The organism is Dyella sp. C11, from assembly GCF_003121485.1.
Classification (GTDB): Bacteria; Pseudomonadota; Gammaproteobacteria; order Xanthomonadales; family Rhodanobacteraceae; genus Dyella.
Window position 1 is genome coordinate 1 of record NZ_QAVX01000016.1, and the last position, 108,692, is coordinate 108,692.

General features: G+C 62.7%; 107 protein-coding genes, 1 pseudogene and 1 riboswitch. Of the genes and pseudogenes, 50 read left to right on the forward strand and 58 right to left on the reverse strand.

Translation table 11 applies throughout. The features are described 5' to 3' along the window. Positions 1 to 126: 126 nt before the first annotated feature. From DK366_RS14730 to DK366_RS14775, 11 genes and pseudogenes are all read right to left on the reverse strand, one after another. Positions 127 to 2,247 carry a TonB-dependent copper receptor gene (locus DK366_RS14730; RefSeq protein WP_198651565.1) on the reverse strand — a complete coding sequence of 707 codons (2,121 nt, stop codon included), beginning with the start codon at positions 2,245 to 2,247 and terminating at the stop codon, positions 127 to 129. Between the two features lie 150 nt (positions 2,248 to 2,397). Further along, positions 2,398 to 2,769 (reverse strand): DUF2946 family protein, encoded by a 372-nt coding sequence (locus DK366_RS14735; RefSeq protein WP_157956557.1) that lies wholly within the window; start codon positions 2,767 to 2,769, stop codon positions 2,398 to 2,400. An 88-nt stretch (positions 2,770 to 2,857) separates the two neighbouring features. Then, on the reverse strand, positions 2,858 to 3,850 hold the full coding sequence (locus tag DK366_RS14740) for a sterol desaturase family protein (RefSeq protein ID WP_109126321.1): 993 nt from the start codon (positions 3,848 to 3,850) through the stop codon (positions 2,858 to 2,860). Positions 3,851 to 3,862: 12 nt separating this feature from the next. Then, positions 3,863 to 4,867: a cytochrome D1 domain-containing protein gene (locus tag DK366_RS14745; RefSeq protein ID WP_198651566.1), complete on the reverse strand. Its 1,005-nt coding sequence runs from the start codon at positions 4,865 to 4,867 to the stop codon at positions 3,863 to 3,865. Positions 4,868 to 4,905: 38 nt separating this feature from the next. Further along, the gene (locus tag DK366_RS14750; RefSeq protein ID WP_109126322.1) at positions 4,906 to 6,063 is read right to left on the reverse strand and encodes an SGNH/GDSL hydrolase family protein; all 1,158 of its coding nucleotides are present in this window, start codon (positions 6,061 to 6,063) and stop codon (positions 4,906 to 4,908) included. 120 nt (positions 6,064 to 6,183) lie between these two features. Continuing rightward, positions 6,184 to 6,318, reverse strand: a complete 135-nt coding sequence (locus DK366_RS21695) for a hypothetical protein (protein ID WP_255412602.1) — start codon at positions 6,316 to 6,318, stop codon at positions 6,184 to 6,186. A gap of 19 nt (positions 6,319 to 6,337) precedes the next feature. Continuing rightward, on the reverse strand, positions 6,338 to 6,841 hold the full coding sequence (locus tag DK366_RS14755; RefSeq protein ID WP_109126323.1) for a copper chaperone PCu(A)C: 504 nt from the start codon (positions 6,839 to 6,841) through the stop codon (positions 6,338 to 6,340). A 360-nt stretch (positions 6,842 to 7,201) separates the two neighbouring features. After that, positions 7,202 to 7,564: a DUF2946 family protein gene (locus DK366_RS14760; RefSeq protein ID WP_157956558.1), complete on the reverse strand. Its 363-nt coding sequence runs from the start codon at positions 7,562 to 7,564 to the stop codon at positions 7,202 to 7,204. Between the two features lie 907 nt (positions 7,565 to 8,471). Next, positions 8,472 to 9,893, reverse strand: coding sequence for a SulP family inorganic anion transporter (locus DK366_RS14765; RefSeq protein WP_109126325.1), 1,422 nt, complete (start codon positions 9,891 to 9,893; stop codon positions 8,472 to 8,474). A gap of 46 nt (positions 9,894 to 9,939) precedes the next feature. Further along, positions 9,940 to 10,470, reverse strand: a pseudogene (locus DK366_RS21760) (epoxide hydrolase N-terminal domain-containing protein); the annotation flags it as partial. Then, positions 10,415 to 11,758 (reverse strand): MFS transporter, encoded by a 1,344-nt coding sequence (locus DK366_RS14775; protein WP_157956559.1) that lies wholly within the window; start codon positions 11,756 to 11,758, stop codon positions 10,415 to 10,417. The gene DK366_RS14775 and the pseudogene DK366_RS21760, both read right to left, overlap by 56 nt. 225 nt (positions 11,759 to 11,983) lie before the next feature. Between DK366_RS14775 and DK366_RS14780 the strand changes: the two genes are divergently transcribed. Next, positions 11,984 to 12,949 carry an ATP-binding protein gene (locus DK366_RS14780; RefSeq protein ID WP_198651568.1) on the forward strand — a complete coding sequence of 322 codons (966 nt, stop codon included), beginning with the start codon at positions 11,984 to 11,986 and terminating at the stop codon, positions 12,947 to 12,949. A 56-nt stretch (positions 12,950 to 13,005) separates the two neighbouring features. Here DK366_RS14780 and DK366_RS14785 read toward each other — a convergent pair whose 3' ends face one another. Then, positions 13,006 to 13,932, reverse strand: a complete 927-nt coding sequence (locus tag DK366_RS14785; RefSeq protein WP_109126328.1) for a LysR family transcriptional regulator — start codon at positions 13,930 to 13,932, stop codon at positions 13,006 to 13,008. Between the two features lie 133 nt (positions 13,933 to 14,065). Here DK366_RS14785 and DK366_RS14790 point away from each other — a divergent pair, with 133 nt between their 5' ends. Further along, the gene (locus DK366_RS14790) at positions 14,066 to 14,821 is read left to right on the forward strand and encodes an SDR family oxidoreductase (RefSeq protein ID WP_109126329.1); all 756 of its coding nucleotides are present in this window, start codon (positions 14,066 to 14,068) and stop codon (positions 14,819 to 14,821) included. Positions 14,822 to 15,057: 236 nt separating this feature from the next. Next, positions 15,058 to 16,044 carry a VOC family protein gene (locus DK366_RS14795; RefSeq protein ID WP_109126330.1) on the forward strand — a complete coding sequence of 329 codons (987 nt, stop codon included), beginning with the start codon at positions 15,058 to 15,060 and terminating at the stop codon, positions 16,042 to 16,044. Positions 16,045 to 16,167: 123 nt separating this feature from the next. Here the strand turns inward: DK366_RS14795 and DK366_RS14800 are convergent, their stop codons facing one another. Beyond that, the gene (locus DK366_RS14800) at positions 16,168 to 16,881 is read right to left on the reverse strand and encodes a MarC family protein (protein ID WP_232821065.1); all 714 of its coding nucleotides are present in this window, start codon (positions 16,879 to 16,881) and stop codon (positions 16,168 to 16,170) included. 254 nt (positions 16,882 to 17,135) lie between these two features. Between DK366_RS14800 and DK366_RS14805 the strand changes: the two genes are divergently transcribed. Further along, positions 17,136 to 18,212, forward strand: coding sequence for a hypothetical protein (locus tag DK366_RS14805; RefSeq protein ID WP_232821068.1), 1,077 nt, complete (start codon positions 17,136 to 17,138; stop codon positions 18,210 to 18,212). Positions 18,213 to 18,515: 303 nt separating this feature from the next. Here DK366_RS14805 and DK366_RS14810 read toward each other — a convergent pair whose 3' ends face one another. Then, a complete protein-coding gene (locus DK366_RS14810; protein WP_109126331.1) occupies positions 18,516 to 18,806 on the reverse strand; it encodes a hypothetical protein in 291 nt (96 codons plus the stop codon). A gap of 160 nt (positions 18,807 to 18,966) precedes the next feature. Between DK366_RS14810 and DK366_RS21735 the strand changes: the two genes are divergently transcribed. The 11 genes from DK366_RS21735 to DK366_RS21275 all read left to right on the forward strand — a co-directional run bounded on the left by DK366_RS21735 (position 18,967) and on the right by DK366_RS21275 (position 26,769). Beyond that, on the forward strand, positions 18,967 to 19,380 hold the full coding sequence (locus DK366_RS21735) for a response regulator transcription factor (protein ID WP_109126332.1): 414 nt from the start codon (positions 18,967 to 18,969) through the stop codon (positions 19,378 to 19,380). Between the two features lie 107 nt (positions 19,381 to 19,487). After that, positions 19,488 to 20,024, forward strand: coding sequence for a DUF4199 domain-containing protein (locus DK366_RS14820; protein ID WP_109126333.1), 537 nt, complete (start codon positions 19,488 to 19,490; stop codon positions 20,022 to 20,024). A gap of 218 nt (positions 20,025 to 20,242) precedes the next feature. Then, a complete protein-coding gene (locus tag DK366_RS14825; RefSeq protein ID WP_157956560.1) occupies positions 20,243 to 20,497 on the forward strand; it encodes an aromatic amino acid transport family protein in 255 nt (84 codons plus the stop codon). A gap of 112 nt (positions 20,498 to 20,609) precedes the next feature. Next, a complete protein-coding gene (locus DK366_RS14830) occupies positions 20,610 to 20,897 on the forward strand; it encodes a hypothetical protein (protein WP_109126335.1) in 288 nt (95 codons plus the stop codon). Between the two features lie 397 nt (positions 20,898 to 21,294). Continuing rightward, complete coding sequence (locus DK366_RS14835; RefSeq protein ID WP_109126336.1) at positions 21,295 to 22,059, forward strand: hypothetical protein; 765 nt, start codon at positions 21,295 to 21,297, stop codon at positions 22,057 to 22,059. Between the two features lie 164 nt (positions 22,060 to 22,223). Beyond that, positions 22,224 to 22,592, forward strand: a complete 369-nt coding sequence (locus DK366_RS14840; protein WP_109126337.1) for a hypothetical protein — start codon at positions 22,224 to 22,226, stop codon at positions 22,590 to 22,592. Then, positions 22,589 to 23,026, forward strand: coding sequence for a hypothetical protein (locus tag DK366_RS14845; RefSeq protein ID WP_109126338.1), 438 nt, complete (start codon positions 22,589 to 22,591; stop codon positions 23,024 to 23,026). Before DK366_RS14840 ends, DK366_RS14845 begins: the two co-directional genes overlap by 4 nt. 295 nt (positions 23,027 to 23,321) lie before the next feature. After that, the gene (locus DK366_RS14850; protein WP_109126339.1) at positions 23,322 to 23,717 is read left to right on the forward strand and encodes a nuclear transport factor 2 family protein; all 396 of its coding nucleotides are present in this window, start codon (positions 23,322 to 23,324) and stop codon (positions 23,715 to 23,717) included. Between the two features lie 21 nt (positions 23,718 to 23,738). Beyond that, the gene (locus DK366_RS14855; RefSeq protein WP_198651570.1) at positions 23,739 to 24,425 is read left to right on the forward strand and encodes a Type 1 glutamine amidotransferase-like domain-containing protein; all 687 of its coding nucleotides are present in this window, start codon (positions 23,739 to 23,741) and stop codon (positions 24,423 to 24,425) included. Positions 24,426 to 24,640: 215 nt separating this feature from the next. After that, positions 24,641 to 25,141, forward strand: coding sequence for a hypothetical protein (locus DK366_RS14860; RefSeq protein WP_109126341.1), 501 nt, complete (start codon positions 24,641 to 24,643; stop codon positions 25,139 to 25,141). 608 nt (positions 25,142 to 25,749) lie between these two features. Next, entirely contained in the window at positions 25,750 to 26,769 is a 1,020-nt protein-coding gene (locus tag DK366_RS21275; protein ID WP_157956561.1) for a hypothetical protein, read from the forward strand. Positions 26,770 to 26,955: 186 nt separating this feature from the next. On the opposite strand, the gene DK366_RS14870 is transcribed toward DK366_RS21275, so the two are convergent. Together DK366_RS14870 and DK366_RS14875 are read right to left on the reverse strand one after the other, a co-directional pair. Further along, positions 26,956 to 27,681 (reverse strand): response regulator transcription factor, encoded by a 726-nt coding sequence (locus DK366_RS14870; protein WP_109126343.1) that lies wholly within the window; start codon positions 27,679 to 27,681, stop codon positions 26,956 to 26,958. A gap of 105 nt (positions 27,682 to 27,786) precedes the next feature. Beyond that, positions 27,787 to 28,236: a PA2169 family four-helix-bundle protein gene (locus DK366_RS14875; RefSeq protein WP_109126344.1), complete on the reverse strand. Its 450-nt coding sequence runs from the start codon at positions 28,234 to 28,236 to the stop codon at positions 27,787 to 27,789. 387 nt (positions 28,237 to 28,623) lie between these two features. Between DK366_RS14875 and DK366_RS14880 the strand changes: the two genes are divergently transcribed. The 4 genes from DK366_RS14880 to DK366_RS14895 all read left to right on the forward strand — a co-directional run bounded on the left by DK366_RS14880 (position 28,624) and on the right by DK366_RS14895 (position 31,298). Further along, complete coding sequence (locus DK366_RS14880) at positions 28,624 to 28,968, forward strand: hypothetical protein (protein ID WP_109126345.1); 345 nt, start codon at positions 28,624 to 28,626, stop codon at positions 28,966 to 28,968. Positions 28,969 to 29,105: 137 nt separating this feature from the next. Further along, positions 29,106 to 29,408, forward strand: a complete 303-nt coding sequence (locus tag DK366_RS14885; protein ID WP_109126346.1) for a HigA family addiction module antitoxin — start codon at positions 29,106 to 29,108, stop codon at positions 29,406 to 29,408. 62 nt (positions 29,409 to 29,470) lie between these two features. Further along, positions 29,471 to 29,537: riboswitch (Fluoride riboswitch) on the forward strand. A 78-nt stretch (positions 29,538 to 29,615) separates the two neighbouring features. Further along, positions 29,616 to 30,920 (forward strand): voltage-gated chloride channel family protein, encoded by a 1,305-nt coding sequence (locus tag DK366_RS14890; protein ID WP_109126347.1) that lies wholly within the window; start codon positions 29,616 to 29,618, stop codon positions 30,918 to 30,920. Between the two features lie 15 nt (positions 30,921 to 30,935). Then, a complete protein-coding gene (locus DK366_RS14895; protein WP_109126348.1) occupies positions 30,936 to 31,298 on the forward strand; it encodes a DUF190 domain-containing protein in 363 nt (120 codons plus the stop codon). A gap of 45 nt (positions 31,299 to 31,343) precedes the next feature. Here the strand turns inward: DK366_RS14895 and DK366_RS14900 are convergent, their stop codons facing one another. Continuing rightward, positions 31,344 to 31,820, reverse strand: a complete 477-nt coding sequence (locus DK366_RS14900; RefSeq protein WP_109126349.1) for a hypothetical protein — start codon at positions 31,818 to 31,820, stop codon at positions 31,344 to 31,346. Beyond that, positions 31,798 to 32,541: a GNAT family protein gene (locus tag DK366_RS14905; protein WP_109126350.1), complete on the reverse strand. Its 744-nt coding sequence runs from the start codon at positions 32,539 to 32,541 to the stop codon at positions 31,798 to 31,800. The genes DK366_RS14900 and DK366_RS14905 overlap by 23 nt, the downstream gene beginning before the upstream one ends. 266 nt (positions 32,542 to 32,807) lie before the next feature. Between DK366_RS14905 and DK366_RS14910 the strand changes: the two genes are divergently transcribed. After that, complete coding sequence (locus tag DK366_RS14910) at positions 32,808 to 38,669, forward strand: autotransporter-associated beta strand repeat-containing protein (protein ID WP_109126351.1); 5,862 nt, start codon at positions 32,808 to 32,810, stop codon at positions 38,667 to 38,669. A 56-nt stretch (positions 38,670 to 38,725) separates the two neighbouring features. Here the strand turns inward: DK366_RS14910 and DK366_RS14915 are convergent, their stop codons facing one another. From DK366_RS14915 to DK366_RS14925, 3 genes are all read right to left on the reverse strand, one after another. Continuing rightward, a complete protein-coding gene (locus tag DK366_RS14915) occupies positions 38,726 to 39,322 on the reverse strand; it encodes an NADPH-dependent F420 reductase (protein WP_109126352.1) in 597 nt (198 codons plus the stop codon). Between the two features lie 70 nt (positions 39,323 to 39,392). Next, on the reverse strand, positions 39,393 to 39,830 hold the full coding sequence (locus DK366_RS14920) for a DoxX family protein (protein WP_109126353.1): 438 nt from the start codon (positions 39,828 to 39,830) through the stop codon (positions 39,393 to 39,395). Between the two features lie 98 nt (positions 39,831 to 39,928). Next, positions 39,929 to 40,684, reverse strand: a complete 756-nt coding sequence (locus DK366_RS14925; RefSeq protein ID WP_109126354.1) for an SDR family oxidoreductase — start codon at positions 40,682 to 40,684, stop codon at positions 39,929 to 39,931. Between the two features lie 104 nt (positions 40,685 to 40,788). Here DK366_RS14925 and DK366_RS14930 point away from each other — a divergent pair, with 104 nt between their 5' ends. Next, positions 40,789 to 41,745, forward strand: a complete 957-nt coding sequence (locus DK366_RS14930; protein WP_109126355.1) for a LysR family transcriptional regulator — start codon at positions 40,789 to 40,791, stop codon at positions 41,743 to 41,745. Positions 41,746 to 41,840: 95 nt separating this feature from the next. Here the strand turns inward: DK366_RS14930 and DK366_RS14935 are convergent, their stop codons facing one another. The 3 genes from DK366_RS14935 to DK366_RS14945 form a co-directional block, all read right to left on the reverse strand. Beyond that, the gene (locus tag DK366_RS14935; RefSeq protein WP_109126356.1) at positions 41,841 to 42,392 is read right to left on the reverse strand and encodes a hypothetical protein; all 552 of its coding nucleotides are present in this window, start codon (positions 42,390 to 42,392) and stop codon (positions 41,841 to 41,843) included. A 246-nt stretch (positions 42,393 to 42,638) separates the two neighbouring features. After that, positions 42,639 to 43,634, reverse strand: a complete 996-nt coding sequence (locus tag DK366_RS14940; RefSeq protein ID WP_109126357.1) for an aldo/keto reductase — start codon at positions 43,632 to 43,634, stop codon at positions 42,639 to 42,641. 51 nt (positions 43,635 to 43,685) lie between these two features. Continuing rightward, on the reverse strand, positions 43,686 to 44,006 hold the full coding sequence (locus tag DK366_RS14945; RefSeq protein ID WP_109126358.1) for a carboxymuconolactone decarboxylase family protein: 321 nt from the start codon (positions 44,004 to 44,006) through the stop codon (positions 43,686 to 43,688). A gap of 161 nt (positions 44,007 to 44,167) precedes the next feature. Between DK366_RS14945 and DK366_RS14950 the strand changes: the two genes are divergently transcribed. From DK366_RS14950 to DK366_RS14965, 4 genes are all read left to right on the forward strand, one after another. After that, positions 44,168 to 45,067, forward strand: a complete 900-nt coding sequence (locus DK366_RS14950; protein ID WP_109126359.1) for a LysR family transcriptional regulator — start codon at positions 44,168 to 44,170, stop codon at positions 45,065 to 45,067. Positions 45,068 to 45,322: 255 nt separating this feature from the next. Next, positions 45,323 to 45,904: a PAAR domain-containing protein gene (locus DK366_RS14955; protein WP_109126360.1), complete on the forward strand. Its 582-nt coding sequence runs from the start codon at positions 45,323 to 45,325 to the stop codon at positions 45,902 to 45,904. Between the two features lie 4 nt (positions 45,905 to 45,908). Beyond that, entirely contained in the window at positions 45,909 to 46,667 is a 759-nt protein-coding gene (locus DK366_RS14960) for a peptidoglycan recognition family protein (RefSeq protein WP_109126361.1), read from the forward strand. 689 nt (positions 46,668 to 47,356) lie between these two features. Then, entirely contained in the window at positions 47,357 to 48,007 is a 651-nt protein-coding gene (locus tag DK366_RS14965) for an SGNH/GDSL hydrolase family protein (protein WP_157956562.1), read from the forward strand. Positions 48,008 to 48,068: 61 nt separating this feature from the next. Here the strand turns inward: DK366_RS14965 and DK366_RS14970 are convergent, their stop codons facing one another. Further along, the gene (locus DK366_RS14970; RefSeq protein ID WP_109126363.1) at positions 48,069 to 48,815 is read right to left on the reverse strand and encodes a TlpA disulfide reductase family protein; all 747 of its coding nucleotides are present in this window, start codon (positions 48,813 to 48,815) and stop codon (positions 48,069 to 48,071) included. Positions 48,816 to 50,098: 1,283 nt separating this feature from the next. Between DK366_RS14970 and DK366_RS14975 the strand changes: the two genes are divergently transcribed. After that, entirely contained in the window at positions 50,099 to 50,572 is a 474-nt protein-coding gene (locus DK366_RS14975; protein WP_109126364.1) for a DUF1456 family protein, read from the forward strand. Between the two features lie 203 nt (positions 50,573 to 50,775). Here DK366_RS14975 and DK366_RS14980 read toward each other — a convergent pair whose 3' ends face one another. The 11 genes from DK366_RS14980 to DK366_RS15030 all read right to left on the reverse strand — a co-directional run bounded on the left by DK366_RS14980 (position 50,776) and on the right by DK366_RS15030 (position 65,578). After that, positions 50,776 to 51,297 carry a hypothetical protein gene (locus tag DK366_RS14980; protein WP_109126365.1) on the reverse strand — a complete coding sequence of 174 codons (522 nt, stop codon included), beginning with the start codon at positions 51,295 to 51,297 and terminating at the stop codon, positions 50,776 to 50,778. A 115-nt stretch (positions 51,298 to 51,412) separates the two neighbouring features. Then, positions 51,413 to 52,618 (reverse strand): WD40 repeat domain-containing protein, encoded by a 1,206-nt coding sequence (locus DK366_RS14985; RefSeq protein WP_109126366.1) that lies wholly within the window; start codon positions 52,616 to 52,618, stop codon positions 51,413 to 51,415. Between the two features lie 714 nt (positions 52,619 to 53,332). Further along, positions 53,333 to 54,457, reverse strand: coding sequence for a hypothetical protein (locus tag DK366_RS14990; protein WP_157956563.1), 1,125 nt, complete (start codon positions 54,455 to 54,457; stop codon positions 53,333 to 53,335). A gap of 57 nt (positions 54,458 to 54,514) precedes the next feature. After that, on the reverse strand, positions 54,515 to 54,757 hold the full coding sequence (locus DK366_RS14995; protein WP_109126368.1) for a hypothetical protein: 243 nt from the start codon (positions 54,755 to 54,757) through the stop codon (positions 54,515 to 54,517). A gap of 150 nt (positions 54,758 to 54,907) precedes the next feature. Then, positions 54,908 to 55,213: a DUF1161 domain-containing protein gene (locus DK366_RS15000; protein WP_109126369.1), complete on the reverse strand. Its 306-nt coding sequence runs from the start codon at positions 55,211 to 55,213 to the stop codon at positions 54,908 to 54,910. Positions 55,214 to 55,276: 63 nt separating this feature from the next. Next, complete coding sequence (locus tag DK366_RS15005) at positions 55,277 to 56,050, reverse strand: TIGR00266 family protein (RefSeq protein ID WP_109126370.1); 774 nt, start codon at positions 56,048 to 56,050, stop codon at positions 55,277 to 55,279. 79 nt (positions 56,051 to 56,129) lie between these two features. After that, positions 56,130 to 58,484 carry a hypothetical protein gene (locus tag DK366_RS15010; protein ID WP_157956564.1) on the reverse strand — a complete coding sequence of 785 codons (2,355 nt, stop codon included), beginning with the start codon at positions 58,482 to 58,484 and terminating at the stop codon, positions 56,130 to 56,132. Between the two features lie 10 nt (positions 58,485 to 58,494). Then, the gene (locus DK366_RS15015) at positions 58,495 to 59,601 is read right to left on the reverse strand and encodes a lysozyme inhibitor LprI family protein (RefSeq protein WP_109126372.1); all 1,107 of its coding nucleotides are present in this window, start codon (positions 59,599 to 59,601) and stop codon (positions 58,495 to 58,497) included. Positions 59,602 to 59,764: 163 nt separating this feature from the next. Then, entirely contained in the window at positions 59,765 to 62,839 is a 3,075-nt protein-coding gene (locus DK366_RS15020; protein WP_157956565.1) for a CusA/CzcA family heavy metal efflux RND transporter, read from the reverse strand. Positions 62,840 to 62,886: 47 nt separating this feature from the next. After that, positions 62,887 to 64,023 (reverse strand): efflux RND transporter periplasmic adaptor subunit, encoded by a 1,137-nt coding sequence (locus DK366_RS15025; RefSeq protein WP_109126374.1) that lies wholly within the window; start codon positions 64,021 to 64,023, stop codon positions 62,887 to 62,889. 43 nt (positions 64,024 to 64,066) lie between these two features. After that, on the reverse strand, positions 64,067 to 65,578 hold the full coding sequence (locus DK366_RS15030) for an efflux transporter outer membrane subunit (protein WP_109126375.1): 1,512 nt from the start codon (positions 65,576 to 65,578) through the stop codon (positions 64,067 to 64,069). Between the two features lie 486 nt (positions 65,579 to 66,064). On the opposite strand from DK366_RS15030, the gene DK366_RS15035 reads away from it, so the two are divergent. Beyond that, positions 66,065 to 66,277, forward strand: coding sequence for a cold-shock protein (locus tag DK366_RS15035; protein WP_109126376.1), 213 nt, complete (start codon positions 66,065 to 66,067; stop codon positions 66,275 to 66,277). A gap of 70 nt (positions 66,278 to 66,347) precedes the next feature. Here DK366_RS15035 and DK366_RS15040 read toward each other — a convergent pair whose 3' ends face one another. Together DK366_RS15040 and DK366_RS15045 are read right to left on the reverse strand one after the other, a co-directional pair. Further along, positions 66,348 to 66,962, reverse strand: a complete 615-nt coding sequence (locus DK366_RS15040; protein ID WP_109126377.1) for a trimeric intracellular cation channel family protein — start codon at positions 66,960 to 66,962, stop codon at positions 66,348 to 66,350. 66 nt (positions 66,963 to 67,028) lie between these two features. Further along, positions 67,029 to 67,724, reverse strand: a complete 696-nt coding sequence (locus DK366_RS15045) for a CerR family C-terminal domain-containing protein (protein WP_109126378.1) — start codon at positions 67,722 to 67,724, stop codon at positions 67,029 to 67,031. 86 nt (positions 67,725 to 67,810) lie between these two features. Between DK366_RS15045 and DK366_RS15050 the strand changes: the two genes are divergently transcribed. The 4 genes from DK366_RS15050 (at position 67,811) to DK366_RS15065 (ending at position 72,247) form a co-directional block, all read left to right on the forward strand. Continuing rightward, positions 67,811 to 68,917 (forward strand): HlyD family secretion protein, encoded by a 1,107-nt coding sequence (locus DK366_RS15050; protein WP_109126379.1) that lies wholly within the window; start codon positions 67,811 to 67,813, stop codon positions 68,915 to 68,917. After that, the gene (locus DK366_RS15055; RefSeq protein ID WP_109126380.1) at positions 68,914 to 70,476 is read left to right on the forward strand and encodes a DHA2 family efflux MFS transporter permease subunit; all 1,563 of its coding nucleotides are present in this window, start codon (positions 68,914 to 68,916) and stop codon (positions 70,474 to 70,476) included. Before DK366_RS15050 ends, DK366_RS15055 begins: the two co-directional genes overlap by 4 nt. A 10-nt stretch (positions 70,477 to 70,486) precedes the next feature. After that, on the forward strand, positions 70,487 to 71,944 hold the full coding sequence (locus DK366_RS15060; RefSeq protein WP_109126381.1) for an efflux transporter outer membrane subunit: 1,458 nt from the start codon (positions 70,487 to 70,489) through the stop codon (positions 71,942 to 71,944). An 87-nt stretch (positions 71,945 to 72,031) separates the two neighbouring features. Then, positions 72,032 to 72,247 (forward strand): DUF3820 family protein, encoded by a 216-nt coding sequence (locus DK366_RS15065; protein ID WP_109126382.1) that lies wholly within the window; start codon positions 72,032 to 72,034, stop codon positions 72,245 to 72,247. On the opposite strand, the gene DK366_RS15070 is transcribed toward DK366_RS15065, so the two are convergent. Both DK366_RS15070 and DK366_RS15075 read right to left on the reverse strand, forming a co-directional pair. Continuing rightward, positions 72,244 to 73,026 carry an alpha/beta hydrolase gene (locus DK366_RS15070; protein WP_157956566.1) on the reverse strand — a complete coding sequence of 261 codons (783 nt, stop codon included), beginning with the start codon at positions 73,024 to 73,026 and terminating at the stop codon, positions 72,244 to 72,246. The two genes, DK366_RS15065 and DK366_RS15070, sit on opposite strands and share 4 nt — an antisense overlap. A 122-nt stretch (positions 73,027 to 73,148) precedes the next feature. Next, positions 73,149 to 73,766: a TetR-like C-terminal domain-containing protein gene (locus DK366_RS15075; protein ID WP_109126384.1), complete on the reverse strand. Its 618-nt coding sequence runs from the start codon at positions 73,764 to 73,766 to the stop codon at positions 73,149 to 73,151. A gap of 165 nt (positions 73,767 to 73,931) precedes the next feature. Here DK366_RS15075 and DK366_RS15080 point away from each other — a divergent pair, with 165 nt between their 5' ends. Both DK366_RS15080 and DK366_RS15085 read left to right on the forward strand, forming a co-directional pair. Then, positions 73,932 to 74,819 (forward strand): AraC family transcriptional regulator, encoded by an 888-nt coding sequence (locus DK366_RS15080; protein WP_157956567.1) that lies wholly within the window; start codon positions 73,932 to 73,934, stop codon positions 74,817 to 74,819. A gap of 40 nt (positions 74,820 to 74,859) precedes the next feature. Further along, on the forward strand, positions 74,860 to 75,990 hold the full coding sequence (locus DK366_RS15085; protein ID WP_198651571.1) for an FAD-dependent monooxygenase: 1,131 nt from the start codon (positions 74,860 to 74,862) through the stop codon (positions 75,988 to 75,990). 77 nt (positions 75,991 to 76,067) lie between these two features. Here the strand turns inward: DK366_RS15085 and DK366_RS15090 are convergent, their stop codons facing one another. Then, complete coding sequence (locus DK366_RS15090; protein WP_109126386.1) at positions 76,068 to 76,352, reverse strand: hypothetical protein; 285 nt, start codon at positions 76,350 to 76,352, stop codon at positions 76,068 to 76,070. Positions 76,353 to 76,610: 258 nt separating this feature from the next. Here DK366_RS15090 and DK366_RS15095 point away from each other — a divergent pair, with 258 nt between their 5' ends. Further along, complete coding sequence (locus DK366_RS15095; protein ID WP_157956568.1) at positions 76,611 to 77,609, forward strand: alpha/beta hydrolase; 999 nt, start codon at positions 76,611 to 76,613, stop codon at positions 77,607 to 77,609. Between the two features lie 52 nt (positions 77,610 to 77,661). On the opposite strand, the gene DK366_RS15100 is transcribed toward DK366_RS15095, so the two are convergent. The 3 genes from DK366_RS15100 to DK366_RS21425 all read right to left on the reverse strand — a co-directional run bounded on the left by DK366_RS15100 (position 77,662) and on the right by DK366_RS21425 (position 81,066). After that, positions 77,662 to 78,441: an SGNH/GDSL hydrolase family protein gene (locus DK366_RS15100; RefSeq protein WP_109126388.1), complete on the reverse strand. Its 780-nt coding sequence runs from the start codon at positions 78,439 to 78,441 to the stop codon at positions 77,662 to 77,664. 89 nt (positions 78,442 to 78,530) lie between these two features. Further along, positions 78,531 to 80,726, reverse strand: coding sequence for a TonB-dependent siderophore receptor (locus DK366_RS15105; protein WP_109126389.1), 2,196 nt, complete (start codon positions 80,724 to 80,726; stop codon positions 78,531 to 78,533). Between the two features lie 196 nt (positions 80,727 to 80,922). Next, the gene (locus DK366_RS21425; protein ID WP_198651572.1) at positions 80,923 to 81,066 is read right to left on the reverse strand and encodes a hypothetical protein; all 144 of its coding nucleotides are present in this window, start codon (positions 81,064 to 81,066) and stop codon (positions 80,923 to 80,925) included. A 183-nt stretch (positions 81,067 to 81,249) separates the two neighbouring features. Between DK366_RS21425 and DK366_RS15110 the strand changes: the two genes are divergently transcribed. Beyond that, entirely contained in the window at positions 81,250 to 81,498 is a 249-nt protein-coding gene (locus DK366_RS15110; protein WP_109126390.1) for a hypothetical protein, read from the forward strand. On the opposite strand, the gene DK366_RS15115 is transcribed toward DK366_RS15110, so the two are convergent. Then, positions 81,464 to 82,333 carry an AraC family transcriptional regulator gene (locus DK366_RS15115; RefSeq protein ID WP_109126391.1) on the reverse strand — a complete coding sequence of 290 codons (870 nt, stop codon included), beginning with the start codon at positions 82,331 to 82,333 and terminating at the stop codon, positions 81,464 to 81,466. The genes DK366_RS15110 and DK366_RS15115 overlap by 35 nt on opposite strands. Before the next feature lie 163 nt (positions 82,334 to 82,496). Here DK366_RS15115 and DK366_RS15120 point away from each other — a divergent pair, with 163 nt between their 5' ends. Then, positions 82,497 to 83,363, forward strand: a complete 867-nt coding sequence (locus tag DK366_RS15120; RefSeq protein WP_109126421.1) for an isocitrate lyase/phosphoenolpyruvate mutase family protein — start codon at positions 82,497 to 82,499, stop codon at positions 83,361 to 83,363. A 2-nt stretch (positions 83,364 to 83,365) separates the two neighbouring features. Here DK366_RS15120 and DK366_RS15125 read toward each other — a convergent pair whose 3' ends face one another. Then, positions 83,366 to 84,280, reverse strand: a complete 915-nt coding sequence (locus DK366_RS15125) for a LysR family transcriptional regulator (protein WP_198651573.1) — start codon at positions 84,278 to 84,280, stop codon at positions 83,366 to 83,368. A gap of 95 nt (positions 84,281 to 84,375) precedes the next feature. On the opposite strand from DK366_RS15125, the gene DK366_RS15130 reads away from it, so the two are divergent. Next, positions 84,376 to 85,230, forward strand: coding sequence for an aldo/keto reductase family oxidoreductase (locus DK366_RS15130; RefSeq protein ID WP_109126392.1), 855 nt, complete (start codon positions 84,376 to 84,378; stop codon positions 85,228 to 85,230). Between the two features lie 81 nt (positions 85,231 to 85,311). Here the strand turns inward: DK366_RS15130 and DK366_RS15135 are convergent, their stop codons facing one another. Continuing rightward, positions 85,312 to 85,599, reverse strand: a complete 288-nt coding sequence (locus DK366_RS15135; RefSeq protein ID WP_109126393.1) for a hypothetical protein — start codon at positions 85,597 to 85,599, stop codon at positions 85,312 to 85,314. A gap of 270 nt (positions 85,600 to 85,869) precedes the next feature. Here DK366_RS15135 and DK366_RS15140 point away from each other — a divergent pair, with 270 nt between their 5' ends. Both DK366_RS15140 and DK366_RS15145 read left to right on the forward strand, forming a co-directional pair. Then, positions 85,870 to 87,150, forward strand: a complete 1,281-nt coding sequence (locus DK366_RS15140) for an MFS transporter (RefSeq protein ID WP_109126394.1) — start codon at positions 85,870 to 85,872, stop codon at positions 87,148 to 87,150. Between the two features lie 70 nt (positions 87,151 to 87,220). Continuing rightward, positions 87,221 to 87,412: a hypothetical protein gene (locus DK366_RS15145; protein ID WP_109126395.1), complete on the forward strand. Its 192-nt coding sequence runs from the start codon at positions 87,221 to 87,223 to the stop codon at positions 87,410 to 87,412. A 46-nt stretch (positions 87,413 to 87,458) separates the two neighbouring features. Here DK366_RS15145 and DK366_RS15150 read toward each other — a convergent pair whose 3' ends face one another. The 6 genes from DK366_RS15150 to DK366_RS15175 form a co-directional block, all read right to left on the reverse strand. After that, entirely contained in the window at positions 87,459 to 88,121 is a 663-nt protein-coding gene (locus DK366_RS15150) for a DUF2894 domain-containing protein (protein ID WP_109126396.1), read from the reverse strand. Next, the gene (locus tag DK366_RS15155) at positions 88,114 to 88,761 is read right to left on the reverse strand and encodes an OmpA family protein (protein ID WP_109126397.1); all 648 of its coding nucleotides are present in this window, start codon (positions 88,759 to 88,761) and stop codon (positions 88,114 to 88,116) included. Before DK366_RS15155 ends, DK366_RS15150 begins: the two co-directional genes overlap by 8 nt. Next, positions 88,758 to 91,112, reverse strand: coding sequence for a DUF802 domain-containing protein (locus DK366_RS15160; protein ID WP_109126398.1), 2,355 nt, complete (start codon positions 91,110 to 91,112; stop codon positions 88,758 to 88,760). The genes DK366_RS15155 and DK366_RS15160 overlap by 4 nt, the downstream gene beginning before the upstream one ends. Before the next feature lie 10 nt (positions 91,113 to 91,122). Continuing rightward, positions 91,123 to 91,767: a DUF3348 domain-containing protein gene (locus DK366_RS15165; protein ID WP_109126399.1), complete on the reverse strand. Its 645-nt coding sequence runs from the start codon at positions 91,765 to 91,767 to the stop codon at positions 91,123 to 91,125. 90 nt (positions 91,768 to 91,857) lie between these two features. Beyond that, positions 91,858 to 92,634 carry a helix-turn-helix transcriptional regulator gene (locus DK366_RS15170; protein WP_109126400.1) on the reverse strand — a complete coding sequence of 259 codons (777 nt, stop codon included), beginning with the start codon at positions 92,632 to 92,634 and terminating at the stop codon, positions 91,858 to 91,860. After that, positions 92,631 to 93,008: a VOC family protein gene (locus tag DK366_RS15175; RefSeq protein WP_109126401.1), complete on the reverse strand. Its 378-nt coding sequence runs from the start codon at positions 93,006 to 93,008 to the stop codon at positions 92,631 to 92,633. Before DK366_RS15175 ends, DK366_RS15170 begins: the two co-directional genes overlap by 4 nt. Positions 93,009 to 93,445: 437 nt before the next feature. On the opposite strand from DK366_RS15175, the gene DK366_RS15180 reads away from it, so the two are divergent. The 4 genes from DK366_RS15180 to DK366_RS15195 all read left to right on the forward strand — a co-directional run bounded on the left by DK366_RS15180 (position 93,446) and on the right by DK366_RS15195 (position 97,925). Next, entirely contained in the window at positions 93,446 to 95,407 is a 1,962-nt protein-coding gene (locus DK366_RS15180) for a M61 family metallopeptidase (protein ID WP_109126402.1), read from the forward strand. Between the two features lie 152 nt (positions 95,408 to 95,559). Further along, complete coding sequence (locus tag DK366_RS15185) at positions 95,560 to 96,576, forward strand: PD40 domain-containing protein (RefSeq protein ID WP_198651574.1); 1,017 nt, start codon at positions 95,560 to 95,562, stop codon at positions 96,574 to 96,576. Between the two features lie 45 nt (positions 96,577 to 96,621). Then, entirely contained in the window at positions 96,622 to 97,008 is a 387-nt protein-coding gene (locus DK366_RS15190; protein WP_109126404.1) for a hypothetical protein, read from the forward strand. Between the two features lie 74 nt (positions 97,009 to 97,082). Then, positions 97,083 to 97,925 carry an SAM-dependent methyltransferase gene (locus tag DK366_RS15195; protein ID WP_109126405.1) on the forward strand — a complete coding sequence of 281 codons (843 nt, stop codon included), beginning with the start codon at positions 97,083 to 97,085 and terminating at the stop codon, positions 97,923 to 97,925. Positions 97,926 to 97,964: 39 nt separating this feature from the next. Here the strand turns inward: DK366_RS15195 and DK366_RS15200 are convergent, their stop codons facing one another. After that, a complete protein-coding gene (locus DK366_RS15200) occupies positions 97,965 to 98,852 on the reverse strand; it encodes an SDR family oxidoreductase (RefSeq protein WP_109126406.1) in 888 nt (295 codons plus the stop codon). A gap of 81 nt (positions 98,853 to 98,933) precedes the next feature. Between DK366_RS15200 and DK366_RS15205 the strand changes: the two genes are divergently transcribed. Then, positions 98,934 to 99,773 carry a helix-turn-helix transcriptional regulator gene (locus tag DK366_RS15205; protein ID WP_232821066.1) on the forward strand — a complete coding sequence of 280 codons (840 nt, stop codon included), beginning with the start codon at positions 98,934 to 98,936 and terminating at the stop codon, positions 99,771 to 99,773. A gap of 11 nt (positions 99,774 to 99,784) precedes the next feature. Further along, on the forward strand, positions 99,785 to 100,189 hold the full coding sequence (locus DK366_RS15210; protein ID WP_109126408.1) for a GFA family protein: 405 nt from the start codon (positions 99,785 to 99,787) through the stop codon (positions 100,187 to 100,189). 9 nt (positions 100,190 to 100,198) lie between these two features. On the opposite strand, the gene DK366_RS15215 is transcribed toward DK366_RS15210, so the two are convergent. Together DK366_RS15215 and DK366_RS15220 are read right to left on the reverse strand one after the other, a co-directional pair. Then, positions 100,199 to 100,912, reverse strand: coding sequence for an SDR family oxidoreductase (locus DK366_RS15215; RefSeq protein WP_109126409.1), 714 nt, complete (start codon positions 100,910 to 100,912; stop codon positions 100,199 to 100,201). A gap of 16 nt (positions 100,913 to 100,928) precedes the next feature. Continuing rightward, positions 100,929 to 101,477 (reverse strand): ester cyclase, encoded by a 549-nt coding sequence (locus DK366_RS15220; RefSeq protein ID WP_109126410.1) that lies wholly within the window; start codon positions 101,475 to 101,477, stop codon positions 100,929 to 100,931. A gap of 323 nt (positions 101,478 to 101,800) precedes the next feature. On the opposite strand from DK366_RS15220, the gene DK366_RS15225 reads away from it, so the two are divergent. Then, positions 101,801 to 102,262 carry an Hsp20 family protein gene (locus tag DK366_RS15225; RefSeq protein WP_109126411.1) on the forward strand — a complete coding sequence of 154 codons (462 nt, stop codon included), beginning with the start codon at positions 101,801 to 101,803 and terminating at the stop codon, positions 102,260 to 102,262. Positions 102,263 to 102,388: 126 nt separating this feature from the next. Then, positions 102,389 to 102,934, forward strand: coding sequence for a lipocalin family protein (locus DK366_RS15230; protein WP_109126412.1), 546 nt, complete (start codon positions 102,389 to 102,391; stop codon positions 102,932 to 102,934). Positions 102,935 to 102,943: 9 nt separating this feature from the next. On the opposite strand, the gene DK366_RS15235 is transcribed toward DK366_RS15230, so the two are convergent. Next, positions 102,944 to 103,381 (reverse strand): MarR family transcriptional regulator, encoded by a 438-nt coding sequence (locus tag DK366_RS15235; RefSeq protein ID WP_157956569.1) that lies wholly within the window; start codon positions 103,379 to 103,381, stop codon positions 102,944 to 102,946. A gap of 127 nt (positions 103,382 to 103,508) precedes the next feature. On the opposite strand from DK366_RS15235, the gene DK366_RS15240 reads away from it, so the two are divergent. Continuing rightward, positions 103,509 to 104,261 (forward strand): siderophore-interacting protein, encoded by a 753-nt coding sequence (locus tag DK366_RS15240; RefSeq protein WP_198651575.1) that lies wholly within the window; start codon positions 103,509 to 103,511, stop codon positions 104,259 to 104,261. 119 nt (positions 104,262 to 104,380) lie between these two features. Beyond that, complete coding sequence (locus DK366_RS15245; protein ID WP_232821067.1) at positions 104,381 to 105,853, forward strand: DUF2252 domain-containing protein; 1,473 nt, start codon at positions 104,381 to 104,383, stop codon at positions 105,851 to 105,853. Here the strand turns inward: DK366_RS15245 and DK366_RS15250 are convergent. Continuing rightward, positions 105,850 to 106,875, reverse strand: coding sequence for a hypothetical protein (locus DK366_RS15250; RefSeq protein WP_109126415.1), 1,026 nt, complete (start codon positions 106,873 to 106,875; stop codon positions 105,850 to 105,852). The genes DK366_RS15245 and DK366_RS15250 overlap by 4 nt on opposite strands. Before the next feature lie 253 nt (positions 106,876 to 107,128). On the opposite strand from DK366_RS15250, the gene DK366_RS15255 reads away from it, so the two are divergent. Further along, positions 107,129 to 108,178 carry a glycerophosphodiester phosphodiesterase gene (locus tag DK366_RS15255; protein WP_198651580.1) on the forward strand — a complete coding sequence of 350 codons (1,050 nt, stop codon included), beginning with the start codon at positions 107,129 to 107,131 and terminating at the stop codon, positions 108,176 to 108,178. Positions 108,179 to 108,692: the final 514 nt, after the last annotated feature.

A 108,692-nucleotide genomic window follows, 5' to 3' on the forward strand; every position in this document is an offset into this window, starting at 1 on the left:
GGAAGACCTTAAACTACGAAACGCCGGCCGAGCGATTTCATCAAACTGTTGCAACGACCGGCTGAATCCGCAACCCATAGCGGACATTGTCCTTTGGCCACGGGCCAAAACCCGATACGTTAACGTCTAAAGCTTGGCGTTCAGCTTGATCCAGAGCGTTCGACCGGGTTCGTTCACGCGTGTGGTGTTTACGTAACCGGCCAATCCGGCGGCTGCGGCATTGACGTGCTCGGCGTAGGTCTTGTTGAACAAATTGTCGATGCCGGCCGTGAGGGTAAAGCGCCGATCGATGCGATACGCGCCATTGAGCGAAAACACACCAAAGCCACCGCTGGGCCCCAGGTCCTGGCCGACGATGTTGCCTTCGCCATCGGCGACACGATGCTGTGCCGTAGCCAGTCGCCATAGCGCACCGGCGGACCATTGCGCCGCTTCGTAGGTCAAGCCGATGCGCGTATCCAAGGGAGGCATCTGTGGCAGCGGGCGGCCCTCAGTGCGGTTTTCGCCCCAGGCATAGGCGAGCGTGATGTCGGTCTTCCAGTGATCGGTAATGGCATAACTGGCGCCCGCCTCGCCACCGGCGATGCGTGCCTGCACGTTGGTGGCGTAGCCGATGCCCATCGAGGTGGCGGGGTAATGCATCAGGATGAAATCGTTGACCACACCTGCATATACCGAGGCCCAGGCTTTGATGCGCTCGTCGTGGTACTGCATGCCTACGTCCAGCTGTGTGGTGCGTTCCGGCTGCAATGCGCGGAAGCTGTCGAGCGTACCTTCCACGTGCTGGCCGAACAGTTCCCAGTAATCCGGGAAACGTTCCACGTGCCCCACGCCCGCATAGAACGTGGTCGGCGAGCTGGTGAGGTCGTGCTCGTAGCGCACGAAGCCCGAGGGCAGGGTGTCGCTGCGGTTTGCGGCGATCGTGGTGGGCGTCATGGCCATGCGGCTCATGCCGCCCATGTCACTCATGCCCATGTCCATGTCGTCGCTTGCGGTAGACAAGGTGTAGCCGCGCGTCTGCGCGCGATCCATGCGTACGCCGGCGACCAGCCGCTCTTTCGGCGCGAAGTTCCAGCGTCCTTCGGCGAAGGCGCCGATGTCCTGCATACGGGCATCACGCACGCGCGGTTGGTCCTTGTAATAGCCCATCATGCTGCCCGGCGGCCCACCCGAGCGGCTGGTGTGCACGCTGACGGAACCATCCATGCCCGCCTGGAGTTCCAGTGCATCGTCCCAGCGCCACGTGCCGGCGACTCGCCCACCGGAGGTGCGCCGATCCACATCCGCCGCCATGGGCATCGGCATCATGCTGTCGGGGTCAGGTTGCCGTAGCGTGTAGTTGTCCATCACATGGTCGGCGTAGTTCATGTACGCCTGCACTTCGAGTTTTTCCCAGTGGGTGGTGAGGTGCTCCTGGGTCCATTTGAGCGCCGCGCTTTCACGCAGGAATTGCGCGCCGTCCATGCTGCTGAACGCATAGGCTGCGTCTCCATTGCCTTTGCCGGCGGTCAGCTCCACCCGCGTGTCGTCGCTGGGCGTCCAGCCAACGGTGGCATCGGCATTCCAGCGGTCGTACTGCGAATGCACGCGGTTACCGTCACCATCCTTGTAGTCGCCCGAATGCGTGTGGTTGGCGCTGATGCCGATGTAGCCGGTAGAGTCGCCGGCGCGCAGATCGAGATTCTGGTCGTTGCGGCCGGCCGAACCGAACAGGATGCTGGCGTCGCCCCCCAGCGTCGGTTGCGTATAACGCTCGAAATCGCGATCGAACAGCACAACGCCCGCGGAGTTGCCCGGGCCATACAGCACCGTCTCCGGCCCCTTGATGATGGTGACGCGGTCGTAAAGCTGCGGCGCGATATACGCCGTGGGCGGGTCCATGCGCGACGGACAGCCACCGGCGATCATGCCGCCATCGACAAGAATGTTCAGTCGCGAGCCGCTCATGCCGCGCAGCAAGGGATCGCCGTTGCTGCCGCCTTTGCGGATGGTCGAAAAGCCGGGAATGCTCTTGAGGAAGTCGGCGCCGTCACTGGCTGGCACGGGTTGCCGCGGCTGCCTGGGGTCAGTCACTACCGTGAGCGGACTGTCCTGCATGGTGGCGGTGACCACCACGGGCGTCAGCGTCTGCGGGGTTGGCGCGTTGTTGGAGCTGTCGCCGGCATGCGCGGTATCGAGCAGCGCCAGACACACGGCCACGGTGAGCACGCGGCGAGTGGCGCGCAGGGGATAAGAAAGCAACATCATGAGTTCAGGGTCCTTGATGCAGTCAGCGGGCCACGGCCGGATATCCATCGGGCCGTGCGCGACGTGCGTGGGCCCGAAGGCATCGCGCGCACGCGCTCACGCCGACTGCCGTTGAGTCGGCAAAATCAGTATCGAGAGAGGTGTATTCCCCTAGACGGGTAACGTGCCTGGCGCAGGTGGGCCGCGCGCGTGGCGCTTCCACAGCGCGATGGCAGCAAGGGACGAGCCCCGTGCCTCGGCCTGCATGGGTGCGGCGGGAATGGATGGCACGGTGAAGGCGACGCTGCCCACCGATACCCACCCATGGGCCATCAAGGCGCAATAGCCGCACGCATCTGCCGTGGTGCTGGCATGGTCGTCGCTGGCGTTGCCATCCATATGCATGGCCATGGCGCAGGCAGCGTCCATGGCCGACGCCGCCGCTTGTTCCACGCGCGAAACGCTGGGCGCAACGAGCAGCAGGAACATCGCCCATACGGCGAGCCAGGCGGCAAGGTGTCGCGAGGCGCGTTGACGAATCATGCTCAGACCCACAAAAACTTGCGGCATCCTGCCACGGCGGCGCATCGTCGATGCACTTTCCTTGTGCGGCAAATCGACACGCGCTGCTCTATGCCGATGTGCGCGTCACGCGCAAACGATGTGCGATGCGCACGAACGCGTGGCCTTGCTGAGCCCACCAGCCTTCGCCATAAGTTCGATGTGAACCGTCGGGCCGTGGCAATTGATCGCGAATGCCGGTGGGTTCGACGGTGGCATCCCACGATGCCGTGCGGAACAGCATGTCCCACCATGGCAGCAGCACGCCGAAATTGCAGCCGTAACGCGTGCCTTCGTGGCCATAGCCGATGGCGTGGTGGCGGCGATGAAACGACGGGCTGACCACGATGCGCTCCAGCACGCGGCCAAACGGAATGCGCGCATTCACGTGCTGCAGGCTTTGCATCAGGTTGCCAATGGCGATCAATGCCACGTATTGGCCCGGCTCCACGCCGATAAGCAGCGAGAGTCCCGCAAAGAAGGCCGATTGGATCAGCGTGTCCACCACATGGTTGCGGTCGTCTGTCCACAGCGACATCTGGCGCTGGCTGTGATGCACGGCGTGCAGCTCCCACCAGATGCCAAAGCGATGCTGCCAGCGGTGATACCAGTAGCCGGCAGCGTCGAGCGCCACGAGGTAGATCAGGAAGGAAACCAGCGGCTTGTCGGTCACTCCCGGCCACAGGGTCTCAAGCTCGATGGCGGGAATACCGTAAATCGCCATCAGACTCTGTAGATGATCGAACCACGGCTGCAGCAGAAAGAAGAACGCGATGTTGAACACGCCAAGCTTGGCGATCCACGTGTAAACCACATCCACGCGCGTCGCGCGGCGATCGCTCCACTTTTCGGCAGGCATCAGCGCCTCCCATGGCCGCAATACCGCATACATCACCGCGATCTGCACTACGCCCACGATCACCCAATACAACGCGTCGTAGGCGTCCTCGTCATAGCCCATTAAGCCAAGGTGGTAGAGCAAGGGCTGCACGGCATCGACGTACAGCCAGGTCTGCAGGGCGGCGATGCCGTCTTCAAAGGCGTTAATGAGCGTGCTGATCATGGCGATGCGCGATCAATCCGCGTTGGGGCCGAGTACCGGCGCGCGGTTGGAGAAGTAAATGCCGTGCGGCGAGCGGCCCACCCGGATCGTGTCCACCAGCGCATAGGTGCTCATGTCGATCACGCCGACATGGCGCGCAAAGCGGAATGTGACCCAGAGGAAGCGCTTGTCGGCAGTGAGCTCCATGTCGTCCGGACCGGGCAGCAGGCCGGTGATGTCGCGTGTCCTGGTCAGATCGACGTAGTCGATGATGCTGATGGTGTTGGAGACACGGTTGCTGGCGGCCACGTGACGGCCGTCATCCAGCGATCGGAAATTGTGCGCACCGCGCCCGGTAGGAATGCGTTTGACCACGCGCTGTGCGCGCCAATCCACCACCGCGACATCGTCCTCGCCGGTCATGCCGACCAGAAGGTAGCGATCGCCCGGCGTCATCCACAAGCCAGCCGGCGCATTGCCCACGGGCATGCGCCAGGCAATCGTCTGTGTCGCCAGGTCGATGGCCGCCAGTTCGCCCGAATCCTGCAGCGTCACAAACACCCATTTGCCATCGGACGAGAAGTTGAGGTGACTGGGCGTCTTGGCGATGGGAATGCGCTTGGCCAGCGTGATGGTGTTGCCATCGAAGCGATAGATGTCCACGCGGTTCAGGCGCAAGGCCGCCGTGACGAACCAGCGGCGATCGGGTGAAAAGCCAAGCTGGTAGGGATCTTCCACGCCTTCCATGCGCCGCTGCAGCTGCCCCGTATGGGGGTCGATGAACATCAGGCTGTTGGACACGGAGTTGGCGATGATCAGCGAGTCGTGATCGGGCGGGATCATCAGGTGGTGAGGCGCCTTGCCGGTCGGCAGCGTGCCCACCACCTGGTGCGTGGCCTGATCGATCAGGGAGAGCTGCGCTTCGGCGGAATCGAGCACGATCACACGGTCAGCGGCGCTCGCCGCGGCAGAGGACATCGCGAGCACGCAGGCGAGCCACGTCGCAACAAAGAAGGGAGGAAGGCGAAAGGAAGGCATGGCAAACATCATGGGTCGGTTTCTTGCTGTCATCAGCATCAGCGTGGGGTGGAGGGCGCGCCGCCCGGCATCGGTAGCGGTACGGCTTTCGCCATGGCGGCATAACCGGCATCGCTGGGATGCACGTGATCACCGCTGTCGTAGTTCGCGCGAAGCTGCTGCGGTCTGGCCGGATCGCGCAGTGCGGCGTCAAAGTCCACCACGCCGTCACTTTCGTGTTGGCTGCGAATCCATTGATTGACGGCAAGCCGCAACGATTCGCGATCGGGCGGAAGTCCGGCGGGCGTCAGCGTGCCAAGCAGCAGGCGCGCATGGTGCCGATGCGCGACATCAATGAGGTGCCTGTAGCCGGACGTCAGGTCTTTGGCGTTGACGGAGGTGTGCGGGGCATCGCAATCGAGGCCCTGGCGCGTCGGCATGGCAGGGAAATTGATGTCATTGATTCCCACCAGGACCACGACCGTGCGTACGCCGGGTTGATGGTCCAGTTCCTGCTCGAAACGCGACACAAGCCGCTCGCCATAGCAGGGGGAATCAGACAACAGCCGGTTGCCGCTGATACCTGCGCTGAGCACCGCAACAGGCTGATGCGCGTCGTTCAACCGTCGTGCCAAGGCATCGGGCCAGCGGCGGCCGGCATTGGGCGTGGAGCGCATGCCATCGGTGATGGAGTCGCCGATGGCCATGACCGCGGGTGCCAGGTGATTCACCGCGACGGACGTCACCCAGGCGAACTGCGTGAAATGTCCTCGGAAAGCGCTGGCGTCGACATCAGCGGTGTGGTCACCGGGAGTAGAGACATAGCTTGTCTGGCTCGCCACGCGATGCCATGCCTGCAACGCCTGATCTGCGCCGAGGTGTATGCTCACCGCATACGGACGAAGCGCGACTACCGATAGCGGAACGGGATCACTGTCGGCTTCGGCGCCTGGCGGTAGGCGTAGTCCGGCACGTCCCGCAAACGACACGGCGACGCCGGCCGACGCCGTGGCCGCGGACACCCCATGCGATGGCGCCACGCGCACGTTCTCGATCACCAGGGGCGTCGTCGCGTAGCGATTGCTGACGTGCAGGCGGATCGATTCACCCGCCAGCGTGGGATAAACGATCTGCCGCACGGTTTTCCCTGCCACATCCGGTGCCGTGTAAAGCGCGGGCAGGCTCGTGCGTTGTGGAATGGCTTGCAGGGACGTCATCCATGCGGACGTCCATGAGTCCTCTTCACCTTGAGCCACAAAGGGCAGCGATGCCAGCAGGGCAGCACAAGCGATAAGGCGCGCAGTTGGATAGCGAAAGCGTGAAAACAAGCGTGTGTCCTAGTCTAGTAAGGTGAAAGCGTGACGACTCTGCACCGATCGAACGCGATAGTGCACCGTCACGGCGAACACGATGACCATGTAAGTGGCGGCCCAGCCTTTGGTGAGCAGATAGATCAGCGGTAGTGAATGCATGCGGGAATGCTCCGTTGATTCAGTCTTGCGGTCCTACCGCATTGGCGGGTCGCACCGTGAAGTGGGCGGTGGCCACGCTGCCGTCGGTGAATTCGAATCGCAGGGGAATGTCATCACCGACCTTCACCGGCGCGGTCGGCGATTCGAGCATGATGTGATAGCCGCCTGGCGAAAGCGTCACACGCGCATGCGCCGGCAGTGGAAGCTGATCGATCATCTTCATGCGGCTCATGCCGCCATCGCTATTGCTCTGGTGCAGCATCGCACTGGCATATAGCGCGGACTGAATATCGCGCAGCACCAGTGGTTCGGCGGCATCATTGGCGAGCTCTGCATAACCGCCCGCCGGCAGGTTACCCGGCAGCAGACGAATCCACGCCTGGGTGATACGGACGTGATCGGCCATGGTAGCGACGGCCGTCACCGGTATGGCCAGCGATATGGCAAATGTCATTGCAGCGATACGAATCATGCAAAGCTCCCCTCTCTGATGATCAATGGACAGCCGCAGGCTCAGCACCATGCGTCGGTCCCGGGAAACGACGCACGCGCGGCGAGCGTCGAAGTACAAGGTCCTCTGCGGTCAGCAACAGCCACGAGGCTGCCACTAGTTTTGACAGCCACCGCAGCAAAAATGGCAGACAAAGCCATCCAACATAGAAAGCACCGCCGCCATCGCAGGCCATAGGAATGGCGCTCGCGATCCGTCCCCGGATCCGTTGAATTCATGGCCGGCTCCACAGCACACAACGCGCCATCCGCCATCCGCATCGCGGTTGGAGAGGTAAATAGTTGACGTCGCGCTTGCTGCTACCGGCCGCATTCAGGTCAGCAGCCGTACGGCACGCACGAACTGCCCAACGCGGATGACGAGGTCGTTATGTCAAGCGAACGGAGGGCCGCGCAGGTGAACGGGAAGAGTGCGCAGATAGGGCGCAACAAATTGAGGTGCGTTGGCCTGCACCGGGACCGGCGCAAAGGCCGCAAGGTACATGACAAAGCTACTGGCTATCAGCGGGCTGTGACTTAGTAATGCGCAATAGCCGCACGCGCCATCGGCTGTGCCATGGTCAGGCATGGAGGGCACGCCATGCGGATGGCTCGCGTGGCCCGTGCACCAGGCGCCGAGATCCGGCTCGGCATTCGCCGCAAGAGCACGCGATAACACCGGGGCAACCAGCAGCAGGCCAAGCGCCGCAAAGGCCAGCCACGCGGTCAAGCGACGATGAATGCGACTGCGGGACAAGGCGGATTCCGGACCATGCAACCTTGGACCAAGGTTCAAGGATGATGCCACACAGGATGGTCAGGAGGTAACCGGCAAGCGCGGGCAATGCCTTTCCAGTGCCCGCAGCGAAGTTCAAGCCGTTCGCCGCGCTGAACTGATCCAGCGCCGGCCATAGATCAAAGCGCCGCGAAATCGGAACTTTTTGTGCCTAGCGTGCTTGGCTGACGTCGGCGGGGTGATTGCTAACCGCCAAGCACGCTAGGCACACGCATTGTGCCGCACGCACGGGCCGACGCAAGCTCCGGTGGCGCCCAGCGCCGCGGGCTGTGGAGGATCGTGGGCGAGGCGTGCGGGCTAGCGAAAAAATGATCAGTCCGGGCGAACACACCTCGGCGCGCGGTCGCCCCTCGCCTGCGTGCCCCTCCTCTTTTCATGCAGGTTACGAAGGTAAGGGAATGGCAGCAGAAGCCACGTGGTCCGCGCCGATCTGGTGGCTTCTCGTGATGCGGATTGCTGCAGCGGACTAGCGGTACGTCTCGTCTGACGTGGACCCTTCCGTTCCTGGCCTTTCTAGAAACACGTATAGAGATCTAACCTAACTGGAGTGTCCGCTTCCGACCTATAGCGGGGATTACTAACAGTCAGGACGTCTCAGGCCCAGACTGTTTGTCGCTGCGCCCGTCTTCTTCCCATTGGAGTTGCCGGAGCTTCGCCACCCCCTTTCAGTCAGGGCCGGCGGCGGGAATGTCGCGTATCCCAATTGGATCAGCGCAAGGATGCTCACAGGGCTCTTACCCTCAGCCACGTCTTTGAGGTCACGCAGGTAAATCAAGAGCGACTCCTCGGCGAATCGGCATAGCGAAATATGTCAATTCGGCGCAGCCCCGGTCAATGCGCAGAAGTGACATGACAGATCGCCAAGCGCTCAATGCGCTTCAGCACCGCCCACCCGTTTCAGCAGAGCCTCGCAGTCATCGTTGAGGTGAATGACATGCAGCTGCTTGCCCTGCTGAGTGTAGCGTCGCCGCAGGCTTTCGATCGCCTCGATGGCGGAGTGATCGTCCAGGTGCGCGTCGGAGCAGTCGAGCTCTACATGGGTTGGATCGTTTTCAATATCGAACATGGCCTGCAACCGCGTGGTGGCAGCAAAGTACACGGTTCCTTGAAGGCGATAGCGCCGGCCGCCGTTGCCAGCGTCTTCGCGGGTTACGCTCAGGCGGTCGGCATGCTTCCAGGCAAAGGCGAGCGCTGCGATCAGTACGCCACAGAGCACAGCGGTTGCCAGATTGGTGAACACGGTAATGAGCGTGACGGCGACGATGGTTATCGCATCGGCGACCGGCAGTCGGCGCAGCAGGGGTAGACTGCCCCAGGCAAACGTTTTTTGCGCAACAACCAGCATCACGCCAAACAGCGCAGCCAGCGGGATGCGTTCGATCAGTGGCGAGAGAAACAGCACGAAACACATCACCAGCACACCCGCCGTGATGCCCGACAAGCGCGTACGCCCTCCGGACGTCAGGTTGATCATGGTCTGGCCGATCATGGCGCAGCCTCCCATGCCGCCTAGCAGTCCGGAAGCGACGTTGGCTATGCCAAGGGCCACGCACTCGCGATTGGGCTGACCTTCGCTGCTTGTGATTTCATCGACCAGGTTGAGGGTGAGAAGGGTTTCAAGCAGACCAACAAGCGCCATGACTAGTGCGTACGGAAACACGATTTTCAACGTATCGAGCGTCCATGGCACGTGTGGCCAGTGCAGCAACGGCAAGCCACCTTTGATCAACGCAATGTCTCCGACCGTGCGCGTGTGCAAGCCAAATAGTTGTGCGATGAGGCTCACGATCACGATGGAAGCCAGCGCCGATGGCACGGCCCGCGTCAAGCGCGGCAGCAGATACACCACCAGCATCGCGATAAGCGCCAAGCCCAGCATGAGGTAAAGCGTTTGCCCCTCAAGCCAACCGCCGCCGGGCGCGCGCAGATGCTCCAGCTGCGAGCCTGCGATAACAATCGCCAAGCCGTTGACGAAACCCAGCATCACCGGATGCGGAATCATGCGCACCAGCTTGCCCAGTCGAAGTAGCCCGAACAACAGCTGTATCACGCCGCCAAGCAACACGGTCACCAGGAAATACTCGCTGCCGTGCTGCACCACCAGCGCAACAATCACCACCGCCATCGAGCCGGCAGCGCCGGAAATCATGCCTGGCCGACCACCCCATGCCGCCGTCAACGCCGCGATGATCGCGGCGCCGTAAAGACCCATCAGGGGGTTGAGATGAGCCACCAGCGCGAACGCCATGGCTTCGGGCACCAAGGCAAACGAGGTGGTCAGCCCAACCATGCGTGAGGAGGATGGGCAGCGCGTTGGGGTTCGGCGATCGAAGATGGAAGAAATGGATGCCCAGACCGTCAATGCTTGTCCGAAACTGCGGCAATGCATTCATGCGCTTTTCGAAACGCCGCCAGGCGTATTTCTCCGCCCAGTACGCGATAAATGATCTGGCTTGATCGAGAGGTACGCCCTGGGACCAGTCAGAGACAGTCTGAGGATTGGGCCAGCGCGTGCCACGAAGGCGAACACGAAGGTCGTCCAGTGCTGCTTGAGGCATGTGGACTGAAAACGGCGTGACATCCTGTGTCGCTACCGGCGGAACGAATGCCTTGTTCCCGTTGCTCTGGCTCGCATTCGCCTCCGGCAGCGCGCCGAAAGCGGCCGCTGTGGCGCCGAGGGCAGCATATTGAAAGAGTCGCCGGCGTCGAATGTCGATCGTGGCTTCCATGGCATTCGTACTATCGTCAAACGTACTCATTGATTCACCCGATGCATCAAGAAGTGGAGGAAGCGCCAAGCGAGCGCCGAGATCAGTCGTTGGCCCCATGCGCTTGCGGGTGCGGAACACCCTTGGCGACAGCGACATAAGTCGCTCCAGCCAATGCCGTCATGGCAGCGAGGACGAAGGCACCCGATATACCCGCATGGTTCAGTGCCAGGCCGCCCATGAGAGAACCCGCGGCCAATGCGATCTGGAAGCATGTAACGACCAGTGACGAGGCACTTTCGAACTGTGCTGGTGATGCGTGATAAATCCACAGTTGAACGCACACCGGCACGGCGCCAAACGCAGCACCCCAAAGAAGCAGTGCCGCCACCACCGCCAAGGGCATCGCGGCCAGGGAAAGTGCCAGCAGGGTGGAAATAGCTATTCCAGCGCACGCAGCCACGAACGCCCATCGAATGGACAGGGACGCTGCCCGCTCGGCAGCAAAGGTGCCCACGACGCCACTCATGCCGTACGCCATCAAGACAACGCTGAGACCGCGGGAAGAGAACCCTGCCGAACGGACGAGAAACGGCTCAACGTAGGTGTAAGCAGAGAAGTGGGCCGCCGCTATCAAGGCTGCTGCCATGAGACCCGTGCTGACCGAGGGTTGCCTGAGGATCGCCAGCAGGCCACCGAAATCCACCGGATCATCACCGGCGACCTTTGGAAGTGCGCGGAACTGCCAGCACCACGCAACGGCAGAGATCCCCGCCACGATGGCGAACGCACCCCGCCAGCCAATAACCAGGCCAAGCGCAGTGCCAAGGGGCATGCCGAAAACGGAGCCAAGGGAGAGGCCCGCGAGAATGAAGGCCGTGCCGCGCGCGCCATCACGGGGTGGAACGAGCTTTCTGCTGATCGCGGCCGAAAATGTCCAGAAGCCACCGACGCTCACGCCGAGCACCATCCGGCCGAGCAGTGCCATCCCGAACGTTGTGGCCAAGGCGACGATGATGTTGGAAATAACCACCATGCCGGCAAATCGCTTGAGCAGAACGTCCCTGTCCAGGTTCCGCCCTGCCAGCGCCAGCATCGGCGCGGAAATCGCCGCAACGATGCCCGGTGTCGTCACCATGAGGCCAGCAGTGCCACTTGCTATGGAGAATGAAGCGGCCAAGGGGCCAAGCAACCCGATGGCCAGAAATTCACTCGTCACCATGATGAACGCGGCGAACGCAACCGAACCCACCGCGCGCCAGTCCGAATTCCTGGCCAGCGTCTCGAATGATCCCGTCGTCACAGTGCCTGACCGTCCCCAGCTGAGAGAGCTATTCCTCAAAGGTCGATGACCCAGGTCATCGTCGACGAGGATCACGGCGCGGAAGACCAAGGTCTTGTCGAAAATCGCTCCATTCCCTGGGCGTGCCAGAGCGGGATTGTGCAATACCCGACCTTCCCGACATGCCGATCGTTTCTTCGGAATAAAGCTTTACGGGGCAGTCAATGGCCGCACCATGCCCGCGCTTGAGCAGAACCAGACAAGACATCCCTCATGGGTTCAACCAGCATGCAGCGAAAAGCCCCTGCCAACGAAGCAGCGCGGCGAACCACGATGGTGCAACGGGAAGGACTTATGTGGCACAAATCTCCGCTTACGAGCGCCATAGTCATGGCCAGCATTCTTGCAATGCTCGCGATCGCGCTTTGTTCGATCTTCGGAGCCACGCTTGATCGCTCGCATCACGACGAGCGCTTAGCGTCGCCATGGGCTGAGGGCGCGGGTTCCATCCCGGTTCGGTTGTCGCCTTCCAATGACACCCATGAAGACTTCGGGTGGCTCGGATCTCTTCTGCTGTTCAACTTTGCCTTCCTGGCGACCGCAGCGCGAAAAGCGCAAAAGTACCGTCGTAGCGTTGTGCGCCAATTGGAAAAGGCACGAAGCGACGAACGCATCGCCATGGCGCGTGATCTCCACGACACGCTTCTTCAAAGCGTCCAGGCGGTCCTGTTGCAGGTCAATGCCATGGCGATGGATGTCACCGATCCCTTGATGAAGCGAAGGCTGCAAGTGCTTGAGGAACTTTCACGAGAGGCGGTGCTGGAGGGAAAGGCCCGCATTTTGCGCCTGAGGGATAGCTTGGCTGAAGCACCCTTGGTCGAGCGGCTCGGTCGTCGTGGTCGCACCCTGCAGGGTATTCATGGTGGTTCGTTCTCGATCACGCAAAGCGGTCCCGAGCGGCTGCTGAAACCTTCCCTGGCGGACGAGCTTGTCCTTATTGCCAGCGAACTGATGACCAATGCGTTCCGGCACGCAAGCGCCAGCAGAATACGGGTGCGCATAACGTTTGCGTTGCGCCAGGTCATCATCCTGGTCGAGGACGACGGCAGTGGCATCGACTTGCCGCGACATCAGGGCGCGCTCTCCGGTCATTGGGGCCTGGTGGGCGTGCAGGAGCGATCCCGACTGATCGGCGCGTCGATATGGATGCGATCAAAGATTGGATCGGGCACCACGTTTCGCGTCGCCGTGAAGTACGGGGAGCCTTGCCTGGATGATGATCAACGCCCCAACACGCCGATGGCGCCAGGCGGCCACGTGGTCAATGTTCATGCGCTGGATGAGATGCGCACCTGACCAGGGCCCGACATCCCCGTCCTGGCGGTGTTTGAACGACGCACCAGGCCTGCCGCTCAATGGAAGGCTGTGCCCTGGCGATCGTAGGGTGCAAATATCTTCGCAGCCCATTCAATGAAAGTTCGCAGTCGAACGCTCTCATGCTTTGATCGCTGAAAGACGATATGGATGTGGTGCAGCGGTCGGGTCCATTCGGTGAGGACGGGCACCAACGTCCCGTCGTCCACGTATTTCCTGGCCATGAAGCCAAAGGTCTGGCCCACGCCAAGACCCTGGACAAGCGCGCTCAAGTGACCGGTGCTCTCATTCAGCAGCAAACCTCTCGAGCTTCGCGGGTCCACCTCGATCTGTTCATCGTTGCGTTGAAACATCAGGGGGAAGGGACGTCCGCTCAAGGACGAGAAGTAGCCGACGGTTTCATGCACATCCCTCAAGTCGTCAGGATGCGATGGCATGCCATGCTTTTTGACATACGCAGCACTTGCACACGTGACGTAATCAAAGCTGGCAATTCGCCGGGCCACCAGCGACGTATCCGTGAGTTCTCCCCCGCGGATAACGCAATCGACGGCGTCACCAACGAGATCAACGTGACGGTCACTGACGCCGAGCTCAAGACGAACATCCGGAAAAGCCTCGCGGAAATCGATCAGCTTCGGGATAAGGATGATGTTCGCAAGCGACGAGCCTACGTCGACGCGAAGACGGCCGCGGGGCCCGTGTTTCGAGTCGGAGAACAGGACATCCATTTCGTCCAGTTCCGTGAGCAATTGCATGGCGCGCTGGTAATACGCGCGGCCTTCCTCGGTCACCGAGACCTTCCTGGTGGTTCTTTGGAAGAGCTTGACGCCCAGGTGCTGCTCCAGGTCCTGCACAAGCTTGGTAACCGTGGCTCTTGGGATATCCAGAGCATCAGAAGCCTTTCCGAAGCCGCCGGTCTCAGCAATTCTCACGAAGACTTTGAGTGCAGCAAGCTGATCCATAAGGGCTCCACATGTATTGGGCGGTCCTGATTATCCATGTCCATGAATAGTCATTTCCATGGGCCCATCTTAATCCGGAGCCAGCACAGGCCTATCGTTTCTCCATCGAAATCACCAAAGATTGGAGTACGACATGACTGATCGACTGAAAGGCAAAGTTGCACTGGTTACCGGCGGCACGAGTGGTATCGGATTTGCGTCGGCGCTCGACCTGGCGAACGAAGGTGCCAAGGTCTACATCACCGGCCGCCGCCAGGCGGAACTCGACGCGGCCGTTACCGCCATCGGGCAGGGTGTCGTGGGTATTCGCGGCGATGTCACCAACCATGACGACCTCGAAGCACTCAGGAAGCTGATTCAAGACAAGGAAGGCCGGCTGGACATCCTGTTTGCCAATGCCGGTGGCGGGAGCATGTCGCCCCTGGGCGAAATCACCGAACAGCACTTCGACGAGACATTCGATCGAAACGTGAAAGCGTTGGTGTTCTCGGTGCAGACCATGCTCCCGCTGATGCCGGCCGGGTCGTCCATCATTCTGATGGGCTCTATCGCAGGCACCACCGGAACGGCGGCCTTCAGTATCTACAGTGCTTCCAAGGCAGCCGTGCGTAGCCTGGCCCGCAGCTGGGTGCTCGACCTCAAGGAACGTGGCATCCGGGTCAACGTGATCAGCCCAGGCTCAACCAAGACCGTGGGTCTTGCCGAACTGGCCGGCGACAACAAGGAAGCCCAGGACGGTCTGCTGTCTTACCTCGCGTCGCTCGTGCCGATGGGCCGCCTTGCCGATCCGGCAGAGATCGCCAAGGCCGTGACGTTCCTGGCTTCCAACGATTCGAGCTTCATCAACGGCGCGGAACTCTTTGCCGATGGCGGCCAGGCGCAGGTGTAAGCGGCGCTCTTGAATCCAGGCTCGATGGACGTCCGTGTGGGGCGGAGCACTCCGCCCCGTGCCTGCTCCGAAGCCCGAACACAAAACGACAAGACGGGTTGATGCGAAGCCACCAAAGATCACGGCATCGCGAGCGTCCGGCTCAACCCGGCTGAACTTACTCAATCGATACCTGACGTTGGTGGGCTCTCGCTCACCGGCGCAGGTGAACTCATGACTTATGGGAGCAATGGTTTATGCGTCTCAACACTCTACTCGGCGGCCTGGTCGCGTTAGCCGCCATGACTACACATGCCACGGATGCCGTGCCGTCCAACAAGCAGCCCATCGTGCAGGTTCGAGGCATTGACCATGTCGGATTGAACGTGCCCGACATGACGGCAGCGGTGAACTTCTTCTCCGATACCTTTGGCTTCAGCGTGGTCACCGAGATGAAGGACCCGCCAGTTGATGCCGCATGGAAGGAGCGATACCACATGCATCCCGACACGAAAGTGCGGAGCATCGTGATGATGCGTGCCGGCAATGGCGCAAATATCGAACTGTTCCAGTACGAGTCAAGGCAGGCGCCGACCACACAGCCTTACTACGACGATCCCGGCACAGGGCATGTGGCGTTCTACACGGACAACATGGCAGCCAGTGTTGCCGCACTCCGCGCAGCAGGCGTGAAATTGTTGAACGATCCGATCGACATGAAGGCGGGCCCCACGGCGGGCGAAACATGGGTTTACTTTCTGGCCCCGTGGGGACAGAAGCTTGAGCTGGTGAGCTATGAGCACCAGGCGTACGAGAGCAACCACCCGAGCGTCCACCTGTGGAAGCCGGCATCCGCCACGAACGAAGGATCTGAAACCATGCTTACCGTGTCATTTGTTGAAAACTTCGCAGACCACTACTTGCAGGCATTCAACGAGGACGATGCCACGAAGCGTGCCTCGCGAATCGCCGAGTTCTTTACCCAGGACACCAAGTTCACCGATCCCGAAGCTGTGGTCACCGGCATTGACGGGCTCAACGAACTGATGGGTCACCTGCACCAGCGCTTCCCGGGTTGGAAGTTGTCGCGCGAGGGTGACGTCAAGGTCGTCGGCCACTACGCGCGCGTTCCCTGGAAGATGGGCCCTGCAGATGGCACGGCCATGGTTCGCGGCGAGGACGTCATCGAGATTCGCGACGGAAAAGTCGTTTCGACCGTGGTCTTTGTTCTCTGGATGAAGTGAGCCAAAGAGCCCCGCCGCAAGGGCGGGGCTTTTCCCAGGCCAGGGATGCACCCCACGTGCGGGTGGACTTGGCGCCTTCAGAGCCAACGCCGATCCAGGCGGGGAACATGGGGCGACATGCCTTCATTGGCTGAGTTCAAGAATGCCTCGCCATCCTATCTGCATGCCGATGCACAACAGGATGAAAGCGAACAGGCGGTCCACGATGCGCGAGCCGGCGACGCCAATGAAGCGGTGCAGTTTGCAGACATACCGCATGCACGCGTAGACGATCAGCGAAAGCAGCAGGAACGCAACGCCCACGCCGGCAAAATGCGCGATGGATTCGTCATCGATGGCCTCGGTTCCCAACGCAATGGCCACCGAGATCGAGCCGGGGCCGACCGTCATGGGAAGCGTGATCGGGTAGAACGCGTTGGCTTCCACGTCATCCCCGGCAGCCACTGGCGCGTTTGGCATGTCAGTGGAGGGCGCCTGTAGCAGCCTCCAGCCGGAGTAGGCGACAACAAGGCCTCCCGCCACGCGAAGGATGGCCTCTGATATGCCGAAGAACGACAGAATGTACGTGCCCACCAGCACCGACACCGTCAGGATGACGAAGCTGTTGATGGCAACGCTGCGCGCCAGGCGCGCACGACCGGTGTCGTCCAGATGAGGGGTAAGGCTGCGCGCAATCAACGATGCGCCAATCGGGTTGAGCACGGGGAACAGGCCGGTCATGACCAGCGCCAGGGCGTCGAGGGCAACGGAAAGCATGGGGTAATCGCTCCAGCGGAACGGGCCGCTGCCGTGTTGGATCGCAAACGGTTCGCCGGTATCGGAAACCGGCTCGTGCATTTTTCTGCGTCCGTGCCCGCACGACTTTCCAAATCCCCTGCTTCTTGTCATTTCGCCGGGCCGGAAAGGCGCCAGTTGAAGGGCACGACGCAAGGCTCCCCCGCTTCCATGTTTGTCTTGCCTCACCCGCTTTTTCTTGCGCTTCGCGCCAGGGGAACCCTGATTGGAAGAACCTGTCTGATTAGGCTTATCGCAACGCGCGCTGACGGCATGCGTCTGTTTCGTGTGAGCCATTGGCGTGGATTAGGGGTGTGATGGAGCGTTCCGGACAGGTCCAACATCGACTGGAGGGGGAAAGTGCACGCGGCCTGGCATTACTCGACAGCGAAACCCGTGCGACCTTGGGACGGAGGCGTTGGCGACAGCCACCGCTGACGCGCCCGGCGCTGACGCTGGCGTGGATGCTGGTGTTGCTGCTGCATGTGTTCTTCGCGGTGGCGCTCTGGTACGAGATGAAGCCCAGGCCGCAGCAGGCGGCCGTCGTGACCATGGAAAACGACAAGGCGCTGATCGTGCGTCTTATCGAGCGTCCCGCCAAACCGCGCGCCGTGCAGGCTTCTGCGCCGCAGGCTGCGCCGGAAAAACCGGCACCGTCAACGCCACCGCCGCCGGCCCCTCGCATCAACCCGGTGGCACACGAAAAGCCCCGTCATGACGCCATGGTCGTGCAGGATCATGAGGCGGCACCCGCGTCGACGGCGTCCGTGGCTGCACCGCCCGCCGCGCACTTGTCCGCGAAGGATCTGCGATTGCCGTCTTCGGCGGCGGCGTCGTCAAGCGCAAGCGCCACGGCCACTGCCGACACGTCAAAGCCTGCCGACGATCGCCAGATCATGCAGCACGACAGCAACCACATGCAGTACAAGGCCACGCGCTTCGAGAAGTATTTCCCGCCGCCGAACGAAACGGCCGGTGGTGCCGTGGGGCGCCATATCGGCGATGTGATCAAGGACATCACCAAGAGCGTATGCGATCCCACCAAGAGCAGCACGGCCACCAACCTGCTGTGCGGTGCGCCTCCGCCGCCGGCATCGTCCAAGGATCGCGACGCACGCCTGAACATGCCTCCGCCGCCGTTGGCGAAAGACCCCAATCCTCCCCAGGGGCCGTCGCTCGAAAGCTGCATCGCCGAATACAAGGACGAGAAGCCGCTGTCATCCGGTTGCCCGGCAAACACGCCCGATCTTGCCTTCAAGGCGGAGATGCGTGAATGCATCGATCTGTATCGCGCAGGCAAGCGACTCAAGACCTGGTGTCCGCTCGATACGCCCAAGCGCGCGGCGGCAGAGGCCTCGAAGCCAGCGGAATCTTCAAGCACCGCGACGCATTGATTCTGCTCGACCACGCAGGCACGCGGGTCCCGTGAAAACCGGACTCGCGTGCTGCAAGGCAAAGTTCGATCGAGCATTGAGCGCGATCGCCTGTCGTCACGCGGGTTTCGCTTCGAATGCGTTGCTCGATGCATCGCGTGATGCGCGTGGCCATCCAACGTCGACTGGCGGCGATGGATGCGGAGGGATCGTCTTGCGTCGGAATCATGGGAAAGAAGGCCGGCGCTTCGCCCATTCAAGCTTTCACCAGCGCGTCAAAGGCACGCCTTGAGTTCGAGGCGTGGCCAGGCCCGGCGTGAGCGCTCAATCCGCGCCGTCATGAATCAACGCCGACGCAAACGCGGACCACGCCAGGGGCTCGTCGCGCGCGATCTGGCCCGATCCACCGCGAATGCTGGCTTCCACGGCTTCGTGAATACGGATTTCGATCACCCGCAGATCCTGCTCCACGCCCTGGATGGGCACCTGTCCGTGCAGGCAAAAGGCGTGGTCGCCGCCCTGGGCCACGTCCACCGACCAGATGGCTATCTCTTGCCGCGGGTTGAAGGCGCCGCGGTAGTGGAAGTCGTCGCAATGCCCAGCGATACGCGCCATGCGTCAGTCCTCCCGGTCTTTACGGCAGACTGCCACGGCATTCGCGCTGCGGACGGGCATTTTCGGCAAAGACGGCAAAGACTTACGGCATAGGCCGAGGCGGACGCTGTCTGGGGCGCCGGCGCTAAGATGGCGGCGCGCAGGGGAGCGGAGGCGGGTGATGTGGAAGCAGATAGTCGGCTATGGCGCGCTGCTGGCCGTGGGCACCGTGGCCTTGCAGTGGCTCGACTACCAGCGCCTGGTGCGTACGCATTCGGGTGATATCTACCTGTTCCTGGTCGCGGCATCGTTCCTGGTGCTGGGCATCGTGCTGGGCGTGCGCATCTTCGCCACGCCAGCGGCGGCCGATTTCGATGGCAACCCGAAGGCGCAGGCAGCGCTTGGCCTGAGCGGGCGCGAACTGGAAGTGCTGCACGAACTGGCGGCCGGCCATTCCAACAAGGAGATCGCGGCCCGGCTTCACGTGTCGCCCAACACGGTGAAGACGCACGTGGCGCGGCTGTTTGAAAAACTGGGCGCCCGGCGACGCACCGAGGCCATCCGCCGGGCGCGCGAACTCGGCATCGTGCCCTGATGGCCACTTTTTCGGGTGAAAACACCCCAATCATCCTTTCGGGTGATTGCCGCCCCGTGCCGATTCGCGGCCAATAGCGGCTCCAGCCACCATCGAGGAGTAGCGCCTTGTTACGGACCATCCTGAAATACGGCGTGATCGCCGGTGTCATCGTCGGCGGGTTCGAGCTGCTCACCTTCGTGGTGTTCTCGGGCATGCCGCCGCTGAAGTACGGCATGGTGATCGGCTACACCACCATGCTCATCGCCCTGAGCGCGGTGTTCGTGGGCATCAAGCGGCATCGGGACGTGGACCGCGGTGGCGTCATCGGCTTCTGGGCGGCGCTGGGGGTTGGCGTGGGCATCAGCTTCATCGCCGGCATCTTCTACGTGGCCGCGTGGGAGGCGGTGCAGGCCATGACGCACATGGATTTCGCCAGCTCCTACGCGCAGGCCATCATCGCCAGCCAGAAGGCCAAGGGCGCCAGCGCCGAAGCACTGGCCAAGCTCAGTGCCGACATGGAGGCGTTCAAGGTGCAATACGCCGATCCCATGTACCGCCTGCCCATGACCTTCGCGGAAATCTTCCCGGTCGGCGTACTGGTGTCGCTCGTCTCGGCGGGTCTGTTGCGCAACAGCCGCTTCCTGCCTGCCCGTCGAGGCTGAGTTCACGTCATCGCCCATGGTTATCCGTCGCCGGTCAAACGCGTTGCGTTTTGACCGGCAGTCCACTCGGCGCCACCTAGGCTGAGTGGACCCTTCGACGGGACACCCGCGGCGACATCAACGAGTCGCTTCGGCTATGGTGTGACCGGTTTGCGCCCGGCCCGAATCGGTTGCTCGTGGTAGCCGATGGGATGTCTTCGCGCATCAAGGGGAAAACGGTGAACGACCATCGCCCGCCGCGTGGCCAATTCAATCCGAGCGCACTTCTGGGTTTTCTCGCCTTCTGCGTCATCCTCGGCGTGCTGATTTCGTTCCACTCAAGGAACGTCGACCGGATCAGCGCGTACCTTTTCCTGGGGCTAAGGGCGGCGATAGCGATGGCCTTTGTTTGGGTGGTCTGGTCATCGCGCATCCGGGGCAAAGCCAAGCCGCGCTGGTATCGCAAATGGTTCCTCGGCGAGGACGATCGATAGCAACGCGAACCAAAGCCGTCCGCTTTCGACCCTAGGCGTGCCTTCCCCATTGCACCGACATCGGTATCTGATAAAACCACCGCCTTTCTTTGAAGCACCGAGTGATGCCGCGATGACCTACAAGAAGCCACCGCTTAATCGCGGCGTCCATCCCGAGAAAATGAATTGGCTATGGCGGCTGGTCTGCGAGGCGGGCTACATCACGGTCGATGAAGTGGTGGACGCTTTGCGCGCGGGCAACATCGACGTAGAACGAGCCCGCGTCGCGAGCTGGCTCCGCTCCGAGCACGACGATGACTATTTCCCGCTGAGCATCGCCGAGCTTGAGCAGAACCTTCGAATGATTCTCTCCGCTCGTGCGGAAGCCGCGCCGCCTGGCGTTGAAGCGGCGTCGGAGTGACTTCGGTCCCAAGCCTGCATCCGCTCGGTACGTGTGATTCTTGAAACCCTTGGAGCAGAACCCGTGATCAAGCCTGGTCGATAGTGGAACGTCTGTTTTCGGGCCACGCAGACGTCATCGACCAAACGTAGCTTCACGTTTTCAAAGGCGATCACACGACAAGCAGGCATGTCATGCCAGGACGTGCCACGCACCTGCCTGGCATGCGTCATGTGCGTGCGAAATGCCGCCAGCTCGGGTGTCGCAATAAGTTGCGATACCGTTTTGTCGAACGCCTTGCGGGGGCGCCACTCAACTTGCGGCCCCTTTGCCCAAAATGCATTATCCGCCCCGGGGCAATGCGACTCCGGGGGGAGTCGGTTGCGACGTCAGGGAATACGTCGATACAGGGGGAGTCATGAATCACTTGCCACGCGCTTCGAGCGCGTTGATTGTCGCTGCGTGCCTTTTGACGGGGTGCGCCACGGAGCCGCAACAGAAGCCGTCCAATCCACCCAAGGTGGCTGCGGCCACTACTGCCGCACCCATCGCAGCGCCCGTGAACAAACCAACGCCACAAGGTGGCCCGGTGGTCGTGGATCAACGCCCGCAAAGCGACAAGGTGCACGAGATCCACTCGCTGTGGATCACCAGCTGCGACTACGGTGTATTCACCCTCGCCGAGAAGAAAGACAGCAAGTCGCATGTCGAGGCGTTGCACGATGATCTTGCCAGCATGCCCGGTGATCCATGGCATGGCCACACGATCACCGTCACGCACTACGCCGCCTATCTCAACATGAAGCGCAAGCTCAAGGGTGGGGTCAATGCCATGTACGGCGGCCTTATTCCCAGCGTGATGTCGCAGATGGGCGAAAGCTGCGCTGAAAACCAGATGCATGGCGGCTGGTACGCGGGAACGGATCTGAAGAACACACTGTCGCCGATTGTCATTGAAATCACGGCAACGGTAGACGGTACGCCGCACAGCGTGCGTTCCGTCTTCTCACCGCAGACCGCCATGAACCCCAAGTTGAAGCAACCCAGCGACGATGCGCAACTCGCCGAGGCCATCAGCAAGGCAGATGCGGATTTTGCCGCGTCGTTGAAAGATGATGACGCCACGTCGACGGCAGCCGGTGCGTCCCTCGACGCCATGAAGACCGCACAGCCGAAACCATAACGGTTCGCACCGTCCGCAGCCGATCAACGGCTGCGGCGTTGCATGCTCGGTTTGATTCCTGGGCAATGGCGAGTCATTGGACTCAAGAGGGACGCATGCGCACAGCTGCATGGTTGATAACGATGGTGCTCATCATTAGCGGCTGCGCAACGGGATATCACACAGTGGATGCCCCCGTTGTCGGCTTTACGGGTGGCTATTGGGACAAGCCCGGTCCGGGTGAGTTGCTCAAGGTGGGCTTCGACGGAAATGGCTACATCGATCGCGACACCATCACGGCTTACCTGATGTATCACTGTGCGGAATTGGCGCAGCAGCGGCATAAGCCCTACTTCCGCATGTACGAGTCCTTGCCGGATGCCATACACGACAATGCCGTCAGCGAGCTGGCGGTGGGTCGCGTGTTCGGCAAACTCGATGATTGGGTGTATTTGCTTTTCGACGACCAGCATCAGCCGGGCGACCAGGATACAGCCACGGTGTTGGCCACCTATCGCACCAAGGTCACGAAGAAACCGGAGGCCCACCAATGATGCGCATGCGTCGATTCGTGGTGCCCATGCTTTGCGTCCTGCTCAATGGCTGTGCCGGGTTGCCTGCCTATCAACCCTCCGCAGGGGAGAGCGTTGCAAACATTGCGGTCTCGGCCAATATGCAAAGCCATGACATGCAGATGTGCGACAACGGCGCATGTTACGTACTCAAGCCCGCCGATGGCCAGGTAAAAGTGCCCGCTGGCCGGCGTGTTTCGATCTACATGCCCCTGGTGGCGACGGGCTATCGCTCGACGTACTCCTGTTCGCCCGGCGTCAGTTTCGTGGCCAAGGCGGACGTCAAGTACTACGCGAACCTCGAGGTGCGCGCCGAGAAGTGCCAATTCGACATCTACAGAGTCGATTCGGCGAGTCGGGTCGGTATCACTTTCGAGCCCACCGAACGTCCGCTGCAATCGGAACATTCAAGCTGACGTATGTGCGTGGCTTGGCGAGTCGCCAGGTTCTTCTGCCTATCAGAAAGAGGCGCCGGCCAAGCTCAATCTCGCCTCGCACGCCTTCGCCAAATACATGGCCATCGAGTGCGACTACGAGGCAACCCTGGCTATCAAGGGGAGCGGCTCCGAAGATATTCGATCGGCATGCATGGCAGTGCTCAGCGAGGAGCGTGCCAAGCTCGTAAGATCGGCCCATCCCGTTCCATAGCGTGCGTTGTTATGTAAGCCTTCGAACCAGCGCAGACTTCTCACTGAAATCCGGGGGCATGAAATGCACGAACACCCGCTGGAAACTTGGCACCGCCTGGTTCGTACCCAGGACGCCTCCGGCCTCGACACGCTGCTCGCGGACGACGCGGTTTTCTATTCGCCCGTGGTCAACACGCCGCAGCGAGGCAAGGCATTGGCCGCTGCCTACCTGGGCGCCGCGTTCACGGTCTTCTTCAATCCAACATTCCACTACGTGCGCGAGATCGTGGGCGCTTCAGACGCCATGTTGGAATTCGAGGTAGACATTGACGGCATACTCGTCAACGGCGTCGACATCATCAAGTGGAACGACGCAGGGAAAATTGTCGAATTCAAGGTGATGCTGAGGCCGCTGAAGGCGATCAACCTGATTCATCAGCGCATGGCGGAGATGCTGCAATCCAGGCAGGGAGCTTAGCGGTAAGGTTTTCCAACCTCGATGGACAAGGAAAGCGCGATGAAGCTTCTCCTCACTTCCGGTGGTGTCAGCAACCCGAGCATCCGCGACGCCCTCGTCGAGATGCTGGGCAAACCTATCGCCGAATCCACGGCGCTGTGCATTCCCACAGCGATGTACGGGATGCTGCCCGACACGGCGGTGATGACGTGGCGGCAGATAGCCGGACAGACGCCAACGCCCCTGACCGAACTGGGATGGAAGTCCGTAGGCATGCTTGAGCTCACCGCCTTGCCCAGCATCGATAAGCAGAACTGGATTCCCCTGGTTCGGGAGACCGATGCCTTGCTGGTGTGCGGTGGCGACGTTCTGTATCTCCACCACTGGATGCGTGAGTGCGGGCTGGCGGATCTGTTCGCGTCGCTCAGCAAGACGGTTTATGTGGGACTCAGCGCCGGCAGCATGGTGATGGCTCCGCACGTGGGCGAGAGATTCGTGGGATGGAAGCCGCGCGCCGGTGGTGACTGTGCGTTGGGCAGGGTCGGCTTCTCGATTTTCCCCCATCTGGACAACGTGATGTGCCCGGAAAACACCATGGCAGATGCCGTGACATGGGCTGAACACTTGCCCGTGCCCGGATATGCAATCGACGACGAGACGGCCATCAAGGTGGTGGATGGCGTCGTTGACGTTGTTTCCGAGGGGCACTGGAAACTCTTTGAGCGTTAGAACGTGGAGCCGCTCGCGGTTATCGCTCGGTTCGAGGTGTTCGTAGTGTTGCGGCGGACGTATGGTTTGCTGAAGCGTATGGCGGTACCGTCACTATCTTCGGTCGATGGTCGCCCTCACGCAAAACCCCAGGATCCCATTCTGGCCAGGGCAGACAAACTCCAAGGCTGCGCCTGATATTTAAGTAAACGTAATGCGGGCCAGGGGAGACGGAAGTGGTTTCAAATGTTTTACTGCGGACAGAGAAAAGCGCTGTCGATATTTCGCTGCGGTCCTACCAGCGCTGGCTGACGTGCGCTGTACTTTCTTCCTGGATCGCGATCATCATCTTTGACGCTTTGCGCGACGCGGCATCGAGCAACCGGTTGGCCGTCTATATGTTTGGCAGCATTGCTGTTGGCGCATGCATTTTGTGGGCGTCGTTCGTAAAAGAGGTCGTGACCCTATGTGACTCGCATATCCGCCTCCAGTCGTGGTTCGGTCATCTGCGCCTTGGCGACGAAAAATTGATCGATAAAGACGCGATTGTGGACGTCGAACTTCGAGTACGCCGTACCCGTGCGAAAGGCGGGGAACTTACAAGCCGAAGATTGGTACTGATCACGAGCGAAGGCGAGGTTTACTTGCGAACCCAATTGTCTTTGCCTGATGGTGAATTGCTGTGCGATATCGTCAAGAGCTCCCTGACTGGCAAGCCCGACGACGGAGTCGGGTGACAAACACTTGCTTGTGTATGCCCTTGACGCGGCGATTCTCGAGGACAGGATGATCGTGCCGTTTCTTTGGTGGGAGCCCACCCTGTGGGCGACAAGCTGACGGAGCGAGGATGTGTGATGCCCGTGTCGCGCACAGGGTGCGCTCCCACATGTGCACTTCCATGCAGCCAGGTGCTGACGCAGCTGGGGATTGATTACAGAAGCGGGGCTGAGCAGCGTTCGCCTCGCCTGTCGGTGCCAGCTCTTCTGTAGGAGCGCCCTTGGGCGCGACCCTAGCGTGACTGCTGGCGATTTCGTGCATGGCTGTCGCGCACAAGTGCGCTCCTACAGAAAAGGCTTGGGGGCCGCGATGTTCGGATCCAATCTCTCTCGAGGACAGGATGATCCTGCCGTTTCTTTGGTGGGAGACCACCCTGTGGGCGACAAGCTGACGGAGCGAGGATGTGTGATGCCCGTGTCGCGCACAGGGTGCGCTCCCACAAGTGCACTTCCATGCAGCCAGGTGCTGACGCAGCTGGGGATTGATTACAGAAGCGGGGTTGAGCAGCGTTCGCCTCGCCTGTCGGTGCCAGCTCTTCTGTAGGAGCGCCCTTGGGCGCGACCGCAGCGTGATTGCTGGCGATTTCGTGCGTGCTTGTCGCGCACAAGTGCGCTCCTACAGAAAAGGCTTGGTCGCCGCGATGTTCGGATCCAACCTTTTGATGGATGGGTGGCCGATTCAGCGTCGACTTGTGTCAACTTGCATCATCCAGCCCAGCGCCGGCGTCCAGCCGAAAGCTACTATTCACCAGCAAGGTTTGGTTAAAGGGACACTCGTGAACATCAGTCATCGTGGTTCCAGCGTAAGCCCCCCAGCGTGGCTGATTGCCCTGGTTGTACTCGCATCGACGATTCAACCTCGCGCGGCCTGCGCAGCGAGCTCAACCGTTGCATTGAGCGAGCAGCCCGTCGCTTGTCCTACGGCAAAGCAGCTTCAGCCACTCCTGAACTTGGGCAGTGTCTATCTCGGCGAGCTTCATGGGACGGTGGAATCGCCATCGCTCGTGCGCTGCCTGGTTGATTCAACGTTGGCTGAAGGCGTGGCGCCGTTGACCGTGTCGTTCGAATTGCCGGAAGTCGCTCGCGATACCCGTAGTCAGGTGTGGGGTGGACAGGATGGCCGGACATCCGCCGCCATGCAGTCACTCATCGCTTACCTGGAATCCTTGGAGAAGCAGGGAAAGATCAAGCTGGATTTCCAGCTGCCCGAACAGCAGCAGAGCGACCAGCAGATGAACAAGCAGGTGGGCGAACATCTGGCGAAGCTGGCAGAGGGCGGGCGCGTGATTGCCCTGGGTGGGAACATCCATAGCCAGCGCAAGCAGGCCATGATTCCCTCACTGACGTTCATGCCCGCGGGCGCCTATGTGGGCGACCGCATCAAGACCGTAATGCTGGTTCCCGCGCACGACGGTACGGCTTGGAATTGCGGCCCGCAATGCGCCGTGCACGATGCGAAAGGTTTTTCGGGGATCAAGGTCGGTGAGCTTATCGACGGAAGCGCCTACGGGCACGACGATGTCTACGCCGTCGCCCAATCCACGGCATCGCCGCCTGCGCTTGCCAGAGGCCCATCGTCGGGCAAGTAGCAGGAGTGCCTTGCCTTAGGGAATTGAGGAAAGGCGCGGCTCATTTATCCGTAGTGTCCTGCGGCGGGAGGATATGGCGTTTGAGATCCGGCAACAGTGCAGGTGACCAGCACCTGCACATGGTATTGCCCGTCCAGCTATGTCTCCTCGCCATGGCCATAACGAACATGCGTTCGACACAATTGTTTACTGCGAAGACGCGTCGACTTCCGAATCCGACATGCGATACCCAATGGAGGGAATCGTATGCAGCAAGGGCTTCTTGAACGGCTTGTCGATAGCGTTGCGAAGTATGTAGAGATGCGAGCGCAGCGTGTCCGAGTCGGGTAGGCCGTCGCCCCATACGTGGCGCTCCAGTTGCGCGCGCGTCACCACCTTGGGTGATTCGCGCATCAGTATCGCCAGCAGTCGAAGCCCGATGGGCGAAAGCTCGATGCGCTTGCCGGCGCGGTGAACTTCGAAGGTGCCGGGATCGAAGCGCAGGTCGCCGACGGTGACGGTGGCTTGGGCCACTTCCTGTCGATCACGACGAATCAGTGCGCGAATGCGTGCATCCAGCTCGCGCAAGTCGAACGGCTTGCACAGGTAGTCGTCGGCGCCGGTTTCCAGCGCGGCCACCTTGTCTTCCAGTCCCGTACGACCGGTGAGCATCAGGATGGGAACGTCCTTGCGGCTGCCGGCGCGCACGCGGCGCACCACTTCCAGGCCATCCAGCCCGGGCAGCATGCCGTCGGTTACCACGATGTCGTACTCGTTGGCTTCCGCAAGGCGGATGCCGGTGAGGCCATCGTGCGCGAAATCCACGGTGTGTCCGCGGCCGTCGAGGTAAGAGCCGATCACACCGGACAGTTCGCGGTCGTCTTCCACAAGCAAGATGGCGGCTGCGTCCGCTTGTCGTTTTCTAGCTGCCATGGCGGCCTCCGATAAATAGAGCGTCGTGCGCCGCGATATTGCAACGCGACATCCCTGGAATGAAAACAGGCCGGGCCCGTCCCTGGGCCGTCGCTTGGCGTGTGCTCAGCCCGCGATGGAATGCTTGATGGCACTCATTTCGTCGTGGCCCGTGCGCACCGACGTGTAGCAAAGCTGCACGACTTCGCGCGCGGCGACGGAAAGGTCCTTGTCCTTCAGTGCGTCTTCGTACTTGCTCTTGATGTGATCTTCACCGCGCTCGACTTCCTCGATAACGGCCTTGTCGTTCTTGCTCATCGAGGCGCGCATGCCCACGAACATGCGATGGGCGGAGGCGAGCACGGTGCCGTCGTCTTCCGGCTTGCCGCCTTCCTGGCGCACGGCCTGTCGCAAGGTGGATACCACCTGCGTGCGCTCCGATGCCCACTGCCTAAACAGCTGCGCAATACGTGCGTTCTTCGCGTCTTCCGCGGCCTTCTGGTAGCCATCGGCGCTGTCGATGGTGGTTTCGATCAAGCCGTTGAGTACGCGGATATCGTGGTTGTGTTCGCTCATGGGCGAGACTCCTGCCAAAGGTGGGAGCAGGGTCTCGGCGCGGACGTGATGGTCACGCGCGATGAATGTTAAGAGTGGTTTTTACAGTCAGGGAGTCGCTGGCCACGCCGGGATGGGCAGCTGATGGGCTGAACGAATCGGTAAGGAGTGGGCAGCGAGCGGAAGCGTGCCGTGTGGTTGCCTCACTTCGCCCCGGCACCGCACTGATGCCGGCACGGGAAATAACCTGACATTCGCCGTTACTTGCTTTTGCTAACGTCGTTGCGTCACTCGCGATGTTCTTTCCCGTTCTTCGCAAGTGGCCATGGCAGCCATGCCATGAGGCGCGGTCCGCAGGTGGTGACTCACCTGCGGACCGCTAACCATCACCAACACACAGAGTTGATCATGGCTGTTCACGATCATACGGCACCCGCACGCCCGGACTTTCCCCGTGGTGACGCGTTCAGCGACCTGCCCGTCCGGCGTAACACGGCGCATGGCAGGCAGGCCCATTCGCTGCATCTTTCCAACCTTGACGACGTGGCGCTGGCGCTTTACTCCTTGGAGCGCCTGCGTTCCGCCAACGAGCGTTGCCGCAAGGCGCAGGCGTGGGGTTTTCCCGTTTCGCCGCCGGAATGGCCGTTTTCCGCGTTCTTTTCGGAAGGCCTGACCACGGCGATTCAATGCCTGAACCAGTACGCGCGGCATCTGGAATACGGAAAGGCAAGAACGCGCAAGCGGGACCTTTGATCGTTCCCCGCGGCGTATCGGCCTGTCTGGCGATACGCCGCACCTAAACCCGTTCCCTTCTGAAGAAGCATTCACCGACACGGACGGCGGCCATCGCCGACCCGTCGATTGCCCGCGCCCCTACCCAGGCAATACCCATGTCCACGTCCATCCCACTTGTCCCGAACATGACCCCCGACGACGCCATACCGCTGCGCTCCCCGGGCCAGGTGCTGGTGCAGGATTTTGTGGAACCGCTCGGCCTGCCCATGGCCTTCGTCGCCCGCACCACCGGCATATCGACCCGCCGTTTGCGCGACATGGTGAAAGGCCAGCACGTGGTAACGGCGCTTGAAGCGAAACGGCTCGCGGTGGCGTTCAACACCACGGCCTTCTACTGGATGGTGTTGCAGGCGCGTTGGTCGCTGGAAGGGCGAGACCGATTCGGCGGGGCGCACTGAGCTTCTTCCAGGTCTGTGCCGGCCAGACGTTATTTGCGCCGCAGCACCCGGTACGCTAACCTCGCCTTCACGGAGATGGCATGCCTCCGCGAACCGCCGAGATGATCGGCTGATGATGCCTACGAGCCCCTGGACAGGGAGGCCGTAGGCATTTTTTTATGCCTGCGTTTCCCGCCCGGGTTTGATCCTTTCATACCGGGATACCTAATGAAACGCGTTTCTTTACCCGAACAGGCGACCATGCTGCCGCTGCTCGGACGCTGGCTGATGCTTTCAGCCGTGGTTGGCGGATTGGTCGGCAGTGCCTCGGCACTTTTCCTCTGGACGCTCGACTGGGCGACCAACGTGCAGACCACGCACGAGGTCATGCTCGCCTTTCTTCCTGTAGCCGGCCTGGTGGTGGGTTGGGTGTATCACCGCATCGGCAAGGATGTCGAAGGCGGCAACAATCTTCTCATCGACGAAATTCACGATCCAAAGAAGATCGTGCCCAAGCGCATGGCCGTGCTGGTCTTCGCCGGCACCATCGTCACGCATCTGTTTGGTGGTTCCGCTGGTCGCGAGGGAACAGCCGTCCAGATGGGCGGTGCGTTGGCGGATCAGGTCACCCATCGCCTGAAGCTGGGCAAGGACGACCGGCGCATCCTGCTGATGGCCGGCATCAGTGCGGGCTTTGCATCGGTGTTCGGCACGCCACTGGCGGGCGCCATCTTCGGGCTGGAAGTGCTGGCGATTGGCCGGTTGCGTTACGACGCGCTGTTGCCGTGCGTGCTGTCGGGGATCATGGCGGATGAAGTCACCCGCCATTGGGGCATTCACCACACGGTGTACGCGATTCCGTTTGTGCCGCATCTCGACGTGGCCGGGCTTCTGTCCGTGGCCGTGGCGGGGATCTGTTTCGGCATCGTGGGCATGTTGTTCGCCAACACCACGCATGCCTTGTCGGCGGCTTTCAAGAAAACCATTGCGTATCCACCGCTGCGTCTTTTCGTGGGTGGCGCCATCGTGGCGGTTGCGGCCTATGTGCTGCATGCGCGCGCTTATCTGGGATTGGGCATCCCGACCATCCAGGCGGCCTTTGATCACCCGCTGCCGGCTTACGACTTCGCCGGCAAGTTTGCCTTTACCACCATGACGCTGGCCTCGGGCTTCAAGGGTGGTGAGGTCACGCCGCTGTTCTACATGGGCGCCACCCTGGGCAACGCGTTGGGCTACGTCTTGCCGCTGCCGTTTCCGGTATTGGCCGGCATGGGTTTCGTAGCGGTGTTTGCGGGCGCGGCGAACACGCCGTTGGCATCTACCGTGATGGCCATGGAACTGTTCGGGCCCGAGATGGGCGTGTATGCCGGTATGGCGTGCGTGATTGCGTACCTCTTTTCCGGACACACGGGCATCTATCGCGCTCAGCGCGTGGGACACGCCAAACACGTTGCGTGGCCGGAAGGCATCCGCCTTGCCGACCTGCCTGCCCAGCGACGCGCCGAGCGCGCTTCCGCTTCCGCCGCCGACTGATGCCGATACCTATCCATGAATGACACGACAAAGAAGCTCACCGCGCTGCGCTTGTACTTTCACCATGCCGCCACCGTCGAACCCAGCACGTTCTGGCATCGACTGAGCAAGCCGACGGTGGCCTCGCATCTTCTGAAGAATGCACATCGGGAAGGCATCGAGCAGGTGCTTGTGCATCAGGTGCACAGCGGCTATCTGGCGGGCGACAAACCTCAGCTGCGCCATGTCGAGCACGTGCATCCGCGCTTACCGCATTGCATCGAGCTGGTGGACATCGAGCACAAGCTGCGCGACTTCTGGGCGAATCACTGCGCTCACCTCGATAACGTGAGGGCGCTGTTCATGCCCTGCGAAGCGGCGGAGTCTGCATCGGGCTAGCGCTTTAGTGGCGGTGCGCAGCACATGCGCTGCACACCGCCTTCTTCAGGAGCCAGGCTGGGGCACGATGCGCCAGGTGGCCGCGAACATGGCGCATGTGTCTGCGTCTGTCATGCGGTCGGCAAACGTTTGAGCATCCGCGTAGTGCCTGGCATGCGCCGTGGCGTCGCGGTTGGCAAATGCAACATTCGCGGTTACCGCATGGGCGAATGCCATCTCCCAGGGAGCGCATTCGCCTGTCTCGAAATGCGGCCACGCCCGAGCCAGATAGCGCGCCGCGGATTCAGGCTGCCTGAGCAGCGCATGCACGTGGGCCAGAAGCAGTGCGGCATGCGCACGTTGCGCCGGCGTCCCTTCCATGCTCCAGAAGTACATGGCTGCATGGGAGGCATGCAGCATGTCTTCGTCCTCTTCAGGCGAACGCTGTGGCGACTCGGCAAGCGTCCATGCATGGTTGTTGGCCTGGGAGGCCAGTCGCCGTTGCCAGCGCGAGATGTCTTCAGGGGTGGGCTTGTCCGTCATGGGTGGATGCTCCCGCACTGCGCAGGGAAGAAAGGGACTGCACCTGCTGGCCCTGGTCATCGAAGTTGGATGGCGAAAGCCAATGCACAAAGGCTTTCCCGATCGCGGGCCATTCCGAATCGATGATGGAAAACCAGGCGGTGTCCCGGCTGCGTCCCTTGTACACCACCGCCTGGCGAAAGATGCCTTCGAAGCTGAAACCCAGGCGTTGCGCGGTTTTGCGCGACGGCGCATTCAGCGAATCGCACTTCCATTCGTAGCGACGGTACTTGAGCACATCAAAGACGTACCGCATCAGCAGGAACTGTGCCTCGGTAGACGCCGGCTTCTGTTTCATCAACGGCGAGAACATCACGTGACCGACTTCAATGACGCCGTGCGTGGGCTCGATGCGCATGAGTGACAGCGAGCCTACCGCCTTGCCCGTCACTGCATCGATGACGGCGTAGTGCTTCGGGTCCTGGCTCTGTTCCAACGTCGACATGTATTGCAGGAACAGTGCTTCGTTCTCGAACGGGCCAACGAACATGTACGTCCAGTCCCTGGGGTCGTCCGCCTGGGCGTAAGCGTCGTACAGGGAGGCTGCATGCCTGCTCGCGCTGAGCGGCTCAAGCCGGCAGAAGCGTCCCTCAAGCGTCACGTTGCCCGGGCGTTCGCGTGCCGACCAATGGGGAAGCGCCGGGCCAATCGGTTGCCCGTAGGTATTGGTTGGGCTGCTCATGCCGGTGATTTCCCTTGGTCAGTGATGCTGGGTGGTGGATGGGCAGCGTATCGGAACGGGCCGTCTTGAGCTTGAAACCGTGCACGCGATGTCCCCTGGCTTCATCGCGCAGTGCGGGCATCACGCCGCCGCAAGCGTATTTTCGAGCCCGCCGCTACCCTGATTTCGGGGATACCCAGCCCGTGAGGTGCCAAAGACAATCCATGGTCTGCGGACCATCACGTTTCGCTCGGTGACGGTCTCGTCTCGGAAACAGGGGAATCGCCATGAACATCCGCCATGTCACGCCGGGCGCGCGCCCGGCTTCGCGCGTTGCTGCTTTCTTGCCGGTGGCCAGGGCACCTTCGGGTCTGTCCCGAACGCTGCTGGCCAGTGCCTTGATGCTGGCGCTGTCGCCGGCGACGTGGGCGCAAACGTCAGGTGGGCAGGGTGGGCAAAATTACGCGCCGGGTGGCAACAGCGGCCAAGGTGGCGGCGCGATATCTTCAGGCATCCTGCAGCCGGGAGCCAACAGCAGCAATGGTGACGGCGGAAACGGGGGCAACGGCACGGTGCCTGGCGGTGCGGGCGGCAGTGTCAATTTGTATGTGACCAATTCCGACCTCGCAGTAGGGGGGACTCTCGTCGGTGATGACGGTAGCGTGGGTACCTCCACGGCTATCTACGGTCACGCGGGTGGCGGTGGCGGTGGCGGCGCGGGTGTCTACATATCCGGCACGGTCAATCTCATCAACCAGTCGACCATTGGTGGAGGCAACGGTGGTGATGGCGGTGTCGTCGACGAGGGAACGACGGGTGGTGGCGGCGGCGGTGGCAATGGGGTCAGCGCGTACGACGTGACCATTCAGAACTACGGCACGATCACGGGTGGCAATGGCGGCGCCGGCGGTTCGGGCACGTATTCGAGTGCCGGCAGCGGTGGCGGTGGCGGCAATGGCATTGCAGGGTCGAACCTGACCATTATCAACAGCGGCACCATCAGCGGCGGTGCGGGTGGTGCTGGTGGTGTCGATAACGGAAACAGTGCGGGTAACGGCGCAGCGGGAACCAACGGCGACGCGATCCTGTTCACAGGTGGTATCAATACGCTCACGATGGCCGGGGGCTCGTTACTCAACGGCGCAGTGGAAGCCTTGCAGGGTGCTCTCGTCAGCATCAGCGGCACGGGTAGCGGCACAATTTTCAACAAGCTCACGACGGTGGGTGCCGGTCAATTTCTTTTTGGACCGATCGGCGTGGGCGCCGTTAACGACAACGCCGCCACCACGCTTTATGGCAACGTCATCACGCAGGGTGGTGGGCAGATCTACGGCAGCAGTGCCTCGCTGACGTTGGGCAGCAACGTTACGTTGAGCGACACGAATGGCGGAGACATCATTTTCGACTCGCCGATAAACGGCGCACAGAATCTTGCCGTCAGCACAATGGGCAATGTGTCGTTTCAACAGAGCGCAGGAGCGACGACTGCGTTAACCGGTCTCGTCGTGCAAAGTGGGTCGGCTAGCTTCGCGGCTCCGCTGCAGGTGTCAGGGTCGTTGTCGATCAGCACAACGATCGGTAGCATTTCCCAAAGCGCTGCATGGAACGTCGGGGGCATGTTCAGCATCAATGCTGGCAGCAACGCCATTACCCTGACCAACGCGAACAACTCCTTCGCTTCCGGTATGTATCTTTACGGCAGCGACATCACGATCGCAGCCGCGAGTAACCTCTCGTTTGGCACAGTGGCCGCCTCGGGAACATTCGTGGCTAACGGCACGGGGAACATGAGCGTTGGCGAAGTGTCCGCCGCGAAAGCCGATCTTTCCACGAGCGGCTCCATTCTTGTTACGGGTGACCTGCTTACCAGCCAGGGCACCACGTTCAGCGCAACGTCGCTGCAGATCGGCAATGGCAGCACCTATGGTTCGATCACCGGCAATGTCGTCGACAACAGCACGCTGATCTGGAATCGCAGCAACGACGTCAGCTATGGCGACGTCATTTCCGGCTCGGGCCAGGTGCTGAAACAAGGCGCCGGTGTGTTGACGCTGGATGGCAACAGCAGCGCATTCGGTGGCACGACGGACGTGCAGGCAGGCACGTTGATCGTGGGCAGCGTGTCAAACAACGGCGCCGCGCTGGGTGGCAACGTCAGCGTGGAAAGCGGTGCCACGCTGGGTGGCAATGGCGCCATCGGCGGCAGCGTGTCGCTGGCAAGCGGCAGCACGCTGTCTGCCGGTGCCGCGTCGCAGATCGGTACGCTCACCGTGAACGGTGATCTCACCATCGATAGCGGCTCGACGCTGAACTTCGACTTCGGTGCGCCGGGACCGAACTTCAGTACGCCTGGTCAGAGCGACCACGTGGCCGTCAACGGCAACCTGTCGATTGGGCAGTCCACGCTCAACGTCAACAACCTCGGCAGCATGGGGCCCGGGTTGTACAACCTGTTCACCTGGGGCAACACGCTCAGCATCACCGGTGGTGGCTTTGCGCCGCCTGCGGGCATGTCGTTGCAGGTGCTGACCATCGACAAGCAGATCAACCTGATCGATACGCAAAACGTGACCCTCAACGAATGGGATGCCAACGGTCTGGCCGGCCCGGGCTCCATGGGTGGCGGCAGCGGCACGTGGAGCGTCACCTCCGGTACGTGGTCCGACACCACGGGGCAGTACATCGGACCCATGGCACCGCAGCCGGGCTTCGCCATCTTTGGCGGTGCGGCGGGCGTGGTGACGGTGGACGGAACCAACGGTGCGGTTTCGGCAACGGGCCTGCAGTTCGTGACCGATGGATATGTCCTCATCGGTGACTCGCTCGATCTGGTCGCGCAGAACAGTGTCGCTCCTGTCATACGCGTCAGCAGCGGTGCCACGGCCGTTATCGACAACTCGCTCGATGGCGTCGCCGGCTTCAACAAGACCGACGGCGGCACCCTGGAGCTCAATGGCGTAAATATATACACGGGCAACACCGTGCTGAGTGGCGGTGAGCTGTCCGTGTCGTCGGACCTCAATCTTGGAAGCGCCAGCAGCGCGCTGGATTTCGAAGGCGGCACGCTGCAGGTCACAGGGAATGTTTTTCACTCGACCAACCGCCAGATCATCTGGGGCAATGCCGGTGGTGGCTTCGATATTGCCGATGCCAGCAACGTGTTCACCGTATCGCAGAATTTGTCGGGTACGGGCGGCCTGTACAAAACCGGCGCAGGCACGTTGGTGTTGAGCGGCAACAACAGCTTTACCGGCGGAACCACCATTGCGCAGGGCACTTTGCAGGCGAACACGACAAGCCTTATGGGCGATGTCGTGGATAACGCCACGTTGTCGTTCGTGCAGGCGTCCGACGGTACGTTCAACGGCGCCATTTCCGGCAGCGGGCAACTGGTGAAGAGTGGCACCGGCACGTTGACCTTGGGCGGCGCCAATACGTACAGCGGCGGTACGCTCATTTCGCAGGGCGCGCTGCAAGGCACCACGAGCAGCTTGCAAGGCGGCGTGACCGACAACGGCGTGTTGATCTTCGACCAGTCGGTTGATGGCGCGTTTGCTGGCGCGATATCGGGCACGGGCCAGCTCGTTAAAAATGGCACGGGCAACGTGACGTTGGCGCAGGGCAACAGCTACACCGGTGGCACGCTGATCAACAGCGGCACGCTCACCGGGGACACTGGCAGCCTGCAAGGCAACATCATCAACAACGCAACGATGGTGTTCGCGCAGAATGCCGATGGTGTGTCTGCTGGCACCATCTCCGGCACGGGTCAGCTCATCAAGAATGGCACGGGCGTGCTGTCACTCACGGGTGGCAACACCTACAGCGGCGGTACCACCATCAACGCCGGCACGCTGCAGGGTGATACCACCAGCTTGCAGGGCGACATGCTGGACAACGCCACACTCACGTTCGCGCAATCATCGAACGGCACGTTTGCCGGTGCGGTGTCGGGCACAGGCCAGTTGATCAAGTCGGGCACAGGCACGCTGACGCTCAGCGGCGTCAACACCTATGGCGGAGGTACGCTCATCGCCGCTGGTGCGCTTCAAGGCACCACCAGCAGCGTGCAGGGCGCCGTCACGAACAACGCCGCGTTGATCTTCGATCAGGCGAGCGACGGCACTTTCGCCGGAGCAATATCCGGCACAGGTCAGCTTGTAAAGAATGGCGCGGGCAACGTGACGTTGGCGCAGGCCAACAGCTACACCGGCGGCACGCTGATCAACGGTGGGACGCTCACGGGCGATGTCGGCAGTCTGCAAGGCAACATCACCAACAACGCGACGGTGGTATTTGCACAGAACGTCGATGCCGCATTCAGCGGCGTCATTTCCGGGGCCGGCCAGCTCATCAAGAGCGGCAGCGGTGTGTTGTCGCTCACTGGCATCAACACGTACACCGGCGGCACCACCGTCAACGCCGGCACGTTGCAAGGTGACACGAGCAGCATCAACGGTGCCGTGGTCGACAACGCCACGCTGGTATTCGCACAGCAGTCGAATGGCATTTTCAATGGCACGCTTGGCGGCAGCGGGCAACTGGTAAAGAACGGCAGCGGAACGCTGGTGCTCGATGGGGCCAACAGTTTCAGCGGCAACACCGAGGTGGCTGCCGGCAAGCTGGTCGTGGGTGATGACACCCACGCCGGTGCCTCGCTGGCCGGTACCGTGTCGGTCGACGGTGGCGCCACGCTGGGCGGCATCGGCAGTATTGGCGGACTGGATCTCGCCGGCACGCTTACACCCGGCAATTCCATCGGCACGCTCAACGTGCTTGGCGACGCAACGTTCCGTCCGGGCTCTAGCTACCAGTTTGAAGTGGCACCCGACGGCAGCAGTGACCGTTTGGCTGCGACGGGTGCCGTGACCATCCAGGGTGGTTCGGCGCTGGCGCTGGCCAGCAATGGCAACTGGTCGCCCGTGACATCCATGCAGATCATCACGGCGGGTGGCGGCATCAGTGGCCAGTTCGACAGCATCCAGTCGAATCTCGCGTTCCTCACGCCCAGCCTCAGCTATGGCGCGAACGCGGTAACGCTGCAGATGGAACGCAACGACATTCAATTCGCCGATGTTGCGCAGACGAAGAACCAGCGTGCCGTGGCTTCTTCCATCGACGCCTTGGGCATGGCCAGTCCGATCTACAGCGCCGTGGTCAGCCTGGACGCCGCGACGGCTCGCGCGGGCTTCGACGCGATGTCGGGCGAACAGTTTGCGAGCACGCGTTCCGCCCTGATCGACGACAGCCACTACGTACGCGATGCCATCGATCGCCATCTGCTTGGCCTGTCCAACGACGGCACGCAGGCAACCAACGCACAGGGTGTCACCGCCTGGACCAGCGCGTGGGGTCATTGGGGCAGCAGCGACAGCGACGGCAATGCGGCGCGCATGAATGCCGATGGCAGCGGCCTGCTGGTGGGCGCGGATCTGGGCGTGGGCAGCGACGCGCGCCTGGGTGCGGTGGTCGGGCACAGCCAGTTGACGACACGCGTGGATGATCGCGGCTCCGATGCACACGTCCTGGGCACGAACCTTGGTTTGTACGGCGATGTGTCGTGGGGAGCGTTTGCCTTGCGCGGTGGCGTGGCCTACGCGTGGCAGCAGGTGAACAGCCACCGCAACCTGGCGTTCGGCAACCTGACCGATGCGTTGAGCGATCGCTACGACGCCCATGTGGCACAGGGCTTCGTCGAAGGTGGCTATCGATTCCAGGTGACACCAGGCCAGCAGGTCGAGCCGTTCCTCAATCTCGCGCACGTGCAGGTGCAGACCGATGCGAGTCGCGAGGCAAGTGGCATCGCAGCGTTGACCGTCGCGAGCCAGAGCGATGCGGTGAACATTGCCACGCTGGGCGTGCGCGACACTTGGTCGCTGGGACGTACCGGTGGTTTGAACGCGCACATCGGCATCGGCTGGCAGCAGGCCTGGGGCGACGTGACGCCGGTCAGCACCGTGCGCTTCACCAGCGGCAGCGACAGCTTCGACATTGCCGGCACACCGGTTGCCCGGCACGCGGGTGTGATCGACGGCGGCCTGTCATTCGCCGTCGCGCGCAATGCGTTCGTTGACGCGAGCTATATCGGACGCTTTGGCGACGGCGCCAAGGATCAGGGCGCTCGATTGTCTCTGAATGTGCTTTGGTGACGATGAGGGCGACTCGCATGCAGCGAGTCGCCGTACAACTGGAATACTTGTCGCGATCAGCCTTGCTTGATCAAGCTGTGCAGGGCGAGCGGGCCGCCGAATTGCTGCAGCAATCCACCCTCGGACAGGCGTCCCAGCGTGATGGCGCTGAAGCCGAGCGTAGCGACCAGCGACGCCACTGTTTCGTTGGCGTCGGCATGGTTGCCGGAGACGAACAGCGTGCGATGGCCGTTGCCTACGCGCGGCTCGTCGGCGAGCACCGCTGCCGGCAACGTATTGAACGCCTTGACCACGTTGGCGCCCCTGAAGTGCGCGGCGATCACTTCACTGGATGGCTTGCCGCCCAGGTCCATCGGCTTGAAGGCGGGAAATTCGATGGCGTTGGTGGCATCCACCACGATCTTTCCATCCCAGCGATCGCGCAGCCTGGCGACATCGCCCACCGCGTTGAAGGGAACGGCGAGGATGATGATGTCCGCGTTCAGCGCATCGGTCATTTCCTTGGCCGTGACGGTGGGTGCGAGCGACTGGATGGTTTCCGGCAAGGAAGCGGGACCACGACGGTTGGCGATGACGACCGGAACCTTGCTGCGTGCGAATTGCTGGGCGAGCGCACCGCCAATGGCGCCCGATCCGATGATGGCGTAATTCATGACATGTCTCCTGATCAATGGATGGCCAGGCGGGTGGCGCTGACGGCGCTCACCCGGCCTGGATCGACGGTTACGAACGACGGCCATCCAGACTCAGGCGCCCGCCACCGAAAGCCACCACGTGCAGCAAACCACCGGCCAACGCGACGTTCTTGAAAAAGTGGATGAACTGGTTCTGGTCGGCGAGATGGCTGTGGAAGAACGCCGCGGTCGCCAGCGAGAAGAAGAACAGCACACCCGCGACGATGCGCGTGCGATAGCCGAGCAGCAACAGGATGCCGCCGACAATTTCCGTGAATGCGGCAAGCACGAACGCCACGGATGGCAACGGCAAGCCGACGGACTGGATATAGCCAATGGTCATGGCTGGCGCGGCGATCTTCGAGAAGCCGGCCAGCAGAAAGAGCGAGCTGATCAGCAGGCGGCCGAACGCCGGCACGACAGTAGTAAGTGCGTTGGGAAGCGGCGAGGGAATAACGGTGGTTTGTGAAGCGACTTGGCTGTTCATGGGAGTTTCCTGGGTAAGGGGAGGGCCTTTGAAAACGCTGCGCGGGTCGAACGAGGGAGCTGCCGGCGCGCATCGGCGCCGGCAACTCGTGCGTTGCGTCAGATCTGGGCCTGGCCGCCGTCGACAAAGATCTCGGTGCCGGCGATGAAGGCCGAGTCGGACGAGGCGAGGAACACCGCGGCGCCGGCGACGTCATCGGGATCACCCACGCGACCCAGCGGCACGGTGCTGGCCATGTAGTCGAGCAGGTTCTGCTGTTCGGCAGCGCCGGGGCCGGCCAGTTCAACCAGGCCAGGCGTCTTGATCGGGCCCGGGCTGATCACGTTGACGCGGATGCCGCGCGCCTTCAGGTCGAGCGTCCAGCTGCGTGCCAGGTTGCGTACGGCGGCCTTCGATGCACTGTAGACACTGAAGGCGGGCGTGCCCTTGATGCTGACGTTGGAGCCGGTAAGGATCACCGAGGCGCCATCCACCAGCAGCGGCAGCGCCTTCTGCACGGTGAAGATCACACCCTTCACGTTGCGGCCGAAGGTGTCGTCGTACTGCTCTTCGGTGATGGCGCCCAGCGGCAGCATGGAGCCGCCACCGGCATTGACGAACAGCACGTCGATGCGGCCCGCCTCGTTCTTCACGCGCTCATAGAGGCGGTTGAGGTCGTTGAGGTTGGACGAGTCGGCCTGGATGCCGATGGTGTTGGGGCCGATGGCCGACACGGCGGCGTCGAGTTCCGCCTGGCGACGACCGGTGACGAAGACCTGCGCGCCTTCCTGTGCAAAGCGCTTGGCCGTGGCCAGGCCGATGCCGGTGGTGCCGCCGGTGACTACTGCGATTTTGCCTTCGAGCTTGCGAGCCATGATCGTGTCTCCTGTGGAGTGGTTGGTTGCCTGGGACAAAATCTAAGGCGTCGTGCTACTTTTCGAAATAGAAATGACTGCAAACCATCGTTGCAAAATTGTCTATGTCAAAGCTCCCCGATTTCGAAGGTCTGGCGATGTTCGGCAAGGTGGCGGAGGAGGGCTCTTTTGCCGGCGCCGCCACGGCCATGGGCGTGTCCGTCGCCACCGTGTCGCGCGCCGTCACGCGTCTTGAAGAACGGCTGGGTGGACGCCTGTTCAACCGCACGTCCCGGCGACTGGCGTTGACCGACTATGGCCGCTCGCTTGCCGAGCGGGCCGCGAAGATCTACAGCGAGGCGGAAGAAGCCGAAGACTTCGCGCGTGAAACCTCCAGCCGGCCGCGTGGGCTGGTCAAACTCGCCGTGCCGCTTTCGTTCGGTGCGCGCTGGGTGGCGCCGTTGTTGCCGGAGTTCTTCCGCACCTATCCCGACATCGCCATCGATCTGCATGCCACCGATACGCAGGCGGACCTGATCGGCGAAGGCTTCGACGCCGCGCTGCGCATCGCCGCCATGGAAGACTCATCGCTGGTCGCGCGATTGATCGCGCCCATGCGCCGGTTTCTGGTGGCATCGCCGGGTTATCTGTCGCGCTACGGCCGGCCGCAACATCCGAACGATCTCGGCCCGCATCCGTGCCTGAGCTACGTCAATCGGAACAAGCGCGACGTGTGGCGCTTCACGCATAGAAAAACCGGTGAGGAATGCCTGATCACGCCCACCGGACCACTACGCGTGACGAGTGTCGAAGCGCTGCTGCCCATGGTGCTCGCGGGCGCGGCCATTACCGAACTGCCCGAATTTGCCGCTACGCCGTACTTTCGCGAGAAGCAGCTGGAGCCCTTGCTCACCGATTGGCGCATGACCGAAGGCGGTTTGTACTTCGTCACGCCCACGGCACGTGCTCGACCGGCCAAGGTCAGCGCGGTCGCCGATTTCTTTGTGTCCAAACTCGCTACTGCCGAGTGGCGTGCGGAGATGGCGCCGGAGGGAAAGCCATCCAGGCCACGCAAGAAGTGAACGCAAAGGTGTCCACGGTCGTGTCGTGCATCGAGGTTGCCGATGCACGACCTGGATCCAAGGAGCTACCCGTTCCGCACCTGCACGTTCATGGCTTACGAAACGGTGCCATCCACCAGCGACGCCGAGCGGTTCTTCCTGAAAGTCAGCCAGAGCGCTGACAGCAGGAAATACAGGCAGCCAAACGCGGCGTAAGGGGCGAGTTGTGCGATGCCCGGCGCGATGCCGAAGGATCGCTTGATGAAGATGACGCCTGCCAGCGCCGACTGTGCGCCGCTGATGATCATGAACGCCTGGCCGCCCAGCTTTCGGCGGCTTATGCCCACGGCAAGCTGGAACAATCCGGCGAGCAACGCCCACACACCAAACACCAGCACCGCGCCCGCATTGCCTTGCAGCGCAAAGGCGATCGCCATGCATACCGCGGTAATCACGCTGGTGAGCGCATTGAATTTCTGCCCCGGGTTGGCCTGCAACCCGCCACTGCGTTGAGCATCCATCACGTTCGCCACTGCATCCCATGCGGGGTAGAGCACCAGCAGCGCACCGACGATAAACGCGGGTGCCGATCCCAGCAGTACGGCCAATGCGGCCCACACAAAAGCAACGCCCGCACGAAGGAAATAGAAGTTACGCAGTGATGTCATGGCGAATCCTTGGGAAATACCAACCAGTTGGTAGGTACTTCGAAGGAAACGCCGGCCGGGTTACATGGGGCCATGAAGTTTGCGGACCGGCCACGGAGGCATTGGCGTGCCCGTCGATCAACGATTCACCGCGAACGCGTGGCACGCGTCGTGTGGGCGATGTCTGCTTCCGGGTGAAAACAGACATCGCGTCGAGCCATCAACCAGTCGCCTTCGACTGCTGCTTGTACGGGCGGCAGCCCATCATCAACGGCCGATGGTGGCCATCAAGTGCGGCGGATAGCGGTCGCCTTCGATGTGGATCGCGGCAGCGGCTTTCTCGATCTCGGCCAGATCGCTGGCGGTCAGTTCCACTGCGGCAGCCGCCAGGTTTTCTTCCAGGCGATGCAGCTTGGTGGTGCCCGGAATCGGCACGATCCACGGCTCGCGGGCAAGCAGCCATGCCAGTGCGATTTGCGCCGGCGTCGCCTGCTTGGCGGCGGCAATGCGGGTCAGCAGATCCACCATCGCCTGGTGCGCGGCCATGGCTTCGGGCGAGAAGCGCGGGAGATGCTTGCGGAAGTCGTTGTCGCCGATCTTGGTGTCCTTGTTCATGGCGCCGGTAAGGAAACCCTTGCCCAGCGGGCTATAGGCGACCAGGCCAATGCCCAGCTCCCTGCACGTATCCAGGATGCCGTTGGTCTCCGGGCCGCGCGTCCACAGCGAGTACTCGTTCTGCAGCGTGGTGACGGGCTGCACCGCGTGTGCCCGACGCACCGTCTGCGCGGCGGGCTCGGACAAGCCAAAGTGGCGCACCTTGCCTTGTGCGATCAGGTCCTTCACCGCACCGGCCACGTCTTCGATGGGCACGTTCGGATCGACGCGATGCTGATACAACAGGTCGATGGTCTCGACGCCCAAGCGCTTCAGCGATGCTTCGGCCACGGCACGAATATGTTCCGGCCGACTGTTCAAACCTTTGTTCTGCCCCGTCGCGGCATCGATGTCGAAACCAAACTTGGTGGCAATCACCACCTGGTCGCGAACGGGTGCCAATGCCCTGCCCACCAGCACTTCGTTGGTGAACGGACCATAGACTTCCGCCGTATCGAAGAATGTCACGCCGCGATCGAACGCGTCGCGAATCAGGCGAACGGAGTCGCTATCTGAAAGCGCATGGCTGTAGCTGAAATTCAGCCCCATGCAGCCAAAGCCGATGGCCGAGACGTCCAGGCCACTCTTTCCAAGCTCGCGTTTTTGCATGGCTCACCTCAATGCATTCATGAAAAGGGAAACAACGTGTGTCGCGGCGGCTCAGGGGTTTTCCTCGAACACCTTGCGCGCGATACCCACGGCGCTGCTCGCTGCCGGCCAGCCGGCATAGAAGGCCAGATGCGTGATCACCTCGACCAGTTCGTCGCGGGTGACACCGTTCTGCTGCGCAAACTTCAAGTGAAACGGCAGCTCGTTGATGCGGTATTGCGCGATCAACGCGGCCACGGTGATCAGGCTGCGGTCGCGCTTGGATAGTTCCTTTCGCTCCCAGACCTCACCAAACAACACTTGCTGGGTAAGCCGGTCGAGCGCGGGCACAACATCGGCGAAAGGGCCTTGGGTTTTCTGGGCATCGGCCATGGCCGGGCTCCTTGGGGGAGTAAAAACGTCGCCAGGGCGGCGCGTGGATGCACGCCGGGCGGGGAAGGCCAAGCCAGTGTGGTCCCGCTGCGCCTATCTGATAAGACGGCAAATATCGAATGGACTTATGATTCCCATCGATCAATCGCATCGGCGCGACCATGAGCGGCGAGAACTACAACGATCTGCAGGCGTTCCTGGCCGTGGCGCGTGAAGGCAACTTCACCCGCGCCGCTGCGCAGCTGGGCCTGTCGCAGTCGGCGCTCAGCTACAAGATCCAGGGGCTGGAAGCGCGGCTTGGCCTGCGCCTGCTCACCCGCACCACGCGCAGCGTGTCGCCCACCGAAGCGGGCGAGCGGTTGCAGCAGGCGCTCGCACCCAATTTCGAGAACATCGACGCGGCGCTTGCCGGGCTGAGCGAATTGCGCGACAAGCCCAGCGGCACCATCCGCATCACCAGCAGCGAACATGCCGCCGCCACCATCCTGTGGCCCGTGTTGGAAACATTCCTGCCGAAGTACCCGGACATCCGCGTGGAAGTGATCAGCGACTCCACGCTCACCGATATTGCCGCCGAACGTTTCGATGCCGGCATTCGCCTCGGCGAGCAGGTCGCGCTCGACATGATCGCAGTGCCCATCGGGCCACCGACGCGCCTTGTCGTTGTGGCCCAACCGGCCTACCTGGACGCCAAGCCGCCCATCGCCACACCACACGACCTGACCCGACACGACTGCATCAACCTGCGCTTCCTTACGCATGGCGGCCTGTATGCATGGGAATTCGAAAAGGGCAGCCAGGCACTCAACGTGCGCGTGGAAGGTCGACTGACCTTCAACAGCCTTCAAGGCATCCTCACCGCGTCACTCGCTGGCTTCGGTCTGGCCTACCTGCCCGAAGACATGGTGCTGCCGCACATCCAGGCCGGCCGTTTGCACCAGGTGCTGGACGACTGGTGCCCGCTGTTTTCCGGCTACCACCTGTACTACCCAAGCCGGCGACAACCATCGCCCGCGTTCGCGTTGCTGGTTGATGCGCTGAGGTATCGCGCTTTTGGTTAAGGGTGGGGCGGAGCCGCGAACGGGCCAGATATGGGCGACTGGTTAATGTGGAGTTGAGCGGCACGATTTTCCGCCCGGTCCTAGACATCCCTACCGGTACTTCTGTCTTCCTCCGTTAAACCGGCACGCTCCAAATCGTCAGGGCAAGTCGCCTACAAGCCCGTGCGGCCTGCTTCCCTTGGCGTGAATTCTCTGTGGCGAGAAAGTGCCGAATCGCGTCCACGGCGCCCCCTTCGTTGATGAACAGGGAAAGATATGAAGCGTTACCTAATTACACAGGGCGCCAAGACAACTGCTGGCGGTACGGTTTTGGAAGGAGAAAGCGCAAGCACCGTTAGCGGTGTGCCCATAGCTTATGAAGGCGCACACGTCTACTGCCCTTCCTGTAATAGCAATGGAGTGGGCGCCAACGTTCAACCGTTTCACACAAGCACGTTGAACGGCAAACAAGTTCTACTGGAAGGCGATCTTTGCGTTTGCAAATGCAGCCCGTCGCCCAAGCTTCTGGCAGCGCAATCGCTTGCCTGCCAATCATTCGAAGAGCACGAAGCGCCCCTGCGTAGTTTCGAGCAGCGGCCAATGGGTGACGCAGCAAGGCCCTCGACAGCAGCCTCGCCAACGCGGATCGCCACGTGTTGGGTCTTGCTGCGCGACAGCACGACAGGTGAGCCAATGCCTAATCACGTCGTCGTCGCAGAAGTTGGCGGCCGTCATGTGCAAGGTTTTACGGATGCCAACGGATATGCAGTCATTCGCAGTAACGAATCGCTGGAGGTGAATTTTCATTCTGTTTTTGTCGCGCCGCGTCGCACACTAAAATTCGATAAGGGAATGTAGCCATATGGCTGATTACTTCATAAAACAATGGACTAAAGCCACAACGAGCGTAGGCAGCACGAAAGACGAAGCGATTGAAATTAGCGTAAATAACCGTGCGGCAACGCGGCAGGCGATCATCGACCAGTTGCGGTCGAAGGGCCTTCGAGTGCGTACTCGCTCAGCCTGGAAGGCCGAAGACATTGCCAAGGGGGTGGTGAAAGATTGGAACTATTCGGGCATAGCCATTCATCACGCCGGCAATAGTTTCAGTTGCTCGGCAGATGGTGTGGAGCAAATGCGAAAGGCTGAAGCCATTGACCTAGGGCATTTTGGACAAGTTAGTTATCACTATGCAGTGGATTGCGCAGGGGTGGTCTATGAAGCGTTGGACATTCGCTATCGCGGTGCCAACATCGAAGGCAACAACACGGGGGTGATTGGCATCGTCTTGCTAGCGGACCTTAGTCTGCCTGGTGAGGCCATAGAACATGGCCCTGGTGCCTGGGCTACGACCCAGAAAAAGGGTTTGTGGCATGGCTTCAAGGAACTGATGGGGGAAGCATCCGACGCCGTTGATTTTGGCTACGATGTGCCAAGTGATAAGCAAGTGGAATCCACTTCACTTCTTTGCCATGCCCTCGCAGACTTTTTCGGTATCAGTAAGCTTGGAGGCCATGGCGAGTGGGCCGCGCTGAAGGGGAATAAGCGGGCTTGCCCGGGCGCTTATGGTCTTGTAGTGGCTCGCGTATTGCGCAACGAACTGAAAGTGAGCGCGCCTTGATTAACTGGCGGATCTGTGGCGGCACATTGCTATGTTCTGTCGCTTTCATCGTCGCAGGGCGCTACTACCTAGGCAGCGAACGGATCGTGGGTGACCACGAAGTGGGGACCTCATGGGTTTGGTTCGTGAAGCGCAGGCCGGCCTGGCAATATGAATTTATTAATCCTGCGTGGCCTTATTTGGATGCGAAGGATATGGAGCGTCTAACGCCAGATGAACGAATGCGATTTCGCGGGTTTTGCGAAATCAGGTACGGCGTGAGCGATGTAGAGCAGTGTTACCGCACGATGTGTGCTGGAACAGTTGGAGCAACGGACGGATGTTGGCGATGGACTGGGCCGCCAGTACGCACTAAGACGAATATCTAGTGACGGTGTACCGCTGTGCGTACCAGCCACATTCTTGCGTGTGCATGATGAGCCGAGACGAGGGTTCGCTCTTCAGGGGGTAAAGCAGACCTGGGTCCTTGGTCCGAGGGACTTTTCTCTGCGGACATAATGCCGCCATTGATTCCCCTTCCCGTGCACAAGGGGAAAGCTGTAGTTATATGAGGTCGATACCCTTCAATCGATGACATTTACCTTGTTTGCAATTGACGGCTACAGGTCTAGAGAAGATCTTGCCTCGCCGATAAGGAGTTCGATGATATGGGGAAAATAGCATCGATATGTCGCTTGGCGACCGTGGCCATGTTCGCTGTTTCGGCTTCGCAAGCTGTATACGCAGGTTCCGCACTGCCCAAGGTGCTCATCATTGGCGACTCCATTTCGGAAGGCTATACGCCGCATGTCGTCGCGCTGCTTCGCGGCGAGGCCGAGGTGAGCCGTATTCCGGAGAACGGCGAGACATCCGCCTATGGCCTTGAGCACATGGACGACTGGCTGGGTTCCACCCGGTGGGATGTCATCAGCTTCAATTTCGGGCAATGGGACTTCTGCTATCACAACCCTGCGCTGCCGGAGTCGAACGACCGCGACAAGGTGCATGGGTCGATAGCCATCAGCCTTGATCAATACAAGGCGAACCTCGAGAAGATCGTGGAGCGTCTGCAGAAGACGCATGCGCATCTTGTCTGGGAAAACACTACGTTTGTTCCCGAAGGCGAAAGCGGAAGAAACGTCGAGGACGCCATTCGCTACAACCAGGCGGCGCAGAAGATCATGCAGCAGCACGGCGTTGCGGTGGTCGATCTCTACGACCTGACCAAGGGCTTCGAGCCCGGGTTGTTCAAGCGGCCACACAATGTCCATTACTCGGACGAGGGATATCAGAAGATCGCGGTGGCCGTTGCGCAGGGCATTCGGCAATCCTTGCCGGCATCGGTGCATCGCTCGCCCTGATAGGGCGACGGCGTGAACCCTGCGCCGGGCGGAATTCTCCGCGTGTTTCCAAGGCTGCGCGTCAGTGTTGCGCAGCGATGTGGCTCTGCACCCACTGGTCGATGCTTCCTTCCGTCACGCTCTGGCTGCCCGGCGCCTTGATGGGCCCCAGCCTCGTTGCAAGCAAGCGGCCCTGTTCGTCAATCAGTGCCAGTGTCGGCGTGCCCCATAGTCCAAGATCCCTGAAGAAGGGCGCTGCATTGGCGGCGGTCGGCCACGCGAAGCGTTCGTGCTTGACCAGATCGCGGATGTAGATGTCGTTATCCGGCGCAACGGCCAGCGTCTGCACGTCGGGATGTGCCGCCTTGTACGCATTCAAGGCCGGAATTTCGTCCAGGCAGGGCCCGCAGCCGTAGGAGAAGAAATCGATAAGCGTCACCTTGCCTTTGAACATCGCATTGGACACAGGCCGGCCATCCACCGTCGTCAGTTCAAATGGCGGCACAAGCGCGCCCTTTTCCAGCTTGCTGGCGTGCCCATCGGGCAGCGGTACCAGGCCCCACGCCACGGGTTGGCCCATCACGAAAACCAGCTTGCCGTTGTAAGCGGGCTGGTCCACCGAGTAACCCTGGCCCTGATTCACTGCGCGAAGAAAATCCGGTTCGCTCAAGGACGAACCATCTGCCCGTCGAAAATAGAGCCTGGTGGATTCATCCACCTCCCATTTTTTTCGAAGCGCTGCGTCATCCACCGACGCCGTGCTCGCAAGGCCGGTATGCGCGACGCAGAAGGCCGCGACAAGCAGGAAAGCAGTCAGCCGAAACGTCATGACCTCACCTGGATAAGGCGCAGTGGCCGCATGTTGGCTTTCAGGAAGTGAAAATCCGGCAAACGGCCCAGGGTTCTTTCGTTAGCTGGCTGAATTCATCTTGCGTCGAAAGGAAGGCCCTGTGGAATCCATGGGCCGGAGGCAACATTCCTGATGCTTTCATGCACCGCGAATACGCTGGTGACCGTGGCAGGAAGCGCGGCATCCTGCGCCTGGTTGCCCATGCAGCATGTTGCTGCGGTCTCGCTTCGCTGGGTGTGGCGCACAGCATGCAACACGGCGCGCCACAGGGGCGATCAACGGGCTCGCAACAACCTTACGCCAGCCTGCGGCTGGCTGCTTCCTCGTACCGATAACGCACTGCGCGGTTCGCGCCAGCCGAGACAGCCGGCATGGCACGCATCGATGATTCGCCCGTCCCTGCATGCCGTCCCTGATGTGTTGCATGCAGAGTCACACGTCGCCGTCCGTGGACAACGTGGTTGTCACCTAAGCGGGTCGAAAGTGCGGGTGGCGCGGTGCCGCGCGGGCGCCGTGTCAGGTTCGCCCTATGCGAACTGTCGGGGATGAAAGCGAGGTAGTCGTCTTGCAGGAAAGACGCGCGTGCGCGTGCCGTATGATCCGGCGTAGCCATGATCAACTCCAAGGTAGTTGTTGATGGTCAGCGGGTCGTATGGGCTCCTACCCATGCGACCCGCGCTACTCACAGCATTGCTGCTGGCCGCTCGCAAACCCCGTCCGAAGACCCCGCGAGCAACACGACGACCGTATCAAAGGTCGCTCACCCGGGATGTAGGGATTCATCGCCAAGCCGCGCGATCCGCTGGCGTGTTGGGCGGTAGTGCATGGCGTGTGGTTCGGTGCGTGCGTCGGTGAAGCGGCAGGCACCTGGCGCAGGAATGCCTGCTTCCGGTCGAAAGTGCACATAGGACGCCCCCGACAAACGGGACGGAGGTAGTTAATTGAATACACGGAAGGCATCGCACGAAATGCGCACGTAGGCGCCACGCCGCGTTCAGCGCAGCCCATGTGATGGCTTGCGACCGGCACTTTCTCGATACCTGCACGCCAGCGTAGCCAGATATGTGGGCGCGGCTGAGCTAAAATCGGGCCGCCCAAGTGAGCCCGGTCTCCGGATGACGTGCGAAGGCGGTGGGTAAGCAGCGCTCTCCGCCAGGCGCGGCGCATACCGATGACATGGACGCCAGCTTGGCCCCAGCCAGGCTCACGAATTGACAGGTGCCACACCCAAAGGCCATGGGGCGTGCATCACAGGACAAGCAATGATCAATAACGACGTACTACGAAGCGTGCGCTACATGCTCGATCTCAGCGACAACAAAGTTGTCGAGATCATCAAGCTGTCTGATGCCGATAGCCCGATCGATAAGTCGGACGTGCAAGCGTTCCTGAAGAAGGACGATGAAGAAGGTTATGCCGAGTGCGGCAATCAGGTGCTCGCACACTTTCTCGACGGGTTGGTCTTTTACCATCGCGGTAAAGATGAAAGCCTCCCGCCACGACCGATCGAAAAACGCGTTACCAACAACGTGGTGATGAAAAAGCTGCGTGTCGCTTTCCAGCTCAAGGATGTCGACATGCACCAAGCTTTCCAGGACGCCGGTTTTCCGATCTCCAAGCCGGAACTTACCGCCCTGTTTCGCCAGCCCGGCCATAAGAATTTCCGCCTCTGCGGAGACCAGCTGCTTCGAAACTTCCTCAAGGGATTGACGCTGCGCGTACGGGGAAACGGCTGAACGTACTTTGCGGCGGGGGCTTCAAGTCAGTGGATGAAGCCCTCGGAATCTCGGCTCGACCTCGCGACATGCGCTTGGCCCAGCGACGTCGACATGAATCCTTTCCGAGAAAAGGGTGCCAGGGTGCACTTCTTCCAAGGTCCGCTCCGCGTCGGAAGCGGCCATTTCGCGATGGGCCATTGGCCTATGTGATGGGTTGTCCTTCAATACGCATCGGCTACCGCAACGGGTCGGTATTTCACGATGAACCGGCGCAAGAGCTCGCCGGCAAATAGCCACCCGAGCGTCATGGCCACGCAGAACATGAGCAGTGCCCAGGATTGGGCGACGTCCGCACGTTCGGAGATATTGGTGGCGTATCGAGACGGCCTGTTTATCTCCGGCTTCTCGCGCAGGTATGTCACCGGGAGGAGATTCTGCCCTGCCTTCAACGCGCGCCAGGTAGACGTGTTGATTTCTGTCCAGGGATCTTCCCGACCAAACTCGTCGGTAGTCCCATAAACGCGGTCGCCGATGGAGAAAGCGTAGCGAACCTCATAACTTCCACGGTGAACACGCCTGTCAACAATCGTTGCGGAGAGGGAAGTCGGTCTTAGCGGATCCCAAAACGCCTTGGTGTCCTGAACCGTCCTATATCCCGCAGGAACGAGAAGCACGACGGGGCAAAAGCATGCCCACACCACGATCAGAACCCACCATCGCCTGAAGTCGTCAATCACGTGCATGGGGTTTCCCCGTTTCCATACATGGATAACCGTAGCGTTGCTTTGGCATGCCTTCCTGGGCGTCCGTTTGGGGTCGGAAGAGGACATCGCAGGAACGCCCGGGCACGCATCGAAACTACTCGATACGCGCTATGGAAATCGATGAGCCATCGCCGGTCGCAAGCCACTTACCATCAGGACTGACGGCAATACTCTCGTGGCCGCCCTTAAACCAAAATGCCGGCTTGCCTGTATTTGCATCCAGGACCAGATTCCGGGCCTCATTGGAACCAGGCCTGGCTGACCCCTTCAGATAAATATATGCGCCATCGGGGCTGATCGACGCGTTCCGTTGATCGAGCTCGCCGGGGTATTTGTGAGTGACCAGCTCATCGATCGACGCATAGGTGAGAACGTCCATGGTCTTGGTACTAATAATGTGACCAAAGCCCGCAAGAACCCTGCCACCCTGATGATCTGGCAAGAGAAACGGAAAGCTGACCAACTGGTCTTCGTACCACGTGCGCGACACACCGTTGCGCTCAACGACATGGGGAAGCGAGGGTGCGAGCATCACGGTTGTTGGCGGGCGCTGCCCCGTGAGATCGATCAAGCGCGCCACCGCATCATTCTCCTTGAAGCCGAGCTTCGCAGACTGGGCAGTGGCCTCCGCACCTGCTTCATTTCGGCGCACAGAGCCAAGCACCAGCACCTGGCTGTCGCCTACCCACGAAAGCGCCCTGATGTACAGGTCTTTCTCGTCTACCTCCTGGTAGCTCCAGTCGTCAACGTTGTAGATTCGGAATACCGAGCTGCGCGCGATGGGGGCATTTTCTGCCAGCACCTTACTCCCGTCGCTATTGAAGTGCAGTGCGTAGGCAGAAACAGATGCGGGCGCCTCCTTGGCGAGCGCTCCCGTCATCGGGTTCCAGAATTGAATGGGATAGGTCCGGCCGCTATTGCCGAACGTAAGATACTTACCGTCCGGGGTCCAGGTCAGCTCAACGCCTGGATAATCACTGAAGCTGCGGCTTATCGCGATGTGCGATCGCATTCGGTCTTCTTGCACGTCCCAAACGACCACTGCGTTCGAACCGTCGGCAAGCTTTTCGACAATGCCTAGATATCGACCATCGGGGCTGAAACTCAGACCCATAACGTAAGGCCTCTGCCCCTCACCCGGTAGATCGATGGTTCTAGCTGCCTTAAGCGGAGGCGGCGCCGGCGACATCGATGATTCAACCGGGGCGCTAGCGCCCGCCAACGCCGTTTTTGTGCCAGATACAACAAGTGCCCCAAGAATGCCCAAGGCAAAGATGGCGTGGCGTGTCGCCAGATTCATGGATCAATTCCTCTTGATGTCAAATCCGAGATGCCTGCTTCGGGTCGAGAGCGGACAACCATGCCGTTTGGAAAATCGTCCTAGGTCCCTGGATCACAGATCCCCTCGGGGATGCGGCGGTGGTTGTGGCCCAACCGTGAATACCTGGTGCGATAGGTCTTCCCCCGAAGCGTGGACGGTGTCGCAAGCCCACCAGTAGGGTTGCGGATATCGCTTCAAGGCTCGACTCAAGTGCTCACTGTCATCTGACCCGTTGGGCAGTACGTCGAACTTCTGCGTGCTACCCGGGGGTAACGGCGGATTGAGACGGATGGTCAACGGGATGGCGAGTGCTGGCTGGCCATCGGTGCGCACGTTGTCAGTCCGGCAACTGACGCGAACCGTGAGCCAGCTGTGTCGGCTTCGATTTGCAACTTCACCCATGATGTGGGGCGTGTCCTGCTTATCGAGGTATGGCGTGGCATGAACATATACCGACCCTTCGTCCAGAAGTGGAGGCGTGTTCAATTCACCCGCGAAGACAGGGCTTGCTACGGGGAACAGCACAAGCGCAGACATCTGAAGCCATCCTCGACGCATTCGACGTGTCATGTTGGGTAGCCCTGTCCTGCAGGTTTGATGTTCGCCTCGGCAAACGGGACGGAGGTAGACAATTCGCACAATGGCGGCGGGACTTAACTACCTCCGCCCTTTCTGGCCGTATCGTTATTGCCATCACCACGCCCCCGCTACCCGAATACTCGTGACGCAGTAGCGATCGCCGAGTTTGTTCGCGAGAAAGTCGAGGTTTGAGTCCTTGCCGTCGAGCTTGAATGCCTGGGAATACGCTTGACCCAGCAGTGCCTTCTTCTCCGCGGCAGGTGTCCACCCGGCATCGAGCAATCCGGTTTCGACCATGCTTGCCGACAAGCAGCCCGGCTGACCTGCATCGTCGACAAAACTGAAGCTGGGAATGGAGATGGTCAGCGCAGAGCTTTGCCCGTTCGGAACCACGCCGGGTTGCACGCTCTGATACCCAGGGCCGGTTACGTCATAAAACAATCCGAAGTACCAGCCGTCGCGCGCCCTGAGTTCGCGTCGTGCGGTGCTCTTGTAGCCCATGGCGATGGGTGTGAATGTCACATGCAGTGACTGCTGCAGTTCTTCCGGTCCGATGTAGCCGTTGTGCAGGCGAATCATTGCCATGAATGTCTGCCAGAACTCCGCGGCCGTGAATGGAGGGCGCGCAGGTAGTCGATTGGATATCTCGGCAGGAATCAGGGTCGCCACGGTCGGTCCGGCATCCCTGGAAAAATAGAAGATCGACAGCGAGACGCGCTTGGCGCAGTCATCTTTGCTGGCCGACTCGATCCGTAGTCTTGTGCCACGCCCGGCAGGCGAATCGTAGGAGATCACGTCATAAGTGCTGGGGCTATCAGCTATCGGCATCACCATTTTCGCGAGGCTCAATCCCACTTCGGCCGGGAAATTGGCAGGTTTCAGGCAATATGACTTGTCCAGGGAAAGGGCGAGTTCTTCATGGGCCGCATGAACTCCGCCCTTGTCCGTTTCAACTCTAAAATCCATTCGAGTCAGGCCCCAAGGATTGGCGCCGATCCGGTAAGTCAGGCTCAGTCCTTCGGACTGGTATCCATAGGTGCTCGCCAGCTCTGGCTTGCTGATGGCGATGTTCAGTGCCTTGGCCAAATCCTCTGGGCGAGGCAACGCCGGCCTGCCTGCCCAGGCGCCGAGTGTCTTCTCCAGGTGGTTGGATGGCTCCCTGGCAACCCGATCACCGCGAGCACCGATCATCATGGCCGCAACCATGACCATGCACAGCCTTGCTCCTTCGATATTCATCGCTGACTCCGCTTCATGCGCCGATGTGTTTTCCCGCCAGTGGTTTGCAGCGGACGGTCAGCCAGTGGAGCCTTGATTGCCGCCGTCCCGAAGACGCTTGATCTCTTGCTTCAGCTCGTGAATCGCGGCGGATTGCCGGTAGAGAACGAGGCTTACGAAGGCGAAGCACATTGGCAGATAGATGAGTGGCCCTGTCCATGCCCCTATGCCGGTCCCCGAGTTGTAAAGGACGGCGATGGCTACAGAAAAAGCGCACAGCCCAGTCGATGCCCAAATGCCGGCCACTTCTTGATGTGTCATTGCTCTGCTCCGAGTGACGTAAACCGGGTTCTGAAGTGTCGCGCTGGCCAGCGTTTGGGGCAGCTCAGCTGCGAACGACGGCTGCGATGGGTGCAGCCAGGGCTTTAAGCCTTCGCATCCGTTCTTCCCTTCCGCGCAAGCTTTCGCTGATCAGCCGCCAGTCTGGCCCGAGCGCATGGGCGCGGGAGCCGCTACGGCGGGTGCATGGTTGGTGTTGTCGGTTCCGGCCGTGGCTGGCGCACGGGTATAGATGATGGCCTTGTCGCCTTCGCAGTGGCCGACCACGGTGCCGTTGCTCTTGTCGGCTTGATCGGTGGGTACGACATCCAGGCTGTAGTTGCTTACGCCGTTCGCCTTGATCTTGGCGTCGATGTCGGACTTCACGGTGTCGCACGAAGCGTGGGCGAACAGCGGCAACGTCAATGCGAACGCGATGATGGACAGACGAATCTTCATGGCTTCCCCTTGTGGACTTGTTTCGATGGTTGATATCCGTGGCGGATATCAACCATCGGCTCGTCAATTGTCGTCGCCGCTCAACAGCGAGCCCACGATGCCGCCAAGCAGGCCGCCACCGACCACGGCGCGTCCACCACCGCCGCCTTCATTGCTGGGCAGGTATTCGGCCACCTGATGGGCAAGGCGGGAGATGGGGAGCGTTTGCAGCCACACGGTGCCGGGGCCGGTGAGTGCGGCGAGGAAGATGCCGTCGCCGCCGAAGATGGCGTGCTTGATGCCGGGCACGGTGGTGATCTGGAAGTTGACCGAGGCCTGGAAGGCACCGACATGCCCGGGATGCACGCGCAGGGTTTCGCCGGGGGCGAGGTCCTTGCGAATGAGTTCGCCGGAGAGTTCAAGCCAGGCCGTGCCGGAGCCGCCGACGCGTTGCAGCAGGAAACCGTCGCCGCCGAAAATGCCGGCGCCCAGCGATTGCTGGAAGCCCACGCCAATGGTGACCTGTGGCGTGGCGCAGAGGAAACCATGGCGATGCACCAGGTATTCGTTACCCGGGCTCACTGACACCGGCACGATATGGCCCGGCACCTTCGTGGCAAACGCGACTTCGCCCGTGGCTTGCACGGCGCGGTATTCGGTCATGAAGAAACTGCCGCCGCCGACCACGCGCTTGAACATGCCGAGCAGGCCGCCGCCACCGCCCATCTGCGTGTGCGTCGTCATCTGGATCGACGAGGTCATCCAGGAAAGCTCGCCGCTCTCGGCGAAGATGCTTTCGTTCGGATCGAGCCGGACTTCAAGTACGGGCATCACGGTGCCCTGTATGCGCGTCTGCATGGTGTTCTCTCCTGAAGAGGAAGGGTGTCCAAAATCCATCGATGCGAGGCCATCGAATCAAAAGAACCGATCGCGTCGATCACGTGTTGGGGGAGTCGAACGACATCTTTTTTCCACGCAGCCTCCGCAGCGATGCGAACACCAGCACGGTGGCGAGTAGCGCAAAAGCAAACGCACTCGCCAACCACGGGTGCACATGGAGCCTTGGCACGAGCTTCTGCCACTGTTTGATCCAGGAAGGCCGCGCTGCTGCGTCGAAATCCGGGTCTGGGCATTGGTGACCGAAATGACTCGCCCACGACACATGGGCGCCGTGCTTCACGTAGAGCATCCATGCATCGCGCAAGCCGGTGACGGGATCGCGATTGTCGACGACGGGAGCCTGGTACATCCAGTGCGCCGCGTGACAAAGAACGGCCGCATAAGCCTGTGAGCGCGGTGGCAACAGCTGCGCCGCCTTGTACGCGTCGTCAAAGGCGACGAACCAACGTAGGTTGTCCTGGTCCGGCGTGACGTAATTGTTCCTCAATCGGTCACGTTCGCTGGCGGAGACGCCATGGAAGATCGGTGCAGCCTTATCTTTGTAGAGAGGCGCGTCGTGATCCAGAATGACCCCGTGTTCCACACGGGTTAGCAGGGCGAGCTGATACCACGCAGCCGCTTTTTCAATGGCCGACGTTGCATTTGCCGTTTGGTCCGACGCCGTGGCGTACGCCTGAATAAAATCGTGCTGGCTCTTGAGGCTTTGACTCAACCCGGTATCGAAGGAAGGATCGTTGACGGTTGTAGCAACGTTGCCTTCGATGTCGGCATACGACAGTGCCTCCTGATAGCGGTTCGCCCTGACCAATCGTTTGGCCAATGCCGAATGCAGCAGTGCACTGTCATAGTCCAGTACTCGGCCTGTATGCATCGAAGGGTCGGGCGGCAGGGCGGCAACGATGTCTTGCAGCTCCTTGAGGGACAGTACACGTTCGGCCAGATACAACAGCAGATCGGGAGCGGGGAATCCCATGTATGTCCTGTCGCAAGCAAGCTGATCGCGCATGGCAGGTACAAATTCACCACGAACCCGTTCGAGCTGCGCCAGTTCTGCACACGCCGCGGACTCGTTGAATGGCGAGAGGCCATTGGGGTCTGGCGTCGCGGGTGACATGGCCAGCGCTTTCTTGTAATTCGCCTCGGCGTCGGACAGCTTACCCTCGGCCAGCAGCATCTTGGCCTTCAGCCACCATGCGAGCGCGGTGCTTTGCCCATCGACAAGTGCATGGGCGAACTCGAAGTCACCGGTGCGATAGGCGATGGAGGCGAGACGATCAGGCCAGGCGATCTTTTCCTTTGGCCATTGCTTCGCTGTTCGCACGATGAGATCCATCGTGCCGTTGTCCACGTTGAGATACGGATGTCCACCCGGCGAATAAACGTACTCACGCACCCGCCCGTCGTCATTGATTTCGAGCGCATAGGCGAGCAGCAGGCGCTGTCCCTGCGGAATATCCTCGACCTTGGCCATCCCCTGCGGATCGAGATAGAGCGACTGGGCCACCCACTTGAGCGATTCGACTCCCTCTATCGACCCACGCGCTGCCTGCTCTGCGTAAAGACCGATGGTTGAAGCCAGATCGCCTGCCGCGCGCCGCAACCGCGCCTGATCACCAAAGCTCGCCACGGCGAGTCCCTGCGGGTCGGGCATGCCGGCGCGCGCCAGCGTGCGTGTCAGCACGAACGCCTTTTCTGCGGCGGCCGCGTCGCCGGGGCCGCCACGCAAGGCATGGCTACGACCCAACATGTAAGCGGCGGCGACAACCCGGGACGATTTTACGGCATCCGGCAGATCGAGCACTGCCTGAAAACGTGGCAACGCCTTGTCCAGCGCCGCCAATTGCTCCGTGTCCATAGGCCCGGGCGGTAAGGGCTTCGGCCACTCCAGGTCGGCTTGTCGCACGATGGTCGCGGGGTGTGCCGCATGAAAGTCGATGGCTGCGGCCGTATAGAGGCGAATGGCCTCGGGCAGGTGCTTGCCGATGGCATAGGCCGCATCACCATTCGGCGCAGACTGCATCGCCTTGAATTCGGCGGCGACCTGATCGGGCACGGCGGTCAGCACGGCCTGCTTTTGGCGGCGTTCGGCCCGTTGCCCGTCCAGCTCGCTCTCATCATCGAAGGATGCAGCCGAAGCGAGGCGGATATCGGACATGCCGCGAAACAGCGTGTCGTCGTCCACTTCATCGACGGTCAGCTGATCGTGACGCGCGGGAAGAAGATGGACCGCCTCGAACACGAAGCCGTTGTATGGCGGATAGGCGAGAAAACCTTGGGGTGTCGTCGGATCATCGGCAGCCTGGGCTATGCCGGCCCAACCCATCGACAATGCGATGAGGGCTATCCACCGGCGCAGGTTGACCCGCCCTGAAACGAAGACATCCTGCCTCACGGTGTTCCCCTTACCATGGCGACGAGTTCAAGATTCGTTTTCCTTTGAAACTGAGGACGGCCTGCAGGTCGTTCCACGGAATCGACACTGTGAACCCGCCGATGAATTCGTCGGCCGACAAGGCTGATTGATTGACGCGGATACGAAATGCATCGCTGCCGAAAACCCAGTTAGAAGGATCGATGGCGACGGCCCGCATGGCCTCCGCTGAGGGATGCCAGTCTTCGTTATGGTCGCGCGCTTGCTTCTGAACCTCCTGTTCGAGTCGCTCGGTCAGCAATTGCGACCAGGCACCTCCGGAAGAAAAAAGGTCACCCGGCTCAAGTTCATGCACATCGCCGCCCATCATCACGATGTTGTATTGCGTCTGGGACATGAAGTGATCTTGCGGCAATCCGTTGAAAGAGCCGGATCCGCGCACAATGATGAGTGCTGCCCTTCCACCGTGACATGTGTCGTCGCGGTCCATCGACACGCTGATCATCAACGCGGTGGCCATCAGGACGTGGGGTTCCCGGTAGATGTCTCCTTTGCCGCCCGCACAAAGTGATGACTGGTCGAGTGCACCGATGCGCTTGGCGATAAGCGTGTTCCACGCTTCGGCATCGGCCCAGCTGACCCCCGCCATAGAAGATTTATGGTCGATCTGCGGTATCGACGACTCGGCCCAGTAGGGCAGACCCCCCGACGGGTTCGGGGTAGTCCCATAGGTGCTTCGGACGAAGAACGTGTAGCGCTGCGAACTCCGTTGATGGGCGAAAGGAGCCAGAAGTCTTTCATCTCGGCGGAGGAATTGTCGGCTCAGGCAACGCATGTCGCCTGGCTGGTCACCGTCCTGCGTAAATCCGCAGGCCGTTGCACGATAGGTCAGCCATGCACGCTGATCGGCCCGCAACATGGATTGCGCTGCTGGCGAAAGTACTTTCATCAATTCGCCGTAGTCTTCGTTGAGCTTGGCATCCGCCGCAGTCAGATGACCGTCCAGGCAGACGGCTTTATCGACCTTCGATGTGGCGTTAACGCAGTCCAGCGCGAACGCGGCCGAGCCATGCCCCACACACCAGAGCAAACCCACGGCAAGCAGATATACCTTCAGTCGTCCCTGTCCAGCTCCCATCACATTCCCCTGTGCGTCAACTATGGATTGTCTGAGTTCATTACACTCTGCTGGCCGGATAGGCTCGCCACCAAGACTGGCGAATACCGGCGGAAAACGTGGCCCCTACGGGCTGGCACGTGACAGGCCGATGGGGCCAGCTCTTGCGTCGATCAAGCCACGCTCACACCTCTAACCTGTCGTCGGGTCGCGCGACCAGCGCATAAAGCACCGGCATGAGGAACACGCTGATCAGCAATCGCGTAAACAGGCCGCTGACGATGACCAGGGCGAACGGTCGCTGCGTATCCGTGCCGACGCCGGTGGCGAGCGCGGCGGGCAGCAGGCCAAGTGCGGCGACGAGGGCGGTCATCATGATGGGACGCAAGCGAAGGATGGCGCCTTCGCGAATGGCGTCCGTCAGGTTGGTGCCGCCGCGGCGCAGTTCGTTGACGTAGGAGATGTAGACCACGGCCGTTTGCACCGACACGCCGAACAGCGCGAGAAAGCCGATGCCCGAGGACACCGAGAACGGCGTGCCCGTGATCCACAGCGCCACGATGCCGCCCACCGGCGCGGACAGCAGCACGCCGAGCACGGTGATGAAGGGGAACTTGAAGTTGCTGTAGAGCGTGAACAGCAACAGGAAGATCAAGGCGAGCGTCAACGGAAGAATCACGTTCAACTGCGCACGCGAGGCGGTGTATTCGGTGTACTCGCCGCCCCAGTCCAGGCGATAGCCCTGCGGCAGTTTCACCTTGCCGTTGACCTGCTGGATGGCGTCTTCCACGGCGCCGGCCAGGTCGCGTCCTTCCACGGAGAACTGCACGCCGATGTAGCGCGAGTTGTTTTCGCGGTAGATGAACGACGCGCCGTTGGTGACCTCGATGGCGGCAAATTCCTTCAGCGGAATCTGCTGGCCGTCCGGCGTGGTGACGAGGATGTTCTTGATCTCCTCGGGGTTGTTTCGGTACTGCTCTTCAAGGCGAACGATAAGGTCGAACTGCTTCTCGCCCTGCACGACCTGCGTGGCGGCATCACCGCCGATGGCCGTCTGGATGATGCCGTTGATGTCCGACACGTTCAGTCCGTAGCGGGCGATCTTGGCGCGGTCGATGGTGATGCTCAGGCTGGGCTGGCCCAACTCCTGCACCAGGGTCACGTCGCGTATGCCGCGCACGTTCTCCAGCACCTTCTTGATGCTCTTGCCTTTCTGCTCGAGCGTGTTCAGGTCGGCACCGAACACCTTCACGGCCAGGGCGCTCTTCAGGCCGGTTTCGGCTTCGTCCACGGCATCCTCGGCGGGTTGCGTGTAGTTGAAGATGATGCCGGGGAAGGCCTGCAGTTTCTGGTTGATGGCGTCGATCAGGGCGGCCTTGTTGCGATACGTGCCGTTCCACTGCGAATACGGCTTCAGGCCTACATAGAACTCGACGTTGAAGAAGCCGGTGGAATCGGTGCCGTCGTCGGGGCGGCCAAGTTCCGATGCCACCGTGGTGACTTCGGGGAAGGAGCGCAGCACTTCGCGTACGCGCGGCGTGATCTTCGACGCTTCTTCGAACGAGATGGTGTAAGGCATGGTGGCGCGCACCCACAGCGCGCCTTCGTCCAGCTGCGGCATGAACTCGGCACCGATGCGCGGTATCAGCAGCAGCGACAGGAGCAGCAGGAGGGTCGATGCCGCGGCCGTCACCCACGGCCACGCAAGGCAGGCATCCAGGCCTTTCACGTAGACCGACTTGATCGCCTCGAAGATGCGGTTGCGTCGCTCCTTCACGCCCTTGCGCATGAACACGGCGCACAACACCGGCAACAAGGTCAGCGTGATCACCAGCGAGCCGACCAGTGCAAAGATCATGGTGTCGGCCATGGGCTTGAACAGCGTGCCCGACGGGCCGGACAGCACGTAGATCGGCAGGAAGCTGACCACGATCACGGCCACCGCATAGAACAGCGGGCGATCCACCTCGGCGGCAGCATCGCGGATGATGTCCTTTACGTTGAGCGGCTTGCCCTCGCGTTCGGCGATCTGGCGGAAGATGTTTTCCACCATCACCACGGCCGCGTCGACAAGAATGCCGAAGTCCACCGCGCCGATGGATAGCAGGTTGGCCGACGCGCCTTGCAGGTCCAGGCAGATGAAGGCGAACAGCAAGGCCAGCGGAATGGTGGTGGCGACGATCAGGCCGGCACGGAAGTCGTAGAGGAAGAAGATCAGCACCACCACGACCAGCAGCATGCCGCGCAGCAGGTTGTCTTCGACGATCCTGGTGGTGAGCGAGATCAGGTCGGTGCGGTCGTAGAACGGAACGACCTTCACGTCCTTGGGCAGGATCTCGTCATTGAGTTGCCTGGTCTTGGCTTCGACGCGCTTGAGTACGTCCTGGGTTTTTTCGCCGGTACGCAACAGGATCACGCCTTCCACGGCGTCATCCTGCTTTTCGTAACCGAATTCACCCAGGCGCGGCGCGATGCCGATGGTGACGCGGCCTACGTCCTTCACCAGTATCGGCGTGCCGTTGTGCACGGCTACCACCACGTTGCCGATATCTTCCAGCGTTTCCACGCGGCCCTCGCCGCGTACGTAGTAGAACTGGCCGCCCTGCGAATAGAAGCCGCCGCCGGCGTTCGCGTTGTTGGCGCCGAGCGCGGCTTCCACCTGCACGGCGGAAAGTCCGACGGAGGCGAGTTTGGTCTGGTCGAGCAGCACCTGGTATTGCATGGTGCCGCCGCCGAAGCCCGAATCGTCGGCCACGCCGGGCACCGATTTGTATTGCGGTTCCACCGTCCAGTCCTCAAGCGTCTTGAGGTCCATCGGCGAGCGGTCGGTGCTTTGCAGCACGTAGCGATAGATCAATCCCGAAGGCGCGGACAGCGGCGACACCGAGGGCGCGACGCCGCTCGGCAGGCTCAGGTCGCCCAGGCGGTTGAACACCTCCTGCCGCGCGAAGTTGTTGTCCGTGCCGGTTTCGTAGGTGAGGATGACGTCGGACAGGCCGTACAGCGAAATGGAACGCCGCGTGGTGGTCTTGGGCACGTCGTTCATGCCCAGCTCGACCGGTACGGTAATCAGCCGTTCCACTTCTTCGGCGGTATGCCCGGGCCACTGCGTGATGATTTCCACGATGGGTGGCGAGAGGTCCGGATACGCATCCACCGGCAGGCGTTGCAGCGAACGCGTGCCCGCGCCCGTCAACAGCAGTGTCATCAGCAGGACGAGAAGCGGCTGGCCCAGCGAGGCGCCGACGATGCGATTCATGATGGACGCCGTACGCGACGGCGGCACGGAAGAGGGCAGCTGATCGCTCATTGGTTTTGCATGAACTGGACGAAGATGCCGCCATCCACCACGACCTGCTCACCGGCCTGCAGGCCGGCGGGAATGTCGAACTGGTCCCCGGTGCGATAGCCCACCGTCACCGAGCGTCGCGCAAAACTGCCGTCGTGCTGGGCGACATAGACGAAGGGCAGGTTCTCGTCGTCGCGCAGCAGCGCCGATACGGGAACCAGCAAGCCGTTCGCTTCCTGGCGAGAATGGATCTGCACGCTTACGTAGGCCTGCTTTTTCAGCAAGCCCTGCGCGTTGTCCACCACGATGCGCGTGGGCATCAGGCGCGTGTCGGGATCGATCAGCGACGACGTCTTGGCCACGGTGCCGGCCAGGCGCTGCGCATTCACGCCGGTGGCGATATCGGCGGTGTCTCCCGGTTTTACCGATGCCGCGTCCGAGTCGGCCACCTGCGCCATCACCCATACGTGCGACATGTCCGCCACGGTGAAACACGGCGTGGTGCCGGCCTGCAGAAGCTGGCCGGGCGTGATCTGGCGATCCACCACCGTGCCGGCCATGGGCGAGCGAATCACGCCATGGATGGGCGCAATCGGCTGGCCTTGTTCGATGGCCTTGATCACCTTGGGGTCCACATTGAGCGAGACCAGCGCTTTCAATGCGGCGTCGACATCGGCGTCCGCGTTGGCAGCGTCGGCCTGCGCCTGGTCTTCTTCGCGCTTGGCGACGCCCTGGTGTTCCACCAGATCCTTTTCGAGATCGGCGAGCCTTCGCGCGGTGTGCGCCGTGGTCAACGCCTTGCGATACGTGGTGACGGCGGCGGCGTAGTCGGGTGAATCCACCAGGGCGAGTGCGTCGCCTTGCTTCACGTGATCGCCGATGTCCACCAGCAAACGCGAGACCGGGCCGGAAATCGGCGCGAGTACGGCGGTGGCCTGGTCGTTGTTGAAATCCACCGAGCCGGTGGCGTCCACCGTGCGGTGGTAGGCGGCGCGTTGCACGGTGAACAGATGGATGTTCTTCCGCTGATCGGCTGTCAGCGTCACGTTGGTTGGCGTGACGGAAGCCGTCGACGCATCGTCATCACTCTTGCTGGAACAACCGGCCGCACCGCACGTTGTCGCAAGCAGAAGCGCAACGCCAAGTACACGCATGCAAGATCCCCCGCGCCTGTTCGAAGGCGCGCCACTCACCGCATTATTTTTCATTTTTGTCCTGAGCCAATTCGGCGCGATTCCACCAGCCACCGCCCAGCGCCTGGAACAGCGCTGCGGTATCCGCGTAACGGTTGGCCTGTGCCAGCACCAGGTTCATGCGCGCCTGCTGATAGGCCTGCTCTGCATTCAACAACGAGAGATAGTCCGCGTAGCCGGCCTTCCATTGGCGCTGCGAAAGATCGAGCGTGCGTCTGGCGGCCTGCTCCGCGATGGCGTTGGCTTTCAGCGCCGCAGCGTCCTGGTCCAGTGCCATCAGCGAATCGGCGACGTTCTGGAACGCGCCCATCACTGTGCTGCGGTATTGCTCGGCGGCTTCCACATAGGCTGCTTTGGCGGCGCGTTCCTGGTGGAGCAGGGTGCCGCCCTGGAAGATCGGCGCGGTGATGTCCGCACCGATGCCCCAGAAACCCGTGCCGGACTGGAACAGCTGATGCATCGCCAGCGCGGTGCTGCCGGTATTGGCGCTCAGCACGATGTTGGGCAAGCGGTTGGCGGTAGCAATGCCGATCTGCGCGCTGGCGGCGTGCATGTTCGCCTCGGCCTGGAGCACATCGGGGCGCTGCGCCACGAGCGCCGACGGCAGGCTTACCGGTAGCTCCTGCGGCAACTGGAGCTGCGACAGGTCGAACGACTGCTCCGTTGCCTGGCTCGGAAATTGGCCGACCAGCACCGCCAGCAGGTCGCGTTGCTGTGCGAGCTGCTTGAGCAGCGGCGGCAGCGAGGCATTGGTCTGCGCCAGCTGCGATTCCTGCGCCGCCAGGTCCAGGCCGCTGGCGTAACCCTTGGTCGTCTGCTCGCGCAGGATCTGCACCATGTGCGTGTTGATGTCGACCAGTTCGCGCGTCGCTTCCACCTGTGCCTGCAAGGCGGCAAGCTGCACGGCGGCGGCCACCACGTTCGTGCTCAGGGTGATCTGCGTGGCGATCATCTGGAAGCGAACGGCCTGTTCCTGCGCCTGCACCGATTCCACTGTGCGGCGATTCAGGCCAAAGATGTCCGGCGCGTACGACACGCTAACTTGCGGCGTGAACAGGTTGTACTGGAACGTATTGGAGTTGGGCGTGGGCGAAATGGTGCCGGACTGTCGCTGGCGACTGGCCGAGAAATCCGCCGCCACGCTGGGGTAATAGCTGCCGCGCTGCGCCAGCACGTTCTCGTGCGCCACTTTCAGCGCCGCTTGTGCGGCTTTCAGGTCGTGGTTGTTGGCGAGCGATTGTTCGATCAGGTCGTTGAGCGGCTTGGAGTGGAACAGCGTCCACCAGTCACCCGGAATATCGGCGCCCGTGGCGACGTGCTGCGCCTCGCCGCCGGCCACGTGGTCGGTCGCCACGGTGGTGGTGACCGGATGCGCGGTGTAATCGCTGACCTCGGGGGCGGCCGGCCGCTTGAAGTCCGGTCCTACGGCGCAACCGGCCACCAACGACGACGCCATCACCACGGCGATGCACCGCCGACGCGGCAACAGCGTATGAGCGAACCACGAAACAGACATAGCCAGATCGACTCTCTCTACCGGACCGGATGATCCAGGCGGAGGTGGTCCCGCTGCGCCGTTTTGATCCCCGCGCCAGCCCCACTCTGCGCCTTCCCCGGCGGAGATATAGCACACGCGTGAGGCGCATCTTCACGGCCGTTGACGAAAGTTCTCGCGACGGGTTTATGTCTGCGAAATGGCTGCCTTTTTGCGGGAATTTTCGTCGATCGCTACGGCAAGATGATCCGCGGGCATCCGTTGATTTCCCGGCGCGCATGCCTATGGCGGGGTTCGGCGAGGCAGGGATTCCTGAACGGCAGGGCGATAAAAGTTGCTCTTTGCACCAGAAACCCTCTATTGTGTGAGGGCTGAGTTTCAAGGGTCACCCTGAATGGTGGCCCGATGCTGTAGATGGCAGTTTCACTACACCGTTGTACCCCCTTTCTCCTTGTGACCAGCTTTTCCGCCGCCATGCGGCTTTATTTTCGTTCCAAGGAGAAATCCATGTCTCAGCAAGAAACCGGTACCGTCAAGTGGTTCAACGATGCCAAGGGCTTCGGCTTCATCAGCCGTGACCAGGGCGGCGACGACGTGTTCGTGCACTTCCGCGCCATCCAGTCGTCGGGCTTCAAGAGCCTGGCCGAAGGTCAGAAGGTGACCTTCATCGTGACCAAGGGCCAGAAGGGCCTGCAGGCTGATCAGGTCCAGGTCGTCTAAGACCCACCGTCAGTACGCCAGAAAGCCCGGCCATGTGCCGGGCTTTTTGTTTGCCGAGACCATCACCTCGTCAGGCCAGCCTCGGCAATTGCCAGTTGTATCGAACCGCGGCCAGTCGCAGCGCAAGGCACACCACGCCACCCAGCACGGCCGCGACGGCCGGTGGACATCCAAGCCGCCTTCCCACGACGACGATGGTCGCGCCCAGCAGTGCCGCGCTCGCGTAGATATTCGCCACCAGCACCATCGGTACATGCGTCAGCAACAGATCGCGAATGACGCCGCCGCCGCAGCCCGTGATGGTGCCGAGCAACACGGCGCTCAGCGAACCCATCTGGAAATCCAGCGCTTTCTCCGCGCCGGCCACGGCGAAGAGCGCGAGGCCGGCCGCATCGAGCGTGGTCAGCAATGCCGGGGGAATCACGGCGACTTGCGTGTAGAAGAAAAACGTCACCAGTCCCGCGATGAAGGCGAGCGTGGGGTAGCGCCAATCGCGCAGCGCGCTGGGAGGCGTGTCGCCGATCAGCAGGTCGCGGACGATGCCGCCGCCCAGCGCGACGACGAACGAAAGCACCAGTACGCCGAGCAGGTCCAGGCCGGCGTGAATCGCCGCGTTGGCGCCTTCAATGGCAAAGACCACCGTGCCCGCCAGATCGGCGGCGAGCACCACGTGCTTGCGGATCATGCTGTCCCCTTGAGCCCCTTCACCGCAGTCTAGTGCAAGGTTGCCCGGGCGCCGGCGCTTGCGCGGTCAGGGTTCGACCGGCGCACTCAGCGCGCCACGCGTATGCGCGCGCAAAACCGCCTTGATCTTCGCGCGCTGGGCGGCATCGGGGTTGGCCCAGCCAAGGCGTTCCAGCGGCGATCCGGGAAGCGGGTGGAGCGACGTGAGCTGCCCGAGCAGCAGGCCGGTGCGCAGGCGCACTTCGTCGTCTTCCTCGCGTTCCATCGTCCGGGCGACGAGCTGCGCACAGGTTGCCATCAGCGGTTTGGACAGCTGCTCGCGAAGCACTTCCGACGCCGGGCTGCTCTCGTGGCGGTTGCGCGCCATGAACAGCGCACGCTCGGGGCGGGATTTGGAAAACAGCGACGCGTCCACCAGCGCATCCATCAACTGGTGCAGCGATTCCAGGGCGTCGTCCCGTGATGCGCCTGCGGGAAGTGCACGCGCCTGTTCCAGCGGCGTCTTCAATATTTTCAGCGCTTCGTCAGCGATGAATTCGCCGCAGGCGCGGCTCAGTCCTTCCTTGCTGTCGAAGTAGTACTGCAGGGCGGGAGGTTGCACCCCGGCGGCCTGGGCAATCTTCCGGGTGGAGGCACGCTCGTAGCCCTCGTCGCCGAACACGCGCAGCGCGGCCTCGATCAGCCGAATCCGCTGTTCTTCACCGCGCGCATAGCCGCCCGACGAGGGCCGGCGACGGGGTTGGGGAGTGTTCTCGGGCGACACGCAGTTCTCCGGCTAACAAATCTTCCGCTTGACAGACATCTTCCACTTGGAAGATTTTATCGCACCCTGATACCTCGGCCCAGATCATGCCCCAAGATCCACGCGATTCGTCCGCGCCGGACGCCACGCCCGCGCAGGCGTCGAAAGCGCGCCGCACGCGCCTTGTCCTGATGACCGTGGCCGGCGTCGCCGTGCTGGTGGCGGCGTGGTGGGGCATTGGCTGGTGGTTGCATGGGCGTTTCGTGCAGACCACCAACGACGCCTACCTGAAGGCCGACCAGGTGGCTGCCGCGCCCAAGGTGCAGGGTTACGTCGCCGAGGTGCTGGTGGGCGACAACCAGGATGTGGTCGCGGGGCAGCCGCTGGTGCGCATCGATGCCAGCAACTATCAATCCTCGCTGGATCAGCAGAACGCCGCGCTCGATGCCCGCAAGGCGGACCTGCGCACGGCCGAGCGACAGATCACCCAGCAGGAATCGTCCATCGCGCAGGCGAAGGCGCAGTGGGAAGGTTCGCGCGCCAACGCCGCTTATGCAGCGCGCGAAGCCGAGCGCTTCAAGAACCTGAGCTCGCAGGGCGTGGAGACGGCGGAAAAGGCGGCCGATGCACGCAACCAGCAGGAGCAGGCGACCTCGAAGGAACAAGCCAGCGCCGCGGCCCTGCAGCAGGCCGAGCGTCAGCTGGACACGCTGAAGGCACAGGCCGACCAGGCGCGCGCACAGCTGGAAGCGGCGCAGGCACAGCTGGCGACCGCGCACATCAACCTGGACGACACGCTGATTCGCGCACGCATTGCCGGCCGCATCGGCGACCGCGCGGTGCAGGTGGGCCAGTACGTGCAACCCGGCACGCGCCTGATGACGGTGGTGCCGGTGGACCACGTGTACCTGGTCGCCAACTTCAAGGAAACGCAGGTGGCACACATGCGTGCGGGGCAGCCGGCGAAGATCAAGGTGGATGCGCTGGATGGTCGCGTGGTCGATGGCGTGGTGGACAGCTTCTCGCCGGGCACCGGCGCGCAGTTCGCGCTGCTCCCCGCGCAGAACGCCACCGGCAACTTCACCAAGATCGTGCAGCGCGTGCCCGTTCGCATTCGCGTCACCGTTCCGGATGATCTGAAGGGCCGCCTGTTGCCGGGCTATTCGGTCACGGTGGATGTGGACACGCAGGCCGGGCAGGCCCACCAGTCGTGACCGACGCCACGCACCACGAGCGCGCGACCACCCAGGACTGGGTGGCCGTGATCGGCGGCGCGCTGGGCGCGCTGATCGCCTCGCTCGATATTTCCATCGTCAACTCCGCGTTGCCGCGCATCCAGGGTGAAATCGGCGCCAGCGGCACGGAAGGCACATGGATTGCCACGGGCTATCTGGTGAGCGAAGTGGTGATGATTCCGCTCACCGCGTGGCTCTCGCGCGTGTTCGGCCAGCGCGCGCTGCTGCTCACCTGCACGGTCATGTTTACCTTGTTCTCCATGCTGTGCGGCATGAGCCATTCGCTGGAAGCGATGGTGCTGGGGCGCGTGGGCCAGGGCTTTTTCGGCGGCGCGCTGATTCCGGCGGGGCAGACCATCATCCGCACGCGCTTGCCCGCGAAGCAGTTGCCGGTAGGCATGTCCATCTTCGGCCTCATCGTGCTGCTAGGTCCGCTGGTGGGTCCGGTGGTGGGCGGCTGGCTCACCGAAAGCGTGGGCTGGCAGTGGTGCTTCTTCCTCAACCTGCCCATTGCGGTGGCGCTGGTGACCTTGCTGCTGCTTGGCCTGCCCAAGGAGCGGATGGACATTACGCAGCTGCTCGAAGCCGACTGGCTTGGCATCGTCGGCATGACCGCCGGCCTGGGTTGCCTCACCGTGGTGCTGGAGGAAGGGCAGCGCGAACGCTGGTTTGAGTCGAACATGATCGTGTGGCTCGCGGTTTTTTCCGCCATCGGCTTCGTGCTGCTGGCCATTGCACAGGTCACCAGTCGTCGCCCGGTTCTCAAGCTGCGATTGATGTTGAACCGCTCGTACGCGGCGGTGATCGTGATCGTGGTGGCCGTGGGCATGGCGGTGTACGGCATCCTGTATCTGATACCGCAGTTCCTCGCCGGTATTTCCGGCTACGACGCGGAGCAATCGGGGCGCGTGCTGTTTCTCTCGGGCATACCGGCATTCCTGTTGATGCCGTTCCTGCCCAGGCTGTTGCGCCTGAACTTGCGCATGATGGTCATCATTGGCCTGCTCTGCTTTGCGGCGAGCTGCTTCATGGATGTGGATCTCACGGCGCAATCGGCGGGCGAAGCCTTCGTGTGGTCGCAGCTGCTGCGTGGCGTTGGGCAGATCTTCGCGTTCATGCCGCTCAACCAGGCATCGGTCGGTTCGGTAGGACGCGAAGACGCCGCCGATGCAGCGGGTCTCTACAACATGGCGCGCAACCTGGGCGGTTCGTTGGGCCTGGCGATACTCGGCGCCGTCATCGACCGCCAGACGACGCAGCATGTGCAGTCCATCGGCGAAGCGTTGACGGCCAATGCGCCGGTGGGGCAGGACTATCTCAATGGTCTCTCCGCCGTATTTGCGCAGAACGGCGGCGACGCGGCCGCAGCCCACACGGCAGCGATAGCGCAGCTGGCCAATGTGATCCAGCAGCAGGCCACCGTGATCACCTACACCAATTGTTTCTGGTTTCTCGGCGTGGCCATGCTGGCCATGATTCCCCTGACGTTTGTGCTGCGGACGAAGCCCGGTGTGGCTCCTTCCCAGGCAGCCCATTGAGGCACGCCTCATGATGCATACCTATCGCTTTCGCACGCTGGCGGTGGCCACGGTACTCTCGCTGCTCACCGGCTGCATGGTCGGCCCCAACTACAAGGGCACGCCCGATGTGGCGGGCGCTTCGTCGCAAGAAGCGTTTCATCGCGCAGGCCATCTGGCCGCGGGCACGCCGGTGGCTGCGTGGTGGAAAGGACTGGGCGATCTGCAGCTCAACCAGTTGATCGATGACGCGTTCGCTGCCAGCCCCGACCTGCAGGTGGCCGAGGCCAAGTTGCAGCAGTCGCGCGCCAGCCTGCGCAAATCCCGCGACGATCTTCTGCCCAGCACTGGTGCCAGCGCGCTCTACATGAAGAGCAAGGGCCTCACCAATGCGTTGGGCGGGTCGCAGCAAGGCAGCGGCGACAGCGGCGGCCAAAGTTCGTCGGACACCATGGCGTTCTACGACGTCGGTTTCGATGCGACGTGGGAGATCGATCTGTTCGGCGGGCAGCGCCGCGCTATCGAAGGTGCGCGTGCCCGTGAAGCCAGCGCCGTCGCAAACCTGGACGATGCCAAGGTCACCCTGGCGGCCGAGGTCGCCGACGCGTACGTGAGCCTGCGTGAGCTGCAGCAGCGCATGGATCTCGCGCAGCGGAACGTGGAGATCCAGACCCGCACGCTCGCTTTGGAGAAAGCGCGCCGCGCCGGCGGCTCCGCCTCGGACCTCGACGTGGAACGCTTGAATCATCAGCTGGAAAGCACGCGTGCGGATGCCATTCCCTTGCAGGCGCAGATCGCCGAGCAACTGGATCGCCTGGCCATTCTCACCGGCCGTCTTCCCGGTCAGCTGGACAGCCAGCTGGCCATGCACGCGGCGCTGCCGATGCCGCCCGAGCGCGGCGAGGTGGGCGCTCCCGCGGCCATGCTGCGTCGTCGCCCGGACATTCGCGCGGCCGAACAAAGCCTGGTGGAGAAGAACGCGCTGGTGGGTCAGCGCACGGCGGATTTCTTTCCCAAGGTCGAGCTGTTCGGCACGATTGGTTACGGCGCGCCGCAATCGGGCGGCCTGTTCAACAGCGACAACCTGACCTATGTGGCGGTGCCGGTGCTGCAATGGAAGCCGTTCGATTTCGGCCGCACACGCGCCAATATCAACGAGGCCAAGGGCGAGTACGCGCAGGCCATCGCGACGTACAAGAAGACCGTGCTAGGCGCCCTGCAGGACGCGGAAACCTCGCTGGCGCGCTTTGGCCACCAGCGCGAAAGCGTGGACAGCCTGAGCGGTGTGCTGGCCTCGGCGGATCGCGCGGCCCGCATGACGGACATCCGCGCACAGGGTGGCACGGCGACCACGCTGGATCAGCTGGATGCGGAGCGTCAGCGCGTCACGGCGCAGACCAGTCTTCTTCAGGCGCGTGCCGACCTGACGCGCGACTACATCGCGTTGCAAAAGAGCCTGGGGCTGGGTTGGGCGCCAACGGATGGCTGATGCCATGCGTTCGCCGCGCGTGGCTGCGTGGTACAAGTCGCCCGGCATTGAACGCAGCACACGCTGTCCGCCGAAGGTTGCTCGCCCGTGAAACCCGAAGATCTCCAGCGACTGGTCACCATGACCATGCCGTACGGCAAATATCAGGGACGCCTGATCGCCGACCTTCCCGGTGCCTATCTCGCCTGGTTTGCGCGCAAGGGCTTTCCGCCGGGCGATCTGGGCAACCTGCTTGCACTGGCGCTGGAGCTTGATCACAACGGCTTGAAGCCGTTGCTCGATCCGCTGAGAAAAAAGCGCTAGCCGGCGATCAGTTTTCCGGCGAAGGCTGCAAAGGCCGCGCTTACATCCGCCGGATTGTCGATCCACGGAAAGTGGCCGGCATCGGCAATGGCGCGTACGAGCACGTTGGGCGTATTGAACTCGGCGGCGGACCATGCGCGCTGGCTCACGATGCGATCGCATGTGCCGTACAGGCGCAACACCGGCACGTGCGTGGGCCACCACGTGGCCTTGTACACATGATCGAAGTGCGCGTCGGACCATGCCACGGCGTCGGCGTTGTACGGCATGCGGGCAAGCAGGGCGCGTCCCGCTTCCAGGGCGGCTGGTGTGAAGTTCCATTCGGCGGACGTCACGGCCAGCGTCGTCAGGTTGTCGATGGACGGGTGCTGCGTGTACTGGATCAACGCGTGCTCGAACGCCGGCAAGGGATCGGCTTGCGTCATGGCGATGTATTCCGGGTGCCATGAACTGTCCGGCGCCGTGTCGAGTAGTGCGATACCTTGCACGAGGTCACCCAATGCCGGCGTCGACAACAGATACATGCCGCCGGTGGAGTGACCCACATACACGGCATGAGGCACGGCCTGGGCTGCTTCCACCAGCACTTGCGGCCACTGCGCGTAAGGGTCGCGCTGCTGCGTCGTGTTCGAACCATCGCCGGGCAGGTCGATGAGCCAGATGGAACCCGGTACGTGCAGGGCGTCGGCAAGTTCGATCAGGCTTTCCGAGCCAATGCCCGGACCGCCCGGCAGCAACAGCCAGTTCAGGCTTCCGGGCCGGGTCGAGTGAAGACGCATGCGAACCCCGGACGGGGTGTAGCGGGTTTCCATCATGGGGTTCCTGCGGATTGAAGCCGGGCATTGTGATGGGCGAATGCCGTCGAGGCTTTTCAAATCGCCCGTCCCGTCGCGGGCTGGCTTCAGGCGTCGCGTGCCACCTTGGCGGGCGCCAGTTCGTTCCTGTCGGCCGTGGCGAGCATGGCTTCCAGCAGTGCGTCGGTCGTGGTGCCTTCCGGGGCAATCCTGAGCAGGCCTTTTAGACGTCCATCCAGTTGCAGCATGGTGAAGCCGTGGATCAACGCCCAACCGCCGAGGATCTTGCCCAGCTGCTCCACCGTCGGATGGTCCACCGGTGTCTCGCTGGCGCCGGCAAGAAGTCCAAGGGCCTGCATGCGCGCTTCCTGTAGCGAGGGATTGGTGGGGTCGAGCCGGTCGGAGCGGAACATCAGCTGGAAGAGGGCGGGGTTTTCGGTGGCGAACGCGAGATAGGCGCGTGCGCCATCCCAGCGTCGTGAATCGGTGGCCTGTGTGGCGGACTTCAACTGCGCGCCGAAGCGGCGAAAACCCTCGGCGGCCAATTCGCTGAGCAGACCGGAGAGATCGCCGAAATGGTGGGCCGGCGCGGCATGCGACACACCGGCCTCGCGGGCGGCGGCGCGCAGGGTGAGGGCGGCCAGTCCGTCGCGCTGCAGGATGGTCTCGGCAGCAGCGAGTAGCCCTTCTTTCAGGGCGCCGTGATGGTACGGGGTCGTTTTCATGGGGCAATCTTACCAGTGTAAAAATAAATGTTGACAATGACTTGGCATTGCCGCATCCTATCTTTACATCGTAAAGATATAGGGCAGCCCCATGCGGCTGCCGCCAGCGACACAAGGAATCCCATCAACTTTCCCGTCCGGCCGACATCGCCGGGGAGTACCGACATGTCCAGCGCTGCCGCCCACCGCCCGAGCCTTCCGCAAGCACCGGTCCTGCATCCACTCGTCCCCGCCATGGGCCAGCCTTCGGCCCGGGTGTTGCACTACCAGGCCGGGCAGGTGAGCGATCCCATCGAGGCGCCCGATGGCGCCGTGGCGTTGCGCTTTCCCTTCGGCACCTGCCGTATCGCCGCGCACGCGAATGACCGATGGACGTATTGCGGCGAAGCCGCTGCTGGCTATGCGCACGCCGCCCCGCCCCGCCAACCGGTGCGCACGGAATGGTCGAGCGATGGCGAGGAAATCCTCCTGATCGTGCCTCACGACTACTGGCGCGAGAACATTTCCGCGCGCATGCGCAGTTTTCTCGCGCGCGGCGTGCCACGTCGGCATCGGGATGCGGTGCTGCATCAGCTGCTGCGATTGCTGGTGCAGGCAACGATGGACGATGGACAAAGTTCCTACGCCGCGCAGCTGACCGAAGCAGTGCTGATGCGTAGCGCCATGCTCTGCGCCGATGTGCCGCCGCGTGCACGTGTGGAACGCCGGCACCAGGCATTGCCCGCGTTTCGCATGGCGCGCACGAAGCACTACGTGCAGCAACATCTTTCCGGTCCGGTGACGCTCAACGACATGGCGACGGCAGCGGGCATCTCGCCGATGCATTTCGCCGCGCAATTTCGCGAGGCGACCGGCAAGCGGCCGCACGACTACCTGCTGGAACAACGCATTCATCGCGCCAAGGAGCTGATGGAAACCAGGCACCTCTCGCTCTACGACGTCGCCGTGGCCACGGGCTTCAACACGCAGGCGCACTTCTGCACCGTGTTCAAGCGCTTTGCCGGCACCACGCCCGGCCAATGGCGCATGCGCTTCGACGACATGGCCGCCTGAGCCGTACACCCATCCCCTTCAAATATCGCGAGCAACCATCATGATTCGAAACGTACTCATCTCGGGCGCCGGCGTTGCCGGCCTGGCGCTGGCTTACTGGCTGGACAAGGCGGGTTTCGAAACGACCATCGTCGAAGTGAATCCGGCGTTCCGTCGTGGCGGCCAGGCCATCGACATTCGCGGCGTCGCCCTGGACGTGGTGAAGGCCATGGGTCTGCTGGACAAGGCGGACGCGCTGCGTACGCGCAACAGGGGCATGTCCATGCTCGACAAAAACGGCGAGGAGACCGAACGCACCGAAGAGCGCACGTTCAGTGCGGGCCGGCTCGACAGCGATGACATCGAACTCTTCCGCGATGATCTGTGCGAACTGCTGATGGGTGCATTAAGCGAGCGCGTGACGATGGTCTATGGCGACAGCATCACGGCGCTGGCGGAACAGGGTGATCAGGTGGAGGTGAGCTTCGCCAGCGGCAACCGTCGCGTGTTCGACCTGGTGGTGGGCGCCGATGGCGTGTATTCACGCACGCGCAAGCTGTGGTTCAACGACGAGGCCTCGGTGGTCAACAACCTTGGCGTGGTGCTGGCGCTGTTCACCACGCCGAACTTCATCGACCTGCAGCACTGGCAGCTGATTCACCGCAGCGAAACCGCCGGCTACGTGGTGTATCCAAGCCTGGACCAGAAGGAGCTGCGCGTCTCCGTGGGTTTTGCCACCGAGGGCGTCGGCGTGCCGCGTGGCGATGTCGCCGCGCAGAAGGCCATGGTGGCATCGAAGTGCGAAGGCCTTGGCGGTGACGTACCGGCCTTCGTGCAGGCCATGCAGTGTACCGACCAGTTCTACTACAACGAGCTGGCGCAGATCCGCATGCCGGCGTGGTCGAAGGGGCGGGTGGTGCTGGTGGGCGACGCGGCCCATTGCGCGTCGCCGTTCTCCGGGCAGGGCACGAGCCTGGCGCTGGTCGGTGCACTGGTGTTGGCGCGGGAACTGGCGCGTCACCCGGACAACCTCGATGCGGCGTTTGCCGCCTACGAGGAACGCATGCGCCCCTACGTGCTGATGAATCAGGACATGGTGGACCTGACGCGCCGCGGCCACATCCCTGATGATGTGCTGACGCGTTCGAAGTTCGGCATCGACCTGGGCGACTTGTTGCAGGAAGTGGCGTAACGCCACTTCCGAGTCGCGCAAAAGGAAAGCCCGGCGTGGAGGGAACGCCGGGCTTGCCCTGGGGGGATGTGTTGCGGTCAGTCGTTGCGGTTGGCGACATTCGCGGCCAGGCGCAATTCGCGATTGGCTTCGGCCAGCAGCTCTTTCGCACGCGCGGCATGGCCGCCCAGCTGGTCTTCGTTGGCGGCCTGCGCGTTGCCGACGTACTGATAGGCAGCCACGATGTTTTCCTGCGCATGACGCAGGTTGCCGTGGCGCTGGCCGATATCAACGAACGGGCCACCTTCCTGGGCGACGGCAACGGTACCCGCGGCGCAGGCGGCCAGCATGGCGGCGCCGATCAAAACAGACTTCATCTTCATCTTCGTTTCCTGGTCTACGGGGCCGACATGGCCGCCTTGGAACACAGGCTACCCACCGGGACCGGACGAGCTTTTCGAACGACCACGCCGGTTTGCCAAAACGCAGGATTCGAAGCCGTTCGGCGGTTTCGATCAGGGGTGGCACCGCGCACGCCGTGCGATTTGGCAATGAAGCGGTGAACTCGCAAATGCCGTGCGACAACGCAGGAGATCATGTGTCTTTGGCACGGGCCACCACGGCCCGACGAGGGAGCGCACATGCGAGGCACGGCGAACAAATCGGCGCGTTCGAGTGTGGGAAGGCAGCGAGCCACGGAGCGCCTGATCGCGGCGCTGCTGTTTGCGCTGGCCGCTACGCTCGCGTGGGGCTCCGGACACGCGCAGGATGCGACATGCCAGACCGCACTGGCCATCAACGCGTCGCTGCAGCAGAAGATCATCGCCACGCGTGCAGGCCCCATGGCGTACTACCGCTTTGGCCACGGCAAGCCACTGCTGCTGGTGACCGGTTATCGCGCCACCATCTCGGAGTGGAACGCTGCCTTCCTCCAGGCACTGGCGACACAGCACGATGTGATCGTGCTGGAAAATCCCGGCGTAGGACGCTCGCGTGCCGATCACGTGCCTGAAACCATGGAAGGCATGGCGGATACCGTAAGCGACTTCATTGATGCCATGGGTCTTCGTCGCATCGATGTGCTGGGCTGGTCCATGGGCGGCATGATTGCCCAGCAACTCGCGCTGGATCATCCGCATCAGGTGGCGTCGCTGGTGCTGATCAGCACCACGCCACCGGGCAGCAAGGCCGTCCCTGTGTCCGATGCAGTGACCAAGACCTTGTCCGGCCAATCGCCATCGCCGTTCGAGGACATCATGGGTGTGTTGTTTCCACCGGATGCACGGGCACAGGCCATACGCTGCTTCCGGCAGGACATGTTCCGTCCAGGCGACTACGGTGATGTCAGCGTCGACACGCGCACCGCCGAGGCGCAATCGCGTGCGATGAACACGTGGTGGCATGACGAGCGCGCCGCCGGCTCCCTTGCACGTTTGAGCATGCCCACGCTGGTAATGGTGGGCGCAAAGGACGACGTCCTGTCGGCCGACAATTCCCGTGAGCTCGCGAAGATGTTGCCCCACGCCACGCTGGACGAATCCGCCGATGGCGGGCACGCCGAGATGTATCAGTACCCCGTGGCGATGGCGGGGCGGATCAACCGCTTCCTGTTGGATACGGCGCACCGCTGGGAGCGGTGATCGCCACGAACGAACGCAGGGTGCTCGTTGAAGGCAGGGAAAACGAAAGGCTTCAGGGCGACGCGTCCTTGATGGCCGTTTCGGCCAACGGCTCCATCACCTTGTAACCCTTCAGCGTGGGATGCACGCCGTCACCGGCGAGGCCTTCCTTCATGCCGCCCTGGGGTGTGGCCATGGCGCCGTAGTAGTCCACGTAGGTCAGGTCGTTGCGTGCGGCGTAGTCCCGTATCCACGCGTTGAGCGCCTTGATGTTGTCGACAGGCTGCAGGGCGGGACGCCAGGGGAAGCGCGCAGCCGGTGGAATCGACGCAAGAATCACTGCGATGCCGTGCGCCTTCGCCAGCTCTGCCATGGAGGCGATGTTGCCTTCCACCTGCCCCAGGGTGACCGGGCCTGTATTGCCAGCCACGTCGTTGGTGCCGGCCATGATATGCACGGCCTGCGGGTGCAGCTCGATCACGTCCTGACGGAAACGCAGCAGCATCTGCGAGGTGGTCTGTCCGCTGATCCCGCGATCGACCTTGCCGTCGGTGAAGAACGACGGGTCCTGCTTGCCCCAGAATTCGGTGATGGAATCGCCCATGAAGACCACGCGCGGCGACTCGCCCTGCTTCGTCAGTTGGGCGTTCTGCGGGCGGTATTGGCAGAGCTTGCCGAAGTCGCGCGCCAGAATGTACGTCGCCCACTGCCCGGCGGGCACCTGTTCGGGTGTCTTCTCGGTCGCGCAGGGATCGGCGACGATGCCTGCCGTGTCATCCTGCGCGTTGACCTGCATGGACGGCATGCCGAGCAGGGACGTAAGGACGGCGGAGAGCAGCCAACGAACAGTCATACGAAGGTCCTGTGTTGCGGGCATCAAGGATGGCGAAGGCATGGGCCATCGCCATCCCCAATGTTACGCGCAACCGCGCATGCCCGACGTCACAAATCCGCGTGCACGCTCACGAACGCGCTGCGCGGTTCGCCGACCAGCGCGCCTGCACCGTTGGCGGCCACGAACCAGCGGCGGTCGGTGAGGTTGCGCACGTTCAGGTCCACACCCCACACCGAGGCCTGATAGCCAATCACCCCATTCCATATAACCGACGACGGGATGCTGTTCGTGTTGGTCAGGTCGCTGTAGCTCTTGTCCTGGTAGTTCACGCCGCCGCCCACGCGGAAGCCGTTGATACCGGCCACGGAAAAACGATACGTGCTCCACAGGTTGCCGAGGAAGTTCGGCGCGCCTTGCGGTCGATGACCCACGGAGGTGATGCCTTGCGGGTTGTCGGTAATCACGGCGTCCTGGCTGGTGGCGTTGGCGATCAGGTGCCATTGGTCGGTGAGGGCGGCATCCAGCGACGCTTCTTCGCCGCGCGTTTTCTGGCTGTCGAACACCACGGCTTCCACGCCGTTGATGGTGGTGGCCGCTGCCACGTTGTCGCGCTTCACGTTGAAGGCGGCGGTGTTGAGCACGAGACGATCGTCCAGCCACGCGAACTTGATACCCGCTTCGACCTGCAGCGCCGATTCGGGGGCGCCCACGCCGTTCTGGGTATTCTCGGAGTTGAAATTGGCGAGATGGCTGCGCGAGACGCCAGCGTAAGGCGACATCCACGAAGTGAGCTTGTACAGCGCGCCGATATTCCAGCTCACGGGTGAATCGTTGCGCGTGTCTTCCACACCGGCCAGCAGCGGCTTGCCATCGGTGCCGAAGCGACCGGGAACGGTGATGCGCGGCGTGAGCGAGGTATCCCACCAGTCCTGTCGCACGCCAGCACGGACCTTGAATGCGTCGGTGACGTCGAGCTGGTCGGTGGCGTAGAGGCTGGTGTAGTTCGCGCGCAGGCGGTCGTCGTCGCAGGAGTGTTTCGCGTCGCACTTGAAGATGACATCGGCCAGCGACATTTCCGGCGGCACCGGCGCGAACGCATCGATGATGTTCGGCAGGTCCGCGGTGGTGCGTTCCGTCGACAGGTGCTGGTTCTGGTATTCGAACCCGGTCAGCAGCGTGTGGTTCACGCTGCCCGTGGCGAATTTCCACACGGGTTCCAGCTGGTAGTCGATGGCATCGGTGGTGTCGTCCTCGTCGCGCAGCTGGCGGTTCACCACTTCACCGTTGGTGACCTTGGTGCTGGCGCTGTCGCCGTTCACGATGGCATCGAGCGTGCGGTGCAGGTAGGAAAGTCGGTTGTTGATGGTCAGCACATCGCTCAGCGTCCACTGGTCGACGAGCGTGGGTCGCACGAAGTCCGAATGCGCGCTGGTGAAGGGCGAGGAATACAGCGCATTGAGGGACACGTGCTTCAGCGGCGTGCCATCGAAATAGATGATGCCGTACGAATCGGGCGTCTCGTGGATGTTGCGTGCGTCGACGGCAAAGTCGGTGACGTGGTCACCCCAGGTCCAGCGTAGGGATGGCCGCACTTCATAGTCATGGCTGTGCAGGTCGCGGAAACCATCAACGTGGGAGAACGTGGCGTCGACGCGGTAATCCAGCCCGTTCACGCCGGTGGGTCCGGTGATGTAGTCGCTGTTGTTCAGTGTGCCGAACGAGCCGTATTGCAGGCTGGCGCCGTAGTGGAACGTGGACACGGGCGCGTAGTGCACGATGTTGATGGTGCCGCCCGGCGGGCCGCTGCCAAACAACGCGGAACCGGGGCCTTCAAGAATCTCCACGCGTTCCACGCCGTTGAGCGAATGTGACAGGCCGCCCAGTTGATCGCCGTCGGAGAACCCGTCGCTGTAGACCTGTGCATTGAGGCCGCGTATCAGGAAATGGTCGAAGTAACCTTTGGAATCCTGTCCGCCCGCGTTGACGCCGCTGGCGTTGCTCACCACGTCGCGCAACATGGTGGCGCCCTGTTCGGACATCAGCGCGCGTGGAATCACCTGCACGCTGGCGGGCAGATCCTCGAGCCTGGTGCCGGTCTTGCCCAGCGCAGGCGCGAGGTTGGGGTTGTTCGTGCGGTTGTTCTGGTCGTACGGCACCACGCCCTGCACGGTGACGGGAGTGAGCGTGGGCGCGTCCTGCGCCTGCGTGGAGGTGGCGAGCGTGCAGCCCAGCGACAGCGCGATGGAAACGCTAAGGCTTAAGGGGCGAGGGCGGGCGCCAGTGGCGGCTGGGTGGTGCGGCATGAGGTTTCCCTTGTGGCGGCGCAATCCTCAACGCGAAGTAATTGAGAATCACTTTCATTTATTGCGCCGTGAGTGCCGCTGCGGGCACCAAGGGTTTAATCGCAAGAAAGCACGCCCATAAGGCACAAAAAAGCCCGGCGCGGCGAAGTTCATCGCGCGTGCCGGGCTAGTGAACGTCCCTGTGTGTACCGCTGTATCAACCGCTGGCTTTGGATTGCGCATCACGCAGTTTCTGCGCGCATTCCTCGCAACACACTTCCACCACGCGATGGCCAATGGTCACCTGGATGGCTGAACTGTCCAGCGGGTAATCGCACACGGCGCAGGTCTTCTCACTCATGGCACGTCTCCTGGTTACCCAATGTCGGGCAGATGCAGAAGACCATGGGCCTGGCATGTGTCGCTGTCGAATTCTTTAGCGGGTTTTAGTTCGCGCCCTCAAATTTAGGATTTGTCCCATATAGACGCGAGTGGGCGATTTCTAAGCTTTCCTGCATCCCATTCACGGTTTGCAGGTAGCGTCATGTCGAACATCCAACACGCCCAACGCCGCGCGTCCGATGCGAGCCCGAACGAACGCGCCTGGGCTCGCAATGGTGGCCTGTTGTTTGCACTCGCCGCGCTGGTGGCGATGGCTGCGGCCGTCGAATGGAACGTCGGCATGATGATGCTCGATCCGCTGGTCTGGATGATGATGCTCGCCGCTGGCGCCGTAGGCCTGGTGTCTGGCTACGCGCTCAACGTGCGCGTGTATTCGCCGGCGACGGAGTGAGTGACGTCGAGCGTCGCGACGATTCACGGAATTCCGCAGGTGATCGCCCATACGCCTGCTTGAACGCACTGGCGAAATGACTGTGGCTGGAAAAGCCCAGCTCCGCTGCGAGCGCAGACAGGTCATCCACCTTGCCGAGCAAATCCAGTGCGCGCGCAAGGCGCAATTGCAGCTGGTATTGATACAGCGGCAGGCCTTCCACCTGCTTGAACACCTGCGTGAGATAGACCGGTGAGCTGCCGATCTCTGCACCGATGTCCGCCAGCGTCCAGCGGCGCGAGAGATCGCTGGAAAGCAGCATCTTCACGCGGTCGGCCAGACGACGGCGCGCGTGCGTGGAGGTGGGCGCTCGCGATGTACGCGGCCCAAGGCTGCGACACACCAGCGTCAGCGCGAGCGCTTCGGCTTCCAGCGGTTCGATGCTGCCTTGAACCAGGCTATGCCGCAGCAATGCGACCAGTGCCTGCGCGCGCGCATCGATGCGTAGCGATTGCGAGCGAAAAGTGAGTCCTTCTTCCGCGTGGACAAGCGCCTTCGGCGCGAGCTCGGCAAGCAGCGCTTCCGACAGGCTCATCGACACACAGGAATCCCCGCCATTCAGCGGATGACTGACCTGGTAGCCCTGCTGGCCGTTGAAAAACAGCACATGGTTTGCGTCGGCCACCGTCTGGTCGGAAGCCACGTGGCGCAGGTAAAGGCCGCGATAGGGAAACACCAGCTGCGTGGATGCCGCGCATTCCTCCGCGCTGCGATGGCGGCACGTGCCGGAGCAGTGCACGTCGCGCAGCGTCAGCGTGTCGGTTTTCAACAACACCTGGCTGGTGATGGTTGACATGGCCGGCGGCCTGATCCCGTGCGGGAGAGGTATCGGAGCATAACAAGCGTGCCGCCGGCGAACCTGTGCCGGCGGGCGGATAGCTAAAGATTCCGACAGCGGCCCTCGTTGGCCCGTGGTCTTCTGGACATGCCCGATGAGCGGGCACACCAAGGCCAGCCTCATGAATCACGAACAGTCCGCCCGCGCCCAGTTATTCCACCAGTTGCATGCAGGCTCCAAGCCCTTGGTGCTTCCCAATGCCTGGGATGCGGCGAGTGCGCGCGTCATCGAAACCTCCGGTGCCAAGGCCGTGGCCACCAGTAGTGCGGCCATGGCGTGGGCACTGGGCTATCCGGATGGTGAACAACTGCCGCTGGATGAATTGCTGGCTGCGTGCCGACGTATCGTCGAGGTCACCTCCGTGCCGGTAAGCGTGGATATCGAGGGCGGCTTCGGCGTCGATGCCGAGGACACCGGTGGCCTGGTTGGCGCGCTGATGCAACTGGGCGTGGTGGGTATCAACATCGAGGATGGCAAGGACCCGGTGACGGGCCAGCTCACTTCAGCGAAGCCACTGGCGCAGCGCCTGGCATGCATCCGTGCCGTCGCCGAGCATCGCGTCGTGCCACTGTTCATCAATGCGCGCACGGATACGTATCTGACGGCCGGCCTTGCTGGCGAGGCGCGTTTCAATGAAACGCTTGAACGCGCCTTGGCGTATGTGAAGGCGGGCGCGAATGGCATCTTCGTGCCGGGCCTTGCCGATGCCGCCGAGATCAAGCGGCTTGCGGCCGCGTTGCCGGTACCGCTCAACGTGTACGTGGGTTACCCCGGCGCGCCGGACGTCCAAACGTTGCAGGCGCTTGGCGTTCGCCGCATCAGCCTTGGCTGCGGCACCATGCAGGCGGTGCTGGCGCACTTGGCAAGCATCACGGAACAGGCCCTGGTGCAGGGCCGCTTCGACATCATGGGCGAGCACATGCTCACCGTGTCGCAGGCCAATGGATTGTTCGCCGCGGTATCGCCGGGCGTGCGCCGCACAGCGTGACGTTACCCAGCGTCGGACGCGTTGCGTGCCTTCACGAAATCCACGAAGGCGCGCAACGGTGTCGGCAGGTTCTGTCGCCCCGGGTAGTAGAGGAACGGACCGCTGAAAGGCTGCCACCACGGTTCGAGGATCGGTTCCAGCGCACCGGTGCGGATGTGCGGCAACAGCAGTTCTTCGTAGATGTGCACGATGCCCAGGCCGGACAGCGCGCCCTGGATCACCAGGTCAAACGCCGCACCGGGGCGTGAACGCAGCGGGCCGGTCGGGTCCACGCGCACGGTCTCATCGTCGTGTTCGAATTCCCACAACGGCGTGGCACCACTGGCGAACTGGCCGCGCAGGCAAGCGTGCGCCAGCAGTTCGCGCGGATGGGTGGGACGACCGTGCGCATCGAGGTATTCAGGCGATGCCGCCGTGGCGAAGCGCTGCACACGCGGCCCAATGGGAATGGCCACCATGTCCTGCTCGAGGCGTTCGTCGTAGCGGATGCCCGCGTCGCAACCGGCGGAAAGCACGTCGACGAAGTTGTCTTCCACCATCACGTCGACGCGGATCTGCGGATAGGCCTTCAGGAATGCCGCAAGAATCGGCGGCAGCACCGCACGGGCCACGCCCGCGGGCACGTTGAGTTTCAACGTGCCGGTGGGCGTGTCGCGAAACACGTTGAGCACATCCAGCGCCGCTTCCATTTCCGACAGCACCGGCGTGAGCCGCTCGATCAGGCGCTGGCCGGCCTCGGTGGGCGCCACGCTGCGGGTGGTGCGGTTGAGCAGGCGAACATCGAGCGCGGCCTCCAGCCGACGCACTGCCACGCTGAGTCCGGAGGCGGAAACCCCGCTGGCGCGGGCGGCGTCACGGAAGCCGCCCGCCCGGGCGACGGCAAGGAAGGCGGCGAGATCGTTGAATTCCATGGCCATTGTGCAAATTTTCACACAGCCCGTGCGAATTGGCATGGATTCTCTAACGGGCCATTCGGGCGCACAGTGGTTGTCACCCCCACGAGGACATCGACATGACGCAACCCATGAAGACCTTTCCCTTCGCCGGCCACGCGGTGAACCGCATGGGCTACGGCGCCATGCAGCTGGCCGGCCCCGGCGTGTTCGGCCCGCCGAAAGACCATGCTGCTGCGCTCGCCGTGCTGCGCGAAGCGGTGGCTTCGGGCGTGAACCACATCGACACCAGCGACTTCTACGGCCCGCACGTCACCAACCGGGTGATACGCGAGGCGCTGCATCCGTATGCCAGGGATCTGCTTATCGTCACCAAGGTCGGCGCCTTTCGTGGCGACGATGCATCGTGGCAACCGGCGCAGGAGCCGGCCGATATCGAACGCGCCGTGCACGACAACCTGAAGAACCTCGGTCTCGACGTGCTCGACGTGGTGAACATGCGCGTCATGGGTGATGTGCACGCGCCGAAGGAAGGTTCCATCGCCAGGCAGATCGACGCGCTGGCGGAACTGCAGCGCAAGGGCCTGGTGCGCCATGTGGGCCTGAGCAACGTGACGTCGGCGCAGGTGGCCGAAGCGCAGCGCATCACCGAAATCGTCTGCGTGCAGAACCACTACAACGTGGTGCACCGCGAGGATGACGCACTGGTGGACGAACTGGCCGCCCAGGGCATTGCCTATGTGCCCTTCTTCCCGTTGGGCGGCTTCACGCCGATCCAGTCGTCCGGGCTGTCGGACCTCGCCGCTTCGCTGGGCGCCACGCCCATGCAGGTGGCACTGGCCTGGCTGCTCCATCGCTCGCCGAATATCCTGCTGATTCCCGGCACGTCTTCCGTGGCCCATCTGCGTGAAAACCTCAAGGCGGCGGAGCTGGTGTTGCCGCCGGAGGTGCTGGACAAGCTCGACGCGCTCTAAGAAACGCCAGCCTCAAACAATGGCAAACGCCCGCTCGTCGAGAGCGGGCGTTTTCGTTGTCGGCACCATGGTGTCGCGGACTTACCAGTGATTGCGGTTGGACACGTCCGCGGCCAGGCGCAGCTCTTCATCGGCCTGCGTCAGCAGGGCCTTGGCGCGGGCGGCGTGGCCACCGAGACGGTCGTCGTTGTCGATCTGCGCGTCGCTCACCAGCTGCCAGGCCTGCACGATGTTTTCCTGGGCGTTACGCAGATTGCCGTGGCGATAGCCGATGTCCACGACCGGGCCGCCTTCCTGCGCCATGGTGACGAACGGGGCAGCCACCGCAGCGGCCATGGCGATACCGACGATCATTGCTTTGATGTTCATGACAAGCCTCCAGAAGTTTGAAGTGGGTTGCGTCATGCAGAGAGGATCAGTGCATGGGAGGTATCTTCCTCCGCTGCCCTGGCGCCTTCTTTCCCATACGCATGGCCTTTTCCAAAAGGCACGATGCGGCCTCCCCGGGCGGCTGCTGTTATGGTGCGGGGGCCGCGTTCCCCGGTTGGAAGGCGTGCCACGCATGGCCCGATGGCTTGTGCCGGTATGGAGCGCGCAAGCGCCGCCGGACTGATGACGACGCTGGATGGAGGGTGGCCGATGAAGCGCGCAGGGCAGGGCGGAACCATTTCACGGGCCTCCATGGTGATCGCCGCGCTCTCCACCATCGTGGAGTGGTACGACTTCACGCTGTACCTGTACGTGGCCACCGTGCTGTCGCGCGTGTTCTTTGGCGGCGGCGCGCATTCGCTGCTCGAAACCCTCGCAGGCTTTGCGATTTCCTATGCCATGCGTCCCCTGGGTGCGCTGGTGTTCGGCGTCATCGGCGACAAGCTGGGCCGCCGCCACACGCTGTTGTTGTCGATGGGGTTGATGACATTGGCGATGCTGGTGACGGCGTTGCTTCCCGACTACCAGCGCGTGGGTGCGACGGCCGGCTATCTGCTGCTGCTCATGCGATGCGTCATGGCTTTCTCGGGCGGCGGCGAATACACGGGTGTGGTTGCGTATCTGCTGGAAGGTGCCGAGCAAAGTCACCGTGGCTTGATAACGTCGCTGGCATCGGCCGCCAGCGAAATCGGTGCACTGCTCGCCGTGGGCGTGGCAGCGCTGACAGTGGGTCTGATGAGTCGCGAAAGCCTGGACGCGTGGGGCTGGCGCATTCCCTTCTTCGTGGGCGCAGCCCTGGCGGGCAGCATCTGGGTCGCGCGCTCCGCCATGCAGGAGTCCCCGGACTTCGAACGCCAGCGTGCGCGCGGCACGGTGCCCAAGTCGCCCGTGCGCGACACGCTGCGTCTTCATCGCGCGGCGGTGCTGCGCACGTTTGCCATTTCCGCGCTCGGCTCCATCACGTACTACGTGGGCATTACCTACGTGCCCACCTTCCTCAGCACCACCGGCACGCAAAGCGAAGACCGCTCGCTGATGTTGTCGACGGTGGCCGCCGTGGCAGTGATTCTGGTGACGCCGTGGGTGGGCAATCTGTCCGATCGCGTGGGGCGCAAACCGGTGCTGGCGGTGCTCGCCCTGCTGTGCGCGGCGTTGCCGCTGGCCATGTTCGCGTGGATGGCCCACGGCTCGACCTTGCAGATCATGGTTGCCACCGTGGTGCTTGCGTGCGTGGCCGGTGGCGTCAGTGCCGTAGGCGCGCCCGCGACCGCCGAGCAGTTTCCCGGCGAAGGCCGCCTGAGTGGTCTTGCCCTGGGCACCACCATGGCCACCGCCATCTTCGGCGGGCTCACGCCCTTCATCGCCGAACTGCTGATCAAGACGACCGGCTGGTCGGCGGTGCCGGGCGCCATGATCGCGGTGATCGCGCTGGCCGTGCTGCCCGTGCTCCTCACCATGCCGGAAACCCGTCCTGTCACTTCGGTGCAATGACGGCGACATACCGTTTTGACGGCTAAACCGTGCAGGCCTGCAGGTCCGCCTCCATCACAGGGAAGAGCAGATGATCTACGTGGAAATTGCGTGCTTCGTCATCGGCGTCGTCGCACTGGTCATCGGCTATCGCCGTAACCAGCGCAATCTCTTGCTGGTGGCAGCCATCGTGTTGTTCCTGGCCGGTTCGGTGGGTGACTTTGCCGGTGGCTTCAAACAGGGCCTTCAGCAAGGCGCGAAGGTCGCCAGCCAGAATCGCTGAGCGTGCACTTGTCGATCCACCGGGTCAGAAGCCGATCGATCGACATTTAGCCATCCGATTCAGGGCGCCCTTCTGCCGGCGTATCGGCTGACGTAGCCGCGGCCTTTTTCTTCCGCGTGCGTTTGCGCGGCGCTGCCGCCGGCGCATCGTTGGTCAGTGTGGGCCCCGGCACGTTCATCTGTTCCAGCCACGACAGGTCGTCGACGTAGGCGAGGAAGTGTTGCAGGTAGCCGGGAGAGAGGTCGCGCATCAGGGACATCGAGCGATGCACGAGGGTGCCGGCATTGAGAGGGCCGGCATTCTCGGGCGAAGGTTGCATCGACTGCTGCAGCTGGCTCGCGGTACGAATGCCAGACCAGATCTGCTGGAACTCGTCGAGCGCGGGTAACGCCTCACGTGTGCCCGCGCGACCGTTGCCTTGCTGGGCGTGTCGGTTGATCTGATCGATCAGTGCGCTCAACGCGCTTCGCGATGGCTCGTCGTCCTGCGACGTGTCGTCCGGCAGCGCGGCCTTGTCGAGATCGCTGGCAAACGCTTCGATCAGGCCGCACAGCCTGTCTTCCAGCACACACCGCGCTTCGCCTTCGTGATGCGTCGCGCGTCGCGCCAGTGCTTCCATGAAATGAAAGCGCACGGTATTCATGCGATCGGCGCGTTGTTCGCGCCATGCATCGAGGGTCGCCTGGGCCTGGGCGAGACGATCAGTCATGCGCGACTGCGGCGGTGGCCGAAGGCTTGGGAATGGGTGCGATTTCCACGCGGCGATTTTTGGCGCGGCCTTCGTCGGTGTCGTTCGCGCTCACGGGTTGCTCTGCGCCGAACGCGGCTGCGAACACCGAAGAAGCGGGCACACCTTCGGCGACCAGCTCACGCGTAACGGTGAGTGCGCGCTGCGCCGACAGTTCCCAGTTGTCCGCGAAGTGGCGGTTACCGTCGCGTACCTGCTGATCGTCGGTGAAGCCGCTGATCATCAGGATCTCGTCGCGCGAATGCAGATAGTCGGTGAGAGGACCGGCCAGGCTCTTCAGCAGTTCGCGGCCTTCCGGCTGGAGCTGGTCGGAGTTGAGTGCGAACAGCACGTTGCCGCGAATGCCGATGCGACCGTTCACCAAGGTCACACGGCCGGCGGCGAGCGGTGCGGCAAGCGCCTGTTCCAGCGACTTGCGGCGCTGCGCCTCGGCCTGGTGCTGCTTCACTTCTTCGTCCAGCTGGTGCGACAGCTGGAGCTGCACACCAATGACGCCGACCAGGATCAACACGAAGGCGCCCAGCAGCACCGACATCAGGTCGCCGAAGGCGGCCCAGATGGGCGTGGCGGATTCGCCTTCGATCTCGATGTCGTCGGTCATGCCGTCTCGGTCCCGGCGGATGCGCGCTCAGCCAGTCGCTGCATGTCTTCGATGATCTGCTTCTGCGACAGCACGCTGAGGTCGACCACTTCCTTGGCTTGCGCCACGTAGTAGGCGAGTTGCTCGTCACTGCGGGACAGCGACTTGTCGAGTGCGCCGGCGATCAGCTCCAGGCGTTCCATCAATGCATCGTTGGACTGGCCGAACGACTGCACGGCAGCGCCGAAGGCATCGCCCAGGCTGGCCACTTCCACCGCGCTGCCGGTGATCTGCGCGGCCACGGTTTCGAGCTTGCCGGTTTCGCCTTCGATGTGATCGGTGAAGCGCGTGCCCACGCGGTCGAGCAGGTCCGCCGTGGTGGTGACCAGTGCATTGACGGCCGTGCGCTGTTCGGTGGACGCGTGGTTCACGGCGTCCAGCAAGGTTTCCAGCGTGGCGAGCAGGCGGCTGCGCTCTTCCAGCATGGCGGTGTCGCGCACCATGCTGTCGGAGAGTTTCTGGCGCAGTTCGGCCACGACATCGGCAGCGACCTTGGGTGCTTCGGAGGCAGCCTGCACGAGACTGGAAATCTCTGCGATGGTTTCGCTGGCGTGCGCCTGCGTCTGCGCGGTGATGTCGCGGGCGGTTTGCGCCAGCGTGTCGCAGATCGCCTGCTGGCGTTCGGCGGCCTGTTCGTTGACCTGGTCCCACTGCGCGTTGAGTGCGGTGGCCATGGTATCGAGCGTGCCGCTCCAGGCGGCGAGGCGCTGCTCATCGCGCGCGGCGAGTTCGTTGACCATGTCCACGGCCACCTTGGGCGCTTCCGAGGCGGCCTGCACGAGGCGCGAGATCTCGGTGATGGTGTCGCTGGCGTGGGCCTTGGTCTGGGCGCTGATGTCGTTGGCGGTCTGCGCCAGCGTGTCGAAGATGGCCTGCTGGCGCGTGGCGGTCTGTTCGCCGGCCTGCTCCCACTGCGCGTTGATGGCCGTGGCCATGGAGCCGAGCGAGTCGGTCCACGCGGCAAGGCGCTGCTGATCGCGCGATTCCAGTGCAGCCTGCAGGTCGGTGTGCGACTGCTGCACGCTGCCGACCAACGCTGCGGCATGTGCCTCGAACGTCGTCGTTGCGGTGGCGAGTGCCTGCTGGTTCTGCGACGCCATGCTGGCGTTGGCCGCCTCCTGCTTCGACAACGCGCCATTCCATGCATCGGTCACAGTGGACACCGTGGTGTCCAGGCGGGACGACACGCTTTCCACCAGACTTGTGGAGCGCTGGTCGAAAGACTCGGTGAAGCGATCCAGCGATGCGCGCAGATCCTGCGCCAGCGTTTCGTTGGTGTCGCGCTGTTCCGCCAGCGCCTTGTTCCAGATGTCAGCCACGTTCGTGGTGGTGGCTTCGAAGCCCGCGGACAAACCGTCCAGGTGGCGCTGCACGGCCTGCGTCACGGTGCCGTGCAACGAGGCGGTTTCGCTTGCCAGGCCTTGCATGGTGGCTTCCACCACCGGCTGCAGCGTGGCGCTGGCAGCGCGTGCGCTTTCGGTCACGCTTTCCTTCAGCGCCTTTTCCACCGACGCGGCCATGCGCGCGTAGGTGGCTTCGGTGCGGGCGTGGAACGATTCGTGGCTGGCCAGCTGGCGTTCGTACGTGGTCAGGCTGTGCTGCTCGATGGTGGTCATCATCGTCTGCAGTTGTTCGACCAGCGCGGGCATCAGTGCCGTCTGCTGTTGCAGCAGCTTGAACGATTCCTCGCGCTGGTATCCCTTCGAGTGCACACGCAGCGTGCTGGCGATCTTCGCGTCGAGTTGCTGCACGACATCAAGGCGCTCGCGACGGCACAGCGCGGAGAGCAGGCCCAGCATGGCGGAACTGGCCACGCCGGCGATGGAGGTGCCGAATGCAAAGCCCAGGCCCTTCACCGGTGCGGCCAGCGAGCCGCGCATGGCTTGCAGGTCGGTGGCGCTTTCCAGTGCCAGTCCGGTACCGCGCAGCGTTGCCATCATGCCCAGCAAGGTGCCCAGCATGCCCAGCAGCACGAGCAGGCCGACGAGGTAAGGCGTCAAGGTCGGTGCGGGCAGCGCCACGCGCTCGCCTTCCACGCGCATGCGCACGGCGTTGCGCAGCGACGGGTGCAGGCGGCCGAGCCATTCGCCCAGTGCCGAGGGTGCGTTGGCACTGTCCGCTACGGCATTCGCCAGCGTGGTAGTGGCCTGGCGGTAACGATGCAGTTCCAGCGCACCGGCAAGGTAGCCAGCGGCAATCAGCGCAGCAACGGCGACACCCAACGGGTTCGAGCCCATGTAGCCCACGCCGATCCAGCAGACGGCAACCAGGCCGACGAGGAACACACCGAGATTTAGAAGATTCCTGAACATGACTTCCCAATTAGCGGGTGCGAAGCGCTGCAAGCAGGCCTTCGACCGGTTGAAAACGAACATCCAGTTCCGCGAGCAACACGCTCTGCATGTCCCTGCGGAACGTTTCCAGCCAGGTGTCGTCCCCGGTCTGGCGCAGGCGTTCGAAATGGTTTTCCAGCAGCGTGGGCACCGAGGCCAGCAGCGTGTGTTCGCGAGGGCTCAGCACGCGTTCCATGGCGGCGTCCACATCGGCGAGCAAGGCGGAATCGTCACTGCGTTGGGCGAGCATGTCGCGCAATCGGCCCCGCCAGTGGCCGGTGGCCGATTGCATGCGTCGCTGCATGGTCTGGTAGCGCTGGCGGAACACGGCGTACTCGACGTCCGTGGCGACCGCGGATTCCGCGTCGGCGGTAATGGCGTCAACCAGTGCGGCACGGATGCGCGCGCACTCCTCTTCCTCGGCCGCTCCGAAGGCCGGCGCGCCGTTGTCCTGCGCCGAAGGCCGGCTGTCCAGCGCCGTGGACAGGGCAAGCGACTGCCGCCAGTCGAGCCATTGGCCCAACCGGTCCGGCAACGATTGGCTGGACGGCGCCACGTCGACGCCCGTCAGACGGGCGAGCAAGCGGATGAACGTGGGGCCGCGGACTGCCGTCCGGGAAGAGACCTGCACCATTCTGCTGGGTAAAAAACGACCATTTTACACGCGAATGGCAACAAGCCTGCGGCAGGAGCGCTCGGACAGGTCTGTGAGTTCCGCTACGGCTCAGGGCCCACCGTTTCCGCGCCGGCGCGTGCGGGCGCCGTAGCGGCCTGGCGACACCCCGAATTGCCTGGAAAACGCGGCACTGAAGGCGGCCGGGCTGAGGTAGCCGCAGTCCAGCGCCGCGGCTGCCACGCTGGCGCCGGTGGAAAGTAGCGTCACGGCATGGATGAGACGCGCCTTTTGCCGCCACGCTTCCAGGGTAAGACCGGTCTGGTCGGGAAACAGCCGCTGCAGGGTGCGCAGGCTGGCGCCCGCTTCGGCGGCCAGCTGGGCCAGGTCACGGCCATCATCCGGTGCCCGCAGCCAGCGGTCCGCCAGCCGCCGGGCGCGCGGGTCGGCGGGCAGGGGAAGCATCAGGTCTTCGGGGTGGGCGGCCATCAGCAGATCGAGCAGCAGGCCGGCAAGACGCTCGTGAGACGGCTGGCGAGAATCGAGCATGCCGATGGTCAGGATGTGCAGGATCAACTCACGCAGCAGCGGCGTCACTTCGATGACCCTCGGCGCATCGGGCAGGGGAGCCGCGCGCTTCCCGTCCAGGTAAAGCGTGCGCAGCGCCAGCTCGCCCTGCACGCGGATGCCGTGTCCGATGCCTGCCGGCATCCAGATCGCCCGCGTGCAGGGCACCAGCCACGACGCCTGGTCGGTCATCACCTGCATCACGCCCGACGACGCGAAGATCAGCTGGCCCCACGGATGCGCGTGCACGGGCAGTACCGTGCCGGCATGGAAGGTGGCGGCCAGCGTGCGGACGTCGAAACCGTCGCGGTTGTCGTTCAATCGAACACGCCCGGCTCGTATTGCATGGCACCGACCAGGTTGCCTTCGGTGTCTTCGAAGTAGATCAGCTCGCCGACGCCGTCGATGCGGTAGGGCGGCATCACGATGCGGCCGCCGCCCGCCTCGATGGCCGCGATGGGGGCCTTGAGGTCGGTCACGCCGAAGCTTGCCTCGTAGCCCGCCATGCGCACGCCGGGAACGATGTCGCGCCGGCCCTGCAGCGCCCCGAGCAGGCCGTTACCCGCGTTCTTCACCTGGTAGAAGTCCGGCGGGCCCCACGGATCAAAGCGCCAGCCGAACACGTGCTCGTAGAAGGTTTTCGCGCGGCCGACGTCGTCGGCGTTGATGGCGAAATGACGGAAGACGGCGGGCATGTCGCATCTCCGGAAGGTCGGTGGTGACGAGCATACGGTCCGGGCCGGTGGCGCGCATGCGCACAAACGCCAACAAGCTCCTCGCAGGCGCCAACCTAGGGAGGCTCTGATCTATTCCACATAGGCGTCACCGTTTCTGCCAAGGCGCAGATGGGTGGTGCGACGATGAAGGCAGGCTGGTTGCCTGTCGAATCGGAGCGGCGCACAGCTGCGCCTTGGCAGAAACGGCCCTCCGGGTGATCCCCAAAGTGCGGGCAGCGTGCGATCCGCGTCTTGCCCAGGCAGCCAGCCTGGGCTGCGTCACGCCTCGCACGCTGCCCGCACTCTGGGGGTCATGCCGCCTACGTGGAATAGATCAGAGCCTCCCTTGGGTGCTGGTGTTGCGCGGCGTCCATGGTTAAGTTGCCGCGTCATCCATTCGCTCGTCGGAGCCGTCCATGTCGCGTGTGTCTTCCGTCCTCTTCCCGCGCACGGCGGGTCGCAAGTTTTCGCGCCTCGCCATTGCCGTTGCGCTTGCCCTGGGGGCCGGCGTCGCCGTCGGTGCCGATCAGGTGCGCACCGACGATGTCCCGCCGCCACAGGACGTGAAGTACGACGGCACCGTGACCTTGCACGTGGACGCCAGCGACAGCACGCAGGGCATCTTCCGCGCGCACGAAACCATCCCCGTGAAAGCCGGCGCGTTGACCCTGCTGTATCCGCAGTGGATTCCCGGCGATCACTCGCCCACCGGTCCGATCAACATGCTGGCCGGCCTGAAGATCGCCGCCAACGGCAAGCCGCTGGCGTGGAAGCGCGACAAGTACAACGTGTTCGCCTTCCACGTGGACGTGCCGCAGGGCGTGACCTCGCTGGAGGTGGATTTCCAGTACCTCTCCGGCCGCACCGAAAGCGAAGGCTTCGACATCACCGACCGCATGATGGACATGGAGTGGAGCAAGGTGTCGCTCTATCCGGCGGGCTATTACACGCGTGGCATCACCTTTGCACCGAGCATGACCTTGCCCAAGGGCTGGCAGCTTGGCACCGCGCTGGAAACCGCCAGGCAGGCAGGCGACACCGTCACCTTCAAGCCGGTGACGTTCAACAACCTGGTCGACTCGCCCGTCTACGCCGGCCAGTACTTCAAGCGCGTGGATCTGAATCCGGGCGGCGATGCGCCGGTGCACCTGGACATCGTCGCCGACGCGCCGAAGTACCTTGAGATGAACGACGAACAGCTGAAGGTGCATCGCGCACTCGTCACGCAGGCGATAAAGCTGTTCGGCTCGCATCACTACGACCACTACGACTTCCTGTTCTCGCTGTCCGACCAGATGGGCGGCAACGGCACGGAACATCACCAGTCCAGCGAGGACGGCCTCGACGCCGACTACTTCACCGGCTGGAACGATGCAGCACCCGACCGCGACCTGCTGGCGCACGAATACGTGCATTCGTGGAACGGCAAGTTCCGTCGTCCGGATGATCTGTGGACGCCGAACTTCAACGTGCCGATGGGTGACTCGCTGCTGTGGGTGTACGAAGGGCAGACGCAGTACTGGGGTTACGTGCTCACGGCGCGCTCGGGCATCTGGTCGCCACAGCAGTTCCGCGACGCGCTGGCCATGACGGCAGCGAATTACGACCTCAATCGTCCGGGCTTCCAGTGGCGCACGATGGAAGACACCACCAACGATGCCACCATTGCGCGCCGTTCCAGCCTGCCGTACCGCAGCTGGCAGATGAGCGAGGAGTACTACAGCGCCGGCCAGATGATGTGGCTGGAAGTGGATGCCAAGCTGCGTTCGCTCACGCACGATTCGAAGTCGCTGGATGATTTCGCGCATGCATTCTTCGGCATGGACAACGGCAGCTACGTCACCCGGACGTACAACTTCGACGAGGTTGTTTCCACGCTCAATGGCGTAGCGCCTTACGATTGGGCCGCGTTCCTGCACGCGCACGTCGACGCGCTGAATCCGCCGCTGGAAAACGGCATTGCCGGCACCGGCTGGAAGCTGGTCTACACCGACAAGCCGAGCGACTTCGAGCAGCAGTACAACAGCCGCACGCAGCCGTCGCGTCACCTGTACAACTTCACCTGGTCCATCGGCCTGACCATGAACGACAAGGGAGCCGTGAATGACGTGCGCTGGAACGGTCCCGCCTTCAAGGCCGGCGTTACCACGGGTGCGGAGCTGGTGGCGGTGAATGGACAGGACTATTCCAAGGACGTGCTGACGGACGCCATTGCTGCCGCCAAGACCGGCAAGGCACCGATCCAGTTGCTGATGAAATACCAGGGCGGCTTCCGCCAGGTCTCCATCGACTACCACGGCGGCCTGCAGTATCCACACCTGGTGCGCGTGGAAGGCGCGCCGGACTATCTCAGCGAAATCATCGCGGCGAAGAAGTAAGCAGTAGCCTGCAGGTACCAGCGATGCGCGCTTCGGCCAGACGGTGGATACCCGTTGTCAGCCGCGGCGCGCATGCTTCAAGTGATCGGCCATCGATCGATGGCATTGCTTCGTCGGCGTGCTGCCGCGGTTGAGAAGGAGATCCCATGCGCATGTCGAAAACCCCGAAGGGATTGCGTCGGGCCATGCTCCCCCTCGCGATGATGTTCGGCTGCGTACATGCGCAGTCGCCAGGCACCGCAGCGATTCGCTTCGTGGCCGTGGACCCGGAAGGCGTGGATTACGGACCGCAGTTTTCCCCCGATAGCCAGCGGCTTATTTTCGATCGACGCGGATTGTTCGGCGGACGCTGGGAAACGTATGTCGTGGGCATCGATGGCGGCACGCCGCAGCCGTTCGCCAAGGACGAGATACCCGTGGCGCAGACGCGCACGCGCTGGTCGCATGCCCATGCCATTGCCTTCACCGGCATGCATCTCGACGGCACGGGCCATACGTGGGTGATGAATGACGACGGCACGCATGCGCATCTGGCGATTCCGACGTCGGATGCCATGAACTCGTTCTATCCGTCCTGGTATCCGGATGGGAAAGCGCTGCTGGAGATGAGCGGCGACGATCAGTCGCTGCGCAAGCTCGATCTGGCTTCAGGCACGGCCACGCCCCTGTCGATCAGGCCAGCCTTGTTCACCGGCATGGCCAGCGCATCGCCGGATGGCCGCTGGATCGTGGTGGCGGCGCAAGCCAACGCGGGGCAAAAGTACGATCAGACGAAGAACCAGATCTGGCTGATCTCCGCCAGCGGCGACGCGCATCCGCTGGAATCGAAAGCGGGTGAAGGCCGCGCGCCGACATGGTCGCCCGACGGCAGGCGTGTCCTGTTCGAGAGCAATCGAGCCAGTGCCAAACCGGAGATGTATGCGGTATTCGTGGCCGATGTCGACGGAAAGAACGTCCGGCGCCTGACGCCTTATGCGCTCAACGCGCAGCATCCCACCTGGTCGCCGGACGGCAAGTGGATCGCGTTTTCCGCGCGCCAATCGAAGAAGGCCGGCCTGTTCGCGCCAGGCATTGCCGTGATGCCCGCGCCGGGCTCCGGTGATGGCATGCCGCCGGATGCGCCGGATGTTCCTGAGCAAGTGCACTCGGCAGGCCAGCCATCGCAGTGACGCTGGCGGTGATTCGTACAACATGTTCCTTACGGAGATGACGTGATGAAGCATGGATCGTTCGTTTTCCTCGCAGGCTTGCTGTTACTTGTCGCAAACGCCAGCGCCAGTACGCCAGGGTTCGAGCAGGCGTACACCACCGCGAAAAGCGACGAGTTGTCGTTGCAAGGCCAGGATGCAAAAAACTTGCACGATGCCGAGAGCCAGGCCGTGTTGAACGCCGTGGTGGCATGCAAGCCGAACCATCCGGTGGGTGGGGCCCAGGTAACCTTCGTCATCGTCGCGCAACTGGATGAGGCGGGCGTGGCGGTGCGCACCTGGCGCGACGGCGATTCCGACATGGCCACATGTTTCGACCGCCATATATCGGGCACGCAGTTCTTCGTACCACCGCACGTCCCGTTCTACGTATTCATCGGCATGCACGCCTAGAAACCGCCGCGCGTGAGGCCAACGACGCAGACAGGCCTTAGAATGCACGCGCTGCTTTCTGGAGGTTTCCCGCTGTGTCGCATTATTCCGGTCCCCTGCTGACGCGCGCCCTGGGCGAAGCGTTGATCGCCGCGCGTGATGCCGGTCGCACCGAATGGTCGGGCTCGCTGGACCTGGAGCGCTCCACCGGAAGCATCTCGTTGTCCGCCGATCACTGGCAGTTTCAGTCGCAGCGATATCCGTACCCTTCGCGACTGAAGGACCGCACGATCTACTATTGGGATGGCGAGGATTTCTCCTCGGTATCCACGTTTTCGCAGTCGTTGATCAAGCTGGTGCCCACGGAATGGGGCGCGCCCACATTCGAGATCGACGGCATCAAGATGCTGCCCACGTCGAAGGAGTCGCCTTTCGAAGACGCGCGCCGCAAGGTGGCGCTCATCGAGCCGCGCGGCAAGGTGGTGCTCGATACCTGCGGTGGCCTGGGTTATTTCGCCGCGTGTTGTCTGGAGGCCGGCGTCGAACGCATCCATTCGTTCGAAAAGAACGCCGACGTGCTATGGCTGCGCACGCTCAATGCGTGGTCGCCCGATCCGGAGGCACCGTCCAGTGGTGGTCGTCTGCAACTGACGCATGCCGACGTATCGGAAGCGATCGCACAGATCGGCGACGCGTCGATGGACGCGGCGCTGCACGATCCGCCGCGTTTCGGCATTGCCGGCGAGCTCTATTCGCAGGTGTTCTACGACCATCTCGCACGCGTGCTGCGGCGTGGTGGCCGTTTGTTCCACTACACCGGCAGCCCCAACAAGCTCACCAGTGATCGCGATGTGCCACGCGAAGTGGCCAGGCGACTGGAAAAGGCGGGCTTCAAGGCGGAGCTTGCGCTGGACGGCGTGCTCGCCATCAAGCGCTGAGCAAGGCGCCACGCCGCATGGCGGCATGGCGCTACGCGGTCATGCGCTGAAGTAGTGCCCTTCGTCGAGGTCGGCCAGCAGCGTGGCGTGGTCCGGTTGCCACGCCAGTTGTTCACGCGTCTTGCGGCTGGAGGCAAGGTTGTCCATCTGCGTGAAATGGGCCAGCCAGCCAAAATGCCCGGCGGCTTCCTCGGGCGTCTTGCTGACGACGGGGAGACTCAGGTGACGGCCGATGGCGGTGGCGATGTCGCGGAAGCTCACGCCTTCCTCGGCGACGGCGTGATAGCGCACACCGCCGACACCTTTCTCGATCGCCAGGCGATAAAGATGCGCCGCATCCAGCCGGTGCACGGCCGGCCAGTGATTGCTGCCGCTGCCAATGTAGGCAGACACGCCTTTCTCGCGCGCCAGCTGGATCAGCATGGGCACAAAGCCATGATCCCCTTTGCCGTGCACGGTGGGCGGCAGGCGCACGATGGAAGCGCGCACGCCGCGCGCGGCCAGCGCTTCGGTTTCCCGTTCGGACACCACGCGCGGAAAACTGGAGGCATTGGCGTCGTCTTCCGTCGCAAGGCGACCGGAAGCCAGCAGGCCGGTGCCCGACGTGACGAGCAGCGGACGATCCGTGCCTGCCAGCGCGTCGCCCAGCGCGCCGATAACACGCTGCTCCACCGCGCAGCTGGCCTCGAAGTTCGCGAAGTCGTGGATGAAGGCGGTGTGGATCACACCATCGGCTTGTGATGCACCGCGTTGCAGGCTGTCGAGATCTTCCAGCGAACCGCGATGCACCTCGGCGCCGGTGGCAGCGAGTGCCTGGGCGGACGCATCGGAGCGTACGAGGCCAAGCACCTGGTGTCCCGCCTTCAGCAGGTCCTGGACGATGGCGGAGCCCACGAAGCCCGTGGCGCCGGTAACAAAGACACGCATGATAAAGTTCCTGAGTGAATCAACCGAACCTGATGATCGACGCAGGGCGCACTGGCGATGAAGCCGTGACGTTATACCGGTATGGCGACTGACAGGCTGAGCATGGCAAGCAGCGACAACCCGTTGGGGATCTTCCTCAAGGATCGTCGCGCGCGTCTTGATCCGGCGACGTACGGTTTCAGTCCGTCGCGACGTCGCACGCCGGGCCTGCGACGTGAAGAAGTGGCGCAGCGCGCCAACGTCAGCGCCACCTGGTACACCTGGCTGGAACAGGGGCGCGGCGGTTCGCCGTCTGCCGATGTACTTGAGCGTCTGGCGCGTGCGCTGGAACTCAGCGCCGTGGAGCGCGAACACCTGTTCCTGCTGGCGCAGCATCGTCCTCCGGAAGTGCGCTATCTCACGCCGGGCGGCGTGACGCCGCGGTTGCAGCGTGTACTGGATGCGATGACGTACAGCCCCGCCTTCGTACGCACGGTGCGTTGGGATATCGTGGGTTGGAACCACGCCGCGACGAAGGTGCTCGGCGACTACGCCGCGTTGCCTCCCGAGCGCCGCAATTCGCTGCGGCTGATCTTCGGCGATCCGGCCATCCGTGAACGCATGACTGAATGGGAAAGCGATGCACGCGCCATGGTGGCCACGTTTCGCGCGGAGATGGCGCGCGTGGGTGCATCGAAAGACGTCGAAGCGTTTGTCGCCGAGATGTGCGAACTGAGTGACGAGTTCGCCGCCATGTGGTGCGATCACGATGTGCGTCGACAAGGCGAGGGCACCAAGCACATGCGCCATCCGCGCGTGGGTGCCATCGCGCTCGATTATTCCGTGTTCGCCGTCGATGACGCACCCGGACTCAGCATGGTGGTCTACAGTCCTGCGACGCCGGACGATGCGGAGCGCGTGCGCCAACTGGTGGACAACTGACGGAGCGTGGCATGGCCAGCAGAACGGCTTCCTGTTACTGCGGACAGTTGCGGATTGAAGTGCAGGGCGAACCGCTGGGCGTGGGTGTGTGCCACTGCCTGGCTTGCCAGCAACGCACCGGCAGCGTGTTCGCCGCGCTGGCGGGCTACGGCGCCCCCTTCAAGGTCACGGGCGAGGCGACGGAATTCGTACGCACCGGCGATCACGGGTCGTCATTTCGCTTTCGTTTCTGCCCTGTCTGCGGCAGCACGGTGTTCCACACGGAAGAAGGCGTGGACGGCCGCGTTTCAGTGGCAGTCGGCGCATTCGCCGACCCCGCGTTTCCGCCACCCCAGGATTCGGTCTACGAATGCCGTCGGCATACCTGGGTAACGCTGCCCGATGACGTCACGCGCTACGACACCGATCCGCCTTGACGCGCGCCATCAGGCGATGGCACCGCCACCGTCGATGAGTACGGTCGATCCCGTCGCAAACGGCGTGCCGGCCAGATAGAGAATGGCATTGGCAACGTCTTCGGGCGCGCCCATTCGGCGTGCGGGAAGACGTTCGGCGGCAGCGCGGAACATGTTCTCGCGCGCTTCTTCCTTCATGCCCGACCACAGCGGTGTTTCGATAAGGCCGGGCGATACGGTGTTGACGCGTACCGGAGCGAATTCCAGCGCGAGGCCACGCGCCAGCGCTTCGAGCGCGGCATTGATTGCGCCCTGGAGCACCGAACTGGCGGAGGGGCGCACGCTGAGAAAGCCGGAGACGAAGGTGAGTGATCCTCCATCGCGAATCTTCGCCACCCGCGCGACGCGATAAGCACCCCAGAACTTGCTTTCCATCGCCGCACGCGCGTCGTGCAGCGCCAGTGCGCGAATCGGGCCGCCCGGGGTCTTTGCCGCGGAGATCACCACGTGATCGAAGGTTTCCGCACTCGCGAAATACGTGTCCACGGCGGCTTCGTTGGTGGTGTCGAGCACGGCGGTGCGCACATTGCCACCGATGTTGCGCGCGGCGGCGTCGAGGCGCTCGGCATTGCGCGATGCGATGGTGACCTTGGCGCCGGCGTCGGCAAATGCTCGAGCCGTGGCTTCGCCAATGCCCGAACTGCCGCCCACCACGAGCACGGATTGCTGGCTGAAAGACGTCATGTGCTTCTTCTCTCCGTCAGTTCTTGATGGCGCCCAGCTGCTTGAGCAGCGTGAGGTTGTCTTCCAGGTGCCAGTTCTCGACAATCTTTCCGTCGGTGACCCGATAGATATCGGTGGCGATGAAATCGATGGCCTGGCCCTTGCCCTGCACACCGTTGAAACTTCCGGTGAAGTGGCCGGCAAAGTGCAGGTGCGATACCACGCGGTCACCGACGACGAGCATCTGTTGCACGTCGCAGGTCAGGTCGGGCACGGCCTGGCGGAAGGTCCTGGAGGCCTGCAACGGGCCTTCCGGACCCTGCGCGCGGCCGGGTGGTGGCGTGCGGTCGATGAACTCGGGCGACAGCGCGGCCTTCGCCAGCGATTCGTCACCGGTGTTCCAGAAGGTGTCGTAGCGCTGTGCCGCAAGCTGGTTGGCGCTGGCGACAGCCTTGGGCAGGCTGTGGTCCACGATCAGGGTGCCGGGCTTGACCAGTGCGGCGTCTGCCGCGTTCGCGGCAATAAAAGGCGAGGCGGCAAGGGCAGCGACGAGCAGCGTGGCGATCGGGGGCTTGCGACGAGTCATGGGCGCTCTCCGGTGAGTGGCGCCAAGGTACCGGTGCGTGCGTGACGAAAGAATGGGCGTGGCCGGCATAGCTTCCTTTCCCAAGACGAAAGGATGGCCTGGACAGGTCGGTGCCACTTTCTCCCCCCCCGGCCGGATGTGCCTTGGGGCAATCCGTTCCGTTTCAAGGTGCCATGCTGTCGATATGGACGTCTAAACGAACGATGAAGGTCGCGCCTTGAATCGCCTGTCGCGAGCCACACCTTTGCCGGACCGGTCGCTTCGGGGCCGGTGCGCCAGCGCGTCGCGCGGCGTCTATCTATTGCTCTTTGGAGAATATGGTTATGCGTACTGTTCTGGATTTTTCGCCGCTGCATCGTTCCAGCATCGGCTTCGACCGCGTGTTCGACCTGCTTGACGCCGCCGCACGCACGCAGCCCACCGACAACTGGCCTCCGTTCGACTCCGTGAAGCTGAGCGAAGACAAGTACCGCATCACCATGGCGGTGGCGGGCTTCAGCCGCGAGGACGTCAACATCACCGTGCAGGCGAACATGCTTACCGTCACCGGTGAGCGCAAGGGTGAGCAGGAAGGCGAAGTGCTGCACCGTGGTATTGCCAACCGCCCCTTCAGCCGCCGCTTCGAACTGGCCGAGCACGTGCAGGTGACGGGTGCGCGCATGGAAAACGGTTTGCTGGTGATCGACCTCAAGCGCGAAATTCCCGAAGCGTACAAGTTGCGCCGCATCGAGATCGGCGACGTCGCCGCGCCGTCGGTGCCGCATATCCAGGATCAGGCCGCGTAATCGCCTCACGGTATTTCTGCCGTAGTGGTATCCGGAGGGTGACGAATCCGTCACCCTCTTTTTTCATGCCCGTGACCTGCGTCGGTCACACTGGCACGCGAACGGCATCGATACGCGGAGTGCTGCATGCGACGAGGCAAGGCAAGCTGGTTGGCGATGGGGTTGGCCGTGGCCATGCCTGTGGCGCACGCGCAGGAAACGCTGCCCAACGAACCGGTGAAACAGCTCGATCTGAAGCGCTATCTTGGCGAATGGCATGAGATAGCCCACCTGCCGATGTTCTTCCAGCGTCAGTGCGTGGACAGCATCACAGCGACGTACACCGCGATGCCCGATGGGCAGGTGCACGTACACAACGCATGTCGTACGCAGGAGGGCGGACACGATGCCGCCGATGGCGTGGCGCGTACGACCGAAAAGGCGGGCGCGCTACAGGTGCGTTTTGCGCCCGCGTGGCTGAGCTGGTTACCGTGGGTATGGGCGGACTACTGGGTGCTCGATGTAGACCCCGACTATCGCTGGGCGGTCGTGGGCAGTCCGAGTCGGCGTTACCTGTGGGTGCTGTCGCGCGATGCGGAGATGCAGCGCGCACAGTTCGAGGCCTTGCGTCATCGGGCGTCGCTGCGGGGCTACCCCGTGGAACGGCTGGTGATGTCGGCGCCGCTCAACTGATGCGAGTGCTCAATCGTCGGCCCGATCGCGCACGCGATCCATCAACTCACGCAGCTGCTTCTGTTCCTCCGCGCTCAGCACGCCAAACAGCTGCTCTACCGCCTGGCGTTTGGGGCCTTGCACCTCATCGAGCTTGGTCTGGCCCTGCGGCGTGATGCTGACCAGCTGCGCGCGGCGATCCGTCGGGTGCGGCGTGCGCGCGATCCAGCCGTTCTCCTCCAGGGCATCCAGCGCGGTGGTCACCGTGCGTGGCGCGTAACCCATGTGCGTGGCGATGTCGCTGGGCCGGCAGGGCGCCAGCCGCGCGACCAGCGCCAGCAGCTTCGATTGGGACAGCGACAGGCCGGCGGCCGTCATGGCGGCATCCACGCGCTTGCGCACCAGGTGATGCAGGGCGAGGAAAGCGTCGGCCAGTTCGATGGTGGTTGACTTGCGGCTGCTGGTCATGGAAAAGTATTGAGCAGGCTCACTATGAGTTTCATCCAGTATACCGGTGCGGCACGGCCGCTGCCAGCGAGGTTCCCCCATGTCCCCCGTTTCCCTTGAAGTCCGGCGCGTCCGGCATCCCCTGAAAATGCGCGAATTGACCGTGAAGCGCCTGGCGCAGGTCTCGCCGCGCCTGCTCCGCGTCACCTTTACCGGCGACCTGGCGGATTTCGTCTCCGCCTCGTTCGACGACCACGTGAAGCTTTTCTTCCCAGTCGATGGCGAGGCGCGCCCCTCGCTGCCCACGGTGACCGAGCAGGGCATCGCCTTCGATCCTGAGCGCCCGCGTCCTGCCAGCCGCGACTACACCCCGCGCAGCTATCGCCCCGAAGCCAATGAGCTGGACATCGAATTCGTGCTGCATGGCGAAGGTCCGGCGGTGTCGTGGGCGCGTGCCGCTCGCGTGGGCGATGTGCTGGGACAGGGCGGCCCGCGCGGTTCGGCGATCCTTCCCGAAGGCTTGGACTGGTACCTGCTCGCAGGTGACGAAACCGCGCTGCCCGCCATGGCACGCCGGCTGGAAGAGGCGGCAGCGGGTGAACGCATCATCGCGTTGATCGAGGTGGAGAGCGCCGATGCCAGGGTCGAGATTGCCACGAGTGCGCAGGCCAGCATCACCTGGTTGTGCCGGCAGGCCGGGGATGCAGGTTTGCCGGAAGCCGTCGCCAGCCTGTCGCTGCCTGAGGGCGAAGGGATTGTCTGGGCCGCCGGCGAATACGCCCGCATTCGCCAGGTCCGCCAGCGCTTGATTGATGTTCACGGCCTGGACCGGCAGCGCATCAAGACGTCCAGCTACTGGAAGCAAGGTGAAGTGGCGAGCCACGAAACGCTCACCGACTGAACCGGGTCAGGCGCGGGCCCCTCCGGCACGTTAGGTAGTTTTTCTATTCCACTTTGGGGGCGGCGGGCGTCAACTGAAGCGCTCACGCCAAGTCATGCCATGCCCCCGAGGTGGAACCCATGCCGACGACGATGGTTGAAGATCGCACCCCCAAGGTCACCCGCAAGCCTTCCAAGACCGACAAGGTGGTCGGCCACGCCCATGCCACGCATCAGGAAGGGCCGCTCACGCAGGCTACGCTGCTGAAGAGCCTCGCGGATCGCCAGGCACTGGCGAAAGAGATTCGCGACAAGGTGCCACGCAAGAACCTTGGCGGATGGAAGGCACCGAAGAACCGTTTCGATCCCGTCGAGGTGCTGATCGAGACGTCCAAGGGGCGTGTGGAAACGCTGCTGCCGATCCGCTACGGCCGCATGATGGCTTCGCCCTTCGCGTTCTACCGTGGCGCGGCGGCCATCATGGCGGGCGATCTCGCCACCACGGCGAGCACGGGCATCCACCTGCAGAGCTGCGGCGATTGCCATCTGGTGAATTTCGGCGGTTTCGCCACGCCCGAACGCAGCCTAGTGTTCGACATCAACGATTTCGACGAAACCACCATCGGGCCCTGGGAATGGGATCTCAAGCGCCTGTGCGCAAGCCTGGTGGTGGCATCGCGCGCCAACGGCTTCAGCAGCGACGACGCCAAGGACATCGCCTGGGAGGCTGCCGATGCTTACCGGATGCACGTGGCGCAGTACGCCGACATGCCGCTGCTGGAGGCGTGGTACGACCACATCGACCTGCAGGACGTCATCGATCGCATGCGCGACGAGGAGATGAAGAAACTTGCCACCAAGACCGTGCGCAAGGCCGTGGAGCACACCGCGCACACGAAGGAATTCATCAAGCTCACGGTGGCCGGCGGTTCGCCACCGCGCATCCAGGACGAACCGCCGCTGATTTATCACGACGAGGACATCCTCAGTCGCGTGCCGCTGGCGGAGCGCCAGAAGTCGTTTGACGACTACCGCGAATCCCTGTCACCCGAACGGCGCGTGCTGCTCGATCGCTTCGACATCGTGGACGCGGCGGTGAAGGTGGTGGGCGTGGGCAGCGTGGGCACGTATTGCGGCATCCTGCTGATGGTGTCGGGCAATGGCGATCCGCTCTTTCTCCAGTTCAAGGAAGCGCGCCAATCGGTGATCGATCCCTTCATCGGGCGCAATCCTTACAAGCACAACGGCCAGCGCGTAGTGATCGGTCAGCGCCTGATGCAGTCAGCCAGCGACATGTTCCTGGGCTGGACGCAGGGGCCGAAGCGTCACTTCTATGTGCGCCAGTTGCGCGACGCCAAGATTTCGCCACAGGTTGAGGTGATGCGCGTGCCCAACCTGCGTCGCTACGGCCGGCTGTGCGCGCGTGCGCTTGCCCGGGCGCACGTGCGATCGGGTGATGCCGTATTGCTGTCGGCCTATCTCGGCAAGAGCGATGCTTTTGCCGATGCCATCACCTCGTTCTCCGTGGCGTATGCCGACCAGAACGAGCGTGACCACGAAGCGCTGGTGAAAGCGGTGCGCGCGGGGCGCGTGGACGCCACCACCCTCAGCTAAGGCGACGGCGGCGCAGCCTGTTCCAGCTGCGCCGCCAGTGCCATGCTTCGTGGTGCGGCCAGGCCGCCGTAACGGTGGTCGATGGATTCGAGCAAAGTCCGTGCTTGGTCCGCGTGCCCCGTCTTGAGCGCGGCATCGGCCTCGTCCAGTTGCTGGTTCATCGCATCGACCACATGTGCGCGGCATGCGGCCAGCCTGGCGGCATCGGGCGCATGGTGCGTTTCCAGCGACGTCAGTGCGCGATCCAGCGATGCCGGGTCCGCCAGATCGTGGCCTGTGCGAGGCATGGCGCGACGATCCACATCCTCGATGCACCAGTCGCGCAGCGATTGCAGGCTGCGTCGATCGGCATCCTGGCGCGCCGGGTCGTCGGCACCCGTCAGATAGACCAGGCGCGTGCCAGCCTGGAACGCCTGCAGCAATGCCGAGGGCGGCAGCGGAATCGTGTCGCCGATGGTGTCGCTGCCCGCATCGAGCAACGCACCGCGGAACAGGTCCGCGTAGCCCAGTGCGAGCCGCAATGCCACGCGCGACCCGCCGGAAAAGCCGCCGATATACACACGTTGCGGATTCACGGGGTAACGCGCCATCACATTGATCGCGCCCAGCAGCGATACCGGATCGCGACGATCCAGCACGTTGGCGTCGTTGCCGATGCCTGCCGCCGTGACGAGGATCATGCCGTGGCGATCGAGCACCGGCGCCCAGCCCGGTGGCAGTCTGGCGTCGTTCCACGGCGGCACGAACACCAGCAGCGCATAGCCTCCGGGCGGCGCATTCGCAGGTACGTAAAGCACAAAATGTTCGCGCGACGGATCGACGGGTTGATCGGCAAGGGCGACGCCATGGGCCGATGCCTGCTGCTGCAGGCGTCGCGCATTCAGCGGCGTGACCAGGCGTCGTGCAAGTTCGGCACTGCCCGAGAGCGGGCTGACCTGGGTAAACGTCACCCCGTCCAGCATGCCGGTGGGCGCGTCCTTCGCCGTCGCGGCAATGGCAAGCCACGCAAGGGATACCGCCATGAGGACACGCCAGCGCATGGCGGCAGGCTAGCACCACGGCTTGGCCGTGCGGGGGAGGGCAACCTCGGCTGCACATCACGGCGTCCCTTGGCTGGCATCGCCGTTGCGGCCACCATGGCGCGATGTCAATGAAACGACATGCGTTGCCGTCACGATGCGCGGATCATCGCGTCGCAACGACGCGTCGGGCAAACGCAAAGGAGTCGTCGTGGGTCGTTTATGCTGGATCATCCTGATGGCGGGCGCACTGGTCATGACTGCCGACATTCACGCTAACGAAGCGCCGCTGGCGAAAAAGGTGCTGGTGATCGGTCATCGCGGTGCGAGCGCGCTGCGGCCGGAACACACGCTGGCGTCCTACGGGAAAGCCATCGCCGATGGCGCGGACTTTATCGAGCCGGACCTGGTGATGACGCGCGATGGCGTGCCGGTGGCGCGCCACGAGAACGAGATCAGCGGTACTACCGACGTGGCCCGGCATCCCGAGTTCGCGTCGCGCAAAACCACCAAGACCGTCGACGGCGAAAAAGTCACCGGCTGGTTCACCGAAGATTTCACGCTGGACGAATTGAAGACGTTGCGGGCGCGCGAACGTTTGCCGCAGTACCGCAGCACGCAATACGACGGCCAGTTCCAGATTCCCACGCTGGACGAAATCATCGATTTCGTGGCGACCGAATCGGCCACGCAGGGTCGCGTGATCGGCATCATTCCCGAGATCAAGCACGGCACGTATTTCCAGAAGGCCGGCCTGCCGATGGAAGACCGCGTGCTCGCCATTCTTGCCGCGCATGCGTATACGCGCACGGCGCCGGTGGAAATCCAGTCGTTCGAGATCGCCAACCTGCGGTATCTGCGCGGCAAGCTTGGCAAGGATCACCCGAACATCCGCCTGCTGCAGTTGCTCGGTGATGCGAACGAAGAGCCTTACGACACCGTTGCTGCCGGCAAGAAACTCACTTTCGCGCAGATGATGACGCCTGCCGGTTTGCGGGACATTGCCACGTATGCGGATGCGATCGGGCCGAGCATTCGTTCGATCATTCCGCTGGCGGCGGATGGCACGCTGGGCAAACCCACCGCACTGGCGCATGACGCGCACGCGGCGAAGCTGGAACTTCACCCTTATACGTTCCGGCCGGAGAACTTCTTCCAGGCGAAGAATTTCTGGAAGGGGAGCGACCCGAAGACGTTCAACGAAGCGGGTTCGATCGCGGAGATCCGGGCGTATCTGGATGCGGGGGTGGATGCGTTTTTTACGGATGATCCGGCGATTGGGCGCAAGGCTTTGGATGGGCGGTGAGTCGCTTGGTGTTGGGTTGAGTGGCGCGCAGGTGGCCTGTTGAAACGACCGCCCTGCTTTTTCTCCCTCTCCCCGCCGGGGAGAGGGGGGGGAGGGGTGCGTGCTCACGATAACGCTCCTATCCCGCACCGCCATCCTCGAAGACGCCCCTTCCCCCACCGTCATCCTCGCGATGACGTCTCTATCCCTCACCGTCATTCCCGCGAAGGCGGGAATCCAGTGACTTTGCTTTTGACTTTGTCGCTCGATTGAAGCCTCTCCGCAACCTGGCTCGCCTGCCGCGGGCTTCCGACCTCCTGCCGGAGGCCGGGTCACTTTCTCTTGCTTGCCCAAGAGAAAGTAACCAAAGAGAAGGGCACCCCGGATGACGCGCCTTCCGTCCGTTGGACGGAAGGTTCGCGTGCGGGCTACGGGGTTTGTCGACAGGGCTTCCTGCCCTGACGACAAACTGGCTCGCATCCATGCTAGCCACCCTGCGGGCTGATCCTCCACTCGCACGCCGCTGCCATACGGG

Coding starts and splice junctions, on each gene's coding strand:
- DK366_RS14730 (WP_198651565.1), bottom strand. CDS start 2,247: ATGATGTTGCTTTCTTATCCCCTGCGCGCCACTCGCCGCGTGCTCACC.
- DK366_RS14735 (WP_157956557.1), bottom strand. CDS start 2,769: ATGATTCGTCAACGCGCCTCGCGACACCTTGCCGCCTGGCTCGCCGTA.
- DK366_RS14740 (WP_109126321.1), bottom strand. CDS start 3,850: ATGATCAGCACGCTCATTAACGCCTTTGAAGACGGCATCGCCGCCCTG.
- DK366_RS14745 (WP_198651566.1), bottom strand. CDS start 4,867: ATGCCTTCCTTTCGCCTTCCTCCCTTCTTTGTTGCGACGTGGCTCGCC.
- DK366_RS14750 (WP_109126322.1), bottom strand. CDS start 6,063: ATGACGTCCCTGCAAGCCATTCCACAACGCACGAGCCTGCCCGCGCTT.
- DK366_RS21695 (WP_255412602.1), bottom strand. CDS start 6,318: ATGCATTCACTACCGCTGATCTATCTGCTCACCAAAGGCTGGGCCGCC.
- DK366_RS14755 (WP_109126323.1), bottom strand. CDS start 6,841: ATGGTGCTGAGCCTGCGGCTGTCCATTGATCATCAGAGAGGGGAGCTT.
- DK366_RS14765 (WP_109126325.1), bottom strand. CDS start 9,893: ATGGTTGGGCTGACCACCTCGTTTGCCTTGGTGCCCGAAGCCATGGCG.
- DK366_RS14780 (WP_198651568.1), top strand. CDS start 11,984: ATGGCCAGCATTCTTGCAATGCTCGCGATCGCGCTTTGTTCGATCTTC.
- DK366_RS14785 (WP_109126328.1), bottom strand. CDS start 13,932: ATGGATCAGCTTGCTGCACTCAAAGTCTTCGTGAGAATTGCTGAGACC.
- DK366_RS14790 (WP_109126329.1), top strand. CDS start 14,066: ATGACTGATCGACTGAAAGGCAAAGTTGCACTGGTTACCGGCGGCACG.
- DK366_RS14795 (WP_109126330.1), top strand. CDS start 15,058: ATGCGTCTCAACACTCTACTCGGCGGCCTGGTCGCGTTAGCCGCCATG.
- DK366_RS14800 (WP_232821065.1), bottom strand. CDS start 16,881: ATGCACGAGCCGGTTTCCGATACCGGCGAACCGTTTGCGATCCAACAC.
- DK366_RS14805 (WP_232821068.1), top strand. CDS start 17,136: ATGGAGCGTTCCGGACAGGTCCAACATCGACTGGAGGGGGAAAGTGCA.
- DK366_RS14810 (WP_109126331.1), bottom strand. CDS start 18,806: ATGGCGCGTATCGCTGGGCATTGCGACGACTTCCACTACCGCGGCGCC.
- DK366_RS21735 (WP_109126332.1), top strand. CDS start 18,967: ATGTGGAAGCAGATAGTCGGCTATGGCGCGCTGCTGGCCGTGGGCACC.
- DK366_RS14830 (WP_109126335.1), top strand. CDS start 20,610: ATGACCTACAAGAAGCCACCGCTTAATCGCGGCGTCCATCCCGAGAAA.
- DK366_RS14835 (WP_109126336.1), top strand. CDS start 21,295: ATGAATCACTTGCCACGCGCTTCGAGCGCGTTGATTGTCGCTGCGTGC.
- DK366_RS14845 (WP_109126338.1), top strand. CDS start 22,589: ATGATGCGCATGCGTCGATTCGTGGTGCCCATGCTTTGCGTCCTGCTC.
- DK366_RS14850 (WP_109126339.1), top strand. CDS start 23,322: ATGCACGAACACCCGCTGGAAACTTGGCACCGCCTGGTTCGTACCCAG.
- DK366_RS14855 (WP_198651570.1), top strand. CDS start 23,739: ATGGACAAGGAAAGCGCGATGAAGCTTCTCCTCACTTCCGGTGGTGTC.
- DK366_RS14870 (WP_109126343.1), bottom strand. CDS start 27,681: ATGGCAGCTAGAAAACGACAAGCGGACGCAGCCGCCATCTTGCTTGTG.
- DK366_RS14875 (WP_109126344.1), bottom strand. CDS start 28,236: ATGAGCGAACACAACCACGATATCCGCGTACTCAACGGCTTGATCGAA.
- DK366_RS14880 (WP_109126345.1), top strand. CDS start 28,624: ATGGCTGTTCACGATCATACGGCACCCGCACGCCCGGACTTTCCCCGT.
- DK366_RS14885 (WP_109126346.1), top strand. CDS start 29,106: ATGTCCACGTCCATCCCACTTGTCCCGAACATGACCCCCGACGACGCC.
- DK366_RS14890 (WP_109126347.1), top strand. CDS start 29,616: ATGAAACGCGTTTCTTTACCCGAACAGGCGACCATGCTGCCGCTGCTC.
- DK366_RS14895 (WP_109126348.1), top strand. CDS start 30,936: ATGAATGACACGACAAAGAAGCTCACCGCGCTGCGCTTGTACTTTCAC.
- DK366_RS14900 (WP_109126349.1), bottom strand. CDS start 31,820: ATGACGGACAAGCCCACCCCTGAAGACATCTCGCGCTGGCAACGGCGA.
- DK366_RS14905 (WP_109126350.1), bottom strand. CDS start 32,541: ATGAGCAGCCCAACCAATACCTACGGGCAACCGATTGGCCCGGCGCTT.
- DK366_RS14910 (WP_109126351.1), top strand. CDS start 32,808: ATGAACATCCGCCATGTCACGCCGGGCGCGCGCCCGGCTTCGCGCGTT.
- DK366_RS14915 (WP_109126352.1), bottom strand. CDS start 39,322: ATGAATTACGCCATCATCGGATCGGGCGCCATTGGCGGTGCGCTCGCC.
- DK366_RS14920 (WP_109126353.1), bottom strand. CDS start 39,830: ATGAACAGCCAAGTCGCTTCACAAACCACCGTTATTCCCTCGCCGCTT.
- DK366_RS14925 (WP_109126354.1), bottom strand. CDS start 40,684: ATGGCTCGCAAGCTCGAAGGCAAAATCGCAGTAGTCACCGGCGGCACC.
- DK366_RS14930 (WP_109126355.1), top strand. CDS start 40,789: ATGTCAAAGCTCCCCGATTTCGAAGGTCTGGCGATGTTCGGCAAGGTG.
- DK366_RS14935 (WP_109126356.1), bottom strand. CDS start 42,392: ATGACATCACTGCGTAACTTCTATTTCCTTCGTGCGGGCGTTGCTTTT.
- DK366_RS14940 (WP_109126357.1), bottom strand. CDS start 43,634: ATGCAAAAACGCGAGCTTGGAAAGAGTGGCCTGGACGTCTCGGCCATC.
- DK366_RS14945 (WP_109126358.1), bottom strand. CDS start 44,006: ATGGCCGATGCCCAGAAAACCCAAGGCCCTTTCGCCGATGTTGTGCCC.
- DK366_RS14950 (WP_109126359.1), top strand. CDS start 44,168: ATGAGCGGCGAGAACTACAACGATCTGCAGGCGTTCCTGGCCGTGGCG.
- DK366_RS14955 (WP_109126360.1), top strand. CDS start 45,323: ATGAAGCGTTACCTAATTACACAGGGCGCCAAGACAACTGCTGGCGGT.
- DK366_RS14960 (WP_109126361.1), top strand. CDS start 45,909: ATGGCTGATTACTTCATAAAACAATGGACTAAAGCCACAACGAGCGTA.
- DK366_RS14965 (WP_157956562.1), top strand. CDS start 47,357: ATGTTCGCTGTTTCGGCTTCGCAAGCTGTATACGCAGGTTCCGCACTG.
- DK366_RS14970 (WP_109126363.1), bottom strand. CDS start 48,815: ATGACGTTTCGGCTGACTGCTTTCCTGCTTGTCGCGGCCTTCTGCGTC.
- DK366_RS14975 (WP_109126364.1), top strand. CDS start 50,099: ATGATCAATAACGACGTACTACGAAGCGTGCGCTACATGCTCGATCTC.
- DK366_RS14980 (WP_109126365.1), bottom strand. CDS start 51,297: ATGCACGTGATTGACGACTTCAGGCGATGGTGGGTTCTGATCGTGGTG.
- DK366_RS14985 (WP_109126366.1), bottom strand. CDS start 52,618: ATGAATCTGGCGACACGCCACGCCATCTTTGCCTTGGGCATTCTTGGG.
- DK366_RS14990 (WP_157956563.1), bottom strand. CDS start 54,457: ATGAATATCGAAGGAGCAAGGCTGTGCATGGTCATGGTTGCGGCCATG.
- DK366_RS14995 (WP_109126368.1), bottom strand. CDS start 54,757: ATGACACATCAAGAAGTGGCCGGCATTTGGGCATCGACTGGGCTGTGC.
- DK366_RS15000 (WP_109126369.1), bottom strand. CDS start 55,213: ATGAAGATTCGTCTGTCCATCATCGCGTTCGCATTGACGTTGCCGCTG.
- DK366_RS15005 (WP_109126370.1), bottom strand. CDS start 56,050: ATGCAGACGCGCATACAGGGCACCGTGATGCCCGTACTTGAAGTCCGG.
- DK366_RS15015 (WP_109126372.1), bottom strand. CDS start 59,601: ATGGGAGCTGGACAGGGACGACTGAAGGTATATCTGCTTGCCGTGGGT.
- DK366_RS15020 (WP_157956565.1), bottom strand. CDS start 62,839: ATGAATCGCATCGTCGGCGCCTCGCTGGGCCAGCCGCTTCTCGTCCTG.
- DK366_RS15025 (WP_109126374.1), bottom strand. CDS start 64,023: ATGCGTGTACTTGGCGTTGCGCTTCTGCTTGCGACAACGTGCGGTGCG.
- DK366_RS15030 (WP_109126375.1), bottom strand. CDS start 65,578: ATGTCTGTTTCGTGGTTCGCTCATACGCTGTTGCCGCGTCGGCGGTGC.
- DK366_RS15035 (WP_109126376.1), top strand. CDS start 66,065: ATGTCTCAGCAAGAAACCGGTACCGTCAAGTGGTTCAACGATGCCAAG.
- DK366_RS15040 (WP_109126377.1), bottom strand. CDS start 66,962: ATGATCCGCAAGCACGTGGTGCTCGCCGCCGATCTGGCGGGCACGGTG.
- DK366_RS15050 (WP_109126379.1), top strand. CDS start 67,811: ATGCCCCAAGATCCACGCGATTCGTCCGCGCCGGACGCCACGCCCGCG.
- DK366_RS15060 (WP_109126381.1), top strand. CDS start 70,487: ATGATGCATACCTATCGCTTTCGCACGCTGGCGGTGGCCACGGTACTC.
- DK366_RS15070 (WP_157956566.1), bottom strand. CDS start 73,026: ATGCGTCTTCACTCGACCCGGCCCGGAAGCCTGAACTGGCTGTTGCTG.
- DK366_RS15075 (WP_109126384.1), bottom strand. CDS start 73,766: ATGAAAACGACCCCGTACCATCACGGCGCCCTGAAAGAAGGGCTACTC.
- DK366_RS15080 (WP_157956567.1), top strand. CDS start 73,932: ATGTCCAGCGCTGCCGCCCACCGCCCGAGCCTTCCGCAAGCACCGGTC.
- DK366_RS15085 (WP_198651571.1), top strand. CDS start 74,860: ATGATTCGAAACGTACTCATCTCGGGCGCCGGCGTTGCCGGCCTGGCG.
- DK366_RS15090 (WP_109126386.1), bottom strand. CDS start 76,352: ATGAAGATGAAGTCTGTTTTGATCGGCGCCGCCATGCTGGCCGCCTGC.
- DK366_RS15095 (WP_157956568.1), top strand. CDS start 76,611: ATGCGAGGCACGGCGAACAAATCGGCGCGTTCGAGTGTGGGAAGGCAG.
- DK366_RS15100 (WP_109126388.1), bottom strand. CDS start 78,441: ATGACTGTTCGTTGGCTGCTCTCCGCCGTCCTTACGTCCCTGCTCGGC.
- DK366_RS15105 (WP_109126389.1), bottom strand. CDS start 80,726: ATGCCGCACCACCCAGCCGCCACTGGCGCCCGCCCTCGCCCCTTAAGC.
- DK366_RS21425 (WP_198651572.1), bottom strand. CDS start 81,066: ATGAGTGAGAAGACCTGCGCCGTGTGCGATTACCCGCTGGACAGTTCA.
- DK366_RS15110 (WP_109126390.1), top strand. CDS start 81,250: ATGTCGAACATCCAACACGCCCAACGCCGCGCGTCCGATGCGAGCCCG.
- DK366_RS15115 (WP_109126391.1), bottom strand. CDS start 82,333: ATGTCAACCATCACCAGCCAGGTGTTGTTGAAAACCGACACGCTGACG.
- DK366_RS15120 (WP_109126421.1), top strand. CDS start 82,497: ATGAATCACGAACAGTCCGCCCGCGCCCAGTTATTCCACCAGTTGCAT.
- DK366_RS15125 (WP_198651573.1), bottom strand. CDS start 84,280: ATGGCCATGGAATTCAACGATCTCGCCGCCTTCCTTGCCGTCGCCCGG.
- DK366_RS15130 (WP_109126392.1), top strand. CDS start 84,376: ATGACGCAACCCATGAAGACCTTTCCCTTCGCCGGCCACGCGGTGAAC.
- DK366_RS15135 (WP_109126393.1), bottom strand. CDS start 85,599: ATGAACATCAAAGCAATGATCGTCGGTATCGCCATGGCCGCTGCGGTG.
- DK366_RS15140 (WP_109126394.1), top strand. CDS start 85,870: ATGAAGCGCGCAGGGCAGGGCGGAACCATTTCACGGGCCTCCATGGTG.
- DK366_RS15145 (WP_109126395.1), top strand. CDS start 87,221: ATGATCTACGTGGAAATTGCGTGCTTCGTCATCGGCGTCGTCGCACTG.
- DK366_RS15150 (WP_109126396.1), bottom strand. CDS start 88,121: ATGACTGATCGTCTCGCCCAGGCCCAGGCGACCCTCGATGCATGGCGC.
- DK366_RS15155 (WP_109126397.1), bottom strand. CDS start 88,761: ATGACCGACGACATCGAGATCGAAGGCGAATCCGCCACGCCCATCTGG.
- DK366_RS15160 (WP_109126398.1), bottom strand. CDS start 91,112: ATGTTCAGGAATCTTCTAAATCTCGGTGTGTTCCTCGTCGGCCTGGTT.
- DK366_RS15165 (WP_109126399.1), bottom strand. CDS start 91,767: ATGGTGCAGGTCTCTTCCCGGACGGCAGTCCGCGGCCCCACGTTCATC.
- DK366_RS15175 (WP_109126401.1), bottom strand. CDS start 93,008: ATGCCCGCCGTCTTCCGTCATTTCGCCATCAACGCCGACGACGTCGGC.
- DK366_RS15180 (WP_109126402.1), top strand. CDS start 93,446: ATGTCGCGTGTGTCTTCCGTCCTCTTCCCGCGCACGGCGGGTCGCAAG.
- DK366_RS15185 (WP_198651574.1), top strand. CDS start 95,560: ATGTCGAAAACCCCGAAGGGATTGCGTCGGGCCATGCTCCCCCTCGCG.
- DK366_RS15190 (WP_109126404.1), top strand. CDS start 96,622: ATGAAGCATGGATCGTTCGTTTTCCTCGCAGGCTTGCTGTTACTTGTC.
- DK366_RS15200 (WP_109126406.1), bottom strand. CDS start 98,852: ATGCGTGTCTTTGTTACCGGCGCCACGGGCTTCGTGGGCTCCGCCATC.
- DK366_RS15205 (WP_232821066.1), top strand. CDS start 98,934: ATGGCGACTGACAGGCTGAGCATGGCAAGCAGCGACAACCCGTTGGGG.
- DK366_RS15210 (WP_109126408.1), top strand. CDS start 99,785: ATGGCCAGCAGAACGGCTTCCTGTTACTGCGGACAGTTGCGGATTGAA.
- DK366_RS15215 (WP_109126409.1), bottom strand. CDS start 100,912: ATGACGTCTTTCAGCCAGCAATCCGTGCTCGTGGTGGGCGGCAGTTCG.
- DK366_RS15220 (WP_109126410.1), bottom strand. CDS start 101,477: ATGACTCGTCGCAAGCCCCCGATCGCCACGCTGCTCGTCGCTGCCCTT.
- DK366_RS15225 (WP_109126411.1), top strand. CDS start 101,801: ATGCGTACTGTTCTGGATTTTTCGCCGCTGCATCGTTCCAGCATCGGC.
- DK366_RS15230 (WP_109126412.1), top strand. CDS start 102,389: ATGCGACGAGGCAAGGCAAGCTGGTTGGCGATGGGGTTGGCCGTGGCC.
- DK366_RS15235 (WP_157956569.1), bottom strand. CDS start 103,381: ATGACCAGCAGCCGCAAGTCAACCACCATCGAACTGGCCGACGCTTTC.
- DK366_RS15240 (WP_198651575.1), top strand. CDS start 103,509: ATGCGCGAATTGACCGTGAAGCGCCTGGCGCAGGTCTCGCCGCGCCTG.
- DK366_RS15245 (WP_232821067.1), top strand. CDS start 104,381: ATGCCGACGACGATGGTTGAAGATCGCACCCCCAAGGTCACCCGCAAG.
- DK366_RS15250 (WP_109126415.1), bottom strand. CDS start 106,875: ATGGCGGTATCCCTTGCGTGGCTTGCCATTGCCGCGACGGCGAAGGAC.
- DK366_RS15255 (WP_198651580.1), top strand. CDS start 107,129: ATGACTGCCGACATTCACGCTAACGAAGCGCCGCTGGCGAAAAAGGTG.